Source organism: Roseofilum capinflatum BLCC-M114 (genome assembly GCF_030068505.1).
In the GTDB taxonomy this organism is placed as follows: Bacteria; Cyanobacteriota; Cyanobacteriia; order Cyanobacteriales; family Desertifilaceae; genus Roseofilum; species Roseofilum capinflatum.
Window position 1 is genome coordinate 57,672 of sequence record NZ_JAQOSO010000079.1, and the last position, 115,343, is coordinate 173,014.

A 115,343-nucleotide genomic window follows, 5' to 3' on the forward strand; every position below is an offset into this window, starting at 1 on the left:
TGACGCAAATGGGCGGCGACCTCGCGGTATACCGCCAGGGGTAACTTGTGCCAAGCCAGAGTTCGTCTCTTCTGGTTCCCAGTCGAAGCCAGGACAGATGCAGATTGGGGTTTCATAGGTAAAGATGACATTTATTCGTCTTCTGGTTCCGTAGAGTCGTTGGGTAGAGTGCAACAATTGACCTCATCTATGCATACTTTACCCCATTTCATTGCCCATCGAACCAACTCAACCCGATTATCGGTCTTCGTCTTTTTGAGAATATTGCTAATGTGATTGTCTACTGTGCGCTTACTGATTTCTAACCGTTCAGCAATATCCTGGTTAGCTAATCCCATGGCCACGAGTTCAACGACTTGAACTTCACGGTCTGAGAGAGACATGGACTTCATTGATTCGCTAACAGTCATAGTGATTATCGATCTCTACTAATGGAAAGCATATATACTCTAGTATATCTACTTAAGTTATAATTCAATGCAATCTCTGCAATTGTATTGTTGATTTCTAATTGAGCCAATCAATTTTTGAGCCGTGGCCTGGCACTAGAAAAATCTTCATAAGTCCGATCGCCAGTAGCAGCCCACGATCCCCGCTAGAGGACGGATCATAAGGGTGATAACGACCGGGAATAGTAGTACACTGAGGGTTCTAGGCTTACGGCAAAATTTTCTATGAATACAGCTCAGGTTCTGTGCTTAGGTGAACTTTTATTCGATTGTCTGGCGGACAAAGCTGGACTGCCCTACGATCAGGTTAAGTCCTGGACTCCCTACCCAGGAGGCGCTCCGGCTAATGTGGCCTGTCGATTAGTGAAGCTAGGCACTCCATCAGCGTTTATTGGCAGTGTAGGATCGGATGAGGCCGGCGATCGCCTGGTGAAGTTCCTGCAAGAACAACAAGTGGATATCCAAGGCATTCAACGGCATCCGAGTGCCCCCACCCGACAGATTTATGTGGTTCATTCCTATAAGGGCGATCGCTATTTTGCAGGCTTCGGAGGGGTGGAGACTACTGCCTTTGCGGATGCCTATCTTGATGCTGCTTTCTTGCCCATAGACCTATTTAAAGAGGCTGAATATTTAGTTCTGGGAACCCTAGAGTTAGCTTATCCCCAAACCCAGGAAGCCATTCACAAAGCGTTGGAGATTGCTAATCAATATCATCTGAAACTGGTCGTCGATGTCAATTGGCGGCCGGTTTTTTGGCCCGATCCGAATTTGGCCAAACCTTTAATCTATGATTTGTTAGCCCAAATAGATTTTGTCAAAGTCAGCGATGAAGAAGCCCAAGTCTTGTTTGAAACGACCGATCCTTTGGCGATCCGAGACCGGTTTCCGGATTTAGAAGGGGTAGTAGTCACAGCAGGCGATCGCCCTATCCATTATGCGATCGGGGAAGGAGAAGGAACTGTAGGGGCTTTTTCAGTGCCCGTTAAAGATACAACCGGTGCAGGGGATGGATTTGTGGCAGGTTTTATTCATCAACTCAATCGCTACCGGATTTCTAGTCTACAAGATCCCCAGAAGGTGAAGGAAATTGTCACGTATGCGGCAGCCGTGGGCGCACTCACAACCCTAGAAGCAGGGGCGATCTCCCCCGGGCCAACGGCCGAACAGGTGGACAGCTTTCTGCAAGAACGGGGCATCAGTTTGTCCTATTTGTCTTGAGATTGATCGATGCGAATTTTTATTCCGGCTTTGAGATAATCGGCGATCGCCTCTGCGAGTTTTTCTTCGGGGGTTTTCTTCTCTTTCGGTTTCTCCACTAAGGTCTCTTGAGTCCAGAGAATGACGATAATGGCAAAAATGGCGATCGGCAAAAACATGGGAGTACCTCCTAAATCAGTAGAAAAAATCCCATCCTTACTTGGATGGGATTTCAGAGCATTTAATAAGGGTCTCTATAGGGATCTCAGAAAAAAGACGGCGATTTTATGCGAAATCCGGGAAATTGTTACAAAACTTAATAATAGGGAGATTAACCATTCCCTGTTCCCTATTCCCCATTCCCTATTATTCTTATATGAGAAGAGCAAGATTGGGAGTTCTAGTTATGAATCGCTTTCTGTGGAGTGCCATCAGTATTTCTTTACTTGGGACAGTGGGCTGTAGTGCGCCCTATACCTCCCAAGCAGAGGTTGAGATCGAGCCAGAAGTTGCCGTTACCCCTTCTCCCTCACCGCAGGTTGCGCCCAAAGAGAATCGCCCAATTCTAGCCCAAATTCCCCAATTAACGCCTTCAACCTCGGCTGAGGAACGGTTAGCGCAGCTCAAAGAAGGTCAACGCGACCCTTTCAGCCCCTTAGAAGCAAATCCCATTGTTACTCCAAGACAGATTAAGAAAACTCCCACTCCATCGACTCCTCCCCCAGAAGTGACGGTTAAACCCAATCCCGCCCCCTCCCCAGTTAAACCCTTACCTGCTCCCCCTCCACCCCCTCCCCAGGACGTGCCTCAATTGCCCACTCTACCCGTCAATCCTAGCCTCCAACAACTCCCTCAAACCATTGAAGTGTCTCAAAGCCAGCCCGTACCCACTCCTAGCCCGGTCAAACCATCGGGAGCAGAAGCGGTCAAAGTCACGGGAGTGGCGGAACTACCGGATGGAATGCGGGCTATTCTTAAGGCTCCGGATGAACCGACTTCTCGTTATGTGGTGGCTGGGGAATCCCTGTCCAACGGTAGAATACGGGTGAAACGGATTGAAATCGCTTCTAGCGGTAATCCGATTGTGGTGTTAGAAGAAAATGGTAAGGAGTTTGTTAAAACGGTGAGCGATCGCCCTTAAAAATCCTATCAAGTTCGGGTAATCAATCAAAATATAGCAGTAAGGTGGGCAGGGTTGGTATAATCGAACTTTTCCTTTTTCTGTCACTCTCCGAGAATGAAGATAGAATAAAATAGAGTATCAATAGCTAAAAGCGAGATAGAGCAATGGATGTAGAGTTACAGATCTTAAAACATTTGCCCAGATCTCCAGAAACTACAGTTTCGGTTGTCGATCAATATTGTGACTCTTATCAAGAGATGTTTGGTGATGTGAGAAGTTATGAATATTTTAAATACTTGCATTTAGGTTGGTTTGAATAGTATCTTGAATAATTTTCGTTTACTGATTCAGCCGACCCTTCTGTTCTGGTCAATTGTTCCGTGGTTAGATGTGGTTCCGAGTTCTTATTTATTACGAGGATTCTTGGTTCACGGAGATTACTTGCTTAGACAGAATTACTTCTGAGAAAGTAGAGGTATTCTCTCCCCAAGCGTTTATTGGGTCTAGCCCAAAAGTTCCCGTATGCCCTACGGTACTTAGTCCTTTTTTCAAAATATTGATGGCTGCATTTTCGTCTCGATCCAATACACAACCACAAGTACATACATGGGTTCTTGTTGATAGAGATTTTTTCACCATTTCACCGCATTTAGAACAGTTTTGAGAAGTGTAGTTGGGTGAGACAGCAATTGTTATCTTGCCGTATTTAATCCCAAAATACTCTATCCATTCTCTAAATTGATGCCATGCCGCATCATTTATACTTTTAGCTAGACAGTGATTCTTAACTAAGTTTTTAACTCTTAAATCTTCATAAGCTATCACATCGTTAGAGTGAACTACGCACCTGGCTGACTTTACAGCAAAGTCTTTACGTTGCCTACTGATTTTAAGATGAGCTTTAGCTAATCTTTGTCTAGCTTTTTGTCTATTTTTACTCCCCTTTGTCTTTTTGGATAAACGTCTTTGAAGCGTTTTTAGTCGTTTCTCAGACTTTCTCAAGAATTGAGGATTCTCTACCTTGTTCCCCTCACTATCCGTATAAAAAGAAGACAAACCCACATCTAAGCCAATTCACTTACCTGATGGTTTAACCTCTTCTTTGACTTCACAAGAAAGCACAAATTGACAATAATAACCGTCCGCTCGTCTAATCAGTCTGACTCGTTTAATATCAGACTTTTGAAAATAAGCTAAATCCCACGTTCCTACTAACTTAAGAACGCCTATATTATTCTTGTCGGTGAACTTAACAGTTTTAGGGTCAAGAAGTTTCTACCCAGATTGCTTATACTCAACAGAGCGACTAAACTTCTTAAACTGAGGATAGCCTTTTTTCCCTGGTATTTTGCGTTTACAGTTATTGTAAAACCGACTAATCGAACTCCAAGCACGTTCAGCACTTGCTTGTCTAGCACTTGAGTTTAATTGGTCAGCAAAATTAAAGTCATGGGCTAAAACTTTAGAGTATCGATATAAATCCTTTTTACCCGTTCCTGGTGTATCCATCCATAACCTTAAGCACTTGTTACGGATAAATTGAGCGGTACGGATAGCCTCGTCTATCCCTTTATACTGTTGAGTTTTAGCTTTTACCTTGAACTCTAAAACAAACATTTTACGCAAAACTTGCTTGGATAAAATCAGCATAGCGCACCAAAAGTTGACTTGACAACCTTGAAATTTCAAAAGCCGTCCTAAAAGGACGGGGCTTTAAACCCAAATTTTCGGTAAGGGAAATGGGAAATAGGAAAACACTACAAATGCGAAGAGAACCCATTACCCATTATCCATGACTTAGGATTTGGTGGAATTATTTAACCGACGAGCTAAAAGTCTTGATTTTAAGGCAATCTCAATTCTTTCCAAAACCTTGGTCATCCCTGTGGTATTAATCATCTCTGGAGTAAGATCCGAAGTTTGAGCCGCTTGCATGGCTTTTTCTGTGAGAGCATGGCTGGCATAACCGGTAATAATTAAAACTAAATCGGCCGTGGCAATATGACTTTCCATTTGTTGAGCCATTTGTAGCCCATCTTGAGCGGTACACCAATTTAAATCCACTTTAGAAGCTCGCAAGCGATTTTTGACCGCCGTGGCTAATTTATCATGGCCTCCAAATACGACAACTTTGCCTTCCAAAAGCATGTAGGGGTTGGGTTGTTTTTCCGATACCCGATGGCGAGTTTTGGGTTGAACATTACGAGGTAATTCTACCCTGGCTCGGTTTTCCATGGCTTTGTCGTAGATAAAATTTAGGGTTTGTTCATGGCTGCCCCGCAAGCGAGCCACGGGCCCTTCTTTACTATATAAATTAATTTGATTAATCAGGGCTTCAATCACGTCTTCTAGCCCTTGAATGGCTTTCAGGTCTTGAATATAGGGACGAATGGCAACGGCTGCATCGGTGGCACTATAAAAGTCTTCTTGTTCAGCAATCATATCGAGTAAATCGGCTTTCAATTCTTGCCGCCAGCGATAGGTTTGCTCGGCTAACTGTTCATCGAGTAAGCGTTCTTCATTGAGAATCAGTTGGCGATCGGCTACTTGAGCTGCTAAAACCGGAGCTTCTTCAAGTTGTTTCCGTAAATCTGCCGCTTTGTCTTCTAATTTTTGTCGGGTAACACTATCTCCTAAACTTAAATTATCGAAGTCAGCAAGGGTCTTTTCCACGTCAGCTAATAAAGGTTTTAGTCGTTTTTCAATTTCGGCAACGGCGGCTTGAACCTGTTCATCCCGTTGTTGCTCTAAACGACTGGCTTCGAGTTCAAGTTTAGCGGCTGACAATAAGTCTTGAACGGAATTTTCTAAATGATCTAATTCTGAGATATCCATGTTCATGATTAACTGAAGATAGGTAAACGTCACTAGGGTCTGCCCTGGATATGCCCAACCTCCGCCGTAACCATCCAAAACAGACATTACGTTGATCTTATCGTTGATTGCCGTCAGACTTGTAAGTTGGCTCTAATTCTTTATGTCTTCTGGGGATCAGTGGTAGGATGACGGGGGTGGGTAAAATTTGGCGAAAAAGTGTGAACTAGGGTTCACCATTAGGGCGATCGCCCTATTTTCCCAGACCCCCTGAATCCGATCAACCCCATCAATCATGCAGTATCGACGATTTGGCAGAACCAATCTACCAATGCCTGTCTTCTCCTGTGGAGGGATGCGCTATCAATACAAGTGGCAAGATAAGCCCCTATCCGAAATTCCAGAAGAGAATCAGCACAATCTAGAGGCGACGATTCGCCGTGCTTTGGAGGTGGGAATTACCCATATCGAAACGGCGAGGGGCTATGGGACATCCGAGCTACAATTGGGTCAAGTTTTACCCAAACTACCCCGCGATCGCCTGATTGTGCAAACCAAGGTGGTTCCCAAACCCGATCCCGAAGAGTTTCGCCAAAACCTAGAAACCTCGCTCCAGAACCTACAACTCGATACCATTGATCTGTTAGGGATTCATGGGATCAATACTCAAGAGATTATCGAGCAAACTGTCCGTCCTGGGGGCTGCTTGGATGTGGCCCGGGAATACCAGAAACAGGGCAGAATTCGCTTTATTGGCTTCTCGACTCACGGCCCCACGGATATCATTACCCAAGCCATTGAAACCGGTCAATTTGACTATGTAAACCTCCATTGGTACTACATTAATCAGACCAACTGGCCGGCGATTCAAGCGGCTCAAAAGCACGATGTAGGGGTGTTTATCATCAGTCCCTCGGATAAAGGGGGGCAACTCTACAAACCACCACAAAAATTGGTGGATCTTTGCGCTCCCCTGAGTCCGATGGTCTTTAATGACCTGTTTTGCCTCAGTCATCCCCAAGTCCATACCCTGAGCTTAGGAGCAGCCCGTCCGAGTGATTTTGAGGAGCATCTGAAGGTTTTGCCCCTGTTAGATCGGGCTGATGAAGTCCTACCGCCCATTCTCCATCGGTTAGAGGAGGCGGCGATCGCCACTTTCGGAGAAAATTGGTACAAAACTTGGCATGTCGGCCTCCCCACTCCCGAAGAAACTCCCAATAACATCAACATTCCCATTATTCTCTGGCTGAGGAATCTTGCCCTCGCCTACGATTTAGTCGAGTATGCCAAAATGCGCTATAACCTCCTCGGCAATGGCAGCCACTGGTTTCCCGGCAATAAAGCCCATAACCTGAAGGTTGACCTGAAACCCTGTTTAGCCAACAGTCCCCATAGAAACATCATTCCCGACCTCCTCCGAGAAGCCGACCAATTGCTTGGTGGGCAAGAGGTTAAGCGCCTATCCCAGTCCTGAGCAATTAACACTTCGGCTCCGCTCAGTGACCCATTAAAAATTAAAAATTAAAAACAACCTCTAAGGTGGGAGTGAGATTGTCTACAATAGGAATCAATGATGAAGTTTACGTCAACATACTATCCCTATGGCTGCAAAAACAAGCGAAAATTCCGATAAACAGAAAGCCCTGAAAGCCGTTCTCACCCAAATAGAGCGAAGTTTTGGGAAAGGTGCAATCATGCGCCTGGGCGATGTGGGACGCATGAAAGTGGAAACCATTCCCAGTGGAGCGCTCACCCTGGACTTAGCCCTGGGGGGAGGCCTACCCAAGGGGCGGGTGATTGAAATCTATGGGCCGGAAAGTTCCGGGAAAACTACCCTGGCGCTTCATGCCATTTCTGAAGTGCAGAAAGGGGGAGGGGTGGCGGCCTTTGTGGATGCGGAACATGCCCTAGACCCGACCTATGCCTCCGTTTTGGGGGTAGATATTGAAAACTTGCTCGTGTCGCAACCGGATACGGGAGAAATGGCCCTAGAGGTGGTCGATCAGTTGGTGCGATCGGCTGCTGTTGATATTGTAGTGGTAGACTCCGTAGCTGCCTTGGTTCCGCGATCGGAAATTGAAGGCGATATGGGGGATGCCCCCATGGGGGCCCAAGCTCGGCTGATGAGCCAAGCCATGCGGAAAATCACCGGAAATATCGGCAAATCTGGCTGTACCGTCATTTTCCTCAACCAACTGCGGCAAAAAATTGGGGTCGTCTATGGCAACCCGGAAACCACCACGGGCGGTAATGCCCTGAAATTTTATGCCTCTGTGCGCCTCGATATCCGCCGCATCCAAACCTTGAAAAAAGGCTCAGAAGAATACGGCATTCGCGCCAAGGTGAAAGTGGCTAAAAACAAGGTCGCTCCCCCCTTCCGAATTGCCGAATTTGACATTATCTTCGGTAAAGGCATCTCCTCCATGGGCTGCCTTTTGGATATTGCCGAAGAAACCGGAGTGATTACTAAAAAAGGCGCTTGGTACAGTAAAGACGGTAATAATATTGGCCAAGGACGGGATAATACCATTCAGTACATGCAGGAGAATCCCCAGTTTACTCAAGACGTAGAAAATCAGGTACGCCAGCAACTCGATATGGGAGCAGTGGTTTCTGCTAACTCCGTGGCTCCAGTCAATGAGGAGGATGAGGAGGGACTGACGGATGGGGATAATCTACCCGATCTCGACGTGAAGATTGAAGAAGAAGAGTTAGAACTTTAGGGATTCCAGACTCAAGGGATTGAATTTGTAGGGGAAAACCCTCCCCTACAAGCTGCTAACTCTTCAAATGTCGCTCGATTATGGCAAAAATATTATACCGTCGATGGTTTTCAATCCCTGTCGTGTTGGCGATCGCCTTTGGACTCATTTCCTGTGACTCTAACCGGCGATCGGCTCAACAACATACCCAGACTTTAACTGTGCGTTCTGCCCATGGGACTTGGGTAGAAGAAAGCTTTCAAACCGCAGTTGTCAATATAGGCTTACAAGAACTCGGTTACACCATTGAAACTCCCAAAGAATTAGATTATGCTAGTATTTATCTCTCCATAGCCAATCAGGATATTGACTATAGTGTAGTCTATTACGATAGGGGTTATGAATCCTTATTTAATGCCGCCAATCAGAATAATCAATTAGACCAAATTGGCCAGATTATTCCCCCAGGGAGTCAAGGGTATCAAATTGATAAGAAAACTGCTGACGAGTATGGAATTACCAGTTTTCAACAGTTGCAAGATCCCCAAATCGCCACCCTTTTTGATAGTAATGGAGATGGCAAAGCCGATTTAACTGGGTGTAATCCCGGTTGGGCCTGTGGAGCAGTGATAGAGCATCACATCGAAGTCTATGGACTCAAAAACACGGTAGAACAAAATCAGGGCAACTATACAGCCCTTTTGGAAAATACCATCACCCATTATCAACAGGGACAACCCATTTTATATTATGCCTATAATCCTCATTGGATCTTTGCGGTTTTGAAACCCAATCAAGATGTCGTGTTTTTAGAGGTTCCGTTTACCTCTCTACCCCAAGATGAAAAAATGGGAGATATAACAGAAGACGATACCATATTTGAAGGCAAAAATTTGGGTTGGCCAAGTGTAGGACAAAAATTTGTGGTTAACCGGGAGTTCGTAGACAATCATCCCATGGCTAAACGCTGGTTTGAATTGGTGACGATTCCTGTAGCTGATATGAATCAGGTCAGTTTAGCCATTAAAGACGGGAAAAATACCCCAGAAGCTATTCGCAGTTTAGCCCAAGAATGGGTCAGTGAAAATCAAGTCCAATTTGATGAGTGGTTAGTTCAGGCTAAAGAAGCCAAGTAGCACAGAATAGTTTAAATTATTACTCATTACTCATTACCCATGACTCATTACTTAACCGCGCGAAGGGCTGTATTGCCCGGAAGAGAACCTTTTCCCTAGGTAAGATCGTCTCATCAGCCGTCTTAGCGCATCACCATTGAATTATGACTCGTCAACTGACCCGTCTGGCTTTAGCTCTTACCTTAGCTTGTACTTCAAGTGCAATTGCTGCTAGTGTTATTCCTCCAGCTTGGAGTAATTCCCAATGGTCTGTTTCATCTTGGCAATATCGAACAGCCCAATCTTCACCCTCTAGCGTAAACTGGGTAACCCTGACCCCTTCCGTTCATCCTACTTCTGGTCGCGCCCTGTCTTTGTGGTCTACCTATTATCATATTTATCAAGCTCAAGAAACCACTTATGGCTATCCATTACTCGATCGCTCTGGTCGAGCCTTAGCTTATCTTTCCCATCGAGATTGGTGTTATGCTGCCTTACAAGGTACGGTGCAAGTCCAAGACCGCTCTGGGAACTTAACAACCTATAATTTTGCTGGTCGAGGGTCGAGATTACAGCTCGATTGTTCGGCCTATTTTAAGAGTCTTTCCCCTGCAACTCTACAAAAAACGGGGCGAGTCCGCTTTGGTTTGGCTCGTGGCCCCCATGGAGATGGGGCCGGTGGATATCGTTTAGTCCCTTATCGGACGATAGCAGTCGATCGCCAACGGATTCCTTTAGGGTCTGTTGTTTATATTCCTGCGGCTAGAGGACAACACATCTCACTCCCCAATGGAGAGACCATTATTCATGATGGGTATTTCTTTGCCGCAGATGTGGGTAGTGCTATTAAAGGGAATCAGATTGATGTGTTTGTCGGCTCAGATAAACGTAGCCCTTTTCCGTTTATTACCAGTAATCCGAGGGGAACTTTTCCTGCATTTGTGGTACAAGATCCTCAGATTAACCAGGTTTTAAGCCGTCTGCATCGGTAGAGGACGGAGTAAACATAAAGATTAGAGGCAAAACCCGCCAGGCGATCGCCTAATACAGCATTTTTCGCTGTTCTGAGGTACATTTTGATCCCCCTAAATCCCCCTTAAAAAGGGGGAATTTCACTAACCAGTTAGTTAATTTAGTTTAGCAAAATTAATTATAGAGTGTTGTGTTCTGGTTATATAGCTAGTCTATATGAGTTGTGCAACAGGAAATGCCCTCTCCCTATATCCCTCTCCCACGGGAGAGGGACTTTTCCCCTTCTCCCTTCGACTTCGCTCAGGGCAGCGCCTGCGGGAGAAGGGGGGTAGGGGGATGAGGGGCAGTTATTACATAACTCATTTAGGTTTGCTATATACAAAAATCAGTATAATGATCGTATCCACAGTATGAGTTCCAAAATCAAGTAACATGACTCAAGCCATACGCCAAGATATTATCGCCTTAGTGAACCAATTGCCTGATGAGTGTTTATCAGAAGTCTTAGAGGTTTTGCGCTCTCTGAGTCCAGAAATTGAAGACACTAAACCCGATGAAGCCACACCCTCTAGTGAGGCAGACTTTGATGTAGCGATGTCTGCTTATCAAGTCATTAGTCAGAAATATAGAAAAGCATTACGGGAGTTAGCTTAGTGGCTGAACCGCTATGGATTTCAGAGGAAGTTGTACGAGCGATCCATGAGGCTCAAATTGAGCAGCATGGAGGAAGTTTAGGGATTCGAGATGAAAATTTACTGGCGGCAAGTTTAGCTAGACCTAGACATTGGTTTACTTATACTGAAGCGAGTTTATTTGAACTGGCAGCAGCTTATGGCTATGGATTAGCTAAGAATCATCCATTTATTGATGGAAATAAACGAACAGCGTTTGCGGTTATGGGGACGTTTTTGCTCGTTAATGGGTATTTGCTGGAAGTTCAAGATCGCGAAGTGGTACAAATGATGGAACGGTTAGCAACAGATGAAGAAAATCAAGACTCTTTAGCTCAATGGTTAGAGAAAAATTCAATATCTACAGTATTATAGATTCTGTATGGGTAAGCTAGTCTGGACAAGATTATGGGTTATCGGATGGATCGCCATTTATTCAGAATCATAAAAATCATCTAAAATAGACTGAATTTGATTTACTGTGATGTCTTCTTGTTCTGACTTGCTATAGATCGTTAACAATAAAATACTCCTTTCTGACTCCAGCAAATAGATAATGCGATATCCGGCGCTTTTGCCTTTTTGAATATCGCTATTTTTTACCCTCACCTTGTAAACATAAAAATTAGAGCCAAAACCCGCCAGGCGATCGCCTAACACACTGCCATTTTGTAGTTCAGCGATCGCCGACTGAGTATCCGAACGAATATTGCGGTATTTTTTAGCTAAAATTTTGAGATTCTTCCGGTATTCAGGCGTTAAATCGATATTCACCGGGTCAGAATTATTGGGCATCAATCCCCTCCCACATTTGTTCTAAGGGGATTCTTTTGCCTTCTTTGGCTTCTTGTAAGGCTCGTCTCAAACTCGCCTTAATTTCTTCTACAGGAGTATCATCTGGATCGACTTCTTCATCATCAGATACTAGCAGAATAACTTTAACTCGACGGTCAGATCGAATAGCTAAAGGCTCATCTAATAACAGTTGACCGTTTTGATCGACTTTTGCCATCATTTCAAACGCTTGCATTGTTTTACCTCAACGGTTTTTTTGGGTCGTGTAGTTACTAGGACATATCTACAGTATTATAGACTCTGTATGGGTAAGCTAGTCTGGAAAGGATTATGGGTTATCGGATCGATCGCCTCGCATATGCACAAACCTATGGGCCCACAGTAGGCGATCGCCTGCGCTTGGCGGATACAGAATTAATTATCGAAGTCGAACAGGATTACACTACTTACGGCGATGAGGTAAAATTTGGTGGTGGTAAAGTGATCCGGGACGGTATGGGTCAATCTCCCATTACCAATGCCGATGGCGCGGTGGATATGGTGATCACCAATGCCCTGATTTTAGACTGGTGGGGAATTGTTAAAGCCGATATTGGTATCAAAGACGGCAAAATATACAAAATTGGTAAAGCCGGAAATCCCTACATTCAAGACAAGGTGGACATCATTATCGGCCCCGGTACGGAAGCTGTAGCGGGAGAAGGGATGATTCTCACGGCTGGAGGCATTGATTCCCACATTCATTTTATCTGTCCTCAGCAGATTGAAACGGCGATCGCCTCCGGCATTACCACCATGCTCGGCGGCGGAACCGGCCCCGCAACCGGAACCAACGCCACCACCTGCACCCCCGGCCCCTGGAATATGTACCGCATGTTGCAAGCGGCCGAAGCATTCCCCATGAATTTGGGCTTTCTGGGTAAAGGCAATAGTTCGCAACCGGAAGCACTCCGGGAACAAATTCTAGCCGGAGCCATGGGTTTAAAGCTCCATGAAGATTGGGGTACTACCCCCGCAACCATTGATACCTGCTTATCTGTAGCTGATGAATATGATGTGCAAGTCGCCATTCATACCGATACCCTGAACGAAGCCGGATTCGTAGAAACCACCATCGAAGCGTTTAAAAATCGCGCTATTCATACTTATCACACGGAAGGCGCGGGGGGAGGCCATGCACCCGATATCATCAAAGTTTGCTCTCTAGCCAATGTTCTCCCCTCCTCCACCAACCCCACCCGACCCTATACCCTGAATACCCTAGAAGAGCATCTCGACATGCTCATGGTTTGCCACCATCTTGACCGCTCCATACCGGAAGATGTGGCCTTTGCCGAGTCCCGTATCCGGCGCGAAACCATCGCCGCCGAGGATATTTTGCACGATCTGGGCGCATTTAGTATGATTGCCTCCGACTCCCAAGCCATGGGTCGAGTCGGCGAGGTGATTATCCGCACCTGGCAGACGGGTCATAAGATCAAAGTACAGCGCGGCCCCTTACCGGAAGATAGCAGCCGCAATGATAATACCCGCGCCAAACGCTACGTGGCTAAATACACAATTAATCCCGCCATTACCCATGGAATTGCTGACCAGGTAGGGTCAGTAGAAGAAGGCAAATTAGCCGATCTCTGTCTGTGGAAACCCGCGTTTTTTGGTGTAAAACCGGAACTTGTGATTAAGGGGGGTGCGATCGCCTATGCTCAGATGGGAGACCCTAACGCCAGCATTCCCACCCCCCAACCCGTCCACATGCGTCCCATGTTTGCCAGCTTTGGCTCTGCACTCTCGGCAACCTCCTTAACCTTCGTCTCCCAAGCAGCTTTAGAGCGAGATATTGCCAGCCAACTCGGTCTACAAAAACCCACCATAGCCGTAGCCAATACCCGGCAACTGACCAAGGGGGATCTTAAGCTCAATGATGCTCTCCCCCACATTGAAGTTGACCCGCAAACCTACGAAGTCCGTGCAGATGGTGAATTACTCACCTGCGAACCCGCCACCGTTTTACCCATGGCTCAACGGTATTTTCTGTTTTAACCTAGATAGGACTGACTCATTCACTCGATCTGTAGTTTAAAGGGATAGAAGGGAGGATAGAAGAATGTCTTTACAGGGTTTATTAGTGGAAAAACGGGAACAAATTCTAGAAATTGCTGCCAAGCACGGCGCATTTAATGTGCGCGTGTTTGGCTCAGTAGTACGAGGAGAGGAGACAGAAGACAGTGATATTGATTTCTTGATTGATTATGACTCAACCAGGACTACAGCTTGGTTTCCGGGAGGATTGTTGATGGATTTACAGGATTTGTTAGGACGGCGGGTTGACGTGCTTACTGAAGATGGCATTAGTGCTTTGATTAAGGATCGCATTTTGGCAGAGGCACAACCTTTACAGCGCTTCGCGCTAGGGAATAGGGAATAGGGAATAGGGAATAGGGTTGTGGTACATGGCTTTGAGCCGTTACAGTCTTATTCAGATAAGTCATTGCGAATGGAACGCAGTGGAATGAAGCAATCGCACAATCCCCAAATCTTAGCGTTTCCGCTTCGCGGACATGAAAGCGAAGCTTGCGCGTTTTGGCTCTCGCGGACATGAAAAGCGAAGCTTGCGTGAAACGCGGAAAGCGAAGCGCGAATGCTTCCCTGCGGTCGCAATGACAACTCAAATCTATGAATCAACAATGTACCTCATAGCAGCGCTTCGCGCTTTAAAGGGACAAGTGGAACGGATATTAAAAGATTTTGAAGAAGAAAATTGACTGAGGAGGCGATTTTGCTATGAGAAGCGATTTGGAACGTTTGAAAGACATACAGGAAGGCATCGCTAAAATTGAACAGTACACGGTACGAGGTCAATCGGTATTTTTTGAGGATGAACTGGTACAAACTTGGGTATTATTTCATCTACAAACAATCGGTGAGGCGGCGAGTGCTATATCTGATAACCTAAAAAATAGATTTTCTGAAGTCCCTTGGCAGGATATTATTGATTTCGGGAATTTGGTCGTCTATGAATATTTTCGAGTGAATTTTAGAGTGGTTTGGCAGATTGTGGAGAACAATTTGCCGTCTTTGAAGGTACAGATTGAATCAATACTTGCGACCTATTAATTGATTTGATTTAATTAAACTTCCCCTTACCCACCCTACAATTAGCTAACCAGAGCCATTATGAAACGTAAGTATCGCCAACTATTCCCTATTCCCTATTCCCTATTCCCTAACTCAAAGCGGCGATCGCCCCTAATCCTCATTAGCCTGATTTTCCTCTGGTCGGTTACATTAGGATGGGGATTATCGACCCTTAATCAAGCCGCCTTTTCCCTTTCTTCAGTTAAATCAGTCGATCCCGTCCCCGAACAACATCAACTCGGAGAAGAACTCTACCGAGAAAACTGTGGCAGTTGTCACCTCGCCCTTCCTCCTGCCGTCATGCCTACGGAGACTTGGCGACAACTCATTCAAGATAAAGAACATTATGGCGTAGTTATTAAACCCTTACTCGACCCCAGTCGGTTATTGGTTTGGAATTATATTCAAGTCTTTTCCCGTCCCTTAATCAAGGATGAAACGACCCCCTATCGCCTGCGAAATTCTCGTTATTTTAAGGCGCTTCATCCCCAAGTTGAGTTTAAAGAGCGCATTCAGCTCAATCAATGTGTTTCTTGCCATCCCAGTGCCCAAGAGTTTAAGTTTCGAGACTTAACCCCCGAATACAACGATTGAAAAGTTACAGCTCTTTACGCGGTAATGGGTAATGAGTAATAGGTAATGGGTAATGGGTAAACATTGAAGCTATTCTCTATCTCCTGTTTTGTCTGCCCTCCATCAACAGTGTTATAGTGTTCTCAATCGTGGCTAACTTGTTTTCTAAAGATTGGGTGTTTGAAATTAGTGAAATTACTATTGTCTAAGTGGCGTAAAATTTCCAACAACATCCCTTTGCAAGCTATTCTGATTGTTCCTTTTGTCCTGCAACTGTTGGGTACAGTCGGTTTAGTCGGCTATTTGTCCTATCAGAGTGGTAAAAAAAGTGTTGATGATGTGGCAAAACACTTTATAGAGGAAAGGGCGGCTAGAGTCAAACTTTACTTGATTAGTGAATTCTCCAATCTATTACAAATTAACCAGATTAGTATCCAGGCAGTGGAGCAAGGGCAACTGAATCTGAATGACCCGGAGGACATAGATCGCCATCTGTTGGGACAACTCAAGCTCTTTAAGTCGGCAACCAGCGTGATGTTAGCGTTGCCAGACGGACAATTTCGGGCGATGCACCATAGTTCCGTTCAACTGGGGCGGATTGAACAGGCTTACGTTCTGGCTGGACGGGATGAAATCAACGTTAATTTTATCGATGAGAATGGAGAATTAGAAGAGCATCTTCAAGTCATTTCTCCTTTTGTTGTCAAGGAGCGACCTTGGTACAAGGCAGTAGAGCGCGATCGCGCCCCCGGTTGGTCAGAACCCTATCAAATTGGCAACAGTATCCTATTAGCCATTAATGCTTATGCTCCGTTCTATGACGAAAATCAACAACTCCAGGGCATCTTTGCCATCAACTTGGACTTAAATCGTATCCAAAGGTTTCTCCAATCCCTCACCCTCTGTGAAGGCTGTCGAGTTGTGATTCTTGACCGCCAAGGACAAATGGTGGCCAGCTCTACGGACGATCCGCCCTTCACCTTTGAGCAGAACGCCAAAGGAGGGGCGATTCGAGGAAGTTTTGAACAGATTGCTCCCAGTGCCAGTCAAGATCCCATTGTGGCTGCCACAGGACGTTACTTAGAAGAGCAACAACCCAACATTGAAGCCCACGCTCCCCTGTATTCCCTATTACCGATCCCAAAACCTGGGGGTAAGAGGGAAGACTATAGTTTATATGTTGAAGAACTCATGGTCTCCGAGCAAGATATCCAAATTCAAGGAAACCCTTCTGTTTCTGCTCTGCCAGAGGGTTGGAAACTGGCGATCCTAGTTCCCCAATCGGAGTTTATGGGCCAGATTCAAGCTAATGTGCGACGCACCGTTGCCCTTTGTGGTCTCACGTTAATCACTTCAATACTTGCTGGAGGTCTGATCGCTCAATGGATTTCCCAACCCCTAGTCTGCTTAAAGAACAGTGCCCAGGCGATCGCTTCTGGAGATCTCGATACTCCGGTAACCATCAGTGGTCTGGGTGTCGTTCATGACCTCAGTCGTGCCTTTAGCCAGATGCAGGAACAACTGCAAACCTCTTTCCAAACCATTGCCGAGAAAGAACATGAACTGGCGGTCATTATTGAATGTTTTCCCCTAGGGGTAATGGTATTTGATCCCCAAGGAAAACTGATATTAGTCAACTCCAAAGCCCAAGAACTCTTTAGAGGCCATACTCCCGATAGTACCCTAGAGCAAATCGGCGAAGTCTACCAAGTGTATCAAGCGGGAACCTCTACCCTCTATCCTTCAGAGCAACTGCCTCTCATACGCACCCTGCAAGGAGAAAATGTTTATGCCAATGACCTGGAAATTGAGGTTGACGGAATGCGTATCCCCATAGAAGTGTACGCCACTCCCATTCGCAACCTAGAGGGAGAGGTCACTTATGCCCTTAATGTGTTTCAAGATATCAGCGATCGCAAACAAGCCGAAGCTCTCCTCAAAAACTACAACCAAACCCTAGAACAACAAGTTATTGAACGCACCCAAGAACTCCATCAAACCAATGCCGAACTGGAAATAGCCAAAGAAGCCGCCGAAAACGCCAATCATGCTAAAAGCGAATTCATCGCTAATATGAGCCATGAACTGCGGACTCCCCTAAATGCCATTCTCGGTTATCCCACCCTACTAGAACAAAGTCCTAACCTCTCTGACGAAGACCGCAACCACCTCCGTCTGATTGAAAATAGCGGAACCTATTTACTCAGTTTAATTAATCAAATTCTCGATTTCTCTAAAATTGAAGCCGGTCGTTTAACCCTTAACCTCACTTGGGTCAATTTGTCTCATCTCATTGAAGAGCTGAAGAATTTATTTGACTTAAAATCTAAAGCTAAAGGCATAGAGTTCAAAATAGACTTAGGTTCTGATGTGCCGGTGTGGATTGAAACCGATGGCGTAAAACTCAAACAAATTCTAATTAATTTACTCAATAATGCGCTCAAATTCACGACTATGGGGCGAGTGAGCTTAGAAATCACAAAGATCTCCAGCCAACAACTTCAATTCACCGTTACTGATACCGGAGTCGGCATAGCAACAGAGGAATTGCAGCATCTATTTCAACCCTTTATGCAAACCCAAAGTGGTCGCCAGAGTCAAGAAGGAACCGGTTTAGGGTTAGCCATCAGTCAAAAGTTCACCCAGATGCTCGGTTCTACCTTGAGGGTTGAAAGTACCGTGGGGAAAGGGACTCAGTTTCAGTTTGAACTCAACCTTGAGGAATTCCAGCAGCAAGGGGTAGAGGTGGAAGGGGATGATTCTAGAGATAATGGAGGCGATCGACAGGCGATCGCCTTAGCCGACGATCAACCCACCTATCGGATTTTAGTCACTGATGACCATCAACCCAATCGACTCTTACTCGTTTCTTTGCTAGAAAATTGGGGATTTCAAGTCCAAGAAGCCAGGGACGGAGAAGAAGCCATTCAAGTGTGGGAAACCTGGCAACCCGACCTCATTTTGATGGATATTCGGATGCCAAATATGACCGGTGAAGAAGCCACTCGTGAAATTAAAAGAAGGGCAAAAGAACACCCACCGATCATTATTGCCGTTACTGCTAGTGCCTTTCATCATCAGAGAAATTCCCTGATTGCATCAGGCTGTGATGATGTGATTGCGAAGCCCTTTCGTCCGTTTGAAATCACCCAGCTCTTAGAACATTATCTGCACGTTCAATTTATCTATCAAATGACCCAAAATATCAGCGTATTGACACCTGAAGAATTAACCCAACAAGATATAGAATCCCTCTCCTCAAGCTGGCTGAAGGAGTTTGAACAAGTTGTGATTGTGGGAATGCAAGACGAGATGTATAACTCCCTTGCCCAATTAGGGACTCAACAGGAAAAAATAGCCCAATATTTGCAACCTTTTGTGGAAAACTTTCAGTTTCAAGAATTGCTCGATTGGATTCAAGAGTGCAAATCGAATAAGTTGATTGCCTAATCTCAATTCAACATTATTTTTACCATTACTTATTACCAGAGAAAAGGGCTTTATTCTCCATAAGATTCTGTGGTAATTTTCCCTCGAAAGACCACATAGTTGTAAAGCGTGTATGCTAATAAAATCGGAATCAGGAAGCCCACAAAGATGATCATGAACACTAACGAGCTAGTGTCAGAGGCGGCTTGGTAAATGGTGATACTGGGTGGAATGATATAGGGAAAAATCAAAAAGCCTAAGCCTAGGAAAGAGGAAAAGAAGAGCAACACTGTCCATAAAAATGGAGTAAATTCTGATTCTTCTTTGAGACTACGGTAAAGCAAGAACACCAGCAAAAGACAGCATACCGGAATTAGGGAAAAGAGGTAAACTTGAGGTGCTTCAAAGAGGCGAGAGCGTACCGCCTCAGAGAAGATGGGGGTGCTAATGGTGATGAATACCGCACCTAAAAATGTGGTTAATGTGGCAATCCTAGCCGTTCTAAAATGGGTTTTTTGTAGGTCTCCTGTGGTTTTCATGATCAGATAGGTGGAGCCAATTAAAACATAGGCTTGAATTAAAGTTAAGGCGACTAAGATCGATCGCCAGGTCAACCAGTCAAAAGGGCCACCAATAAAATGTCCCGCCGCATCTACTGCAATCCCTTCAAACACCGTCCCTAGGGCAAATCCTTGACCGAGGGCAGCGAGAAAACTACCGATGCCAAAGGCGTAATTCCAGAACCATTTGCTTTCTGAATTTTCTCGAAATTCAAAGGAAACGGCCCGGAACAACAAGCCCACTACCATGATCACGGCAGGCAGATAGAGGGCATTTAAGACGGTTCCATAGGCGAGGGGAAAGGCTCCAAACAGGGAGCCACCCATGAGAACCAGCCAGGTTTCGTTGGCATCCCACACATTGCCTAAACTGGTCATCAGGAGCGATCGCTTTTCTTCGGAAGATGAGGTAATCGAAAGAATACCGACACCGAGATCGAAGCCGTCTAACAGGACATACAGGAACAGAAACAGTCCCAGAATGAAAAACCACAGTTGAGGCAGAAAATATTCTAGAGATTCCATAGTGGGGAATAGGGAATAGGGAATAGGAAAAACAGGGTTAACTGGTAACGGTTAACTGCTCGTCCTTAACCTGAGCATTGCTGGGTAAAGGCATTTCTAAATTGGGCCCTTTGCGAATAATGCGACTGCCAAAATAGAGCGCAGATCCGAGGAAAAAGATGTAAATACTGGTAATGCCTACCAGAGAGGTCAAAATTTCTCCGGGAGGGAGGTTAGAGGCAGCGTCTACGGTGCGAATTTGCCCGTAAACTGTCCAGGGTTGTCGTCCGACACAGCGCACTATCCAGCCGGTTTCTACGGCTAGATAGCCCAAGGGAGCCGCAAAAATCCAGGCTCGCAAGAGCCATTTTTGGGCGGTAATTTTTGCTTCTGAAAGTTGTCCTCGAAGCCATTGCAAGACAGTCACTGCGGCTAAAGCGGCTAGGAATAACCCGATCGCAATCATAATCCGGAATGAGTAATACACCAATCCCACCATATGGGGACGGTCTTCATAGGGCCATTCTTTGAGGCCATACACGGGTTCAGAGAGCTTAGGTTTCATCTCTAGGAGATAACCGAGAGCATAGGGAACTTTGATTTCCCAATCATTCGCTTCCGTTTCTCCATTGGGAATAGCCACTAGACTCCATCCGGCCGTTTCTCCTGCGCCAACAGTTTCCCATTGACCTTCCATGGCAGCGAGTTTGGTGGGCTGATAGTGATACACTTGTTCGGCGCTCAGGTGACCGATAAAGATTTGTAAGGGAGCAACGGCGATCGCCACCGCTAAAATAATTTTCAGAGATTTGCTAAAAAAGGACACATTGCGGCCATTAATCAGATACCAAGCACTAATCCCACCAATCACAAACAAAGAGGTTTCCAAGGTGGCAAAAAACATATGTAGGAAACTATTGACCATAAACGGGTTAGCAATAGCCGCAAAAAAGTCATGTACCACAAATTTGCCATCAATAAATTCCCCACCTGCGGGAGTTTGTAACCAAGAATTGGCCGATAAAATCCAGAACGTGGACAAGTTCGCCCCAAAAGCCACCAAAATCGTAGAGATGTAGTGAATCACTGGGGGGACTCTATCCCAACCAAACAGCATGATACCCAGGAAACTGGCTTCGAGCATAAAAGCCATGGTTCCCTCAAAACCGAGTACCGTACCGAAAAAGTCGCCCACCGCTTCCGAAAAAGGGGCCCAGTTCATGCCAAACTGGAAGGCCATCGGCAGTCCAGAAGCCACTCCAATGCCAAAGTTGAGGACGTAAATCCTGGCCCAAAATCGGCAATGACGATAATAGTCCGGGTTTCCGGTTTTCAGCCATAGCCCTTCCAGAATAACCAGGAAGATACCCATACCTGTAGTTAGGACAGGCCAGAGCATATGAAAAATTGCTGTTAAGGCAAATTGAATGCGTGAGAGAATTACGGTGTCTGAGAGCCAATCCATGAACTGACCTGTATGTTCAGTAAGTTTTGTCTCTTTTGGTTTAACGGATCGTGCGGAATTTGAGCAAGTGTTCGGGATAACACTTTAAGAAAATTTACAGTTTTGGAGCGCGGTAATAGCGCTACAGCGCTTTGCGCGGTAATTAGGTAACAGGTAATGGAATGGGTAATAGGTTTTCTTAAAAGTCCCGATTTATAAGGCATACAGGGTTGAACGCTCAAAACCTATTGCCTATTGCCTATTGCCTATTGCCTATTGCCTATTGCCTTTTGCCTATTACCTATTGCCTATTGCCTTAAGAATCTCTCAATTTCAAGGTTTCTACTTGGTGTTTTAAGAGAGATGGATCGTCTGGCTTCAGGGTTAGGGCTTGATCGAAGGACTCGATCGCCTCTTGAATTTTCCCCAGTTCCCGCAGGGCTAACCCTCGATTATCCCACGCTTCTGGATAATCAGATTTGAGCTTAAGGGCTTCATCAAAAGTGGCGATCGCCTCTTCATATTTGCCTAAGTTGAGCAGCGCAACCCCTTTATTTCCCCAGGCTTCATAGAGTCCTGGTTGTAGCTCTAATGCTTTATCATAGGATGCGATCGCCGCTTGCGGTTGCCGTAACATCACCAAGGCATTCCCCCGATTTAACCAAGCTTTGTAGAGGGTCGGTTGTTGGCTCAGAGCGCGATCCCAAGTGGCGATCGCATCTGCATAGTTTCCGGCTTTGGCTTGTTGCATCCCTTGATTAAAGAGCAGCGTCGCTTCATCCACTGTGCCATTAGCTTGATGCTGTTGATAAATCTGATACAGTTGCTGATAAATCGCTTCGACAATTTCTTCCGGATTTTGACTATTGATGCCCACTTGCTGGGAAAATTGGGCGATCAAATGGGGCATTTCCGTCAGTTTTTCTACCAATTGATTCAGGCTAACTGTTTCTGTCCATTGTTGTCCATGGGCACTGTAGGCTAAGTTGATTACCGGTTGTTGTCGAATATACTCTTCTACGGAAGTCGCCAATTCCGGTGAGTTGGCGCTCACCGGTTCCGGTTCCGGTGTTTCTGCTGGCGTTTCGCTCACTGGTTCAGATACGGGGGGTTCCGGTTCTGGTTCCGGTATTTCTGCTGGCGTTTCGCTCACCGGTTCAGATACGGGGGGTTCCGGTTCCGGTTCCGGTGTTTCTGCTGGCGTTTCGCTCACCGGTTCAGATAGAGGGGGTTCCGGTTCCGGTTCCGCTATTTCTGCTGGCGTTTCGCTCACCGGTTCAGATACGGGGGGTTCTGGGGGAGAATCCCAAACATCTGGTAACGGTTCTGGAGAAAACAGAGGACTCATCTGAGCATCACTCGCTTCCACATGCACCGTATCCACTGGCTCAACCGTTTCGGGAGGAGTTTCAGTTTCAGCAGAGGAACTTGGCAACGAATCGGAGGCAGGAGATTGAGGAGGAGGTGGTGGTGATGGAGGTGTGGAGGAGACAGGACTAGGAACTGTTGAGGCAGCCTTGGCGGTTACACTCGGACTCATAGATTCCCATAGGGAACTGCCTTGGGAGCGCAAGCGCAGTTGCAACCCAATCTCATAGATGGCTTCTCCCACCGATCGCCATTTAGAAACCGATCGCACCATTTCCCCAACTTTCATCATCTGATTGGCGTGCTGAGTTTGGGGCGATTTCGTTCCCAATAATCGAGCGCGATAGACTCTTAACCACCCTAGCCACTCATCTGAGGTGCTGCGATCGCCTAATTTTTCAAAAAAGAGCGTCACCCTCTCGACTGGCCATCCCTGGGCAACTCCCTCCATGAGCTGGCGAAATAAAAACTCATAATCTGTTTCACTCAGTGGGGGGAGGGCTTCTTCTGATAACGTCTGATGCGGATCGGATTCTGGAGAACTCCCCTGTAAAACCTTCCCTCCTGGATTAAAGATTTGCCCCAGTAAATTCTTGAACCATTGCCAAAGCTGCCTCATGATTGCCCCATCCAGTTGCACATTTAGCTTCTATGATAGATTAGCAGTTTTTGGATTTGGCTAATGCCGATTGCTGCGATCGTTAAAATTAATGATTCTAGATGGGGGGGGCACAAAGAAAAGTGCCCCAGATGCAGTTATCCAAATCAAAAATCCAGATAGAAATTAACAGGAGACAGGGTTTAAGCGAACCCTGATGTTCTCTGGCGAGAACCGCCTGTCTGAAGATTCTTCTTCTGGTTTTTCTGGTGTTTTATTCGGATCTGCTGTCACCAACAGACGGTGGGTTGGACAAACCTCCATTTCTCCAGCTTGCAGGGCATGTCGCCATTGCCGTCCCAACCTCCAAGCTCGGAATTTAAAAACATTCCATCGGGGATTAGAAGGATAGAGAGAAAACCCTGCTCTCAATGCAGGAATATGTTCTGGAGAAACAGTTGTACGGACGTTAATCGATTCCGTCAGTGGTATCACAGCAGCAGTGCGGTGTTTGATGGTCTGAGTCACGCATTGTACCCCCTGCTTGTTACTACCAATACCTTTCTAGTTTACATGAGACCTAGAGATTTGACCACAGTGGGTACACCAGACTCCCAATCTGTCGAGCAACTCTGCGATCGTCCTATGGCAAGCAGGAGAAGAGACGCTTTATAGCCTTTCTCGAATCAGAACGTAAATTTAGTTGGATTTGAGCAGACAAGCAGGGTGCATCAATAACGCACCCTACTGCCGTGACACAGCTAAAATAGTGCATTAGCGTAGTGCCGTGACACAGCTAAAAATGTGCATTAGCGTAGGGTGGGTTAGGCGGCTAAAACCTAGACTGTGATAGCAATCTATCAATCCGCCGTAACCCACCATTTTAGGGTTGTCACGGCACTACTGGTTTTCAAAACCGATTAACCTGCGGTAGTTGCTGTGCCTAAAGCTTCCTTGAGTAATTCCACTTTATCGGTTTTTTCCCAAGGTAGATCTAAGTCATTGCGTCCGAAATGACCATAGGCAGCGACTTCCTGATAGAAGCGCCCGCCCCGTTCTTTCGGTAGTGTCCGCAAGCCAAAGGTTTCAATAATTCCAGCCGGACGAAACTCAAAGGTTTTCTTCGCCGCTTCTAGCAACTGGTCATCATCGACTTTACCTGTGCCAAAGGTTTCAATCATGATGCTCACGGGACGAGCAACGCCAATGGCATAACCCAATTGCACTTCACATTTTTCTGCCAGTCCTGCCGCCACAATATTTTTGGCAGCATATCGGCAAGCATAGGCCGCAGAACGGTCTACTTTAGTGGGGTCTTTACCGGAAAACGCACCGCCACCATGACGAGAATAGCCACCATAGGTATCAACAATAATTTTTCGTCCCGTTAAACCGGCATCCCCTTGAGGGCCACCCACGACAAACTTACCGGTAGGATTAACAAAATATTTGGTTGAACTGTCGGGTTTAATCTCTAAATCCCCAAATGCAGGAAGTACCACGGCATCCCAGAGATCCGCTTTAATTTTCTTCTGAATTTCTGCGTTATCAGTTAATTCGCCAATACTGGATGCATGTTGGGTAGAAATCAACACCGTATCAATCGCCACCGGTTTCCCATCTTCATAGGCAACGGTGACCTGGGTTTTACCATCAGGACGCAGATAGGAGAGTTGCCCGGTTTTGCGGACTGCGGCTAACCGACGAGAAATGCGGTGAGCTAAACTAATGGGCAGGGGCATCAATTCGGGGGTTTCGTTACAAGCAAACCCAAACATTAACCCTTGGTCTCCAGCACCGGTGGAGTCAAAGCGCTCTTCTGAAGACATTTCGCGCTGTTCTGCGGCTGCATCAACCCCTTGGGCGATGTCGGGAGATTGGGCATCAAGGGCAACCAGGACGGAGCAACTGTTGCTGGTGAAGCCGCCTTCACTATGCACGTAGCCAATTTCGGCAATTTTTTTCCGCGCCAAATCAATGTAATTGACTTGGGCTTGGGAGGTGATTTCACCGGTGATTAAGACTAATCCGGTATTAACAGCAACTTCGGCAGCGACGCGGCTGGCGGGGTCTTCGGCCAGAAGGGCATCGATAATGGTATCTGAGATTTGATCGCAGATTTTATCGGGATGTCCTTCTGTGACGGATTCTGAGGTAAATAAATAACGACGAACCAAGGAAAGGTCTCCTTTTATTTCATGATGGTGAACGAGAATCAAGTGATTCTTATCTCTTGCCCAGAGATACTACAGAACCCAGATCTGGGTTTCCATAAATGTTGATTCAATTGTGTAGAGGGGGAAAATCCCTAACTCTAGCTAACATTCCAATTTAACTGATTACTTGTATTTCGTCTAATTTGGCGATCGCCACATCTGCTTGTTTAAGATTCGGCGATCGGCTCCATCCCCAAGCTACACCAATGCTTCCAGCCGCTTTGGCCTGGCGAGCCATGGTAAAATCTCCCGGAGAATCTCCCACCATCAGCACCTCTTGTGGAGGGACTCCCAATTGTTGACAAGCTGACCAAAACACCTGTGGATTGGGCTTGGTGAGGTGGGGTTCTGCTCCTTGAATGACTTCGATATACTCTCTCAGGTGATAAAAATCGAGAAATTTTTCTATATTCTCACGGATATCGGAGGACACCACACCCAGTTTTAAGCCAGATTGTCGCAAACGGTCGAATACTGCCGCGACTCCAGGGAGTACCACGGTTTCCTCGGCCTTATTTTGCATCACCTGGTCGGCTTCCTGGAAGGCTTGGGAGACAATTTCTAAGGATTCGAGCCAACTGCGCCCGGTTTCGGCAACATAGGCCGCAGCCGCAATTTTATTTTCTTGGCGACTCCCTACGGCGGTTAATCCGGCTGGGTTAAATCCCTGTTCATCGACTCCAAAGGCCATCAATAGGGGGTCTCCTACGCCAGGGATTTGGGCATCAATTAAGCGCGATCGCCGTTGGGCTAGATGGCGTAAATAGGGTTCTGAATGGGCCAGCGTTCCATCCTTATCGAATAGGATAGCGCTTGTGTTTTCAAATTGGCGATCGCCACAGACCACCGTCACCCCACTTCCACTTTGCTCAGTAACCAAACCGGCAACTTCCCCCTGTCATAAATTTACCAATAAAAAGCTGGGTGGGACTGGCCCACCCACACCAGGGTTTCATATCTCCTCCCTTGGCTTTTATTCAGCAGCAGCCAACTCTTCCTCTGGGTTTTCGGATGAAGTCTCTTCCGGTTTTGCTTCCGGTTCTTCGGATGATTCAGAGTCCGCAACTTCGTCCTGGGGTTCTGGCTCTGCTGGCGCTTCTGCCACCTCTTCTACAGGAGCAACTGAGGCTTCTGGGGATTCTGCCGTTTCTTCAGCACTTTCCTCTACAGGAGTTTCAACCGTTTCCACCGTTGCACTCGCGCCTTCTTCCGGCAGTTCAATTCCTTCAGCCTGGGCGCGGAGTTTCTGACGATAGCGCTCTGCCATTTCTTCGGCCTTATCGTAGACCAAATCAGGATTCTTCACCATATCGCCCGGTTCGGGTTCAAGTTGCTTAGTAGACAAGGAGATCCGACCCCGTTCAGCATCCAAGTCAATAATCATCACTTTGATCTCATCATTGACATTGAACACACTGTGAGGCGTGTCGATATGGTCGTGGGAAATTTCGGAAATGTGCAGCAGTCCACTGACTCCACCGATATCGATGAAGGCCCCATAAGGCTTGAGACCGCGTACCATACCCAAGACCACTTCGCCCACTTCTAGGCGGTTCATCTTCCGTTCTACCAGCGCTCTTCTATGGCTGAGAACCAGACGATTACGATCTTCATCAACTTCCAAGAATTTTAAGGGCAACTCTTCGCCCATTAAATCTTCTTTGGGTTTGCGGGTGCTGATGTGGGAGCCGGGAATAAAGCCCCGTAGCCCTTCAATTCTGACTAAGGCTCCCCCACGGTTTGTAGCGAATACCTGGGCCCTGACTGTCGCATCTTCTGCTTGCAGTTGCCGCACTCGTTCCCAAGCTCTCATGTATTCTATGCGGCGAATGGAGAGCGTTAGTTGTCCATCTTCGTTTTCATCGGTGAGGATGAAGAACTCACGAGTTTCGTTGGACTGTAAGACTTCATCGGGGGTATCGATGCGATTAATGGACATTTCCTGAATGGGAATGTACGCTGCGGTTTTCGCGCCGATGTCAATCAGAGCGCCCCTTGGCTCCAGACTGAACACCGTACCTGCTACGGTGTCGCCGGGGCTAAAATGATAATCGTACTTATCGAGCAGTGCCGCAAAATCTTCGTGGGTAAAACCAATGTCTGTAGCCGTTAATTCCTGATTGACCATGCGAATGATTTCCTAGTAATTATCTCCGTATCTTTATGCTGGGGTTTACAGTGGGGACACGCATTTTCGCAGCCTCCAAACCTCTACAGGGTTGTTTTCCAAGTTGGCTTGGAAATCACCCCATCTGCTTATAACACAGACATTCTATAATACCCTATTTTTGCACTTCTATACCAGTCCCCTAGTCTAAAAATTCAGTTCAGGGGAAACGAGAAGGGGTATTAAGTAAAAAGCACTAGGAGGGTTGAGATCCTGGGATCTGACGCATGAGGGTGGCCATTTCCAGGGCATTCATGGCATAATTCCAACCCAGGTTACTTTTAATTCCCGCCCGTTCTAAGGCTTGTTGTAGGGTATCGGTGGTGAGGATACCAAAGATTACAGGGACTCCGGTTTGAAATCCAGCCGCCGCAATGCCTTTGGCGACTTCAGCCGATACATAGTCAAAGTGGGGGGTATCGCCTCGGATCACGGCTCCTAAACAAATGATGGCATCATATTGATGGGCGATCGCCATTTGTCGAGCCATTAGGGGGATCTCAAAACTCCCCGGAACCCAGATATAATCCACTTGAGTCCCATGGGGGTCGATGTCTACCCCATGTCTTTTTAAGCAATCTTGACACCCAGTGAGTAGTTTTCCCGTTACCAGGTCGTTAAACCGACCAATGATAATGGCAAACCGCAGTCCCTCGGTCTGGGTAAATGTTCCCTCAAAAACTGTCATAGTTATAGCGTTTTGGGTGGTAATTGGTAATGGGCATTGGTCACCAGTTAAGCCTCTAAACTAGGGGAGGCAAGAGGCAAAAGGCAAAAGGCAAGAGGGAAAACCGGGTTTTGCTCTTTCCTTAAATACTCCATAAATAGGGTCAACCGTTAGTGTCAAGGAGAACTAAGGATTGACCCAGACTCAAACCCTTAGACCACAAAAAAATTCAAGATGCCCACCACGATCACCAGGATCGCCCAGAAGCCAGAGCCAACATATAACAAGGGTTTAGATTGTTCCCAGTTTTGGGGCAGAGCATAGGCGACGGGAACAGCCACCACTAAAACGAAGGATAAAAGAACTAAGGCAAATAGGGATAATTGAAATAGAATTGACATGATGTGTTCTCCTAACACGAGCAAGAAAATGGGTTTAGCCAGGTATGGCCTTTGTTTTACTATAGTGCTTCGTGGCACGAAGCAAAAGAGTCTGGGAGGCTCAGGCGATCGCATCGGTGGGCAATCTGTGAAGAAACTCGTCATACTAGACTGGAGAGGGAATTAACCCCGCTTCTCCCTTTCCTGTGTGGTAACCTAAAATCTATGACTCGAACCAGCTCAAGACGCAAATCAACCGGTAATTTTGGCCCGAAATCTTCTCCCTTTAACTATACGTTGGTGGCTCTGATGGGAGGGATCTTTGTTCTGGGGATCGGGATTGGGATCGCCTTTAGCTCCACCACTACCCTATCGCCGGAAAATGTGGCTTCCCGTGATTTTATCGATCGCAGTGCCCCCGATCCAGAATTGTGTGTCAAATATGGAGCCAGCGCCATGGTGATGGACGCTCGTCTCTATGTCACCTTAAACCCCTTTAGTGTCTATATCTCTCAACCCGCGATGCAACCGGGATGTGTACTCAGGCGCAATAACTGGGTCATTTTAGAACAGCGCAATCTACTGCCCCGTGATAAGTTTAACGATTGTAAGAATCGTATGAATACGTTTGGTTACACGGGCAGCATTGACGGTAACCCCAAGGTGAACTGCGTGTATCAGAATGATAGTGCTGAAAACTTCTTCCTCAGTCAACCCGGATTAAATCCCGGAGGAACTGCTCCAGAGAGCGATCGCTTTTAATCGGTTTTTAATTACAGTCAGTAACGGAAACTTAAAGCAAACCTAAAAAAATCCCCTCCAGCCGAGGAAAACATGCTACCCCTGTCGGTAACTCAAGAGTATCCCACAGGGGGTTAAACATTGTGCCCTATGAAATTCGCTATAAACCCGCATTTGCGGCTATTTTTGTCACCCTAAATCCTGGAGAACAAATCATCGCTGAAGCAGGAGCGATGACGAGCATGGATGCAGAATTATCCATGAAAACCGAGTTTTCTGGAGGATTCTTTTCTGCTTTAGTGCGGAAGTTTTTGGGAGGCGAATCCCTATTTGTCAATCGCTTTCAAAATCACACCCAAAAACCCTTAACCGTAGTCTTCACCCAATCCTTAATTGGCGATATTGAATGCGTTGATTTAACGGGAAATTCACTCTGCTTACAACCAGGAGCTTATATTGCCAGCACTGCCAACATTCAATTAGGGGTACGTTGGGCAGGGTTAGCCAGTTGGTTTGCGGGTGAAGGATTATTTAAGCTCAAAGTCAGTGGTAAAGGAAAAGTCTTTTTTGGCGCTTATGGGGGCATCAGCCAACAGAGTGTATCCGGAGAATTTATTGTTGATAATAGCCATTTAGTTGCCTATAGTCCCAATATTAAAATGAGTATTGGTTTATCGGGAGGTCTAATTAGTTCAATTACTTCCGGTGAAGGATTTGTCAATCGTCTGAAAGGTAAAGGCGTGATTTACCTGCAATCAAGAAGTGTTAGTGGTTTGGTTAGTTTTTTACGTCCCAAGGTACGCAATTAAAGATTATGGATATTGAACTGCTCAAACAGCCCGATAGCGCGATCGCCAAAGTCACCCTCAACAGTGGCGAAGAAGTCGTTGCTCAAGCTGGCGCAATGGTAGCCATGAGTGGCTCTATCAACTCCAGCACCACCCTTCGCCAAGGGAAAGGGGGCGGTATTATGGGAGGACTCAAACGCATGTTAGGGGGAGAATCTCTCTTTTTAAGTGTGTTTCGTTCCCCCACCCCAAATGGGGAAATTTTTCTGGCTCCTCAACTGATGGGAGATGTCATGGTTTACGAGATGACAGGACAGGAATTAGTGGTACAAGCTGCCTCCTATTTAGCTTGTGCCTCGGATGTAATTCTTGACTTAGGATTTGAAGGGTTTAAATCCTTCTTTTCCGGTGAATCTATTTTTTGGTTGAAAATGTCAGGAGTCGGCCCCGTCATTCTCACTTCATTTGGTGGCATTTATGAGATTGAAGTGAATGGAGAATATATTGTTGATACGGGCCATATTGTCGCCTTTGAGCGCAGTTTGAATTTTGAAATTGGTAAAGCCAATTCTAGTTGGTTGGGTGCATTTTTTGGCGGTGAAGGCTTCATTTGTCGATTCAAAGGCAAGGGAAAAGTTTACTGCCAAACCCATAATCCAGGCAGCTTTGGATTTACCGTTGGCTCTCAGTTGCCTGAGCGTAGATAATTGCTGTTAAGGTTTGCCCATGAGTTACCCACCATTGCCCTCATCCCCCCAACCCCCCTTCTCCCAAGGGAGAAGGGGGGGCAAGTCCCTCTCCCTTGGGAGAGAGATTTTCCGCAAAGCGGACATGAAAGGGAGAGGGCAAGATGAAAAAAACGATATAGATGAGTGAATTTTATGTCACAATTTAGTTATACCATTGACCATTCCCCCGCTTATGCCTCTCTGGTGCTGAATTTACGGCCCCAACAAAAGGTATTAGTGGAAGCGTCCGCTATGGCTGCCATGGATACGAGCATTACTATGCAGTCAAAAATGAAGGGCGGGATGCTCAAGAGTGTGGGCAGAATGTTAGGCGGTGAGTCTCTCTTTATTAATGAGTTTACTGCCGAAAAACAAGGCGGCGCATTATATATTTCTCCGGGAGTGCCTGGGGATATTGAATATTATGCCCTGGATGGCTCTAAGGGCTTGATGGTGCAATCTTCTGGGTTTGTGGCGTGCAGTGACACCATTGAAATAGACACCAACTTCCAGGGATTCAAAGGCTTTTTTAGTGGGGAATCTTTGTTTCTATTGCGAGCCAGTGGAAGAGGTGATTTTTGGTTTAGTTCCTATGGGGCAATTATTGAAATTCCGGTCAAAGGCGATTATGTCGTGGATACGGGTTATGTGGTTGCTTTTGAAGACACTTTAAACTATAATGTGGAGATGATTGGCGGATTAAGTTTTAAGAGTTTGAAAACGGGAATTTTAGGGGGAGAAGGTCTGGTTTGTCGCTTTAGCGGCCAAGGACGCTTATGGATTCAAACCCGTGGAATTTATCCCTTACTCAACTTTTTATATCCGTTCCGTCCGGTTAAAAGTAATGATTAAGAATAGTGAACGATGAGCGATCGCAATCCTCCCACGAGCAACCGCCAGTTATTGATCCTTGTGGGTTTGTTCGTGCTGGCGATCGCCCTCACCATTTGGGGAGGATTAGCGATCGCCGATTTCGCCATTACCCGCATTCCCGTCAGTGTAGAACAAAAGCTCGGCGCTCTAATTGTGCCAGTGTATGAGCAGCAAGCAGAAGACTCCGTAGAGCAAGACACCCTCAACCAACTACTTGATCGCTTAGAAACTCATTTAGACGACGGCGATCGCGACTATCGAGTATTGTATGTCAATCAACCCACCGTGAATGCGATCGCCATTCCCGGAGATGTCGTCATCATCTTCCAAGGACTCCTAGAAAACGTCGAATCCGAAAACGAACTGATGATGATTCTCGGCCATGAATTAGGCCATTTTGCCCATCGCGATCACTTGAGACGGTTAGGACGCACCCTAGTCGTCCGTCTAGCCCTGACCACCCTATTTGGTAATCTCGACTGGCTCAACGATGCCAGCACCTTACTCGTCGCCATTAGCAATTCCCGCTATTCCCAATCCCAGGAAACTCAAGCCGATCGCTTTGGTCTCAGCTTACTCTATCAAACCTATGGTCATGTCGCGGGCGCGATCGACTTTTTCAACCGTTTAAGCCAAGATTCCAGTCGCAATTGGGATTTTCTCGCCAGCCATCCTGCACCCCAAAAACGAGTCAAAGCCTTACAACAAGAGATTCAACAACAGGGTTATCCTCTCAAGGAAAAGCAACCCTTACCCGTAGCATTGTAGATTGCAAGCCAACGATTAATTCACTATTAGGCAAAAACTTTAGCTACCATAAAGAATGTCAACATTTACCAGGCAAGGGAGATGGGTCATCCTCTGATTGGAGTGTATCACCTGAGTAAAACCTATCCCGTCGCGATTAAGGAACCGGGACTTCAGGGCACATTACAGCACTTCTGGAAACGGAAGTACCGCCAAGTCGAAGCAGTCAAAAATATTTCCTTTGAGATCGAATCCGGTGAAGTGGTGGGGTTTTTAGGCGCGAATGGAGCCGGAAAAACCACAACCTTAAAAATGTTGACCGGTTTAGTCCATCCTTCCGGCGGCCAAGTCAACGTGGGGGAGTATATTCCCTTTAAGCGACAAACCGAGTTTTTACGCAATATCACGCTGGTAATGGGGCAAAAACAACAGTTGTTGTGGGATTTGCCAGCCATGGATTCTTTGCGAATTAATGCAGCCGTCTATGAGTTGTCCACCTCCGAGTTTCGCCAGCGTGTAGGAGAACTCACAGAAATGCTCTCCTTACAGGAGAAATTAACGCAACCCGTGCGTAAACTGTCCCTAGGGGAGCGCATGAAGGCAGAACTCTTAGCCGCTTTGCTACACCGGCCCCAAGTGCTATTTTTAGATGAACCGACCCTAGGATTAGATGTAAACGCTCAGGAGAATGTGCGGGAGTTTCTGCGCGAATACAATCAGCGCTATGGGGCGACAATTTTGTTAACCAGTCATTATATGGCTGACATTACCGCATTATGCGATCGCGTCCTCTTAATCCACAAAGGAGAATTGGTTTATGATGGCTCCTTGCAAACCCTGCTCGATCGCTTTGCACCCTATCGAGAAGTCCAAGTAGACTTAGCCCAAGACTATTCAAGCACAGAATTAGAACCCTATGGCGAAATTGAGGCGATCGCCGGTCACCAAGTCCGCTTTCTCGTCCAACGGGAAGCCTTAACCACCACCATTGCTCGTATTCTCGCTGACTTAGAAATTGTCGATCTCAAAATTACCGACCCTCCCATCGAGGAAATTATTGGCCGAGTCTTTCGCACCGGAATCGCAACATGAAATTCATCCTCAAAAAAACCCAAACCTTTCTCGACACCTATTATGCCCACATGGTTGAATATCGGGCAGAACTCTTTTTATGGGCCATCTCCAACAGCTTACCCTTTATTCTCATGGGCGTTTGGATTGAAGCCGCCAATAATGCTGATTTTGGTTTAAGTTCTCTCGAATTTGGTCGCTATTTTTTCAGCGTCTTTCTCGTGCGTCAATTAGCATTAGTGTGGGTGATTTGGGAATTTGAAGAACAAGTTGTCAAAGGTCAACTTTCACCCCGATTATTGCAACCCATTGATCCCGTTGCCCATTACCTCGCTCGCCACATTGCCGAACGCCTAGCCCGCATCCCATTTACCATTGGCTTAGTCCTCTTATTTTTTCTCCTCTATCCCCAAGCCTTTTGGATACCCAGTTGGCAACAGATCCTTTCTTTTCTCATCTTTACCCAAATCGTCTTTTTGGTTCGCTTTGTAATTCAATATACCTTCGCCCTTTTTTCCTTTTGGACAGAACGAGCCAGCGCCCTAGAACAATTTTGGTCTTTATTATACGTCTTTTTATCCGGAATTATTGCCCCTTTACAAGTCTTTCCCCCCGTCATCCAAGAAATTCTCTGGTGGACTCCCTTTCCTTATCTGGTTAATTTTCCCGCCTCTGTTCTCGTAGGTCTACCGGTTAACTGGGGTCGCGCCCTCTGTACCCTCATCGGATGGGGACTGATTTTTTATGCCGCTAACCGTTGGTTATGGCGCAAAGGATTAAAGCATTATTCTGGAATGGGAGCTTAAGCACAATTCCAGTCTTGAGATCAAATCCTTAAGTGGTTCACATCTGATTGCGTAACTTCGGATTCACCCATTCATTCAACCCTTCACCCACCAAAGATAAGCCCACGATCATCAACGTCATCGCCATGCCAGGGAAAAGGGCAGTCCACCAAATGCCCGTGGGTAGAACTTCTAAGGCTAATCTCAGATCGTGTCCCCATTCCGGAACATCTTCCGGTAACCCTAAACCGAGAAAGCCTAAACCCCCTAACGTCATGATCGCATCGGCTCCATTGAGGGTAAATAATACCGGCACACTTTGAATCACATTCAGGAATAAATAGCGAGTCAAAATTCGCCAAGTGGAGGCTCCCATGGCTTGGGCTGCTTCCACATAGAGTTCCGTTTTAACGCTGACCGTGTGGTTGCGAACGACACGATAGTATTGGGGCACATAAACAATACTAATAGCGATCGCCGCATTGAAGATCCCTCGACCCACCACAAACGCCAACGTAATCGACAGCAGCAAGCCTGGCAGCGTATAAAGGGTATCCATGGCAAATAAGACCAGGCGATCGAATTTCCCCCCCTTGTAGCCACTCACCAACCCCAGAGGAACGCCCACCAGAATACTCAGAAACGTGGCCAAAATCACCACTTGCCCCGCCACTTGCGCCCCAAACAAAGTACGAGAAAACACATCATAGCCCAACCGGGTTGTCCCAAACCAATATTGGGCAGATGGGGGCGCTTGGGGGGGGTTCATCAGCGCTTCTCTGGGGTCTTGCAACCATCCCCAAGCCTGGAAAATGGGGGCAAAAAAAGCAACAATGACGAAAAACAGGGTAATGGCAATGCCGATCGCCATTAACCGCATCGACAGATTCGGCGATCGCCCCACCAACCGCGCCAACCATCCCGACTTAAGAGAAGCCATAATTTACGCTACCGTATGACCCGCACCGGCGATCGCCTGCTGGATCGCCTCCGCAGAAGACTCCGTTTCCACCGTCACCGCCTTAGTGTCCAGGACAATATTCACTTGGGCATTGCTATCGGCTTTGGCGATCGCCTTTTCCACCGAACTCGCACAAGCCTCACACACCATCGACGGAACCTTAAACTCCAATTTCATCACGCCACCCTAACAACATCGCTAAACATTATCCCCATATTCTGTCATCCCCCGCGCCAGCAAGCAATCTCCCGACGACAACCCACCCCAATCCCTGTAGGGGCGGGTTAGACCAAAATCTAGAAAACCCACCCATCAACTCCCTAAACCCGCCCCCACCCAACCAGAAACCCTCGCAGACACGGCAACCCACCTATCAATTGGCGATCGGGCAGGTTTACAACATTGATTTGTAGAAATCCTACACATCCCGTGAACCTGCCCCTACAACCAACTAAAATAAACAATAATCCCCCATCCCCCCACTCCCCCACTCCCCCATTGTTCATTGTTCATTATTAATTGTTCATTGATATGCGTCTCTTAAACCGGCTCTTCGGCAAAAAACGCCAACCCCCACAACCCGACCCGCAACAGCCTGCTCCTGAGCCGGATAATGCCGAATGCGAAGCCGTATTCATGGCACTGTTGGAGGGAGTTGACCAAGGGTGGACAAGGGGCAACGCTAAAGGCTTCTTGATCGGGAAAAATATCAAAGAAGCCAGGATGACCGCCTGGTTACGGGAGTTTGCCGAGCGCGTGCGGCAGAACCCAGAACAGCACCGGGAACTGGGGAGACCGTTGCAGAACCTGGGGAACTTGGCATGGGGGGAACTCTCGCCAGTCGCCGCACGTTTGGCGCAGGAGTTGGTCGTGGTGGAGGAACCGGGAGGGGAAGGGAGAGAAGCGGAGGTTGACGGGGATGGGTTGGGAACAGAGGAGGAAGAGGAGAAAGACGAGGCAGAGGCATGGTTTGAGCGGGGTAAGGCTGAGTACATGCAAGGTGATTTTTTAGGTGCGATCGCCTCCTATGACCAGGCACTGGAGATCAAACCGGACGACCATTACGCTTGGAATGGCCGGGGGGTGGCACTGGGTGACTTAGGCAGAACAGAAGAGGCGATCGCCTCCTACGACCGGGCACTGGACATCAAACCGGACTTCCATCAAGCTTGGTTCAACCGGGGGGTGGCGCTGTATGCGTTAGGCAGATATGAAGAAGCGATCGCCTCCTGGGACCGGGCACTGGACATTAAACCGGACTACCATGAAGCTTGGTACAACCGGGGGAATGCGCTGGGTGACTTAGGCAGAAATGAAGAAGCGATCGCCTCCTACGACCGGGCACTGGAGAGCAAACCGGACTTCCATGACGCTTGGCGCAACCGGGGGAATGCGCTGCGTGACTTAGGCAGAAATGAAGAGGCGATCGCCTCCTTCGACCGGGCACTGGAGAGCAAACCGGACTTCCATGAAGCTTGGTACAACCGGGGGAATGCGCTGCGTGACTTAGGCAGAAAAGAAGAAGCGATCGCCTCCTACGACCGGGCACTGGAGATCAAACCGGACTTCCATTACGCTTGGAATGGCCGGGGGAATGCGCTGTATGCGTTAGGCAGAAATGAAGAAGCGAGCGCCTCCTACGACCGGGCACTGGACATTAAACCGGACTTCCATTACGCTTGGTTCAACCGGGGGATTGCGCTGTATGCGTTAGGCAGAAATGAAGAAGCGATCGCCTCCTACGACCGGGCACTGGAGTTTAAACCGGACAAGCATGAAGCTTGGATAAACCGAGGAATTGCCGCAGGAAACTCCTCTTACTCTGCTCCTCTGCAACCCTCTACCCTCACCCTCCAATATCCCCAACTCGACCAACGGGGTTTTGAGGGCGAACTCGCCAGCTACCACCTAGGCTTAACCTTCTGTACCCAAGACCAAAACCCCCAAGGTTGGGGACTCTTGCACCGTTACATTGGTCGCGCCTACTATTACCGAGGACGCAAAAGCCTCTACCCCCCAGACGCAGGACGCTCCGACTTCCACAAAGCCCTCAACCACTACCACCAAGCCCTGCAAACCCTCAGCCCCCCACAAAAAGCTCCCTCTCCCCTGGAAGAGGACAAAAAAGCCCCCTCCCCCCTGGAAGAGAACCAAAAAGCCCCCTCTCCCCTGGAAGAGAACCAAAAAGCCCCCTCTCCCCTGGAAGAGAACCAAAAAGCCCCCTCTCCCGTGGGAGAGAACCAAAAAGCCCCCTCTCCCGTGGGAGAGGGGGTTGGGGGAGAGGGCTACAACCCCGAATACCACCTAGAACTCATCCGAGATCTAATCCGCGTCTACGATGCTCTCAACAACAAAGACGAACGAAAAGAATGGCGCAACCAAGGCTTAGACCTTTGGAGCCAACTCCTCAACCACCCCCATAAATCCTCCCAACAAAAACGCCAACTCGCCATTAAATTCATCTACTTCGCCCAGATGCGCGTCGATGTCCTCCTGGAAGACAACGAACTCCTAGCCGCCTTCCGCGCTGCCGAAGAACAAAAAAACCTCTATCTCACCTGGATCTTAGACCGTCAAAAGCAACATATCCTCAGTCCCACCTATCACGACATCCAACAAAACCTCCTCAACCCCACCACCGCCCTGATTCTCTGGCATCTCAGCGACCTAAACCTCACCACCTTCCTCCTCCTCCCCGATGCACCCGAACCCATCCCCTTCACCACCTCCCCCAAACCCCTAAAACGCTGGTTCCACAACTGGGAAACCACCTACCAACAACACCGCGAAAGCAAACAAAACACCCACAGCACCTGGCGCGAAACCCTCGACGAACAACTCCAACAACTCCAACAACTCCTCGATATTTCCACTCTCTGTTCCCATCTCCCCAACACCCTAGACCACCTCATCCTCATCCCCCACCTCGACTTACACCGCCTTCCTCTCCATACCCTCTTCCCCGACACCTTCACCCTCACCACCCTCCCCAGCGCCCAAGTCGGCATCCAAAAAACCCCCTCTCCCTCCTTAAAAGCCCCCTCTCCCGTGGGAGAGGGGGTTGGGGGAGAGGGCAACTCTCCCGTGGGAGAGGGGGTTGGGGGAGAGGGCAACTCTCCCGTGGGAGAGCCGGTTTCGGCTGTCGCCGACATGAAAGGGGGAGAGGGCCCAACCCTGCTCACCGACCCCCCCCGCAACTCCCTCGAAGACCTCCCCCTCGCCGAACTCGAAGCCCAAGTCATCGCCCACCTCTGCCACCCCTCCCACCGCATCCCCAGCCACAACGCCACCCCAGACACGCTCAAAGAACACCTCGCCCAACCCTATCACCGCTTCCACTTTACCGGCCATGCCAGCCACGACTTCAAAGCGCCCCAAGACTCCCGACTCCTGCTCACCGACGACGAAAGCCTCACCCTGCGCGACCTCATCGACCGCGACTTTCACCTCCCTCCCTTTGCTCTCGTCTCCCTCTCCGCCTGCGAAACCGCCGTCACCAGTCGCGAAGCCTTCGATGACGACTATGTAGGTTTAGTCAGCGCCTTCCTCTCCCGTGGAACCCGTCAAGTCCTCTCCACCCTCTGGACAGTCGAAGACCGCTCCAACGCCCTCTTCATGATCGAATTCTACCGACAACTCACCCAACACAACCAACCCCCCACCCGCGCCTTCCACCACACCCAACACTGGCTCAAACACCTCACCCCCTCCCAACTCGTCACCTGGTATCACCAGTTAGGACAAATCTTCCTCACCGAAGGAGAAACCATCGAGGAAGAAAACCGGCGACGGAGAGTCATGCGCCAAGGAAAAGACTTACAACAAAAAAGTAAAGTCTTACAAAAAGCAATCAATGAGGGTGAACTTTCTCCCCATGATTCCCTCTATTCTCACCCCTATTACTGGGCAGCCTTCACCCTCACCCATGGCAATGAACAATTAACAATTAACAATTAACAATTAAGTCCGTTGGATCAGTTATAGTATGTCATTACGAAGGTCACGCAAGCGGAATGAAGCAATCTCAACCATCTCGCTAATTGTAGCGTTAGCGAAGCTTGCGCGAAGCGCGAATGCTTCCCTGCGATCGCAATGATAACTATTTAACCGGACTTGATATTAATTGTTAATTGATATTCCTGTCATTCTGGCCAATCCGTTAATGCAGTTTCTGTCAATTCCTGAACTTCACGGCAGGTGTCATAAACTTCAGCATACAACTTTGCTGACTCTTCAGAATTGAGTTTAATTTGATTGACAGGCGTTGAAATCAGACGTTGATTATGCTCTTGTTGTTTAAGACGAAAATCCTTACAAATGGCCTGTAAATTGTAATTAAACGACTGTGCATGTTCTGCTCGGATGCGATAAATCTCTTCGAGAACTTCATCTTTCCACATCATTTATGCTCCTATCAATTCATAAGGTGTACAAATTGTGGGTAACTCATATCCCAGTTTTAGGCTAATTTGGCGAAGTTTTTTTTGGATATGAGCGTTCGCAATATGCTTACAGTTCCAGGTTAGCAAATAATCGACTGCATAAACTGTAGCTACAGAAATGTGTAGGGCATCATCAGAAGCATGAAGAGGCAAATTACTCTCCTTGAGAAACTGAGCCGCTAAGTCTTCAACCGAGTCGTTGATATCTAACAAATTAAAGTCCTTGACGATTTCCAGTCGTTCATGAGCTTTTTCAATATCTCCTCGTGCGACTTCATCAAGAACAATCTGGGAAATATACAGAGTAAAGTTCTGTCGATCATTATTCCACCATCTTCTCGTAATTTCTAGATTAGCCATTACAATCAAGTTATTGCTAGGTCGGATTGTCAAATAACCAATGATACTGGTATCCAGATAAATTGATTCACTCATATTTACCTTATTGCCCCGGTTTCTTATACCCTATTCATTCTCAATTGATTCATACAAGTCGGAAAACGATACCGTTAACCCCAAACTCTGTAACGGAAAGGTTTCCCCATCGGGGGTATAAGCCTGAAAATACCATCCCGATTGACCATTGCGCCGGAAAATATCTACACGCTGCTTGTTCGTATTCACCAGCACATATTCTTCCAGCGTCTCCAAAGTATCATAATCATTAAACTTATCCCCGCGATCAAAAGCCTCCGTACCGGGAGACAAAACTTCAATAATTAACTTAGGAAATCCCTTATGCACCGGAGTTTCTCGGTCTCTGGGATCGCAAGTCACCATTAAATCGGGATAATAAAACCGATTCCGTTTTTCTATACGCGCCTTAACATCATTGAAATACACCTGACAATCCGTTCCTCGCAAGTGATTACGGATCAACATATACAAATTACCACCAATTATATTATGGCGATCCGTTCCCCCTGTCATTGCATACAGCTCCCCATCAATATATTCATGTCTAATCTTATTGTTCTCTTCCATGTCCAGATACTCTTCCGGACTGATAAAATAGGATTCAGAAAGCGCAACCATAGCTTTTTACTCTTCCTAGCTTCGTCTGTCTCAGACCCACGTCCCTTATCAGTTTAACCCAGAACCCCAAAAATATAGCTAGTCTCAATGAGTTGTGCAACTGGAAATGCCCTCTCCCTATATCCCTCTCCCGTGGGAGAGGGACTTCTGCTCCCCTTCTCCTGCGGGAGAAGGGGCTGGGGGATGAGGGGCAGTCATTACATAACTCATTTAGGTTTGCTATATCTATAATAGAAACCATACCCCATTAATAGACTCCCACCATGAACAGCCAAGAGGCTAAGATTCTTAGAGCTTCCCTCTATGCTCTTGCCAAAGCCAAATCACCGATTCCCGCTCAACTGATTGATGAATTCCGTAGCCTGGCTCAAAAACTCCCGGATGAAGACGAAATTTTAAAGTTTGAAGAGCATTTAAGCTCCAATAGTCTCTTATCTGAAGACTATGAAGAAGGGATGCAAAAACAACAAAAAGAAGAAGTTATCCCTCGAACAGAAACGGAGAAAAATAAACATCGTCCACCTCCGAGTCAGTCTCAAGGTAGGTCGAGCGCAGGTGAGTCTTTGGAACTAGAAAATCTTTGTGCCCCCATTCAGCAAACGCCCAATCTCACGGACACATTTAAGCAAAAATTTGCAGAAAGTGACCCGGAAAAAAGCATTAAGCAAAAGCGTCCAGATTATTATTTATATCTGCTGTATCATTGAAGGCTTATGTCTGCACACTCTAACGGGTTCTCAATCTTGATTTATGGCTAAATTTTACTATCCCAACCTAGATTTATTCGTCTACTCCCTACGTGAAGGATTGGGATATAGTCAGACCAATATTGAGGAAAATCATCGCTTGTTTTGGCAACTGTTGCCGAAGTCTCTCCAGGATTTGCAAGCCAAGGCTTTTACCAACGAAGAAACTGCAAGGACTACCGCTTATCTAGAATTATTACTCCTGGGCGGTTATCAGAGCAATGCTTATACATTTTGCCCAGAAGAAACAACGGAGCTACGCTTTTTTCGAGGTTCCTATACTCCTGTTCGTCTGTCTGATGCTTACAGTTTATTAGTCAATTGTAGCTTATGCAAACAGGAACCGCAAGAAACGGATGAGTTTTTACCAGAGCGTGAAGCGTCTTCCGTGGTTTCTAGCTTACAAGAATTGAAACACTATCATGAAAAGTCTGTAAAGCTTGATTTTTTAAATCCATGTCCAGACGGAACTGAGGATCATTGTAAAACCCCTAGTCCATATTTAGGTAAAACTTGGCTTATTTCTGCTTGTATTGATTTCCAAGCGGATCGCGATTCCATTATCCAAGAGATTTATGAGGTGTTTGGCTTGGAAAATTGGGATGCCACAACTCAGGTTTGGGGTGAATTTCTCGGAGCGCAGAGTTGCGAAATTTATGAACCTCCACCGCAATGGAAATCTTTGGATCAAACGGTGCATATCTTGGTGTTATTGTTCCCCAATGTGAGGCAATTCTGTCAGTTTTACCAGAGTTATCCCACTTGGATTAAGCTGTTTCACTACCACAATAAAATCAATTGGGCATACTGGCAAACCCGCGAACTGAAACGGAGGATGATGGTTCGTTATGGGGAGAGCTTTGAGATTGCTAAAACTTTACGCGATCTAACTTTATTGGAACTGGAAAAGAAGTTACAAAAGACGACGGAAACGTTATCGGATTATGTGGATAATATCAGCTATTTTGGCATTCAACCCCACACGATCGCCACTAACCTAACCAATTATGAGGACTGTCTGCAAGAATTACAACAGAATTCAGAGACTGATTTAGAGTTCTTAGCACAATTTGCGTCAATTGTCAAGAAAAAATATCTACCGCAAATAGAGAGCGATCGCCAAACCCTCCATCAAGGCTTAAGAGTCTTAGAAAATCTGTTACAGAGTATCCGAGGCAAAATCCAAATCGAGCAAACCAAAAGCCAACAGGAACAGATCCAGAGCGATCGCCAACTCAACGAAACCATCCAAGTCTTCGGTACAGGTCTAGCAGCAGCCAGTATAGCGGCTGCGGTTCTCTCCACGCAAGTGCAACAGCCCCAAACGAACCAGGACAAATGGCACTGGGGAGGAGCCTTAAGTGTAAGCTTGCTGATTGGATTCCTCATTGGGGCGATCGCCTCCTTAATCGTAAAATCGAAACGGAAAAAATAGCGATCGCCCCATCCCCCTATCACCCCATCCCCTTTCCTGCTACTCTAGTGGCCGACTGGCCTTTAATCAATTCAACTAAACAAATCCTTATGACCATTATCGCCGACAACTTCGCTATTGATATCAATAGCTACAAACCCCTCGCCCTCGACCCCAGCCAATCCACCCTCACCGACGAACAACGGGAAGCCCTCAAATACAACATCCAACTCTGTCGCGACACCCTCATCTTCTTCACCGCTACCGGTGCAGCCAAAGGTGTCGGCGGACACACCGGTGGCCCCTACGACACCGTACCCGAAGTCATGATCCTCGATGCCTTCTTCCGGGGAGCGCCCGATAAATTTGTCCCCATCTTCTTCGACGAAGCCGGACACCGGGTCGGAACTCAATACCTCATGTCCGTCCTCAACGGCGACATGCCCGCCGAAAAGCTTCTCCACTATCGCGAAGCCCATCATCATCTCCCCGGACACCCCGAACTCGGCCTAACCCCCGGTGTTAAATTCAGTTCCGGGCGCTTAGGTCATATGTGGCCCTACGTCAACGGCGTTGCCCTCGCCAACCCTGGCAAAACTGTCTTCTGTCTCGGTTCCGACGGTTCCCAGCAAGAAGGAAACGACGCAGAAGCCGCCCGGTTAGCCGTCGCCCAATACATCAACGTCAAACTGATCATCGATGATAACGATGTCACCATTGCCGGAAATCCTTCCAAGTATTTACCCGGCTTTAGCGTCGCCCAAACCCTGGCCGGCCATGGCGTGAAAATTCTCGAAGGCAACGGAGAAGACATTGATGACCTCTATAGTCGTCTCTGCGAAGCGGTTAACACCCCCGGCCCCGTTGCAGTAATTAACAAGCGCCCCATGTGTCCCGGTATTGAAGGACTCGAAGGCTCAAATCACGGTCATGATGTCATTTCCTTGAAATTGGCCCTCGAATACTTAGAGAAACGGGGTCATACTGCGGCGGTAGAATATCTCAAATCCATTGAAAAACCCTCACAAAGCTATACCTTCCTCGGCTCCAGCGACAAACTTGGCTCGAACCGTAATGTCTTTGGTGAAGCTGTCGTTTCCATTCTCGGTCGCATGAGCGAAGACGAGCGCAAACAAAACGTTCTCTGCGTGGATAATGACTTAGAAGGCTCCTGTGGCTTAAACAAAATCCATGCCGCTCACCCTGAAATCTTCGTCAGTGGCGGCATCATGGAGCGCGGTAACCTCTCGGCTGCGGCTGGCTTTGGCATGGAGAAAGGCAAACAGGGAATTTTTGCCACCTTCAGCGCTTTTCTGGAGATGTGCATCTCAGAAATTACCATGGCTCGCCTCAACTATTCCAATTTGCTCTGTCATTTCTCCCATGCGGGAATTGATGACATGGCGGACAATACCTGTCACTTCGGCATCAATAATCTATTTGCTGATAATGGCTTAGATGATGGCTATGAAACCAGGGTTTATTTCCCCGCCGATGCCAATCAAATGAAGGCTTGCGTGGAAACCGTTTTCCCTCAACCGGGACTGCGGTTTATTTTCTCGACTCGCTCTAAGGTTCCCTTCTTACTCGGCAGCGACGGTAAAGAACTCTATGGCGAAGGCTATACCTTTACCCCTGGCAAAGATGAAGTAGTTCGCGAAGGCACAGCCGGTTATATTGTCAGCTTTGGGGATGGTCTCTATCGCGCTCTGGATGCAGTTGAGCGGTTGAAGCAAGAGGGGATTGATGTGGGTTTAATCAATAAATCGACCCTCAATGTGATTGATGAGGAGATGATGACCAAAGTAGGAAATTCTCCCTTTGTCTTGGTGGTTGAATCCTTTAACCGCAAAACGGGTTTAGGTAGTCGCTTCGGTTCCTGGTTACTGGAGCGGGGGTTAACACCGAAGTTTGCTCATTTGGGTGTGCATAAGGAAGGATGCGGTGGACTGTGGGAACAGTTCCCCTATCAAGGCATTGACCCGGTTGGCATTATGGATAAGGTGAAGGCGTTAGTGGGTTAATTGTTAGCGCCCATTGGCATAGAAACCCGGTTTGTTGAAAAAATCGGGTTTCTTTTCTCTAGGGTTCAACCTAAATGCAAGTATTTTTGATTGCAAAGGCGACACCCGGATTCGAACCGGGGAATAGAGGTTTTGCAGACCTCGGCCTTACCGCTTGGCTATGTCGCCGTGTTTGACCACTCTTCCTAGGATAACACAATTGAAGAAAGTTTGACTAGACCCTAACGGCATTTTTTTCTCGCCACGGTTCAAGGATAGTTCTCAACCTTGGGGATAACCAGGAATCAAATTGGGGATAGAGGGGTAAGCGCGATCGCAGATACCATCCGTAAGGTTTGAGAAACTGTTGCAGGTGTTCAGCAGAGGGATGGGGATAGTCAGGATTCACTTCATCTTTGGGGCCAAGTCCGCCGAGATCGCTGGCTCCTGCTTCTAAACAGGATAAGAGAATCTCTGGGTAACAGATGAGATTGGGAGGAATTTGTAGGGTGATGTCTGGGGGAAGAGTGCGACGCGCAAGGGTGACTAGGTGAGGCAGTTGAGTTAAGTCAAATCTGGGTAAGCTGTTGGTTTGTTGGCTTCCCGGACTGTAGGGTTGCAGAATGACTTCTTGTATATGATGGTAGGTCTGATGAATTTGGGCGATCGCCTCTAAACTCTGTATTCTGTCAGCTTCCGTTTCCCCAATTCCGACTAAAATCCCCGTCGTAAACGGAATTTTCAGCTCTCCAGCCCATCTTAACTGTTCTAATCTTAATCCCGGTTCCTTACTCGGTGCGTGAGCATGGACGGTTTCCAACAGTTTCCCAGAAACCTGCTCCACCATTAAGCCCATGGAAACATTAACTTCTTTTAAGCCTGCCATCTCCTCAAAGCTCAATGGCCCCACATTAGTATGGGGCAAAAAACCATAGGAGAGCGCCAACTCCCCTAATGCAGCAATCCGCTTAAACCAACTTCTACGGCGAGGACTAGCTGGATGGACTTCCCCGCTAAGGATTAAAATCTCACTAATCCCCCATCCAGATAAAGAGGCCAAAATACCTTGAGCTTCTGCTCGGTCTAACCCTGAGTCTTGACCCGGAGCCACTCGGAAGTTGCAGTAGGTACACTCATTAAAGCACTCATAGGTCGGAACCAGAGTGTAAGCCGGACTATAAGTTACAGTTCTTAACATTTCTTTGACTCCCACGCATACCCCCAGTGTAGGCAGATCGGGGACGCGAGTCCAAGTTAGGGAAGTGCTTCAGAGACTCGCTGAAAAAATTTTTTTCTGAAAACCCTTTACAAAACTCAAAGAATGGGTTAAGTTAGAAATGTGGACGGCACAAACCGCCACAGAACCTAGAAAAATACATAGCCATCATATAAACATGACCACAACTCTTCAACAAAGCTCCAACGCGAGCGCTTGGGAGCGGTTCTGTCAGTGGGTTACCTCAACCGAAAACCGCCTTTATGTAGGTTGGTTCGGCGTACTGATGATCCCCACCCTCTTAACCGCTACTATCTGCTACATCATCGCTTTCGTAGCAGCTCCTCCCGTAGACATCGACGGCATCCGCGAACCCGTAGCTGGTTCCTTGCTGTATGGAAACAACATCATCTCTGGTGCTGTTGTACCTTCTTCCAACGCGATCGGTCTGCACTTCTACCCCATCTGGGAAGCAGCTTCCTTAGATGAGTGGTTGTACAACGGAGGCCCCTACCAGCTCGTCGTATTCCACTTCCTGATCGGTGTATTCGCTTACATGGGTCGTGAATGGGAATTGAGCTACCGCTTAGGAATGCGTCCTTGGATTTGCGTAGCTTACAGCGCCCCTGTAGCTGCTGCAACTGCTGTATTCTTAATCTACCCCATCGGACAAGGAAGCTTCTCTGATGGAATGCCTTTAGGAATTAGCGGAACCTTCAACTTCATGATTGTATTCCAAGCAGAACACAACATCCTCATGCACCCCTTCCACATGCTGGGAGTAGCCGGTGTATTCGGAGGTTCACTGTTCTCCGCTATGCATGGTAGTTTGGTAACCTCTTCCTTAGTTCGTGAAACCACCGAAGTTGAATCTCAAAACTACGGTTACAAATTCGGACAAGAAGAAGAAACCTACAACATCGTAGCCGCTCACGGATACTTCGGACGTTTAATCTTCCAATACGCATCCTTCAACAACAGCCGTAGCCTTCACTTCTTCTTAGGAGCTTGGCCGGTAGTTGGAATCTGGTTTACAGCTTTAGGTGTAAGCACCATGGCGTTTAACCTAAATGGATTCAACTTCAACCAATCCATCATGGATTCTCAAGGTCACGTAATCAACACCTGGGCAGATGTAATCAACCGCGCCAACCTGGGTATGGAAGTAATGCACGAGCGCAACGCTCACAACTTCCCCTTAGATTTGGCTGCTGGTGAAGCTGCTCCTGTAGCTTTAACTGCTCCTTCTATCAACGGTTAATTCAAGGCTTGAACTCTTGATTTAATCTAAAAAAACGCTCTCCGCAAGGGGGGCGTTTTTTTTTGGGTCTTTTGGGGAAGATCGGCATAAAGATAGAGGTCAGCCAGGGCTGACCTCTATCAAGATATTGTTTAGATTAGGGATTAGGCGCGATTACATTAAGCCAAGTTGAGAGAGAATACCTTGGCCAGTCATGAATTCTGTTGCTAAACCGATAATAATCCCTAACATCGCGAGGCGACCGTTCCAAGTTTCGGCAAAGGCGGTGAAACCGAATTTATTGCTTTGATTTTCCATGTTTCAGAACTCCGGTTAGATTTCAAGTATCTGTAACTAAAGTTAACACAAAAAACTGAAGTTCGCAATATTTGTTAACGTTACTTGGCCCAAAGAAGCTCGATCTCCTCCCCAGATGGGGATAGGACAATGGATTAACCGATTTCCTTGATGCGCTTTTTGGCTTGTTGCCAAAGTTGCTCCAGTTCTTCGAGGGTATATTCGGATAGGGGGCGATCGCTCATAGAAGCCACCAATTTTAAGCGCTTGAGGAACTTACGATGGGTATCGTGTAAGGCTTCCGAGGGGTCTAAGTCGAGCCAACGAGCCAGATTAATCAGGGTAAATAAGACATCTCCCAGTTCTCCTTGTTGAGCCGCTCGATCTTCATGCTCGACAGCCTGTTTAAATTCAGTGACTTCTTCCTCAAATTTGTCCCAGATGCCTTCAATATCATCCCATTCAAAGCCAGCCGTGGCAGCTTTTTGAGAAATTTTCATCCCTCCTGTGAGGGGGGGCAAGGTAGCTGCATATCGTTCGAGTTGACTCAAGAGGTTGGGCGCTTCTCCTTTTTCAGCCGCTTTGATCTCTTCCCAGTTTTGTTTAACGTCCTCGACACTTTCCACATTCACATCAGCAAATACATGGGGATGGCGACGAATGAGTTTGTCACTAATACCATCGGCGACTTCTTTGAGGCTAAAGTCTCCATTTTCTTGAGCAATTTGGGCTTGTAAAACAACTTGCATGAGTAAATCACCCAATTCTTCAGCGATCGCCGTTTGATCCCCTCCCCGGATAGCATCCACCGTTTCATAGGCTTCTTCAATTACATGGGGAATCAGGGATTGGGGCGTTTGCGCCAAGTCCCAAGGACAACCTCCCGTGGGCGATCGCAACTGGGCAATCACTTCAATTAACCGTTGCATGGCTTCCAAGCTAGAGGCGATCGATTGTTGAGAATAGCTCATGTTTAGGGAATGGGTAATCGGTAATTGGGAAGGGTGAGGGCAGGTTGACAAAAGGAACGGATCGGTTACCTCAATCTAGGAGAACCCACCCCTACTACCATAAACTATTTCCGCTTTCTCCTAGTCGGTTTGCGAGCAGTAGAGCGACGACGGGGGGAACGTTTACGGGTGGGGCGTTTTTGCCATAACCCTGACCATCCATATTTTCGACAGCGTTTGTAAGTCGAACCAATGCGATCGCTTAAAATATGACTGATCGATCCTAATTCTAAACCCACAAATAGGGCTAATCCAGACCAGCGATGCTCTTTAACGATCGTCCAGAGCCATTGTCCCAAATCCGTCCAACCCCACGCCACCGCCGAAAATTGAACTGCGATCGCCGCCAACAGAAAGCCTAAAGCCCCAATCCAAAGGAGCAAATAAATCACCCGCACCACCGTTCCAATAATCAACCCATGGGAGAGAAACGAGCGATGATGCAAGCTCTTTTGATAAGGTATCCACAGCCAACGAAACCATCCCCAACGCTGAAACGGACGCGATCGCAAATCTAGATCTGGACTGAGCATCAATCCACCAAACAGAAACCCCCCAGCTATCCATAGAGTTAACTCACTGCTGCGGGTGAGCGCTAACGTCACTCCAGTCACCAAGGGGAGCGTCCAAAGCGTAATGCGATCGTGGGTAGCGCCAGAAGGCATAAAATTGAGTTCAAAAAAAAGCTTGCGTTATCTAATCTAGTTTGCTACACTAATATCTTGTGAGTCAAATGGGGGCGGTTAGCTCAGTTGGTAGAGCGCCTGCCTTACAAGCAGGATGTCACTGGTTCGAGCCCGGTACCGCCCATTCATCACACCATCCTAATCTATTCAATTCAAGCCAGCAATCTGTTGGTCAAGTTTCTGTGTGGTTTAAAATATCGATCGCAAGCCTCTCTCGCTAGATACTCGATATCCCATGGGTGAACCCTTAATTGAACTGCGCGGCATTTGCCAAACCTTTGGTCAAAGCAAGATTTTAGATAACCTTGACCTGACGATATATACCGGAGAAGCATTAGGGATTATTGGGCCCTCCGGTACAGGAAAATCCACCATCCTCAGAATTATTGCCGGTTTACATCAGCCCGATGAAGGCGAAATTTATGTAGCCGGACAAAAGCGGGAAGGGTTAGTCGGAGACATCGAAGACCCGATCGCCATTGGTATGGTCTTTCAGCAGGCCGCCTTATTTGACTCCTTAACTGTCGCGGAAAATATTGGCTTTCGACTCTATCAAGAAGGAAAAATTCCCCCGGCACAAATTCGGGAAATGGTAGAAAAAAAACTGGAATTAGTCGGATTATCAGGAATTAGCGATCGCTTCCCCGCCCAACTTTCCGGAGGAATGCGAAAACGAGTCAGTTTTGCGCGGGCAATTATGGAAAATCCCCAAGATCCCCAAGACCATCCCGAAGTTCTCCTCTACGATGAACCCACTGCTGGACTCGATCCCATCGCCTCCACCGTCGTCGAAGACCTGATTCGCTCTATCAAAGACAAACAAGGAGGCTGTAGTACCTACGTGATGGTCACCCACCAAGATAGCACCATTCGCCGCACCACCGATCGCATCGTCTTTATGCACCAAGGCAAAGTTCAATGGGATGGCAAAATTGCAGAAATCGATCGCACAGATAATCCCTACATGCGACAATTTACAGCCGGGAGCTTAGAGGGCCCCATACCCGTCATCAGTTAAGATAAAGCTGATACAGTGCTGTAGGGGAGTAAACATCATCATGCGTCAACGGACAATTCGAGAAGGGACAGTCGGCTTACTCATATTAGTCGGGGTCGGCCTCTTTGGCACTTTGATCCTCTGGTTGCGGGGAGCAACCTTGGGAAAACAAACCTATTCCGTAATTGTTGAATTTGAAACCATTGAAGGGATGCAAATTGGGGCTGAAGTTCGATATCGAGGCGTGGAAGTCGGTTCTGTTGCCGCTATTAACCCAAGCTCCAATGGGGTTGAAGTCACTCTCAACATTCATCAACCCAATTTAGTCATGCCCAAAAATGCGATCGTCGAAGCCAATCAATCCGGTTTAGTCGGTTCCACCTCCATTGATATTATCCCCTTATCGCCCGTACCTGCCGATACCACCTCAGCGATCAGTCCATCCTGCGATCGCACTGTCGCTATCTGTGACGGAAACCGACTACCCGGCCAAATTGGCGTTAGCTATCTTGAACTCCTACGCAAGAGTTTAGAAATGGCAGAACTCTTTGGTTCTGAAGAATTTTATAACAATCTCATCTCCACCCTAGAAGAAGCCACCAGCGCTGCCGAACAATTCACCATTCTCAGTAGCGAACTCTCCGAACTCACAACCCTAGCCAAGGGAGAAATCAGTAATATTTCTAATGCTACCCAATCTGTAGGTGCAGCCGCCGATCAAATCCGCCAATCTACCCTGCAAGCCACCAGCCAATTTACCGAAAGTAGTGCCCAACTCACCCAACAAGTGGAAAATACCAGCGCCGAACTGAGAATCGCACTACAAAATATGAATGATTTAATTGCCCAAAATCGTACCAATATTACCAGCACCTTGGCGAACTTAGAACGGACTTCTGAGGAGATGAAAACCGCCGTATCCACCTTAACCCCCATGATTAGCCAAGTGGAGCAAGGAGAGTTAATCAGTAACTTAGAAAACCTATCGGCTAATGCGGCCCAAGCTTCAGCGAACTTAAAAGATTTATCCGATGAAATTAATAATCCCACCACCTTATTAATGCTCCAACAAACCTTAGATTCGGCTCGCTCCACGTTTCAAAATGCCCAGAAACTCACCTCAGATATGGACGATCTGATCGGCGATCCCCAATTTCGTCAAAATATCCGGAATTTGGTCAATGGTCTAGGTCAATTGGTATCCTCTACAGAACGCCTAGAGGAACAAGCCCAAATTGCCCAAGTTTTAGAGCCGATCAAAACCCAAATCGAATCACCAGAGCGTCTAGAACAGTTGCCCCCATTGGAGAGAGTAGAGGCTCCTGAGTTAAGCGACTGGAGAGTATCTCAGGATATGGATTCTAATATAAAAATTGACTTTAAGATAGAGTCTAAACCCCTCTTTGAAGTCAATCCTAATTTCCCCTCTGCTGATTTTCCCTCTTCCACACCAACGATTGATTTTAATCCCTAGGGTAATGGGTAACGGGAAACGCACCTATACCCAAGGGAAGCAATCGCCAATAGTACCGGTATAGGCGAGATTGCTTCATTCCCTCTTCCCTAGACTTTAAACTTCAACCGGTTCCGGTTCTGACTCAGATTCTTCGGGTACTTCTTGTTTAATCGTCAGATAGCGAATCACTTCATCGGATAGGCGCATCGCTCTTTCTAGCTGGGCGATGACCCGACCCTCGACAGTATAGTTCATCTGGATATAGACTCCTTCCCGTTGTCTAGCAATCTCGTAAGCTAAACGGCGTTTGCCTCGGTGTTGGGTTTCCACAATTGTCCCCCCTTCATCTCGAATGAGGCTCTGATACTTTTCAATGATCTGGCTTACCTGTTCGTCCGTTAAATCAGGACGCAGGATATACATGGTTTCGTAAACAAAATTTCGGATGGTCATCGAGATCTCCTTATGGACAATAGGGCTGATTGGGCCTTGAGGGATTAGCCAACTTGCTCAATCAGCAAGGACTTACTATTGTAGGATGTCAAGTTAAAATATTTGAGTCTTTGGCGCTGAGGTTATGCCGAGCGACCAAAGCCTACAACAGCTTAGATAGATGGGTTCTTAAAAATTGAAGACAAAATTTAAGACCGATCTCTGATTATACACAAAAAGTAGCAGGTAAGGTAATGGCCCAACGCTATGTCCGAGTCCAAACCACTGAAGGCAAGATTTATTATGGATTACTCAAGCTCAACCGCGAGGTGCAAGTGCTTGATGCTCCGCCTTGGTTACAGGGACAACCCACTGAGTTAATCCTAGAGGTCGATGCTTATCATTTGCTGGCCCCCTGCGCTCCCTCGAAAATTTTGGCAGTGGGGAAAAATTATGCTAATCATGCGGCGGAAATGGGAACGCCTGTGCCGGAAGAACCTCTGCTGTTTATGAAGCCCTCAACGGCGATTATTCCTATCGATACTCCGATTTTGTATCCTCCCCAATCGGAACGGGTCGATTATGAGGGAGAATTGGCGGTGGTGATCGGGAATCGCTGTGTGGACTGTAGCCCAGAAGAGGCGGCTAGTAAAATTTGGGGCTATACGATCGCCAATGATGTCACAGCACGGGATCTACAACGTCGGGATGGCCAATGGACAAGAGCGAAAGGGTTTGATACCTTTTGCCCGTTGGGGCCTTGGATTGTGCGGGAAATTAATCCAGGGGCGAGATTACAGACGTTTCTCAATGACGATCAGCAGCCCCGCCAATCGGCTTTAATTAGTGATATGGTCTTTTCTCCAGAGGTGTTGGTCTCTCATATTTCCCAGATTATGACCTTAATGCCTGGAGATTTGATTTTAACGGGGACTCCAGAAGGTATTGGCCCCATGCAAGTGGGCGATCGCGTTCGTGTTGAGTTAGAGGGAATTGGTTCCCTAGATAATCCAGTGATCGCCCGCTTTGGAGCTACGTCCTAACGGACTTGAGTATAGGCCGCTTCCGAAATCGTAGGGATTTCGGCATACCGTCCCATAATAGATTGGGCGATCGCATAACCGACGGCGGCTAATACCCCCAAAAAGATGGTATTGTTGAGGGTCTCAATGACTAATCCTTGCCGAAACACGGGTTGAAGGATATAGTTCATGACCAAAGAACACAGAAACAAGACAATATTCATCAGGATCGCTTGCATGGTATTGAAGCGAATAAAATGGTTCACTTTTGGATTACGAACCACTGCCAGCAACAAGACAAAGAAGATAATTAGGCCAGCAAAGGGTATGCTGCTATAAATTTGCATCAAGGGGGTCAGGCGGATGAACAGTATCCCCAAAATGGGGAACTGTGCAATTAAAGAGAGTCCGAACTCTAGCCCATAAAACATAGGCAGTAAATAGGGCAAACAGGCAAAAATGCGATCGGGTACAGTGGTGGTTCCACGCCAGGTCATGGTTGAGTTCTCCTTGTGCATGAGGCAATATCGTTCAATCCACCATAGCGCAAGTTCAGCCTCAACGTGAGAGTTCAGAATCAAGCCGGTAAAAGACTAACTAATTTGGGCGATGTGGAATCCCATTTGACATTCATACTGATTCGGCAGATGGCGATCGCCTTTTGCCAAAGGATGACCACAGGTCAAATTGCCCTGTCTCCAACGGGGTTGACCACTGCGATCGGCCCAGCAACAGCTTTGACAAACCGTTTTTGGTGAAATAATCTGATCGTCCATCATAATAACTAACATGACTCAATCTCCCAAAAATTATGATTTGGCGAACGCCTTTACCCTATATTGTAAGTGATCCTCAAACTAAACCGTGCCCAACGATACAGAGCTTAATACAGCGCTTCGCGCTGTTATGAGGGACAGTGTTGAATCCTCAAAGCTATGTACCAAAAGCCTATTCCCTATTCCCTAGCGCAAAGCGCTATATAGTCACCGCCAAGACTCTCAGACCCAACTCATGAATTAAGAGTAGACCTATCCCTCGATCCGATGAATCTTGATAAAATTAGTCCCCCGAATTTTCTGTACTGGAGAGCCACCCAAAATCAAAATTTTATCCCCTGGAGTTGCCAAATCGTTAGCCAAGAGTTGATCGTTAATCTGCACAATCAACTGCTCCAAAGAAGGTTCAGGAGTCTCCAACAACATCGGCTTAACCCCCCAGACTAAATTTAAGCGATGATAAACGCGATCGCGGGGAGTAAACGCCACCACAGGCGCTTTAGGACGCTCGGCAGCCGCCAAAGTCGCCGTATAACCCGTCGTCGTAAAACAAGCAATACAGCGCAAATTCAAAATCTTATCAATGGTATTCAGAGCCTCACTTAAGGCATGGGTTTCATCAACTTCTGCCGGAGGATAATTCACAAATTGGGCATCTTCTTCCGTATCACAAGCAATTTTCACCAACATTTCCACTGCCTTCACCGGATATGCGCCTACCGCCGATTCTCCAGATAACATCACCGCATCTGTGCCATCCATAATCGCATTAGCCACATCAGAAGCTTCCGCACGAGTCGGCCGGGGATTATGAATCATGCTATCTAACATTTGGGTCGCCGTGATGACGGGAATTCCCTTTTTATTGCACAACTGAATAATATGCTTTTGCAACTTAGGCACGCGCTCCGGACTCATTTCCACCCCTAAATCTCCCCGCGCCACCATCAAACCATCACAGACTTCAATAATGTCTTCTAAATGTTCAATAGCTTGGGGTTTTTCAATTTTCGCCATCACCTGAAGATGGTCGGCTTGATGTTCCTTGAGAAACTCTCGGAGGCTGATAATATCATTCGCACTGCGGACAAAGCTCAGGGAAACCCAGTCAATACCTTGCTCTAACCCAAAAATTAAATCCTGTTTATCTTTCTCTGTCATTGACGGCAAACGCAGGGTCAAAGATGGCAAATTCACTCCTTTACGATTTTTAAGAATTCCCCCTTCCATTACCTGACATTTGACTTGTTTTCCCTCGATGGCAATAATGTTCAATTCCAATAAACCATCATCGAGTAAAACTTGTGCCCCAAGTTCGGCTTCTTCTGCTAAAAAAGGATAATCAATGGGAATGGTTTGCTCTTGGCCATTATATTCAGCCATAGGAACTAAGGTAACAGAAGCTCCCGGAATCAGCTCTAGTTCACCTTCTGGGAATCGTCCCACCCGAATTTTGGGCCCCTGCAAATCTTGCAATAAGGTGACTGGAATTTCTAATTCTTCGGAAACTTGTCGTAAGCGAGAGACGACTGTGGCATGATCGTCATAACTGCCATGGGAGAAGTTGAGACGAGCGACTCTCATCCCTGCTTGGACTAATTCTCGCAGCACGTCTAGTTTATTGCTGGCAGGGCCGATGGTTGCCACAACTTTGGTTCGAGAGAGACTTGAGTTCATAGGGGAATTAGGTAATGGGTAATGGGTCATGGGTCATGGTAACTTTGCCTAGAGTAGCAGGTTAAGATTAATCTCTCTTCAAGAAAGGTTAAGAGGAGGCAAGAGGCAAGAGGCAATAGGCAATAGGCAATAGGCGATAGGGAATAGGCAATAGGCAATAGGCAATAGGCAATAGGCAATAGGCGATAGGCAATCTCCCCCATCCTCCTCATCTCCCTATTCCCCCATCCCCCCATTGTCTCCGGGAGCCAGAATACAGCCTTGGCGAGCAGGGAGTTCCAGCCGCAGATCGCCATTGTCTGACCATTCGATTTCTGCTTGTCCGTAAACCAAGGTGTTGGGAGTCTGATGTAAGTCTCTGGGGAAACAGCGCACGGTAATGGCTTCTTCTCCGACGTTAAGGGCGATAATGAGGGTTTGATCGGGTTCTTGACGGGTGAAGATATAAACGAGTCCTTCGGCAAAGATGACTTTATAGGTTCCGACTCGTAGGGCGCGATATTGGTGTCTGAGGGCGATGAGTTGACGATGGTAGGCGAGAATGGTGCGATCGCCGTTTTCAAGACCTGGAAAACTGCGCCGACAGTCGGGATCTCGTGCCCCAGCTAATCCAATTTCATCGCCATAATAGATGCTGGGCGCTCCTGGAAAGGTCATGAGTAGGAGGGTGGCGAGTTCGACGCTGGGGCGATCGCCTTGGGCAATGGTGACTAAGCGAGCCGTATCATGGGAATCAAGGAGATTGAGTTGCGTCTGTTGAATTTCCCAGTCATAGAGATGGAGTAGGGATTGGATTTTACTGGCGTAACCGGCTGCATCTAGGGCTGGATAGGGTTCATAGGCTGAGTCTCGAACCTGATCGAGATCCACGCGATCGCCGGCAGTAAAGGCGATCGTCGGCGCGGTAAATAAATAGTTCATCACCCCATCAAACTGGGTTCCATCGAGCCATTGCAGGGCATCCGTCCAAATTTCACCGACAATATAGGCTTCTGGGTTAATGGCTTTGACTCGTTGCCTAAATTCTTGCCAAAAGCCTTCTACGTTAATACAAAAGGGCACATCTAATCGCCAACCATCGACTCCTAAGCGAATCCAATATTCGGCAATCTGCATGATATATTCTCGCACATCGGGATTCTGATGATTGAATTCCGGTAAGGCGCGATTATTAGCCCAACCCACATAGTTAGCGGGTTTACTGCCATCATAGGCCGATAGGGGCCAATCCTCGATTTTGAACCAATCTACCCAAGGGGAATGGGGGCCATTTTCCAGGATGTCATGGAAGTAGAAAAAGCCGCGACTGGCATGGTTAAAGACTCCATCTAAGACAATTTTGATATTGCGTTTATGGGCAGCTTCGAGAAGGGCAAAAAAGGCTTCATTGCCCCCCAACATGGGATCGACTTGGGTGTAGTCATGGGTATGGTAGCGATGATTGCAAGCTGATTGAAAGATGGGGGTAAAGTAAATGGCGGTAATGCCTAAATTTTGTAAGTAATCTAGGGTTTCGATCGTCCCCCAGAGGTTTCCCCCCTTGTAGCCTTGTACGGTTGGGGGACTATCCCAGGGTTCGAGGGGGAGATGGGGGCGAGTTGTGCCTGGGGGTGGGTTGCCTTTGGCCAGGCGATCGGGAAATATTTGATAGAAAACGGCGTGTTTTACCCACTCTGGTGTCTGAATGTTCATCTGTGCCACAATCTCCCTGATTTTAATGGTTCATTATTTATTGTTCATTATTCATTGCCCTAGTGGGGTAAAGAGATGGATTCAGAGTCAGCGTGTAATCCTTGGGTTAAGGTCTGACTATCGAGATTAGTACCTAGATGTTGCCGAGCTTCTAGCTGCCAGAGGTCGAGTTCTGGCGATCGCCACGGAGCATTAAGTGATCGCGTTTGATGGGTGTCACAGTCTAAACATTTTTCCCAGTAGGGGCTGGCTTCTGTAGGTTTTCCTTGAGCTTGGAGGACTTGAGCGAGGAGACAATGGGGTGCGGCGCGATCGCCATTTAATTCTATAGCTTTGCGTAGCCAGGTTTCGGCTTGGTCAAGATCTTTTTGCAAGAAGTAAGCCCATCCTAAGTTTTTATAGAGGGTGGAGAGAACGGCTGTATTCTTCACTTGGTTGAGAATGGGAGTAATGCGTTCAATCGCCCGATCCGGATTATGGATCAAAATGTCTAGGCGGGAAAGGTTACTGATGGCAGCGTGGGCAGCTTGACCTTGAGCTTGAGCTGCTCGATCATAGTGATGGTAGGCATTGGGGAAGTCACTCAGTTTTTCGTAGGCTGAGGCGAGGTTGTAGTGGACTGCGGGGGTGTCGATCTCGAATTTGAGCGCCCATTGCAGATAAAACACGGTTCCTCGAAAGTCGCCTTGCATATAGGTATCGTATCCAGTCTTTTTCAGGCGATCGCCGATTTGTTTCTTTTGACTGCTGTCACTGGTAGTTTGCAAGAGTTGCAGTTTAGGTTCTAGAGCTTGGTGAATGGATTCAATCGGCTGAATCTCTTGCAGTAGGTCTAGGAGGCTCTCTTCCTCCTTATTTTGGATCGGCAGTGGCATTTTCAGCAATTCCGGCTTAAATCGAGCCACCAGGGAAACCAGATCGGAGCGCTTGGATCGGCGCTGTCCGTTCTGTGACTCAGAATTAGATAAACCGAAATGATCGACGATGCGCTCGACATGCTTGCGGATAGCCGCTTCACTAATGCCGAGGGCCTGGGCGATCTGTGCGTCTGGCTCACCGGAGAGGATGCCGTTCAGGACTTGTTGACGGCGATCGGTTAGTTCACTATAGACTTGTTCAAACTCTTCTGGATTCATTAAGTTCGGGTTAATCAGCGAGGTCACATTCAGTGACGATCCTGGCTAGTCAGGGAAACAACGGAATCTAGCTTGATGTTCTCTTTTCCAAAAATCTTGGGTCTAAAGCCCCGTCTTAGAAGGACGGCTTTTTATGTTATCCTATTTTGCGTCGGGTTATCCCACGCAAATGGTTGTACTAGAGTTTAAAGCCAAAGGAAATATAGCTCAATAGGGAACGGGAAGAACACGCTAAGAGACGAGTGCGTTGCGTAATTCAATCTTCTGTGATTGAAGAATCCCGTCCCCTTTAGGCAGGGGAGTGTCACAAGAGTTGAACTGAGGACAGGCTACTGCGATCGGATTCCAGGGTCTGTGTCAGGATAAGTGGGTGCTAAAATTGACGTTAAAATTTAAGGGGCAACGCCAGCTACAGTAATCCGATAGGCAAGTATGGGAAAAATTGAACCGGGAATGAAAACTAGCCTCCCTTTGTGGCAAAGATGCCGTTCACTGGTGTGCGAGCAGATTTGGCCCAAACTCTGCCAATGGTGGAAGAATCCCCAGGATTCATGGATGGATTGGGTGAGTGTGGGAAATTTGGTGGTGATTGTGACGTTGACGACAGTGTTAGTGGTGGCGTTGAGGGAATTGGGTTGGACTGAATCACTGGAATTGTTAATCTATGATCAATTAACTCAATGGAGGGCGATCGCCGAAACGGACGATCGAATTTTGATTGTTGGGGTTACAGAAGAGGATATTCAGGCCCAGCAGAGGTATCCCTTATCGGATGAAACCATTTATCAGCTTTTGCAGAAACTTGAGGCCCATGAGCCGAGAATCATTGGTTTAGATATTTATCGAGATATTCCCCAAAATCCCGGCCGCGAGGAATTGATGGCCTATTTACAAGGGGAAGATAATCGTACCGTAACGGTCTGTCAACTCAGTAAAGGAGAGGATGATATTGGGGTTCCTCCTCCTCCTGGAGTTCCCAATGCGTATCTGGGGTTTGCGGATGTGGTGATTGATGAGGATGGGGTAATTCGGCGCAGTTTGTTATGGGGTAGACCGTTCCCGTCTTCTAAATGTCAGGTGACACAAGCCTTTTCCCTGCAACTGACACGCCATTATCTCAAGTATGAAAATATTGAAGCGAAACCCTCTCAAGGGACTTTGATGTTAGGGTCAGTGCCTTTAGAACGCCTGGAACCGAATACGGGAGGCTATCAGGGGGTTGATGCTGAAGGTTATCAAATTTTATTGAAATACCATTCTCCCGATCGCGTGGCTCGTAAAGTGACGCTGACGGATGTTTTGCAAGATCGGGTCGATCCCAGTTGGATACGCGATCGCATGATTCTGATTGGGGTGACAGCTCCCAGTTTGAATGATTTTTTTTATACTCCCTATAGTCGAGGACAAGAAAGCAATCATCAAATGGCAGGGGTAGAAATTCATGCTCAAATGATTAGCCAACTCCTGAGTGCTGCTTTAGAGGGCCAACCCCTGATGAGTACCTGGTCAGATCGGGGGGAAATCCTCTGGATTCTAGGGTGGGCCGCAGTGGGGGCAGTGTTAAGTTGGAAAGTTGCTCATCCTTTGGGTTTATCGGGAACTTTGGCGATCGCGGTTTTGGGTTTAGCCGGAAGTAGCTGGGGGTTCTTTCAAGCTGCCGTTTGGGTTCCCCTATTTTCTCCTGTGTTGGGATTGTTCATCAGTAGTAGTGGGGTGTTGGCTTATCGGTCTTATCAAACTGAAAAAGTTCAACAAGAAATGGCTGAACGGGTGAAACAACAAGAGCAAGATTTGAAGCTTTTACAAACGTTTTTAGAGGAACAGACTCAAGCACAAGATGCGACTCAATTGGAAGCTTCAGAAAATACTCAGACCTGGACAGAGACGGAGATCGATGAGGAAGAGTGTACCCAAATAGCTCCTGAAGATCCAGAAGAATGGACTCAGCCCATGAGTCTTTTAGGAGGGCGTTATCATATTACCAAGGTATTAGGTGCGGGAGGATTTGGCCAAACCTATTTAGCCCAAGATATTCAGCGCCCCCGACATCCGATTTGTGTCATTAAGCATTTACGACCGATTCAGACGGATGGGAATTTTTTTCAGGTTGCTCAACGGTTGTTTAAGACGGAGGCGGAAATTTTAGAGATTTTAGGAGAACACGATCGAATTCCCCAATTGTTTGCCTATTTTGAAGAGTATCAAGAGTTTTATTTAGTGGAAGAGTACATTGAGGGCAGTTCTTTAAGTGAAGAAGTTGGAGAGGATCGGCGCTTAGAAGTGGATCGAGTGCTTGAGTTAATGTTGGATATTTTGCAGGTGTTGACCTTTGTTCATCAATATCAGGTGATTCATCGAGATATTAAACCTAGTAATATTATTCGTCGTCAGAGCGATCGCCGCCTTTGCTTGATTGATTTTGGCGCAGTGAAGCAGTTTTCTCCCCAGTTAGATGAAGAGACGGAACGGTTTACGGTGGCGATCGGGACGAAAGGTTATGCTGCTCCAGAACAATTGATGGGGCAACCAAGACTCTGTAGTGATATTTACTCTGTGGGCATGATTGCGATCCATGCTTTAACGGGGATTACCCCCCAGAAGTTGCGCCAAGATTGGAGCAGTGGGAGCGCTGTTTGGCATCATTTGGTTGAGGATACGGTGAGTGTGGAGCTGATGGATATTTTAGATAAGATGGTGGCCTATCATTTCCGCGATCGCTATCCCTCTGCTGTTGAGGCGATCGAGGCTTTGAAAAGAATTCATCAATGAAAATAATCATAAATGTTTTGGGCGAGATGGGGGCCGATTCCGGGGACTTGTTGCAGTTGTTTGGGGGTGGCTTGGGCGATCGCATCTAAAGACGGAAAATGCTTGTATAATTGCTTTTGTCGCTCATAGCCTAATCCCGGAATTCCATCGAGACGGGAGGTGAGGAGGCGATCGCCCCGTTGCTGACGATGGAAGCTGACGGCAAACCGGTGGGACTCATCCCGAACCCGGCGCAGTAACTGCACTCCCGGTTGATCGGGATCGGTGGAAAGGGGTTCAGAATCGCCCGGTTGAAAGATTTCTTCCTCCTGTTTGGCTAAACTAATCACCCGCAAGTCTGGTAACAGTTCTAACTCCGAGAGAACTGCAACCACCGCCGATAACTGACCTTTTCCCCCATCAATCAGTAGTAAATCAGGAAAATCTGGGTTTCCTCGACGGGGGAGTTGGGGATTTTCCAGAAAACGGCGAAATCGACGGCCGATCACTTCTGCAAGGGAGGCAAAATCGTCGGAATGACCGGGTTGGACGGTGGGATTTTTGATTTTATAATGGCGATAATATTGCTTTGCGGGCATCCCATTTATAAACACCACCTGAGACCCCACCGCGTTCGATCCTTGCAGATGGGAGATGTCGTAACCCTCGATCCGTCGGGGAATTTCGGGTAAGCTGAGAATCTGGGCTAAATCCTTGAGGCTTTGTTGGGTGCGATCGCCCAATTTCTGCATCCGATTCAGCTCCGCTTGGGCATTGCGATAAACTAAATCAATTAGTTCTGCCTTACTTTGCCGTTGCGGAACCTGAAGCGATACTTTTTTCTGCTTAGAATTCCTGATATATTCTAGCAGAAATTCCCCATCTTGTAAAGGATATTGCACCAAAATTTCCGCCGGAATTTCTAGAGGATCGGCGCTTTGGTAATGTTCCTCTAAAACCCGTTGCAAAATCGCCCCTGGTTCCCCCACTTCGGCAAAGAACCCCAAACGACCCACCAATTTACCGCTACGAATCTGGAACAACTGAATACAGCAGCGTTCTGCGTCTTCTGCAAGGGCGATCGCATCCCGTGAGATGCGATCGTCAGACAAATCCACCTTCTGACTCGCATTCAGCGCTTGCAACCCTTGAATTTGATCCCGAAATTGAGCCGCTAATTCAAAATTCAGAGCTGCCGACGCTTCCTGCATTTTCTCCCTCAATTCCTCCACCAACTCCGCCGTTCTCCCTTGAAAAATCATGGCAATTTTCTGCATCATTTGCCGATACTCATCCACCTCCACCAACTGTTGACAAACTCCCGGACAGCGCCCAATATCATAATTGAGACAAGTTCGGTCTTTATAGAGAGGTTTCGGTCGTTGACGTTGAGGAAAAATTCGCTTAATTAAATCCAAAGTTTGCCGCAATTGGCCCCCATCCACATAGGGGCCATAATATTTATCTTTCCGGTTTCTCCGTTGCCGCTTTCGGGTAATAAAAATATGAGGATAGTCATCTGACCAAGTAATACAAATATAAGGATACTTCTTATCATCCTTAAGCAGCACATTAAACCGGGGTTGATGGCGTTTAATTAGAGTAGATTCTAAAGCCAGCGCTTCCGCCTCAGTATCCGTAATAATCCATTCAATATCGTTCACCTTTCGCACCATCAAGGCAATACGCGCATTATGGCTGGTGAAATCCCGAAAATAGGAGCGCACACGAGTTCTGAGTTGTTTGGATTTACCAATATATAAAATAGAGTTACCCCGATCTTTCATCAAGTAAACCCCCGGTGATTTGGGAATTTCTTGGAGATACTGCTGTAGGCGCTCTGGATTTTCACAGAGAAATTCTGAGTTGTTCTTGTTGGTCATAATAAACTTAGAAAAAACTGCGATCCAGAAACCCGGTTTCTTGAAGAAACCGGGTTTCTTATCCCTCACAACCGCTCAAACAGAACCCGATAAACTGGTTCACCTTTGGCATAAGTCGCAATTTCTCGCTCCGTTTGCACCGGTAAAGGATTCTCTTCTAACCAATCATGGGAACGGGTAAAACCAGGGTGCTGATCGAATAACTCTCGCATCTGTAGCGCCACCTCTTCCACATCCGATTGCAGAAAAATTTGCCCCCCAGATATAATAAACTGAGCTAAAATATCCACCAACTCATCCTGAACCACTCGCCGTTTTTGATGTCTGTTTTTGAACCAAGGATCGGGGAACTGGATACTAACGTAGTGTAGAATATTTTCCGGTAGAGAACCGAGGATATTTTTCAGGGAAATATTCACATTACAAAAGAGATAATGGAGATTCGTTAAATTCTGGCGATCGCGCCATTCATTTGCCTCTATTACCAGAGGCTCCCGAATTTCCAACCCTAGGAAATTCCAGTCTAGTTGCTGTTGAGCAATTGTCCATAAAAACCTACCCCGTCCACAACCAATATCTAAATGAAGAGGCTGCTGTAACTGGGGATAAATGTCTGACCAATTGGGGAGAGTGACCGCCCCTTGAAATTTCCGGCTTAATGGATTAACATGCTGACGCACACGCACTCGTCCCAAAGGATAACCCCCTTTTTTCTTTCCTAACTCCTATGCATAAGACCCGATTTTGGCCCACTTTAGGAACCTATAGCTTATTAATCATCATAGCATTTATGATGCTCTTACCGCTACTCTGGTTGGCCAGCACTTCCCTAAAATCACCCGGTGAAAATATCTTTCAATTTCCGCCGCAATTAATTCCAGAACAGCCAACCCTGAGTAACTTTATTGAGGTTTGGCAAACCAACCCCTTTGACCGCTACTTATTCAATAGCTTCTGGATTTCTGCCCTCACTGTCGGACTCAATTTACTCTTTTGTTCCCTGGCGGCTTATCCGTTGGCGCGGCTTGATTTTCAGGGACGACAGATTATTTTCAACCTAATTGTAGCCACCATTTTGATCCCGTTTCAAATTGTGATGATTCCCCTCTATATTTTAATGGTGCAATTGGGACTTAGAAATACTTATTTAGGGGTAATGTTGCCCTCCCTGGCTTCTGCTTTTGGGATTTTCCTGTTACGGCAAGCCTTTCAAGGTGTGCCGAAAGAATTGGAAGAAGCAGCGCGTATGGATGGCTGTTCAGAATGGGAAATTTGGTGGTGTGTGATGTTGCCATCTGTCCGTCCGGCTTTGGTGACTCTGGCGATTTTTGTGTTTATTGGATCGTGGAGCGACTTTTTATGGCCGTTGATTATTTTAGACCAACCGGAAATGTTTACGCTTCCTTTAGGGGTGCAACGGTTGGCAGGGACATTTTCTTTAGATTGGCGTTTAATTGCGGCAGGATCGATGATTTCAATTTTGCCCATTTTAGTGCTGTTTATGTTTGTGCAACGCTATATTATGTCTACGGATGCAGGCAGTGGTTTGAAAGGTTAGAATTATAGCACTTCGCCCTGGTAATGAGTGATGAGTAAGAATTGAAACTTTTCTATCTTTACGATCGCCTTACCCCTGAAGTAAGCTGGCCTCTTGGATATAGTAGAACAGAAGTCTCGCGCGATCTGGAGTTAATGCTTGATGGATTCGTCTTCTGCGTCCTTACCTCCCCTAGAATTGAGTCAATCCCAACCGTGGCAATCCTCTCCTTCTCCCCAAGATCTAGGGATCTCCTTATTAATCGAAATGGCCCAACGGGGAGAAATCGATCCGTGGGATGTGCAAGTGATTGATGTGATCGATCGCGTCTTAGAACAACTCAACTCCCGTGCTGCAACCGATCCTCAAGATCAGAGTGTTAATCGGGCGGACTTATCGGAATCGGGTCAAGTCTTTCTCTACGCCTCCATGCTCGTCCTCTTAAAAGCTGAAAGTCTAGAAGAAGATAGCAATGAGCTTTCCCCGGAAGAGTTCGCAGACGAATTGGACGATTATGAAGACCAGCCCGATGGATCTCGTCCTCGCATCCCTTTTCGCTTAGAAAACCAACTGCGTCGCCGGGCCATTGCGCGACCGGTCAAACAGCGACGAGTCACGCTGCAAGAGCTGATCGATCAACTGCAAACCATGAGCCAAACCCTGGCAGACCGCTCCGGGAAGTCGCCTCGTCGTCGCCCCCTGTCCCGGGCCCAAACGGCCAAAGCCATCCGCCAATTGGCCCATGAAGAAAATTTATCGGAAGTGGCAGAAAAATTAGAGAAGTTTCTCGGTCAATATGGGGCCACTGAGGAGGAGCAACCGGAATGGCTCGAACTCGAACAACTGTTGGTTTCCCATCCCCAATGCGATCGCGTGGGCACATTCTGGGGCCTGCTCTTGCTCTCAGCCCAATCGAAAGTCGAACTCAAACAAGAAGAATTCTATCAAGACCTAAAAATCCGCGTCCTGGGCGAACTGAGTCCGGCTTAAGGATTTTTTGCCCAAAAATCGACAGAAAGAAAGGTTAAGGAGTAAAATCACTGATAACCTATAGATATATGGATCAGGTTGTTATAGCGTTCTAAGACCTAATTAGTTCAGTCTGATTCGGCCATTAGAACACCCGTAGTAATCAAAAACCTGTGGTTGAGGAATAGATAATTATGAAAGCCATGATTCTGGCGGCTGGTAAGGGAACTCGTGTCCGGCCCATCACCTACACCATTCCCAAACCGATGATTCCCATCCTACAAAAACCGGTAATGGAGTTTCTCCTAGAACTGTTGCGCCAGCATGGGTTTGACCAGGTGATGGTCAATGTGAGCCACCTGGCCAATGAAATCGAAAGCTATTTTCGGGACGGACAACGGTTTGGGGTACAAATTGGTTATTCTTTTGAAGGAAGAATTGAACCGGATGGAACCCTAGTGGGAGATGCATTAGGATCGGCGGGGGGAATGCGCCGCATTCAAGATTATAATCCGTTTTTTGATGATACCTTTGTGGTCTTGTGTGGGGATGCCCTGATTGATTTGGATTTAACCCAGGCGATTAAGTGGCATAAGGAAAAAGGGGCGATCGCCACAGTAATTATGAAATCTGTCCCCAAAGAAGAAGTGTCGAGTTATGGGGTGATCGTTACTGATGAGGACGGACGGGTGAAGTCCTTCCAAGAAAAGCCCTCCGTTGAAGAAGCCATTAGTACCGATATTAATACCGGGATTTATATCTTTGAGCCAGAGGTGCTGAAGTATATTCCCTCTGGCCAAGAATATGATATTGGGGGCGATCTGTTTCCCAAATTAGTGGAAATGGGAGCGCCTTTTTATGGCATTTCCATGGATTTCCAATGGGTAGATATTGGTAAAGTGCCGGACTATTGGCGAGCTGTGCGCGGAGTGCTGCTCGGAGAGATTAAGAATGTGTCTATTCCCGGACAGGAAGTAGCTCCTGGCATTTATACGGGATTGAATGTAGCGATTGATTGGGATAAAGTTGATATTACTGGCCCCGTTTATATTGGCGGTATGACCAAAATCGAAGATGGGGCGAAAATTGTCGGCCCGGCCATGATTGGCCCTAGTTGTCATATTTGTAGCGGGGCAACGGTGAAAAATAGTGTGATTTTCGAGTATTCGCGCCTCGGCCCCGATGTGCGTTTGGTGGATAAACTGGTCTTTGGACGCTATTGTGTGGATAAAACGGGCGCATCCATTGACGTGCGATCGGCTGCATTGGATTGGTTGATTACCGATACCCGCGCCGTGCCTGTTCCCTTCCCTCCAGAGGAGCAACAGGCGATCGCCGAATTGTTAGAATCCGACTCTTAACCCATACCTGATTACTCATTACTCATTACTCAATGTACGGGCAAGGTGGGCAGGATCTGTTGGTCGAATTTGAATGATTGTCGCTCCCTCCTCCTGCCCACCCTACTGCCGTGACACAGCTAAAATAGTGCATTAGCGTAGTAAGAGTGTAGGTTGGGTTGAGGAACGAAACCCAACACCCGTCTGACGAAAGTTGGGTTTCACTTCGTTCAACCCAACCTACAGTTTTAAGCTTGCCAAGCCACTACTGCTAAAATAGTGCATTAGCGTAGGGTGGGTTAGGCGGCTAAAACCTAGACTCTGACAGCAATCTCTTAATCCGCCGTAACCCACCATTTTAGGGTTGTCACGGCACTACGATGATTGCTGTGGGGGAATGGGAGATGGGAAAATACCCATTACCCATTACCCATTACCTCTATAAGGAAACTGGAATAAAGCGACCATTTAAGGCGGCTGGAGTTGTACGTTCTACAACACCCAGATATAAGCCATTAAACAGAATGGCGGTATCCGAGCCGGTTTGCAGGAGTTGCAGATTGCCTTGTGTTACCCCGTCCGTTAAGCCAATTAGGTCAAATCCGTTACCGAAGTCGCGAATCCGATCCGCTTGGAATACGGTGCTAACTGCGCCACTGGTGGGTAAAACAAACACATCATTACCAAGTCCACCACTCAGGTTATCTGTGCCTGTACCTCCCTCCAGGTAATCGTTTCCGAAGTCGCCGTTCAGGTTATCGTTACCGCTACTGCCGCGTAGGGTGTCATTATCTTGACCGCCGTAGAGGAAGTCATTACCCGCCGCACCAAAGAGGGAATCGTTACCCTGGTTACCATTGATGAAATCATTAGCCGGGCTACCCACAACCGTATCATTGCCTTGCAGGGCAGAAATACTGCGGAGATTGAACGCGCCCATATCGATAAAATCGTTACCGGGGGTTGCCCGTCCCGTGCCCAGGGAGGGGCTAGGACTCGGACTCGGAGCCGGTGCGGGGGCAGGAGGAGGGGCGGGAGCCGGAGACGGAGGTCTGAACCCTGGGAAGGTGGGGAAACTGGGGAAGGCTGGGAAGCTGGGGAAACCGGGAGACGGTGAAGGAGCCGGGGTTGGGGAGGGGGTGAGGCCGGGGCGACTGGTATCGTTATCGAGGACGGTGACAGTTACCGGGTCGAGGGTTAAATTGCCATAGTCGGTATCCCCGGATTCGACAGAGAAGTTAATCGTACTGCTGTGGGTTCCTTCTACAATGCGGTCATCAAAGCCGGTAATCGTAACGGTTTGCACCTCATTGTAATTCGTGGAGTTAAACGTCAGCACGGTGGGAGTCACCAAGCTTTGTACATCCGGTTGCACCGTAATCACCACATCGGAGCTGGGGCTACTTTGCAGAGAAACCGAATATTCAATCGATGCCCCATCTTCACTCACGGTGGTTTCGCCGGTGGTGGGGACAAAGTTCAGGCCGATGCTGTCGATATCTTCATTAATCACCGCCACATTCTGCACGGGCACATTATTAAACCGTTCATCGGTGCTAGTGGTGGGGGTACTGAGAATGGTATAGGGTTGGTTGCCATCGACTACCCCATCGGGAACCCCTTGAATGGTGATGGTTTGGCGAACATTAAAGTTTTGGGCATTGAAGACCAACGAAGCATCCGCCGCAAAGTTTTGGCCATCGGTGGAAATTAAGCCTTCTTCTGGGTTGGAGGTACTAAAGTCAATCTGGACATCGGCTAGGGGGGCTTCACTACTCGACAGCACCACGTCAAATGTTTGGGTTGTGCCATCTTCGGAGGTTCGCAGACCGGTAACCGGGGTGACATTTACCCCAAAGGTGTCAATATCCAGGTTGAGGACATTAAATTCATTTTCTTCTAATTCGAGGCCGCTATAGTTGGGGTCGGCGCTTTGGGCTGGGGCAACGGTGACCACATAGGGCTGGTTGCCGTCGATGATGTCATCGGGAACCCCAAGGATGTCTACTACTTGCAGTTGGGTTGCGTTTTCGGGGGTGAACGTGAGACTAGCGGGGACGGCGTTTCCTTCGGTGGGGTCGCTGATGGTAATGGGGATGACCACATCACTGGTGGGAATACTCCCCAACCGGGCGGAGATTTGGAAGCCAGTGCGGTCTTCACTGGTGATTAACTCGCCACTGGGAACATTAACAAAGATATCCGGTTGGTCGTTATCGAGGATAGTGGCCGTGAGGCTACTGCGCTGATTTTCCTGTTGGGTGAGGGGGGTATCGTTGACCAGGATGGCGTTGGTGTTGTTAAACTGTCCATCTTGGCTAGTGACCGCCAGTTGCAGTTGTCCCGTGTGGTTGCCTTCTTGTACCAAGTCATCCACCGCGCCTACGGTGACAGTTTGGGGCGTATTCCAGAGGGTACGGGGGTCAGTGGGACTGAAGGTGAGGGTGAAGGGCGCGTTCTCTAAGGCGTTGCCATTTGCACCGGCAGTCAGTTGGGAATCTGGGGAAGACACCACTTGTACTGTGGTGTTAGGAGCCGGTTGTTGGGCCAGGCGGATGGTGTAGGTGTTGGTGTCGCCATTTTCGGAGACTACTAATCCTCTTGTGCCGTCGGGTTGTTCGTTTTCGTCTACGAATACCCTGGTGTCGTTGTCGGTGACGTTGGCCGTCACTGGAGGAACAAAAATCTGGTTATAGCTGGGGTCAGCGCTAAAGGTTTGGAAATTGATGGTACTCTGGTGCGCTCCTTCTACATCCCCATCGTTAACGGCAATCACTTGTACTCTTTGGGGACGATTCCAGTTTTGTTGGGTGAACGTGACGGTATTAGGCGCAATGGTGGATTCGTTATCGGGACTGAGAACGATGGTAACGGGGGCCGTGGGTTCTGTGGTCAGTTCTAAAGCGATAAAGTCGGTTACTCCCCCTTCGGTGATGTCTAACGTGCCGCCAAAGGGGGTGACAATTACGCCTTCAAAGGAGAACTTAGCAACAAAAGCATCAGGTTCATTTCTTTCGACTACTGCTGCCCCAATTGGTGTTAACGAACCTGGAATGGTATTGGAGAAAAAAGGAACAGTTCTAGCAGGACTAGGATCTTCTACACCATAACCAAATGTAGGGGGTTCAAAGGTTCCAGGTGGCGGTAATTCAGGGTCACGATTATCATTTAAGTTACTAGAAATCGTTTGACCCGTTGTGTAGGCAGCGCCAAACTGATCGACTGCTACGCCATAGCCATAATCATCGCCATCCCCACCATAAAAAGAGGAGTAAATCAGGTTTGTACCATCGCGATTGAGTTTGGTTAAGAACGCATCTGTTCGACCACCAGCAAAATTAGGTTGTTCTGCATTCCTAGTAGGGAAAGTTGTGCTGGAGGCTGAATTGGTTGTACCTACCACATAAGCCTGTCCTGCTTGGTCTAAACCAATGGTGGAGGCTGTTAGGGGTAAGAAGGCCACCCCTTCATTACCCGCACCGCCTAAAAATGTAGAATAGGCTAAGGATTGACCATTGGGAGCAAACTTAGTGACAAAGGCATCAAAGGCTCCCCCTTGATACTCGGATTGGAACGTAGGTTCGGCAAAATTGCGAATTTGTCCCGATGCTAAATTCCGACCCGTGGGGAAGTCAGCCGAGGGCGTAATCCCGGTCACATAAGCTGCTCCGGTAGAGTCTACCGCAATACCCCCAGCTACATCACCACCACCCCCACCGAGGTAGGAGAAATACAGTTGTTGGCTGGCATCGGTGTTAATTTTGGAGACAAACACATCACTAGAGCCAACCAAGTTCCGTTGATAGGTTCCAGAAGTGGCTAAACCAGAGGATTGGGTGGTTCCGGAAATATAGGCATTGCCTGTACTATCAACGTCAATACCAATTCCTTCTTCAAATCCAGGGCCACCTATATAGGTAAAGTACAGTAACTGGTTTCCAGTGGCGTTCACCTTGGCAACAAAGGCATCACTGCCATTGGTGGGGTCGGTATTTTGTTGGAATACTCCAGCCGTTCCTAAGCCGGTTGATGTGGTTTGTCCGGTAATATAGGCTGAACCATTACTATCTATCTCGATACCTGAACCCCGATCATAACCCGTACCACCCAGGTAAGAGGCATAGTCAATCTGGGTTCCGGTAGGATTGAGTTTAAGAACAAAAGCATCCTGGGAACCCCCTGCAAAAGGTTGGAAGGGTGTAGTCGTGCGCCCTTCTTGTACCGGGAAGTCTGGAGATTCAGTTTCCCCAACAATATAGGCATTTCCTGCCCGGTCTACAGCAATATCATTGGCACGGTCTTTATCAACACCCCCGATATAGGTTGAGTAGACTAAGCTACCATCATTATTGATTTTAGAAATAAAAGCTTCTCGAACATCATTACCCGCAGTTGGATCAGGTAAGGGACGAGTAAAAGGTTCTACTGTATCTTCTGGAGGTTTTTTCGGGAAGTTAACGGAGAAGGTTTCTCCGGTAACATAGGCAGCTCCAAACTGGTCTACAGTAATGGCATAACCCGCATCTTCTGCGGGTACAGGTGCAGTTACATTTGTTGCACCTGCTCTATAGGTTCCCTGCTCAAACGTAATCGTCGAGATTTCTGTGTTAGTAATCGTAATGGGCGGACTTGGAGGTTGCCCTGGTACAGTCTGCCCTGGAATAACTTGGGTTGTCGTTAGAGTTTGTAGAGTAAATGTGACGAAGGGTTGAATATCTTCTACAATTACCGAACTTCCCCCCAAGTAGTTGGAGTATTCCAGAACGGGGTCGAGGACTAATTCATGATTGGGGTCATAGCTGCCGACTTCAAACCCAATTTGATTCCCCTCTAAAATCTTGTAGGCAACATCTACATCAACTTGCTGACCGTTAATAATCTGATAAGCGATGGGGGTTTTCTCGGTTAGCTCTCCTGTGTCGGTAATCAGAGCTAAGGAACCATCTTCGCGAATTTCAATATCGTTGATGTTCTCGTAGGCAATCTTAATCGTGTCAACGCTTGCACCGGGAGCCACGTAGATATCCCGTTTAACTTGGCCGCTTTGCCCGGAGTATTTAACGTCAATGCCATCATAGACTTCTTCGTACCATACGCCCTCGAACGTGGCGATATTGGTGCGCCATTTAGAGGGGTCATTACCAATGAAGAAGTTGGCAATACCGGGGAGTTGCTCCCATCCTCTGACTTCGGCACTGGGGTTAGAACCAACAAAGTTCGCCCGAATGACATCATCACCATTGGCAACAACGATTTCTTCTTGAGTAAAGAAAACTTCCCCCACATCTCCATCTCGGACGTGGAAGGATACGGAGTCATCGACCTGTCCATTATTTTGAATGAAGCTCAGGGGCCGTTGGCCGGTGAACTGTGGCCTAGCTTCGGGAGAAACGGCTGTGTTGAGCGCTTCTGATGCTAGGAGTACGTCGTCTTGTGCTGTTTGTGCGGTGTTTGATGGCAGTTGACTGTTAATTCCCATGTTGTCCTCACCCCATACCTTTTGTACAGAACCAACTATAGCAAAGCTTACCCATTGTTTTGACCTCTGTTGTCAATCCCGTGAGTGTGTTTCCATCATAGCCTGTGGGGTGGGGGGAATGGGGAGATGGGGGGATGGGGGGATGGGGAATGGGGAATGGGGATAAGTTATTATTGCTCATTTTGGATTTTAAGTTTTAAGTTTTAAGTTGTTCAAATGGACAGGAAACGGTAGATAATAAAATATTGATGGGTTAAAGGAATCGGGTGTTATTGAGTTTGATTAAGTAAGTTTGAGTTGTTTTTTGCCCCGATCTTGATTTTAGTTTTTCTTAAGGTTTGGGGTTACCAATAGCCTGGAGTGACTTAAGAGTGTTCAGTCTGGGAATTATGGGTTACCGTCCTTTCCGTAAGGGAATTCAGGTAAAAAAATTTTGTTTTCGACCTTTGAGGGTGCTGTAGTGTAGGTTACAGAATATCAAAATAGTGAATTCGGCGATGATTTTTGTTAGGTTTTTATGACCTAAAAGGGAGTTTTCTTAGTATTAATTCAAGAAACTATAGAAAGGGCAAAATTGCGACATTATTTTTATCAAAGACTGATGTAGCATTCTTGTGAATTAACGGTAAAGTGTAAGTCAAATCTTCTAAATCGAAGGAATCAAGGAAAGATTCACAAAGATTTACAAAGAACTAACGTTACATGAATCTAAGGAGATTAGATTATGGTTCAAACCCCTACTAAACCGATCGCCAATCCGTCAGTCAATACCGAAGCGCCCCACCTATGCCCTCCCTACTACGGACTAGAGGAACTCGGTTTTCTAAATCTGCAAAAGGTCTATCGTAACCTAGCGGTTCCCAAACTATTGGAACATGCCCTAGCCCGAAAAGAAGGGGTTTTGGCCTCAAATGGTGCATTCTGTGTAGAAACCGGGAAGTATACGGGGCGATCGCCCAACGACCGCTTCATTGTCGATGAACCCTTTATCCATGATGAAGTTCACTGGAACAAAGTCAACGTCGGTTTATCCCCCGAAAAATTCGACATGCTCCATAGACGGGTTCTTGCTTACATCCAAGGCAAAGACCTCTATATCTTTGATGGCTATATTGGTGCAGATCCCAACTATCGGATGAGCGTGCGGATCATCAACGAACTCGCCTATCAAAATATGTTCGTGCATCAGATGTTCATTCGCCCCACGGCTGAAGAACTTGCCAGCCATCACGCAGACTTCACGATCATTGCCGTTCCCGGTTTGAAAGGCGATCCGGGTATTGACGGCATCAACAGCGAAGCCTTCATCGTTGTTAGCTTCTCTAAAAAACTGATCCTCGTGGGCGGTTCCTTCTACGCAGGCGAAATGAAAAAATCAGCCTTCTCCTTCATGAACTACTGCATGACCAAGCGCGATGTGCTACCCATGCACTGTAGTGCCAACATGGACGACCAAGGCAATACCGCCCTCTTCTTTGGTCTCTCCGGAACCGGAAAAACCACCCTTTCTGCCGACACCAGCCGTCGCCTAATCGGAGATGATGAACATGGATGGTCTTCTGATGGCATCTTCAACTTTGAAGGTGGATGCTATGCCAAAACCATTCGCCTGTCGCGAGAAAAAGAACCGGAAATTTGGGACGCTATCCGCTATGGCTCACTCCTAGAAAACGTCATCCTAGACGAAGAAACCCGCACTCCCGACTATGACGATGGCAGCTTAACCCAAAATACCCGTGGTGCTTACCCCATCAACTATATTCCCAACTGTGTGATTCCGGGTATTGGCGGCCATCCTACGGCCGTCATCTTTTTGACTGCGGATGCCTTTGGAGTCCTGCCCCCCATTTCCAAACTGACGACTGAGCAAGCTATTTATCATTTTCTGTCTGGCTATACTAGCAAACTGGCAGGAACAGAACGGGGTGTGACGGAACCTGAAGCCACGTTCTCCGCTTGTTTCGGTAAGCCATTCCTACCTCTGTCAGCTACGGTTTATGGGGAAATGCTGGCCAAACGCCTTGAAGAACATAAGGACACCACCTCAGTTTATTTAATCAATACCGGATGGACAGGCGGCCCCTATGGTGTCGGTCAACGCTTTGATATTCAAGATACCCGCTATATGGTTTGGGCGGCTTTGAGGGGCGATCTCGATAAGGTTAATTTCAATCCGCACCCCATCTTTAAGGTATTGGTTCCGGAAAGCGTTCCCAATGTCGATCCGAAGATTCTGAACCCGAAAAATACCTGGAGCGATCCAGAAGCTTACGATCGCCAAGCGAAAATCTTAGCCGAGAAGTTCATCGAGAACTTCAAACGCTTCAAAACTGCTACACCCGAAATTATCAACGCTGGGCCAAAGCTTGATTAGGAATAGGGAATAGGGGATAGGGAATAGGGAATAGGGAATAGGGTTTCCCCATCTCCCCATCCCCCTATCTCGCCATCTCGCCCACTCCCTATTCCCCAAATGCTTAAAATATTCTTGCCATAGCAAGGGTTCACCAGAGGAAGTGCCAAAGTAGATCGGGGAAAGTAATTTCCCTATTGCGATTACAGGAGTCATGTCAATATGACAGTAAAAGTTGGTATTAATGGATTTGGTCGTATTGGGCGGCTAGTGTTTCGGGTAGCCGTTGCCCATCCAGAGATTGAAGTTTGCGGCATTAATGACCTCGTTCCTCCAGAAAGTATTGCCTACTTACTCAAATATGATTCTACCCACGGCCCGTTTAAGGGAACAGTAGAAGCCAAAGAAGGGGCGATCGTGGTTAATGGTAAAGATATCCCCTGTTACTCGGTGAGAAACCCAGCCGAACTGCCCTGGGGTAAGACTGGGGTGCAGTTCGTGGTTGAATCCACCGGTTTATTTACCGATTATGAAAAAGCCTCTGCCCACCTGCAAGCAGGCGCTAAACGGGTGGTGATTTCTGCACCGACGAAGGAAAAAGACCCGGATAAAGTGCCTACCCTGTTAATGGGAGTCAATCATAACAGCTACGACCCCGCCAAACATACGGTCGTGTCTAATGCCAGTTGCACGACCAACTGTTTGGCCCCGGTTGCTAAAGTGATTAATGATAACTTTGGTTTGGTAGAGGGTCTCATGACCACCGTTCACGCCATGACCGCCACCCAACCCACGGTTGACGGCCCCAGCCGTAAAGATTTACGCGGCGGGCGCAGTGCCACCCAAAATATTATCCCCGCATCCACCGGAGCCGCAAAAGCCGTAACTCTGGTGTTACCGGAACTCAAAGGCAAGCTCACCGGGATGGCGTTCCGCGTGCCAACTCCCGATGTATCGGTGGTCGATTTAACCTTCAAGACCGAAAAAGCTACTAGCTACGCCGAAATCTGCGAAGCGATGAAGAAAGCGGCAGAAGGAGAAATGAAGGGCGTGTTGAGATACACAGACGATCCAGTGGTTTCCACGGACTTCACTTCCGATCCCCATTCGAGTATTTTTGATGCCGGTGCAGGCATCGAATTAAACTCTAACTTCTTCAAGATTGTCTCTTGGTATGACAATGAATGGGGGTATTCTAACCGGATGGTAGATTTGATCTTAGCCATGGCAGCTAAGGAATAATCAACCTTCTCCTTCTCTTTTCCTATTAATGCTGTATGGTATAGGGTGAGCGTGTCTCACCCTATTTTTTAGGGCTATGGGCTGGTAATGATTCAAACAGCTATTTTCTCAGGATTTATTGGATAGTGGTAAAGTACCATCAATCGATTAATGGCAGGCTTAAAGAGAAATGGTATAAGGCAACCCCATCTCAAATTTTCATTTCTCTCCTAAATCTACAGCGTTAGGATACAAAAAAGTCTCAACTTCAGAAAAATGTGCGGGATCTTTTTCTGGAAAATTAATGACGATATCTACAGAACCCCCCAGAGCGGAAATAATGGCTAGAAGCTTATTGAATGTAATGTTTTCTTGTCCCTCCACTGGTGAAAGGTCAAGTGGCTCTATATTGAACCTTTCTGCGAGTTCATCTGGTGATATTCCCGCCATTTCTCCCACAGTTTCAAGTATTCTTAGCTCCTCCTTTATTTTCTGAGCGCCCGCAGCAATTCTTTGCTGAGACTCAGGAGAAAAGGTGCTTCTTATTTCTTTATAAGTTTTATATTTTCTCATACTAATTCGCCTTCTTCTGTCTCTTCTAGATATTCTCGAAATCGTCGATCGGCTATGGGAATATTTATCTGATACCATCGTTTTTTTCCTGCTTTGTTACCCCCAAGGAGAAGAACGGCTTGGCGCTTGGGATCGAAAGCAAAAATGATTCGATAAGGTTCTCCAGCATGTTGAACTCTTAGTTCTTTCATATTCGGAAATTCAGAGCCTTTAAGTGTATCAACATAGGGTCTTCCCAATTGTGCCCCTTTTTCCTCAAGAACATCGATCGCTGTAGCAATTGAATCTTGTACAGCTTGTTCCTGTTCAAAGAACCATTTTTCAAACTCTGCATGAAGTATGATTTCCCATAACATAGTATGAAATAGGCTTGCTATATACGATCGTGTCAATATTGTATCCGATCGCGAAACAACAGTATTGAGAAAGAGAAAATCCCTAAATTTTTTAATTTTTAATTGATATAATAAACTCTTTGCTGTTGACATGAAGAGGAAGCTAGGGTTATGAGCCAGAAACGGATAGGACTATTGTTTGGGGGATGTTCGGGGGAGCATGAAGTTTCCATTGTTTCGGCAAAGGCGATCGCCGCAGCGCTGCAAACCGGAGAAAACGGCGATCGCTACCAAGTCCTTCCTTTCTATATCCGTAAAGATGGTTACTGGTATGAACCCGAAACCGCCGCCCAAGTCCTGGACTCTGGTACACCCTTATCCACAGATAGCCCATCGGGGCGCAGTTTGTGGCAGTTTCCCGATCGAGTGAGTGAGATTGATGTCTGGTTTCCGATTCTACACGGCCCTAACGGTGAAGATGGCTCGATTCAAGGCTTGCTGCAACTGATGCAAGTGCCCTATGTGGGTTCGGGAATTGTCGGATCGGCGGTGGGTATGGATAAAATTGCCATGAAAATGGCCTTTGCCCAAGCGGGTTTAGCCCAAGTTAAGTATAAGGCGGTGACTCGCGCTCAAGTGTGGTCTAATCCTTGTATTTTTCCCAAACTCTGCGATGAGATAGAAGCAGAAATGGGTTATCCCTGTTTTGTCAAACCCGCGAATTTAGGATCGTCGGTGGGTATTGCTAAAGTGCGATCGCGTCAAGAATTGGAAGCTGCCCTAGATAACGCCGCTAGTTATGACCGTAGAATTATCATTGAAGCGGGAGTCACTGCCAGAGAGGTTGAATGTGCCGTACTCGGCAACGACTATCCCAAAGCCTCTGTTGTCGGCGAAATCACGTTTGAGAGCGATTTCTACGACTACGAAACCAAATATACAGCCGGAAAAGCAGATCTATTCATTCCGGCTAATTTACCCGCACAGGTGAGCGATCGCATCCGAGACATGGCCATTCAAGCCTTCCAAGCTGTCGATGCCTCCGGATTATCTAGAGTAGACTTTTTCTATATAGAGTCTACTGGAGAGGTGCTAATCAACGAAATCAACACCCTACCCGGCTTTACCTCTACCAGCATGTACCCCCAACTTTGGGCGAACACGGGAGTTCCTTTCCCAGAACTGGTGCATCAGTTGATTGAATTGGCTCTAGAAAGACATTGAGTTAATTAACGGCTCCTGTGGGTTGAGCCGGTTTCTGGTAATAACTAGAGATAATAGCCACGGCAAACCACCAAAGGGTATTAACCTGGGGGCGATACCAAACCGTATCTACTGCGCCATGGGCCATCATACCGATCGCGATCGCCAAGGCTCCCATTAACCACCAGCCTTCAGGTGAAGCCATGTCCCGCAGACGTTGCAGTTGTTTCCATCCCTGGTAAAAGGTGACGGCTAAAAACCACAGGAACACACTTAAACCAATTAAACCGGTTTCTACAGCCGTTTCTAGTAACACAGAATAGGCACTGAGGGCTGAATATTTGGGAGTCATAAACAGGGGATAGATTTTATTAAACGCGCTATTCCCTGGGCCTATCCCAATGATGGGATAGGCTTCAATCATCCGCAGAGCGCCCATCCAAACGTTAATACGGAAATTATTGCTGCTATCAGAGCGGCCGGCAAAAATACTAGAGACGCGATCGCGGACGGGAGGCACAAACAACACGGCGATCGCAAACAACGCCACTAAAATCCCGAAGGTCAAAGGAAGGGCAAACCGTTGCCAAAAGGGAGATAACTTCGCACTCCACCAATACACCGCCAATAGACCAAAGGCCGTTAAAGCAACCACAAACCCGATCCATCCCCCCCGGCTATAGGTCAACACTAAGCAGGCAGAATTAATCGTGAACGTCAAGATCGCCAACATTTTGGGAAAAAAGCCCTTCCAGCTCCAAACCGCCGCCAAGCCCCAAATGACCGCCGCTAAGAGATAGCCAGCCAATAGATTGGGATTGCCCAGATAGCTATAGACGCGGGTCACTTCAGCCGAGGCCGACTCTGGATCGACCCAAGTGGCCAGCGATCGCGCCCCAAAAAAGTATTGACGAATGCCATAAACCGCTACAGGCAAACTGATCAATAGATAGAGCGTAATTAAACTAGAGCGAATCCGTTGATTGCGGGTTAAGCGAGCGGTAAAGGCAAAAAACAGTAAATATAGACCCAGTTTAATCAATCCACTCAGGGCTGCCATTTTCACGGGCGAAAGGGCCGTAGCCACGAGGGACACTACCGCAAACAGGAACACCATCCCATGAATGGGAGTGGCTAGGGGTTGGCGCTCCTCCTGGGGATCGTCGGAGAGGGTGAGTAAAATCCAGAACCCTCCACAGGCCGCTAACAGGACACCAATTAACGTCGTGGACACAAAGGGACTAAACCCTAGAACCAAGGCCACCAGAGTTGCGCCGATCCAGTCGGCCGACTGCATGATGGCACTACCAGAGCGCCAGCTTCTCAGCGATCCGACGATCCGATGGAGTAGCGATCCTTGCAGCCAAGGATCGAGGGCAAAATTGGATAAAAGCAGAGTTTCCCACACAGTGATAATTAGAGAATAGGTAATAGATAATAGGTAATAACAAGAGCCAGTAGGGTGAGCAAGAGAAGGTTTGATATCAGTGAACTTCTACAAGGTTTGTGTGCCCACCCTACGACGATCGGCAATTATAACAGTTAATCGGACTTGAGATGAGAGAGCGATCGCCCAGCTATGTTGAGCCATAAGACTCCAACCTTGCCAGTTGGTGGCCCCCAATAGAGGGGTTCTGAATTCACTTCCTAAAGAAAAAACAAAGAATACTGGCAAAAAATTATGGTATGTTTATATATGGGAAAAAAAATTGTCGATCAACATAAGAAATCATGACCAGCAAAACTGGAGATAAAAAAGTCATTAATAAGCTTGAGCAAGATGCAATAGAATTCTTTCTTGGTAAAGTTAGTGGCAATTTATGGCCTTATTTATACGGCGATCCTCAAGATGCTAACGATCCAGTTCGAGGTGGGATCTTGTACAATGAAGTGTTAGCTAGTGAAAAAGATTATTACCTTTATAAGTATGAGGCTCAACTCTTCCAAAGCAAAGGTCATCTTCTAACTAAAAAAATTGGTGCTAACGCAACTTTTATTGAATTAGTCCCTGGAAGTGAGCAAAGTATACGTCTAAAAACCTTGCCCTTGCTTCGCTCTTGTCATAAATTAAAAGGATATTTAGGAATTGATATTTCTCCCGAATTTGTGGATAAAGTTGTTGAAGTGATTCGTGCTGAACTGCCAAATATTTCGGTTGAGGGAATGGAGCAAGACTTCACTCAACTAGAGAATATACCAGAATATGAAAAACCGGTTGTTTTGTTCAAAGGCAGTACCATTGCAAATCTGAGAAGAGATGAAGTTCCCGTTTTTATTGCTCAGATTAAGAAATTAATTGGGAAACCCCACTATTTGCTGCTAGTTCATGACGCTAACCAAGATGAAGAATCTTTGATGAAGGCCTATGATACTCCAAAAGTAGCAACTTTCATCGAGAATCTTATGTTTCGTATTAACCGGGATGCCGGTACGGTGGGGATGAAACCCGGAGCATTTCGTTATCAACCAGAATGGGAACGGGAGACCCACGATCTCAAGCATGTTTTAATAGCAACTGAATCTCAAAACATTGAAGTTCCAGGACAAATGATAGGGATTGAGAAAGGGCAGAAATTTCATACTTTTAGTTCTTTTAAATATCCTCCTGAAGTGTTTAAATCGATGATCGATTCTGTCGGCTATGAGTCGATTGATTTTATTTTAGGGGATCGCAGTCGAATGGCTGCCCACCTTTTTCAAGGTTAGAGTTTGTGTGAAAATGTTTTATAGCTATCTCTATATTATGTCTGTTTCAGCCGTTGAAAACGGCTGAAACATTGGGGATGTTTTCCCTTGAAAAGCCTGAAAAATGGTTTTCCAATTACCCATGACCCATTACCCTTCTGCCGCGCGTTTCGGACTTCGTCCGACATGAGCATGTCCGTGACAGCCCAAAGCCCTGTAATGGTCTTTTGGCTCAAAACTGAAGATAGGGCAATTGGGCGGCTGTGGCGCGAATCGAGTCTACTCCTTGTAGGAGTTGGCCGCAACTGTCCCATGTGCCTGTGGTAAACATTTGTTGGGCCCCAGCGCTCAGGTGAATGGGGCTGGTGTTGCCGTCCCAGGTTAAAGTCAGGGTATTGAGATCTAGGGTAAGGGTCATAGAGGGAGTTTTGGCGATCGCCCTTTGCAGGGTTTCGATGGTCTCGCTCGCAGCCGTCACACAGGGCAGTCCAATCGCCACCCCATTACCAAAGAAAATTTCGGCAAAACTTAGCCCAATGATAGCTTTTATCCCCCAACGGGCGATCGCTTGGGGAGCATGTTCGCGACTGGAACCACAGCCAAAGTTTCCATTCACCACTAAGATTTGCCCGTCTTGATACTGGGGGCGATCGAAGGGATGTTCTCCCTGCATTTGGGCCCGGTCATCCTCAAAGACCACCTCTCCTAACCCATCGAAGGTGACACAGCGAAGAAAACGGGCTGGAATAATGCGATCGGTGTCGATATCATCGCCAATTAACGGAATTCCAGGCCCAGAAATTTGTTGAATTTGACTCATAGTGAGGCTCTAACGGGTACTGTGTTGACAGCGCTTTTCTCTGGACTAACCCCTATCACGAGTGGGGGCAATTTTTAAATTACCCCCTGGGGGTTAATGACCGTCAAAAACGCTATTTTTCTCTGTTCAGTTATTGTACGTCATCACCGCCAAGCGAGCTGATTTAACTATGGAATGGGAGGAGAAAAGACTTCCGCACCCACTTGCATTTGAGCCGCAGACATAGAGATAAAGTTGCCACTGCTTAAGCCGCCCGTGTAATCCACCAAAACCCCTAAACTTTGTCCAGTGGCTGCAATGCGAATTAAGGTATCGTTAGCAGAACTTCCGGCTAAATTGAGACTGATGTCAAACTCCAAACTAGAGAAGGTTAAACCATCGGTCAGACCAATTAAATCGTCTGTACCATTCCAATCAAGAATTTGATCGATTAAACCGGGATTATCCGTGGCTTCATCGGTGCGGAAAACAAAGGTATCTGCATCTGCGCCACCGGTGAGTAAATCAGTACCTAGATCGCCAATGAGCAGGTCTTGTCCTGCTCCACCATTGAGCAGATCGTTGCCTTGTCCACCGCGCAGGACATCATTACCTACGCCTCCGGAGAGTTGGTCGTTACCGAGGTCTCCGCGCAGGAGGTCATCGCCCTCTTCACCCGCGATAAAATCATCATTTTGTCCTCCTAACAGGCGATCGCCACCGCCCCCTCCCCGTAAGTTATCATTCCCTTCATTCCCTAAAATCACCTCACTTAAGGAAGACCCAGAAACCTGGTCATTCCCATTTAACGCCCACACTCCGCCTGCATAATTGACTAAGGAGTTTGTCCCTTCTGTAGCACTCAGCACAATTACATCATCAATATCCGTAGCAATCAGACGGGGAATAGGAAATCCTGAGTCAGGAGTGAGAGTCGGATCGCTAGGCGTTGGAGTCGGCGTGGGCGTTGGACTCGGAGGGGCTACAGGGTCACTTGGAGGCGCAACTGGATCGCTTGGAGGTTGTCCTGGAGCTGGATTCGTCGGATTGGGATCTGTGGGGTCTGTAGGGTCTGTGGGATCTGTGGGATCTGTGGGATCTGTGGGGTCTGTGGGGTCTGTGGGATCATTGGATGCTGTCCCCACTTCTATAGCAGCAGAACCCAAAGAAAAGGTTGAACTCGCCCGACCCGTTAGGTCTCCAAAATATATGAAATTGGAGGTGTCATAAGGATTAAACGGTAAGGGAGTAGTGGCTTGATTAAAGTTATAGTTGCGAAGAGATCCCGTTAAAATTTCGGTTCCGTCGGCTGAAAGGGTATAGTTATTCCCCTCGACTGCCAGGATATAGTTCGTCGCATTAGTCGTATCAAAATCAACAGATTCAGTGGCCGAATTAAAATCTGTAGCAGGAGCGGAAATCTTGTTCGTTTCAAAATCGAGTTCAATCTCGCTTTGACCCCCATTACTGACAGCTAGGACACTAAACCCGAACCGAGTGGGATCGGGGCTATTTTCTGAATTAATGCCCAGATTAAACGACAAAGTATAGCCATCGGTTGGATCGAGGTTGGGAAAATTGGTATTAACGGGAGCGAGTTGAAACGGTTGTAGGCTGGTTGCCTGGTAATTCGTGTAACCCACAAAGCCAGTCTCTCCATTTCCGGTAAAATCTGTATTGAGAGTAACTCGATTATTGCCTAGGGTTTCAGTGGCCGCAGTAGCTAGGGGCGGTGGCTGAACTTGTTGTAAGCTCAGTTGTCCTTGGTCAGCCGGCCGAGTCCCTAGAGTTCCGTCAAAAAGCGTGGTTACCAAAGTTCTATCCTCACTAAAATATCGATGGCTATGATTTACGTTATTCCAGACTACAAGAGCGGGTGTTGAATTTCCTGCTGGTCTTAAATTTAGGGGATCAGAGGAAAAAAGACATTAGAACCGACTTGTAAGTCGTTAGTTGTAATGGTCGTAAAGTTAGCCGGCCCCAAGCCTAGGGTATAGTCTACAACAATGCCTAAGCTCTGGCCTGTCGAGCCAATCACAATTAATGTATCGTTTGCTCCTCCTCCGGCCAGGTTGCGACTGGTGTCAAAGGCTAGGTTAGAATAGCTTAAGCCATGGGTGAGGCCAATATAGTCTTGGGTAGGATTCCAGTCCAGGATCAGATCGACCAAATTGGGATTAAAGTTGGCTTCATCGGTACGGAAAACGAGGGTATCAAAGCCGGCCCCTCCAGCCAGGTTATCTATGCCTAAATCTCCAATGAGGAAATCTTGTCCAATTCCTCCATCGAGGATATCGTTCCCTTGGCCTCCTCTGAGGCTGTCGTTGCCTGCTTCTCCAAACATCTGGTCGTCACCCAGGTCTCCTCGCAGGAGATCATCTCCGTTTTCACCAAAGAGCAGGTCTTCGTTTTGTCCTCCTAAGAGGCGATCGCCTCCTGGGCCTCCCCGCAGTTGATCGTTGTTGAGGTTACCTAAAATCACTTCACTAAGGGCCGAGCCATAGATGGTGTCGTTTCCCGCTAAGGCCCAAAGTCCTCCCGCATAGTTAATGAGGGAATTTTGACCTGGCGTAGAATTTAAGCCAATAAAATCATTGAAATCCGTTGCTAATAGACGGGGCGGAAAAAAGGAAAAATCAGGCGTGGTTACCATAGTTATTCAGTAAGAATTCAGGTGTCAGCATTAGGGAGTCAGGAGCGATCGCCGACTCTGCTTAAACAGACAAGCGGCAGGTTATCCCCAGTTTAGAGGATAAGGAGGTCATTGTTTTAGCTTTTCATGCCTTGAGTCTCAATCCAATTGCGGATTAACTCATTCACCTGGGTGGGGACTTCATCATGGGGACAATGGCCAGCTTGGAGGAAATGTTCGGTCAAATGGGGATAGTATTGATGGAACTTGGGGCTTCTTTCCCTGGCATTCATCCAAGGGTCAGCTTCTCCCCAAAGCACTAACAGGGGACAAGTGAGTTGTTGCAAAAGATGATCGACTTTTGCGCCGGGAGGAGTTTTGAAAACGGCAGCAAAAACATCAGGGGCCCCAACATCGCAGGAGGGGCGATAAATTTCTTCTACGAGTTGGTCAGTGACGGCGGTTTTATCGAGATAGACTTTGAGTAGGGTTTTGCGGATGGTTGAGCGCCGACGAGCATATTGGAAGAGCCAAAAGTTAATCCCAGGTTGGAGAAATAACCAACGGGTTACTTTACCCACTGTGGCTTTGATGGGGTTGGGTGGGGTTTGGGGTTCACTCTCAGAAAAGGGCCCAGCGCTGTTGATTAAGACTAAACCTAGGGCTGACTGGGGATATTGAGCGGCGACACAGAGGGAGGCATAACCGCCTAGGGAATTTCCGGCTAGGATGACAGGTTGACCGATGACTTCGGTAATAAAGTCATGGAGTTGCTCTCGCCAGAGGTCTCCACTATAGGTTAATTTGGGTTTACTGGAGCGCCCAAACCCTAGTAAGTCAATGGCCCACACCTGAAAGTTTTCCTGAAGTTCGGCGATGTTTTTCCGCCAGTGGTCGGTTGATGCTCCAAATCCATGGACGAGGAGTAGGGGAGGGTGTGAGGGATTGGGTTTTCCGGCTTGGGTGTAGTAGATGGAGTGGGTGCGCCACTGCCAGTATTGACCGGTTGGGTGGGATGGGGGGTGAGATGAAACGGTGATTTGCATGGATTGGGTCTAGATATGAAGAAGTATTAATTCATGTTAATTATTGTAACGCAAGGTTAGGGTCTTCGTTGGGCAAACCAGGATTGTAACTGGTGGCGACAGGGAGATTCGAGAATTCCCGATAAGACCTGAAGACGGTGGTTAGAGGCGGGGCTGTCGGGTAAATTTAAGACGGTGCGAATGGCTCCGGTTTTGGGGTCATCGACGGCATAGACAAGCTGGTGTAACCGGGAGTGGATGATGGCTCCGGCACACATGGGGCAAGGTTCGAGGGTGACGTAGAGGGTACAGCCTTGTAAGTTCCAGGAGTTGAGGCGATCGCAGGCTGCACGGATGGCGACGATCTCAGCATGGGCAGTGGGATCGCGATCGCCTTCTTTCTGGTTTGCGCCTTCTGCCAGCAACTGTCCCTCACTATCGAGAATGACCGCGCCTACGGGCACTTCCCCAGCTTCTCCTGCGGTTTGTGCTAACTCAAGGGCGCGAGTCATCCAATGGCGATGATGCTGATACAGGGGATGGGATAGGGGGGACAAGGGAATCGGGAACGGTTATTGGGTAAGTAGGGGATTGAGTTGTCCTTGTCGGTCTAGAGCATACAACTCATCACAGCCTCCGATGTGGCGATCGTTAATAAAAATTTGCGGAACCGATCGCCGTCCTTGAGCGCGTTCTGCCATTTGGCTTCGAGCGGCTTCATCCCCATCAATTTTATATTCAGTATAAGAAACTCCTTTCCACCCCAATAAGAGTTTGGCGCGGATACAGAACGGGCAGGTCTGCCAAGTGTAAATTTCTACGTTTGCCTTAATCTTTTCTGACGGACGACCTAACCAAGAATTGAGGAAATCGAGCATAGGGTAAAATTATTCGATTACGATACTGACTTTCATTTTAATCAAGCCTTGCTCCTTTTATGGCAAACTGAATAAAACCCTGCTCAATCAACCGATCCATCCCCTAGGCAGATATCACCAGGAGATTTCGTAGACTAATGAGCCAAAAACCGATCCTTCTTTGGTATCGTACCGATCTGCGATCGCACGATCATCAACCCCTAACCCAAGCCCTAAAAACCGGCGCTGTGGTGATTCCGGTCTATTGTTTTGATGCTCGTTGGTTGAAAAACACCCATTTTGGCTTTCCCAAGATGGGTGTTTTTCGCGCTAAATTTCTTCTGGAAAGTGTGGAAAATCTGCGTCAAACCTTAAGGGATCTCGGTAGCGACTTAATTATCCGTCAAGGGTTACCGGAAAACGTCATTACTGAGTTAGCCATAACCTTAAACGCAAGTGCTGTTTACTATCATCAGGAAGTAACAGCCGAAGAAAAGTTAGTCGAAACGAAACTCCACAAAGCCTTAAGCCAGCATCAGATTAGCACCCAAGGGTTTTGGGGGGCTACCCTCTATCATATTGAGGATTTGCCTTGGGCGATCGCCGAAATTCCCGAAGTTTTCACCCCCTATCGCAAAGAAGTCGAAAAACGCTCTAGGGTGCGCCCTACTTTCTCCACTCCCGATACCCTTCCCCCCTTACCCCATCTCGATCCCGGCCATCTTCCCACCTTAGAAGAATGGGGACTCGAACACCCCCGATCTGACCCACGAGCCGTTTTATTTTTCCGGGGCGGAGAAAAAGCAGGATTACAACGGATACAAGATTATATTTGGCAGGGCAATCATCTAAAACATTACAAACAAACTCGCAATCAAATGTTAGGGGCCGATGGTTCTTCTAAGTTTTCTCCCTGGTTAACTTTGGGTTGTCTATCTCCCCGTTTAATTTACCAAGAAGTCCAAAATTATGAATTGGAACGAGTTAAAAATGAATCTACTTATTGGCTCATTTTTGAACTCATGTGGCGAGATTATTTTCGCTTCATTTGTACCAAACATGGGAATAAAATTTTTTATGCTTCTGGACTGCAAGGATTATCTTTTCCTTGGAAACAAGATTGGCAGCAATTTGAACGCTGGCAACAGGGGCAAACTGGATTTCCTTTAATTGATGCCAACATGAGAGAATTAGCCGCGACTGGGTTTATGTCAAATCGCGGTCGGCAAAACGTCGCCAGTTTTCTGACCAAAAATTTGGGCATGGATTGGCGTATGGGTGCAGAATGGTTTGAATCCTGCTTAATTGACTACGACCCCTGTAGTAATTGGGGGAACTGGAATTATGTGGCGGGAGTAGGGAACGATCGCCGAGGCTTTCGCTATTTTAATATTGCTAAACAATCCCAAGAGTATGACCCCAAAGGACAATATGTCAAGCATTGGTTACCGGAACTAGCAAGTGTTCCACCGACTAAAATTCATCAACCTTGGAAGTTGTTAGCGGTGGAACAAAAACAGTTTGGCGTGCAGATGGGGGTAGATTATCCTTTACCGATGGTAGATTTAAGTGAATCGGTACAAATGAATCGTCATATTTATGAAATCACAAAATCCTAGGGAATAGAATAATGATTAAAGTTCCTCAAATCGGTACAAAACGACCCCGGTCTGTGGATGATTATCTACGGTAGCATACCCTTTTTTGAGCATCTCGATTAACAGGCTTTCCACCTCATGAAAATCTAAACCCGTATCTACCACGGCTTGGGTAACTGAAATCTGTCCTCCTCGTGCAGCCGCAGCTTTAACCACTTTTACCTTAGCTGGTTCTGGCACTTGTTTTTCGGTTACGTCCACGACTTGACAGGGAATGGTCTGACGATCCAGTGGTACACCTGCGGGGGATAAGCCATGTTTGGCCCGATATTTGAGGTTATATTCATCAACCATGTTTGGAATAAAGATTAAGTCAATAAATTGACCGATCCCAAACAGGCCAAAGGTGCAACACCAAAGGAGTCCTGTAGCGATCTTGCCATTATAGAGGCGATGGATACCGTTGGCTCCAAACATGCCAAGGAACCAGAGGATGTAGCTTGTACTAACCTTATTCATGGGTTGAGTATAGCGAGTATAGAGGACGCAGAACCTGCTGTTTATCCTATGCTAACACGGAAAATTGTGGGAGGTTGAGGGCAATTTTGGCGATCGCCCCTTACGCCTTACCGTAAGTGCTTTACGATACGCTATAATCCTCAGTCTTGGGATCAACCCTTTTGCTAAATTCTTAGATCATGAGGACTCAAACATTGGCTTGGAAATATCATGCTCGCCTGGTGACCATACTCTTGACAACCAGCTTAGGAGTTCTAGGCTGTACCTCTGTCTCATCTGAGGTTACTGAAAACTCTAGTGGAGTGACTTCTTCAGCTCCTGAAATCATTCCCTCGAATCAGGAAGCAGCCAACCCTACAGATCTAGCGACCTCTAAAGACTCTGCTGCTCAGGTAGTAGGGCCGGCCAGCATCCCTGCATTAAATCAGCAATGGAGGACTGAAACTGGCCTGCGTTATGGAGAAGTACGGAGGCGATTGATCGCACAGGGATGGATTCCTCACACCATAGAAACCACTGGCCCCGTGCGCCACTACAATCCTGGGGGGCTGTTAAAAAAAATGTATGACTTAGGATATGAGGAAGTTGTTGATTGTGCGGGTACGGGTTTGGCCCCTTGTCGGTTTGAGTTTGTCTATCAGGATCGAACTTTGGAAAATGGCCCAGTGCTGGCTGTGATTGCCACAGTAGCGAGTGGCCCTAATCCCGATCCCTATTTCGCTGGTATGAATCCCGATGCTTACGGTGTTAATACAGAGTATCAAAATCGTGCTTTGGATGCTTCTTTATTTACAGAAATTCAACAGGATGAAGGATTTTGTGGGGCCATCGGCACTTGCTCAGTTTCTTCACCTTATGTGTTGTATCAAACTCAGTCACAATATGCATTTCAAGATGTGGTGATTGTGGCTCGTGCTTATAGGGAGGGGGTGAATCGAGCCGTTATTTTTCCCCGGAGACCCGTTTCCCGCGCACAAGCTCTAGAGTATGCTAGGATTCTGGATACTGAAAACACGATTGATTTGAGCGATCGCAACCGGGAACTCTACAACTATGACCAGCCAATTGAAAGCTATGCTGCCCCAGGAGAAGGGCCTCGTAATTTAATTCACCTTGTCTTAACACCAGATGGACAAGTGTCTGAAATCAATTTTGTTAACCCTGGAGCGCTTTAACTTTCACCAGAGCTAATCATCCGTAGTGGACCGGCAAGCTTAAAATTGGGGGTAAGAGTGTAGGTTGGGTTGAGGAACGAAACCCAACACCCGTCTGACGAAAGTTGGGTTTCACTTCGTTCAACCCAACCTACAGTTTTAAGCTTGCCAAGCCACTACGCTAATGCCCTATTTTAGCTGTGTCACGGCAGTAGGGTGGGCAGGAAAATCCGCGAAATCATTCAATATCTACAAGCATCCCCTGCCCACCGACCCGATACTTAAGATACGCTATAATACTCAGTCTTAGGATAAACGCTGAGAATCAGATCTCCCACTTCAAAAAACATGCCCTCTTTTTCCGACTTGGAAAACTTCAAATCTCCCGATTTAGCAGCCAATTCATCCGCAGTATAGGCAACAGCATCTAACTCATCAGGAATCAGTCCCGTTGCGCCAATATGAAACACTAACGGAGAAATATTGTCACGATAAAGGGTTTCTAACGCTTGATTCACCTTAGCCAATCCTCCACTTAAGGCTTCCACAAACTGCTCTGTCTCAACGGCCTGATCTTGCCATTTTTTCTCCAGCAAGCCGACTAAATCGGATGCACCCAACTGATTCAAAATATCGGTCATGCTGCCGTTTTTCTCCAATCCCAAGAATTCATCAAAAATGGGTTTCATCAAGTCATCAACCTTGGTCACTTTTGTCCGCTTCGATCGGGTTTTATGACCAAATATCACCGCCCGGTCTAGAGTTTGATCGAACGTCGGTTTATCCAGCTTTTCCCCAGTTTCCCGATCGTAAACCTCATAAAACCGGTCTAAAAACTTATTCGCTGAATGCAATTGACCTAAATTGAGGATTTCACAATTGCCCAACTCAATTTTATAACTCACCCGCGAATCGACTTTACCCGTGTTCAAGGCTTCTTCTAAATCAGAATATTCGGTAGTCGTGGGAAAGTTTAGATACAAACTCTTAGATAAATAATGCTCCTTCAGAGCCGCGACCTGATCCGGGCTATAGGTATCTGAAACCTCTTTCAGATGGGCAGAAAAGAGACTCGATAATACTCGCAGAACCGCCAAGCGAGAAAAAATCCCCTGCACTTGAGTATAATCGGATGCTATGGGCACAATGGGCAATGGGGTTAACTCAATTTCATATTCTGTATTCCCATCAAATGAGTCGGCATTGGAGAGTAAATTCTGTTCTTTGAAGACCTTAAAGACTTTGGGGTTACTAAATTTCACCTTTAAGCTCTCAACATTTAACTGGCCATCTCCCACCAAAGTATAGTTGTTGTAAGATTTCAACTCATTGAGCAGAATTCCAGCAACTTCAGTAATGGGGGTTTTGTCCTCCACTTTGACTAATTTCACCGGACGGGTAATGAGTAAATTGATGGTGGCAGTATTGCGGTTAATGTCAAATGACCCCATTTGCACATATTCGCCCCCATCCACATATTCAGTGGTCAGCCAAGGTTTAACCAGGTTGCCATCAGCATCTCGCTGGCCAGGAACGCGCTTGACTCCCCGCCGTTGATAATGATCTTGGAGGTGTTTAAGATTAAGAATAATTTGGTCTTTGTGGGTCTCGAAGAGCTGAATGAGTTCTAAAATGGGTAGGTTTTTATTGACTGGAACTGCTGAGAGGATCTGATGTTCGGCTAAACTCTGGGGTTGATAGATGGCTTTGTCTAAATCTTGGGACAGTTCGACCAGTTGACTATTGGTGATCGCTTTGCCGTGACGCTGGGATAAGGTGGCATCAAAGGTGCTGACGAGGGCATATTTGGCCTGATTTAAGTTGCCGTCAATGAGTTGCGCTTTGGCGAAGGCAAAAAGGGATTCATCGGTTTGAGCCAGGGGAATGTCGGTGAGTTGCTCAAATTCAGCTTGGGTGAGTTTTTGATATTTATAGAAAATGCCATCATCGTCTGGTTTGAGTCCCAAAATTTTCAGTTTTCCAGCGTTGCCATTGAGCTTGTGAGCTGTGCGGGAGAGGAAGATTTGATAGTCGTATTCTTTGAAGAGGGGTTCTTCGATCGCTTCAGTGACAGCCTCTCCCAAAAGCTTGGAAGTGTTATACAGTGCATCATAGACCTGTTTCACACTCCCCGCTTGCACGCAGGTTCCAGATACCAGGTTGGCTAAACGGGAGAGCAGCTTAAAGTCAGAACTGCGAGAATAGGCGATCGTGTTCAGAAAAACATTACTCTGGTTGAGGTTCTGACAAATTTGCTCTAGGGTTGCGACTTCCGATCGCACGTTAGGATGGTTGGCATACCCATCACTATGCAGAGTAATAGCCGTCAACTCATCGGGTTGAATTAACTCGGTTGCCAGTTGCAGCGCTTGAGAAATGCAGGTTGCACCGGAAACCCTAATGTTTTGAATCTCCTGAAGATAGGAAGAATTGAGCTTCATCACCTCTTGAATGGGGACGCGCTGGAAGTGAGAGATTAAATTTCCTTGGGAAGAATAAGAAATGAGGGTAATCAGCAGTTGGCTGTGGGTGTATTCTTCTAGGGTAAGCAGCTTAATCAGGGTTTCTTTCAGGGGGTTGATGTCATGGTACATGGAGCCGGAGCGATCGATCGCAATGATACTATGGGCGATCGCCGCTTCCCCTGTCGAGTTCTCTTGCTTCTGGCTTAACGGTTGGCGATCGACCCGATAATAAGCTTTTGCCTCACCAGCTAGGTTGTAGAGGACAAATTTAGTAGCCTTCTTAACCATACGTTATCTAACCCTCTTGCATCATTACCCCCCTATTCTAATCAATGTTGATTATTTTGTCAACCAAGTTTTCTGGCAAAGATCGTAGGGTGGGGAACCAGAAACCCGGTTTCTCCAAGAAACCGGGTTTCTAGACATAGATGGGGACAGGTTTGATTTTAACCGAGATTCTTTGTACGAAATAGGGATTTTATGATTTAATCTATTACAGTTAAACCCAATTGCTGATTTCTATAGAGAAATGCTATAACCCATATTTGTCGGTTTTTGTCAAGTATATTGGCTACCCAATTAGATGAGCTTACGCTGAATTAACCATGAATCAATCTACTCTTGACTTCACAGAAAAAAACTCTACTTCTAATCAAAATAATGCTTGTTTAGAAGTCCTGATTATTGGTGCGGGGATTTCTGGGTTATGTATAGGAATCAAGCTCAAAAAAGCCGGAATTAATGGCTTCAAAATATTTGAGAAAGCCTCTAATCTGGGGGGGACTTGGCATCATAATACCTATCCGGGGTGTGGCTGTGATGTGCCCTCGGTTTTATATTCCTTTTCCTTTGAACCTAAATATGACTGGACGCTCAACTATCCCAAGCAAAAAGAAATTTTAAGCTATTTAGAAGACTGTGCAGACAAATATAAAATTACTGAGCATATCTGCTTGAATACTCAAATTTCAGGAGCGGTTTTTGATCCAGAAACCAATATCTGGACAGTTTCAACCCAGACTGGAGAAGAATTTCAAACTCGCGTCCTGGTTAGTGCTTGTGGACAGCTCAACGAACCGAAAATCCCCAAAATAGAAGGGTTAGAAACGTTTCAGGGAAATCAATTTCATTCCGCTCGCTGGAATCATGATTATGATTTGAACGATAAAACCGTTGCGGTAATTGGAACTGGTTCTAGTGCCGTCCAGTTTCTGCCGATTATTGCCGAACAAGTGAAAAAGCTAATTGTTTTTCACCGCAGTGCCAATTGGGTGATTCCCAAATTCGATCGCCAGTTCAATCAGTTCGATCATTGGCTGTTCAAAACTTTTCCTATTACTAGCCGGATCTATCGATGGTTTATTTATCTTTATTTTGAGTTTTTCTTGATTACCGTCAATCTTCAGAAAGATGGCTTAGTCGGTAAGATAGCGGCAATTTGGCTCAATACCTATCGCAAAATGAAGGTTAAAAAAGAGAGCTTAAAGACGGTGCTTAAACCTAAAGATCCGGTTCTCTGTAAACGATTCTTGCTGTCTAACAACTATTATGAAACCCTACAACGTTCTAATGTAGAAGTCGTATCGAGTCCTATTCAAGGGATTAGGGAACATTCAATTGTCACTCAAGACGGTTCCCTCTATGATATTGATGCCCTGATTTGGGCAACCGGATTTGAGTCTACCCAGTTTCTAGCTTCCCTGAACATTGTCGGTAAAGAGGGCAAAAGTTTACACCAGCAATGGAAAAATGGCGCTCAAGCCTACAAAGGAGTGATGGTTCCTGATTTTCCCAACTTCTTTATGCTGTATGGCCCGAATACTAACTTGGGTTCCAATTCGATCATTTTTATGATTGAATGCCAGAGCCGGTATATTCTTTCTTGTATCCAAATGATGCATCAAAATAAGATATCGGGTTTAGAGGTTAAACCCGATATTTATGCTAAATTCAATCAGAAACTGCAAGAAAATGCGGCTAAAACTGTGTGGATGAATAGTTGTTCTAGTTGGTATAAAACGGCTGATGGCAAACTGACCAATAACTGGCCGTACTCCTCGGTGCGCTATTGGCTCACCACCCTGAAGGCTAATTTACAAGAGTTTAATACATTGTAATCTAATCTTTGTAATCTAATCTTTGTAATCTAATCTTTATTGAGACAAAACAGACACTCAATTATGGCGATTAAAGAGAAAATCACAATTCCTGGGCCTTCTTCCTTACCTCTGACCGGAGGACTGCCGAATATATGGCGTTTTGCCCAAGACCCCATCGGCTATAGTACCAAAGTGTTTGCCGAATATGGCCGGATTGCTTCATTGGTGAAAAACCAAAGCCAGAATCTCTATTCCTCCGATCCCAATTGTCCGGGAACTGTTTTAGCTTACGGGCCAGATATTGTCCAAAAAGTCACCTCACAACATGATATTTACCACAAACATCCCATGTCGGGAAAGGTGTATGGTAAACGCAATGAATCCAAACGAACTCAACCGTTAAAAACCTTTGGGGTGGGGCTGTTTGGTGTTAATGGACAACAGCATCTGGATCAAAGAAAATTGATGATGCCTTCGTTCCATCGCCAGAAAATTCAGTCCTATAATGAGGATATGATTTCTTTAACGAATTTGCGGATTAAAAACTTGGTTTTAGACCAACCCTGCCGCGTTGACCGGTTGATTGAAGGATTAACTATGAGCATTGCCACTCAAACGATGTTTGGGGAGGATATTGAGCAAAAAGACCAAACGGTGGGCGAGATTTTTCAGGAAATTATTGATTACCAAGCGTCTCAATTGAGTAATTTAATTCCTTATGATATTCCTGGGTTTCCGTTTTACAAGTACCTGAATGTTCTCTTGCGGTATGAAGAGAAAATGAAGGCAATTATTGAGGATAAAAGAGGTAAGTTAGCGGAAGCGAATGATGTGCTGTCTATGCTGATTGAAGCTAGGGATGAGGAGAGTGGTTTAAGGCTGACGGAGGAAGAGTTAATTGGCCATATCAGTACGTTGTTTTTGGTGGGTCATGAAACGACTTCGAGTTCTCTGACTTGGATCATGTTGTTGTTATCTCAACATCCTCAAGTTATGGCTGATGTTTTGGATGAGTTGAAAGGGGTATTAGATGGCAATCCGCCGACGATGGAACAACTGGATCAACTGCCTTTGTTGGAGCGGGTGATTAAAGAAAGTTTGCGGGTATTGACTTCTATACCTTGAAATGGAAGGATTACGTCGGAGGCGACGGAATTAGCGGGGTATGAAATTCCGCAAGGGACGGAGGTTTTGGTGAGTATTTACCATACCCATCACATGCCGGATCTGTATCCCAATCCTGAAGATTTTAAGCCGGAACGGTGGGAAACAATTAATCCGTCGATTTATGAGTATAATCCTTTCAGTGCTGGCCCTAGGCTGTGTATTGGTGCTGGGTTTGCGATGATGCAGATGAAGATTATTCTGGCTATGTTGCTGCAACATTGCCGTTGGGAATATGTGCCTGGACAAATGATCGATCGCAGTGGCATTATTTCGGTTAAGACTAAATCTGGACTTTCCCTGATTGGGCGATCGCACGATGGACACTTTAGCGAGGGGGTTGGCAAAGTGCAGGGAAATGTTAGAGAAATGGTGAACTTACCGTCATAGGGCAACTCCAGCTTGAGAAGTCATTGAGGTATTTGAGGAGCAAGGGATTTATGAACTACGATCGCCCATTATTTTCTGATGAGCGTGGACTCGCTCTGATGAATCAGTATTCCGGAGGATTTGCCATTGCTGGAATTTTTGGATTGAAGGGGAACGTCAACCCAGAGAGCTTGCGGCGATCGCTCGATTTTCTTCAATCCTCCTATCCTCGCATTAACTGTCGGATTGTTGGAGATTTAAAAAACCCTGAATTTAAGCAAGAAGGGACGCAACCCATCCCCCTAGAACTGATTGAAGAATCCGACAGCTTATCCTGGCGAGATGTCGTATTCAAAGAAGTGAACACCCCTTTTCCACGGGACAAATATTTACTCAAATGCTTCTTGGTTTCCGCTCAAGATTCCACCGAGACCCATTATTTAATTACCATCATTAATCATAGTATTTCCGATGGTCTCTCATTCATGCGGATGAATGATTTGATCCTCAAATACTATGCAGAAGCCGAAAAGGGGTTACCCTTAGAACAACCCGACCTTAAATTTCCCGAAGGCAATCAAGCTATTCCTTGGCAAACTCGCGGTTACAAAGCAGTGTTTTCCAGTCTTATGGCTTGGATCAGGCAGCAAATGATGGTCAGATCCCATGGCATTCAAAAAATGACCCCGGATCAAAACATTCCCGTTAAAGACAGACAAGGAAACTTTGTCCATCGTTGTATTGACCTAGACTTAAGCAAAAAACTCTATAGCCGGTGTAAACAAGAAAAAGCCAAGCTCAATGGAGCAGCATCAGCCGCCATGTTACTCGCGGTTGCCCAGGAAATTCCTAAAAAAGGGGGAAAAGATTGGAGTTTATCCTGTCAATCCTATGTCGATTTAAGGTCGAAGACCAGTCCCCGGATCAAAGATGAATATATGGCAGTGATGACTTCTTCTGTCTTTTCGTTTCATCGGGTGAATGAACAGACTTCGTTGTGGCAATTAGCCCAGGATATCGATCAACAAATTCAAAGTCAAGTGGAAACCGGAGACTTCAAAAAATATCCCATGATTTTAGGGAAACTGATTGAATTATCCTTACCCGCTCCAGAAAGTTCCACTCAAACCCTATCGATTACGAATGGGGGTAGAGTGCGAGTGAAGAAAAATTATGGGGATTTAGCCGTCGAAACCGTTTCTATGTTTCCTCATATCACGGTTTATGGGAATTTAATTGTGATGTCCATGTATAAATTCCGAGACCAACTCAACTTAACCTTCTCTTTTTCTTATCCTTCTCTGAGTCTAGAACGGGTTAATCGAATTGCCGATCGCGTCGTAGGCATTCTCCAGGATGCCGTCACCTAGTTGGGATCACTCCTCCATCGGTGATAAAACTAACTGATAGCGGTATAATCCCACCGGAGTAGAGAGGGCGCGGAAATAGTTGGGATCTTGGGGGGAGAGATAGATGGCAGTAATTTGCTCGGCTTCTACTTCCTCGGTCTCGGTTAACCGATGGTAAGCGGTGGTGGTTTCTACTTCGTTGAGATAAATTTGTCCTTGGCTGCGAAAGATCTGTTGAGCCACTTCTGTACTGATAAACTGATCGTCGCTGGGGGTTTCCGTAGCTCTTCCAGTGACGATGGAGATTAGTTGTTGATCGGAACTCAAGCGGATAATTTGCCGATTGGGATTGTCTGGATCGACTTTAACCGATCGCAGCACCCCTTCCCCTAAATAGGCACTGGCGATATGGGAGCCATTAAACTCCCGATCCGCCACAATGGGGTTAAAAATCTGATCCAAAGCGTTTCCCCATGACCAACCCTCACCCTGGAACGGCAATACCCACTCACTCGCGGGTTGAAAGCGTACCTCAAAGTCTATGGGTTGATGTAAATATTGTCGATTCCCTTCAAAACCAGGGGTGACCAAATCCGGCGCTAAGGGGGCTACCATCTCCTCTAGGGTACTGGTGACTCGCCAAGTGCCTTCCATCCAGTCCGGATAGACTAAATCGCCTGTGGCTGCCACCACGGGGGGTTTACTGTGCCACTGGGGAAACTGCTGGAGGCGATCGCCCAAAGGGCCTGCCCAAACTGGAGTGGCGATCGCCATCCAGAGCAAAACCGTCACCCAAAACCCCCTAAAGAGCCGTTTCATAGCGCTCATAAGCCGTTACAATCCCTTGATTAAGAGTCACAATATTGATCGACAACTGAAACCGTAGTGTCCGGCGATCTGGGCAAATGTTTTAAGATATGTAACTCTATATCCATTGCTCTATCTCGCTTTTAGCTATTGATACTCTATTTTATTCTATCTTCATTATCGGAGAGTGACAGAAGAGGATCACTCATGACCTATTTTTTATCTTCAGGATCGACGCGAGCGATCACAAATAGGGTTTTGGGATCGCCTCCGGGTTTAATCTGGGTTTTGGTGCTGAGAGGTTTAGCACTGGCCGTATCTGCTCCGTCTGGTGTACCCGCAGCTTTAACTTTGGCGGTTTTGGCTTTTTGGGATTCTAGAGTAGAGGGAGTTGGCTTATCTTGATTTTCGGTGTCTGGAGTTTTGCCCGATTCATCCTCAGATGGAGTAGGCTTAGATTTGTCTTTAGTGGTTTCTGGCTCTGGCGGTTTGGGGGGTAGCTCTGTTGTGCCATCCTGTTGAGGTGCAGAGGGTTGGCCCTGAGCGCTACCCATTTTAGCCATTTTCTTCAACATGGCTTCGATTTTCTTCTGGGCGACGGCTTTGGGGTTGCCTTGGGCTAAAACTTTGTACTCAAAGCTACTGCCACCAATCTCTGTGTAACCGGCAATTTTTACCAAGTCTAGGTCGAACTTGAGGGCGACTTCGGGTAGTTTTTTCTCCACCACTTCTCGCCTAGGGTCTTGGCGGAGAATGGTTTCAATATGTTTGGCGATCAAGGTGCGGGTAAATTCGGGAATGCCTTCACTATCATCGGCTATATCTGCCATTTGTTGTGAGGGACTTTTGAATTTGGGTTTCTGCACCCGTACAAAGACTTCCATTGTGCCTTTTTTCTTGCTGATATCTTTATAGACATCTACATCAGTTTTCAGACTAGAAGAACTTTCCATCACTTTAGCGGCAGTTCCTACGGCAACGGCTCCAGCAACAACAGCCGTTTGGCTCAGATCCATGCCGCTATCTTCATCGCGCTGAATGACCAGATCGCTGCTGAGGTGGCTGAAGAGGGGTTTGGAGGGTGGCCCGTCTCCTTGACGCTGTACGAGGTTTTGGGGGAAGAAGGGACTGCGCTGGACTTGGGGTTTATGTCCCGATTGTTGCACGACGTGGGTGAGTTCGTGGGCAATGAGATGGCTACCAGAGGAGGTATCGGGACGATAGGTATTGCTGCGGAAGTAGATGTCTTGTCCGGTGGTGAAGGCTTTGGCATTCAGAGAGCGACTGAGGGTATCGCCTTCTGTTTTGCGGTGAATTCTGACTCCGCTAAAGTCTACGCCAAAGGCTTGTTCCATGGGTTCGCGGACGGTATGGCTGAGGCTCTCGCCTTTTCCTTGCGATCGCCCAATTCGGTGTTCAATCGCGTGACTCACCGGAGCCGCGAGTCTGCCAGAAGCCTCTTTACGACTGGCTTTCTTGTCCTCTTGGGGGGGCACTTTGGCAGTGATCTCGTACTCGATTTCGCGATCGAATTTATCCATCAACCCCGTCTTGTCATCGATACCAATACTGGTCAGGTCATACTGTTTCTTGTACTTGGCTAACAGGGGTTTGAAATAAGCAACAGGTTTCTTATCCTTAATTTTCCGCGCTTTTTTCTCGATATCTTTGGCTAAGTTGTAGAGTACATCACCTTCATCAATCAGTTTGGCTTTCAAGACAAATTTGCTCGACGTGGACTTGTCGTCAACAATCAACTTTTTCTTCTTATCCTTCCATTTGTCTTTCTTCCGTTGCAGCTTCTTCAAGGGCGCTGTACGAAGCTGAACCAAAGGCTGCGCTTCAGTTTGCAGTGCTTCTTGGGGGATTCTGGAATTGCCAGACATCGGCTGGCGACTAGCCGTTTTCTTAGAGCTGTTTTTGGGAATCTTCAGCTTTTTAATGGTTCCGGTCAACGTATATTTATTACTATACTTTCCTCCAAATCCACTCTTCACTTTAATGTCTTTAACTTCCGCAAATTCTTTGCCTTTTTCTACTGAAGTCTTAATATTTTTTGCTCCCTGTTTAACTTCTTTAGGATCGCGCTTGTTCGTAATCACTTTTTCCCCTTCGCGCTCTCCCTCAGAAATCATATCCTTGACTTCAGTCTTTTGCTGCTTGACCTTACGCTTGTATTCATCTTTCTGTTTTTGCTTCTCAGTCTTTTTCTCTTCTTTTTTCTTCTTGGGAGCAAACTTCTCTTTAGCTTTATTTTTAGCAGCTTTAGCTTTTTCCTTAGCTGAGTTATATTTCTTCGCACCCCAGGCCTTTGCTTTGCCAAATGCTTTCTTAAATGGCGCTGCGACTTTTTCAAACATTTTTTTCAAGCCTTTACGGAAAGGCCCTGTGATTTTATCCAGGATTTTGCGAATCTTATTGGCTATACCACCTAAACCAATTAAAGTGGCGAGAAATCCTAGGGCAACGGGAATTAATCCCGCTAATACCAGTTCTATTGATTTGGAAAAACCAGCCGTATCTCCTTTTGCAATCATTGACAAACCGGCAAAAATGGTTTTAATTAATTCGACAATTTGTTCGTAGTTTTGAGCAAACCAAATAATAACATCGACGATCGCTTTAATAATTTTCACAATTCCTGCTGCTGGATTGAGTATTCCAATCAACCAGATAATGGCAGATTTAACCACTTCAATGCTGACCATAATGGTCAGTTCTTTGATAAACAGGGTTTTCATCTCGTCAATGACATCGCCGAGGAAATTCCAAGCTGCTGCGACTCCCTTAGTAATTAAAGTATAAAATAACTCAACAATGACGGCAGCTTTCTTTTCCATACCGTCGATAATTTCATCAATATTTGCCCCTTCAATTGCGGATTCAATAACACCGACAATATCGGAACCAAAGACCTCAGATGCAATTGCAAAGATAGCATCTTTGGTAAATCCCATGACTTGCATGAAGATATCGAAAAATCCGGCGAGGTCAAATTTTGCGGGTAATTTAATCGGGCCGATATTGCCAAATAGCCATTCAACCAAACCGTTGAGAAAATGTTTGGGGAAGTTTTGGGCAAAATTGAGAAATCCATCTTTGAGTCCGGTAAAGAAGTTTTCCATGAATCCACCTGGATCGTCAATAATGGCATCTAAAACTGCACTATCTACGCCAAATTTAGATAAAATCCATTGGATGGGAATCAAAAGGGCTTTAAGAATGGCTTTGATGACATCTCCAATAAAGGCTAAAGCTTTCTGTACTAACCCTTGGTTAGCCGCTTTCAGGGCTTCAATGCGGTCATCAATTTCTTTTAAGCCTTGCTTATAACTTTCGGTAATGTCGTTAACTAGGTTGTCTTGATAGGATTTAACATTATTTTCTAGATTATCGAACTGCCCTTGAATGTTAGAAATTGCGCCTTCTGCAAGTTGCTTTTCTTCTGGCCCCAATTTGTCTACGGCTGCTTGAAACTTGGCTTTCCCTTCGTCAATGGCAGCCTTGGCTTCGAGCATTTTCTGCTCCACGTAGGGGGCGATCGCGTTCTGACCCAGTTGCTCGTATAGCCCAGTCACTTGTCCGAGAACATCTTTGACTTCGCTCGTCTCGACTTTTGGCTTAAAACCGGCATCTCCAGCAATGGACTGTCTCAAGAAATTAACATAGACTTCCCTGGCATCGCTATAAATGTTATTGACTTCATCGGGCAAACCGGTAAAGAGCTTCTCTTTTGCCCAGAGGAAAACATTGAAAATCTTAAAACTGGTAAACCATAAATCAATTTTAATCCCATGGCGATGGTAGTAATAATTTTTCTGCCATTTTTTGAAGGCGGCTTTTTGCACGATTTCAAAGGCAAGGCGAGCAACCTTTTTCCCCAGGGCCATTCTGCGTTGGACTTCCGCATCCATCTCTCCTAGGATGCCATCCACTTTGGCTTGGGATTCGGTATAAATGGCATTCAATTCTTCCGTAATTTTTAGCCGTGCTGCTTCATTGGCTCCCTTGGTTTCCTCCTTCTTCGTCGTCATGTCCGTCATGGTTTGGACACGCTGATCTTTCATCGCTTGTGTCGTTTGTTGCGATTTTTCTTGGTTGCGGGTTTTGGTATCGGCGATCGCCCCTTCTTCCTCTTTGCGGAAATCTTCCGGCCCTTGTTCGCTAAATTTCTCCGTCTCCTGTAACCCTTGCAGCGCCTTATCTCCTCCAAATGCCGGATCGCTGAAGGTTTCCATATCTTTAGTCGTCAGGGTTTTCCCCGTCCCCGTCCCCAGATCCACCGGTTCAGCTTGTTCCGGTTCCACCTCTTTTTCCCGTTGTACGATCCACTGGGGAGAACGATGGATCGTTTCGGCGATCGTTTTGGCTCGCAGGATCTGCCGTTTTACGAGGGGAGAGGGTTCCGTAGGGGCGGGTTTATCCAATTTTTCGTCTTCCAACCGCGATATGGGTGAACCCGCCCCTACACCGGATGTTTGCACCGACTGCGGATCGGGCATCTCCATCACCGTATCCGCCATGCGATCGGCTTCCACCTCATACCGATCCTGGGGCCCGCCCACCATCAACTTCGCCTGGCCAAAATCCCCAAACGTTTCCTTTAAACCCTCCTGCTGCTCTGTTAACTTATCTTCCACATTCTCCGTAGAAGTCGCAGGAGGTGCAGCCTGATCCACTTCTGGAACCACCTCCTGCATATCATCAATCTTGCCTTCAACCCCCTCCATCTCCTTAACGGGTTTAGTATCCTCGTCTTTCATCTCTGGAGGAGCTTGGGCCGCCTCTGGCATTCCCCCGCCCGCCTCAGTTGTCGCCGAACCCACTTCCTTGTCAATGGTAGCTTCCGCTTCCTGGCCAACGCCGTCACCACTTTCGACTTCCTTCATGCTCTTCGGCTCTTCAATACCCAACGCCGCAAACAGGTTTTGCACAAACGCTTCTCGGTCAAACGTTGCTGGGTCTTGACTGGCGGCTGTGTCACCTTTCCTTTCCTTGGCTTTGCGGTCTGCTTGGTTGTCATCCACCACCGCATCCTGAACTTCCACCGCTTCCTGCTTGGGGTCATCATGCTTGGAAAACTCTTTCCCCTGTTGTTCAATTTGCTGCGTGACCGCCAGGAATGCTGGGTTCTGGTTCGGGTCGTCGGACTCTACCTGACCGGGAGCCACGTCAGGGACAGGAACAGGAGCGGCGGTATCGTCTGGAGGCGGTGGGGGCGCTTGTTTTTTCAGGTCTTCCGTAACGTCCACCTCACCAGAGTCATCCCCCTCTTGAGGGGTGACATCACCTTCTTGTCCATCTCCATCTTCTGTTTCTTTTGCGTCTTCTTTACCCTTGTCTTTCCCTTTTTTCTTATCTTTTTCTATTTCTTTTTCTTTTTTTTCAGTATCTTTCTCTAATTTTTCGATGTCGTCTTCATCATAGTCATCGTCACTAATTTCTGTTGTATTCTCATCGACTTCACTGATACTTTTTTTGTCTTCATTTTCATCTTTGGTTTCATCTTTTTGATCTTCATCTTTGGTTTCATCTTTATCGCTTTCTTTATCCCCTTTATCATCATCCCCTTCTTTCTGAATATCGGGCTGAGTTTTCACACTCGGCCCCGTTTGTTGAATAGTGTGGGTGAGTTCATGGGCGAGTAAATGTTTGCCACCGGTGGAACTGGGGTTATATTGTCCGGAATTAAAATAGATATCTTTTTTGTGAGTAAATGCCTTAGCTCCCAAGTCTTTGTTCATTTGCACCGCGTCGCTGTCGGTATGCACCCGAACCCCGCTAAAGTCGTTGTTAAAGCGAGATTCCATGAAGCCTTGGGTCTCTTTGGGTAAGGATGAACCGCCCCCTTCTTTACTCTTAATTTTGCCTTCTACGGCACTACTGGCCTGAAATGAGCCATCGCTATCGGCTTGCAGGCTTGCGGGGGCATCATGGAGGGGTTCGGGTTTGAGGGTGATGTTAACGTTCTGTTCGTCGGTATTGATGTCCGGTTGTAGAGGTAATTGTAGGGGCGAACGGCCGTTCGCCCCTACATCGTCTTGACGTTTGAGGGTGATATTGACGTTCTGTTCATCAGTTTTGATATCAGGTAACTGGGGTAGTGCGGGGGCATCTTCTGCATCGTCTTCCCGCTTCAGGGTGATGTTAACGTTCTGTTCATCTTCGCTTTCTTCCTGACCGCCTAGAATGGCTGCATAGGGAATGGCTTTGGGACGACGACGACTTTGGGGCCGCCGACCATTGCCGCGCTGTATGGTGTGGTCTAGGGGTTTGAGGTTAAGGTCGGCGCTGGGTTCTGTTTCAGGTAACGGTTCTGTTTCGGGTTCTTGCTCTCGCTGTAAGGTGGTAGAGTGATCCATAACCTGATCGGCCATGCGGTCTGCTTCTTGTTCGTAGCGATCGCCAACTGCCCCTACAATTAATTCTGTCTGGATCTTCCCCCCATCACTGTTGGTGCGCTGAATTTGAGCCGCAAGGGGTTTCAAGTTCACATCAATACCACTTGATTCTTCTTTGGGTTGCACATTCCCCGCAAGCGGTTTCAAGTTCACATCAATGCCACTTGATTCTTCTTTGGGTTGCAGACTTCCCCCCAAAGGCTTCAAATTGACATCAATACCACTTTTTTCTTCTTTACGCTGCACGTTTTTAACTACAGGTTTGGGCTTAACCTCTGGTGTCTTTGGGTTAGATTTTTCCAGTTTGGCCGAAATTTTATGGGGTTTCGTGAGTTCAGTTTCGACTTTTTTGGGCTTGAGTTTCGCCCCTTTTTGCTGGATGGTGTGGGTCAATTCATGGGCTAAAAGTCGTTTACCACCGGTTGAACTGGGGTTATATTGTCCGGAATTAAAGTAAATATCATGACCATGGGTAAAGGCTTTAGCTTTTAGGTCTTGGCTCAGTTGTACGGCGGTGCTATCGGTATGAACTCTAACTTGACTAAAATCATTCCCAAACCGGTCTTCCATAAACGATCGCGTGCGATCGGGTAAGGGTTGCCCTTTTCCCCGCTTTAACTGTATCCGTTTTTCTACAGATTGACTCGTCTCGAATGTGCCATCTTTTCTAAAATTGGGCCGGTCTTCATCCTCAGTTTGGGACTGTAACAGAGCCGGATTTGCACGAGTCGGAGCCACCGATATTTGACTAAATTGATACCCTAGGGGAGAAAATTGGGCGCGATCGCCGCTCCCTGTTCCCTGCTCATCCGGAGGAGTCGCACTCATGGCACTCATCTGCACCGTTGCGCTCTCCGTATCCGTTTCCACAGCAGGCAAAGACTCCGTAAACGGTTTCGGTGTAGGGAGAGCATTTTTAGCCGGAGTTGCAGGAGTCGGAGTGACCGGAACTTGGGTTTTAGTTTTCGTTGCCATAGCTGATTATCTCGCTTGTGGCCCCAGGAGGATATAGCTGAATTCCATCTTAACATGGCGATCGTCTTTTGTTAGCTAAAATAGTATTCAGTCATTTCAATGGGAGAATCGGGTATGACATTTGAAGAGATGCAAAATATAATCCAAAGCATGTTAGCCGTTCAAAGAGAACTACAAGAAAGCCAAGTTGAACTTAAAGAAGGCCAACAAGAAGTCCGGGCCAGTTTAGAAACCATGAGAGCCAGTTTAGAAGCCATGAGAGCCAGTTTAGAAACCATGAGAGCCACTCAACAAGAATTCAGAGGGAGTCTAGAAGTCTTTAGAGCGACTCAACAAGAATTTAGAATGAGTTTAGAAGCACTAAAAGGCAGCCAAGAAGCGCAAAGTGATGTGCTTCGCGAACTCATTGGTAAATATGGTGATTTAGCCAGCTCTTCTGTGCGCCAGAATCAAATTCTGGATCGGCTGATTGGGTACAGCTTAAATAATGAATCAGACCATCTGAATTTAGAGGAAAAGTTACAGGCTTTAGAAGCTAGAGTCAAGCGGATTGAGTCGTCTGACTAATCTGTAGCAACGAAGGTAAAAGTCCCTCTTCTCTGGCTAATTAGGAGTAATGGTCATCAGCTCACAGAAACTGGTATACTAAATAAACTGATTTTAAGTTCTTGTATGACCCAGATGCAAGCTGCATCCCCTATTCAAATCGAATTATTTAATCCCTTGAATCCCTATTCTGGGGTGAGTCTGAATCCCACATTTACGTTTATTGATTTGTTTGCAGGCATTGGTGGATTTAGGCTCGCACTCGAACAATTAGGGGGGAAATGTTTGGGCTATGCAGAAATCGATCGCGAAGCAATTTCGGTATATCAAACTAACTTTATCCGTTACATTAATGCAGAAGAACCCAATTTAGGAGATATTTCTCAACTGGGGTATTTACCCCACTCAGTTGATTTGATTGTGGGTGGAGTTCCCTGTCAACCTTGGTCAATTGCCGGACAAATTAAGGGATTTGCAGATAAAAGGGGTCAACTGTGGTTTGATGTGATTCGTTTGGTACAGTTAAACCAACCCAAATTATTTATCTTTGAAAATGTCAAAGGATTAACAGAACCCAGACATCTACAGAGCTTACAAGCCATTCTAAGCCAACTCAGACAAGCTGGATATTGGGTAAACTATCAGGTTTTAAATTCCTATGATTTTGGTTTAGCGCAAGACCGCGATCGCGTCTTTATTGTCGGTATTCATGAACAGCTCGAAAATCCGCATCAGTTTCAATTTCCTAAACCCTTAAATCAACGTCCTAAACTCTATGATTTTATCGCAGGGGTCTCGAAGCGTCCCGTACAAAAGCAAAAAATATCACCTTCTATATTATTTGGCGATCGCCCTCCTGCGTCCAGAAATCGATTTCAGAAAAACGATGAACTCAATGATTTCTTTGTGTTTGCTGATATTCGTGATGGTCATACCACAATTCATTCTTGGGATTTAATTGAGACCAGCGATCGCGAAAAGTCTATTTGCACCACCATTCTTAAAAATCGACGCAAGAAAATATATGGCCCTAAAGATGGAAATCCCTTAAAATTTCATCATTTGAATGAATTAATCTCCGATCTGCATCCAGAAGAACTAGAAAACTTGATCGCCAAAAAGATTCTCAGGTTTGATGCTTCCGGCTATGAATTTGTTAATTCTAAAATTTCCGCCGGTATTCATGGAGTTGCTAAAATAATTCTAGCCCATGCAGATGCCATTGGAACCTTAACAGCTACTGGAATGAGAGATTATATCACTACGATTTGTTTTGACTGTCAAGATCCCAAACGCTATAAACAAGAATTTATTGAGCGCGTTTATCACCGTAAAAAATACAAGCCTATTACAGCTCAAGACTATGCCCGTTTACAAGGTTTCCCTGAATGGTTTCAGCTTGCCAAGCGAGAAAGTACAGCCAAGAAACAGCTAGGTAATGCAGTTTCTGTGCCGGTGGTTTATCATTTAGCAAAATCTTTAGTTAAAGTTCTATTTTAAGAGTTCGCATACATCAGTTCCTTAACCGTCGGATCTGTTGACGAAATTCTCGTAGAGCCGGACTTCGACCGATCGCATAACTTCTTGCTAACACTTCTTTCACCCAATCTACTATGGGAAACTCTGGGAAAACTTTGCTCTGTTCAATCTGTTGATATTCCCCATCTTCCAACCCATATATCTTCAGTTCAGTCTCGTCATAAATCCACAATTCCGGAACCCCCAAGCGGATATAAGCATCGGTCTGAGTTTTAGACGTAACATCAACTTCAATCGCCAAATCAGGAGGCGGATCGATGGCTAGATTCATTCTTCGCTTTCCTCGCATTTGAGCATGATTTTGAATATAAAAGCATTGATCGGGTTCAATCCCAAATCCCATTTCTTGGCGCTTGAATGTCGTCGATCCGAAACATTCACAGTCAATTTCTAGTTCTTCTAACAAAATTTTTACCATATCCCCAATTAAAGATTTAGCGCGTTCGTGTTTTGGTAGTGGCATTCTGATTTCTAAAGTATGGTGACTGTAAGCAATCCGACTGGCACGTTTTTCTCCCAGTTCAATTAAAAATTGCTCAAATTCTTCCCAGTTCAGGTCATGAATCAGTAATCTTTGACCAGGGGGAATATCCAGTTGTTGGAATTGGAGAGTTAGGGGCATAGGAATCAGTAATGAACGATTTCACTAATTTTATCTTAACATGGTGATATGGCGCTTCGCGCTAGGCAATAGGCAATAGGCAATAGGCAATAGCTTGTAGTGCTTAGGGTCTAAGGCTTCAAACTGTACTTCATAGAAGAGAGAAACGCTATAGAAGAGCGAAGGTAGACATCAATCATGAAGGGATTAAAACGATTTGCGTTGATATTATTTATGGCTCTTATCGGTGTGAGCTTCACCGTCTCTAGTAGCCCCAAACCTTTCCCGGAAATTGCCCAAACCGCCAAAAATCTCACCCCACCTCGATTGCTTAATGCTGCCGAACTGGGTTGGGTAGAACGTAATTTATTTTTGCCCGATCGCCAAATTATTATTGACCAGAGTTTTTGGCTCGGTCTTCGAGACGTAGGAGAGGTGGCTTTTGTGGCCACAGAATTTCAGAATAGTCTGGAATTTCACGTGATGCAGACCAATGGCGAAGTCATGCACACTTTACCGGCAAACACCCATGCAGAGTCTTGGATTTTCTCCGAATTAAAAGCGGTGTCTTTCCAGGAAATTGACTTTGATGGCTCGGAACCGGATGTTATTGTTATTGCTGAGTACATCATAGGTGCTGGCCCTAGGGGAGATGAAACTTTTCCAGTGACGACGGTCTACTTTAACCAAGGTCGTCGCTTCACCACTGACCCCGAACTGAATCAATTGTTAACTGAACGGGGAGTCCGCACGATTGCTGAAGCGGAAGATATCCTGCGAGGGGAATTGATGTTTTTACCTTAGTGGTAAGGAGTAGTGCTAAAGTTTAGCATGACAAAATTCCAACAACAATCATGGCTCGTTTTCTGCAACATCGCTGGCCGTTAGTGGTACTGTTTGTACTGGCGATCGCCACTCGCTTACCCTTCCAAAGTCAGATCCTTTACGAACACGATAGCGTGAACTTTGCTTGGGCGATGGAAGAGTTCGATCTCGAACGCCATCAACCCCATGCTCCCGGTACGTTTATTGTCCTGATTTTATCAGCTCGTTTACTAAACCTTTGGTTGCACGATGCCAATCAAAGTTTAGTGATGGTGAATATTATCGCCATGGCGATCGCCACGTGCGCCATTTATGTTTTAGGAAATCTCTGGTTTAATCGCACTGTGGCATGGATCGCCGCATTTCTGATGCTATCGAGTCCCCTAATTTGGTTTTATAGCGAAGTGGGATTATCCTACACCCTAGAGCTGGCTTGGGTCACTCTGATTGTTATCGCCTGTCATCATAGCCGTCATGGGAATAAACGCGCTCTGCTGCTTTCGGCTCTCCTGTTAGGATTATCTGGCGGTATCCGTCCCAATACTCCTATTTTCCTGTTTCCCCTCTGGTGTGTGGCTGCGGGGTTAGGATGGCGAGAACAACGGTATCGAGCCACCGATATCATCTTAGCCTTGGGTGCAGGGGCGATCGGGGTTTCACTCTGGGGTATTCCCCTACTCATGCTCTCTGGTGGCTTTGATGCCTATGTTGCAGCCATCCAAATTTGGTTAGACGGCCATCTCAAAGATAGCGATAGCATTCAAGAAATTATCTCCAATATCCGATTATGGCTCTATACCCTGGTCATGACCCTAGGGTTTGTCACCCTACCCCTACTCAGACTTGCCTATGCTCATCGCTCTGCCATTCCTCCCCTTCCCATCCGCGACTGGCGAACTCAAGCCATTCTCCTCTGGTGCTTTCCCAGTCTTTTCTATCTCACCTTTGTCCATTTCCAACGCCAAGGTCATAGTTATACCGTTATGCCCGTAGTGATTCTACTGGCAGCCCTCGCCCTGGAGCGGTATTTACAACAAAACCGTTCTCGCTCTCCCCAAGCCCTAAAAATCTGGATTATTAGCTTTATTCTCTGCAATAGTTTACTCTTTATCTGGGGCCCAACCCAATGGCGCACCTCAACCAGCCTTCAGGACTACGATCGCTTTATGATTGAGCGACAGCAGGTGATTGAAAATAACTTTCCCCCAACAAGCACCACCGTTCTTTCTAGTGGTCACTATGGGCGGCTCGTGTCCTATTATTTTCGCGACTATTTCTCTTCGGATTTAGGCATGATGCTCACTGACGATTTAGCCAACCTCGATCCAAGGGTGAATACCTTAGTGCTATTTGATTCTAAGATTTTGGCCAATCTACCGCCCAATATTCAGGTTCAAGAAGTGCCCCTATCTCAAGGCGATCGCCTGCGGTATATTCAATGGCAACCGTTCCAGGAGGTTCAGGTGAGCAACCAGAGCCTAATTATAAAATGAGTCGTGGAACTTCTCCCATCTCTCTGAACACTGAGGATGGAAACAAGGGATGGGATAAAATCATCTGATCCCATAGCCCTAGAGTCGTAGATGATAAGACTAGGGCAGTGTCCCGATTCTTTTCTCCTAAGAGGATGAACCCATGAAGAAAGTCTCTATATTTTTGGTCTCAGCCATTGCAGGGGCGATCGCCTCCCTGACTCCTCTGAGTAGTGATGCCCAAACGACTCAAACCACTATCAGTCCTGGGTTTCAACCCCTAGAGATCGCTGGCCTATCTGGGGGCCCCACCCCAAGCAATTGCGGCAATTTAGCTGAAGCTCCTAATGTCACCCTTACGGTTACGGCCGATACGTCCATTCATTTCCGTTTGCAAAGTTCTGGTAACCCCACTCTGAAAATTGATGGCCCCCAGGATTTTGACCTTTGTGTTCCTTCCCATGATGGTTCAACGGTCGAGATTCCCGGTCAATGGCCTCCAGGGCAATATGATGTATTTATCGGCGATCTTCAGGGCGGTTCTCATGGATATACGCTCAAAATTTCCGATCAATGAAGACTGTGAAGATGTAGGCCTTGTGTGCATTCCGGCAACGTCAAACAGGCAACAAAAAACCACTCAGCAATGTGCTAAGTGGCTCGATCAATAACCTAGTATGAGAGAGGAGAGAAAACTTTAGCTGACAGCAATTCCAGTGAGCATCAATGCGGTGACGAGGAGGGCAGCGATCGCCCCTTGGAACATATAACGTTGCTGTTGTTCTTGACTGGGAAATTGTGCATAGTACATCTGAGGCTCGTTGGCGTAGTTATTGAGCTGTCCTTCAGGATTAACGGTTGTATACATAAGTTTGACCTCTTTGTTTGCCCTTGTTGTAAACAAATATAACAGATTGTAAAGAAATATTTCTGTGACTTGACAGCCGAAAAGTCGTGATGTTAATCACAAGAACTTGCAAGGTAAAATCAGTCCAATGAACTGGGGCGACACAATGACCATGGGATTTGAAGGGGTGATGGGCCAACCGCAAGCGGTGAAGTTGCTCAGTCAGGCGATCGCCAAAAACCGGATTGCACCAGCCTATCTATTTGTGGGGCCCGAAGGCATTGGCAAGCGTCTTACGGCCGGTTATTTTGCCGAGTATCTAGCCAGTACAGAAGCCCCTGCCGAACAACGAGGGCGGCTCAGAAAACGGATGGAACAGGGGAACCATCCGGATCTATTGTGGGTAGAACCCACTTATCAACATCAGGGACAATTATTATCGGTGAGTCAGGCGAAAGCTGAAGGGGTGAAACGGAAAGCACCGCCCCGGATTCGGATTGAACAAGTACGGGAGATTAGTCAATTTCTCAGCCGTCCCCCTTTGGAGTCACCCCGGTCTGTGGTGGTCATTGACCAAGCCGATTTGATGGCAGAAGGGGCAGCCAATGGATTATTGAAGACTTTGGAAGAACCGGGTCAAGCGACCCTGATTGTCATTGCTAGTTCGGAGGCCGCCTTATTGTCCACCATTGTTTCTCGCTGTCGGCGGATTCCCTTTTATCGTCTCAGTCCAGAAGACCTAGCCCAGGTGCTAAAATGGCGAGGCTATGGAGAAATTGTCGATCGCCCCACAGTCATGGCCTTAGCTCAGGGCAGTCCTGGGGAGGCGATCGCCGCTTTTGAACAATTACAAGCTTGCCCAGCAGAAATGTTACAGTCCTTACAGAATCTTCCTCCTACTCCCAGAGAATTATTAACCCTAGCCAAAACCATTCCTCAAACCTTAGATACTCCCACCCAACTCTGGCTCATTGGCTATCTACAACAGTTCTATTGGCAAAATTACCAATCTTCCCAAAAACTGCAACCCTTGGAAAAGGCCCGTCGCGCCCTTCTCAGTTATGTCCAACCGAGATTGGTTTGGGAGGTCACGTTATTGGCCATAGGCAGTCAGAAATAGAGAATCGGGAAATCCTGTAATTTCTCGGAAAACAGATTAAAATCACCCAATAAGAGGATGTTTTATGGCGATCCCTTATGGGAAACTCAATCCTGTTGTTGTTGAATTTGGGGTTTAGATGCGCGGGTTGCCCTGGTTAGAAGTCTTGAGAAAATTGATTCAAAATCGAGGATGGTTTATTCTCTGCTGGTTGCAAATTTTGGTCACGCTGGGATTAATTGGAGGATTATTTACACCCACATCTCAAGCCGATCGCGCCCAACAACGGAAGTTCCCCAGATTTAGGGTATCCGCCCAATTCATCACCCTCTCGACAGAAGACCTGTTTGCCACACCCAACTCCCTAGGGGCGATCGCCATTGGCGTGGCTGAAGGAACCCGCACCCCAAGCGGAGGCTATACCGATCTCTATTTTGGCCATACCGATCCCGGAAACTCCAGACATAACCTGGGAACCTTCGCCTATCAACATGGGGCATATACCCCAGAAGAAGCCGACCGCCGACAACTGAAACGGCTGAAGCCCTGGATTACCGAATTGCAAGAAGAAGCGCAAACCGTCGGCGTTCACCTGGGAACCTTTGAACTGGTCGCTGGAGTGGATTTAATGAACCAATCTCCCCTAGCAGGAAAAGCCTACATTGAACATCTGAAAACCTGTCAGCAACTTCAACACAATTCCAAAGAAGCCGTACTCTGTGCCCGCGTGCGCTCTTTTGTCAACCCCACCACCGGAGAACTCGAAGCCCATGGACTCGGCTCCTATCGCAGTACCGTCAGAAAGGATCAAAAGCGGCGCTTAGATGCAATTGAAAGTGTCCTCAAAGGGTAGGGTGGACTCAGCTCCTTCAGTCATCAGTAATACCAGTGAAATTTCCCTGAGATCGATCGCAGCCAGAGGTGATTCTGAGCTTCATTATTTACAATAGAGAGAATACCCGGCCAACAATCGGTCGGCAGGGGATACTAGGGTCAGGGTTTATCCAGTTTAGGTCTGGATTACGGTCGAAAAAGCAATTGATAGCGTATGACGTTCCATTCACACTTGAGTGACTACTTGGATTGGACTCAGAAGAGGGGTAACTTAGAGTTGCCTAGGTTGCGTTGGTTCTTGCTGAATGCTGAAATTACCATGGGTGAAGGGGTTAAAAGACAATGAGCCAACTCAAACTGCGGATACAAGTTGAGGGGAATACGGAAGGAACCGTATTGGTCGAAGATAATCCCTTTGTTTTAGGGCGATCGCCCGACTGTAACCTCTGCCTCCCTTTTTTTGGCGTTTCCCGTCACCATGGTCAAATCGTCACCCGTGGCAACGGATGGCTCATCGAAGATCTGGGGAGTCTCAATGGCACATTATTAAACGGATTACCGGCCACCTCTGCACAATGGATTCATCATGGAGATGTGGTGCAAATTGGTGTGGTTTCCTTAGTGGTTCTCATTCTGCAACCCTCTGGGGATGACCCCTCCAAAGTCCCAGAATTGAGTACCGACGGTACAACCATTCTCCGGAATGTTAAAGACCTGCAAAGATTATGGCTGCAACCCCAGAATGACCAAGATACCGCCAGCAGTAACCGTAAGGCGATCGCTAGGCTCAAAGATCTCGTAGACATTAGCAAAGGCCTCAACTCCGCCGGTTCCCTCGAAGCCATCTTTCTCCAAGTCCAAGAAGCCGTTTTTCGAGACCTCAAACGCATCGATCGCATTGCCCTCCTCATTGACCTAGAAAGCACCGGACGACTTAAAATCGTTCGCCTCGCTACCCGTCATCAAAGTGATGATCCCCTAGCCGCCGATGGCAGTTGGATCTCCCACAGTATCTGTCAAAAAGTCTTTATCGAAAGAGTCGCCATTCAAACCGCAGACGCACAAGCCGATGAACGCTTTGAAGGGGAAATGAGTATCCTTAGTAAAGGCATTCGTTCCGTGATGGCCGTTCCCCTCTGGGAAGAAGAACAAGTCTTTGGCGTTCTCTATGCCGATGCCCATGTCTCTACCCAGTACACCACCCTAGAAGCAGAAGAAGACCTCAGTTTTTTCTCCGCTCTTGGGAACTTAGTCGCCTCCTCTGTCCAACGGTGGCTCCTCGAACAAAAACTCAGAGATCAAGAAAACATCCGTCAGCGCCTGGAACGCTATCATACCCCCTCTGTTGTCCAGCAAATGATGGCAGCCGGAGCGCTTACCGATGGACGCTTACCCCTAGCCGAATATGAAATTAGTATTTTATTTGCCGATATTGTTGGCTTTACCGCCCTTTCCGAGCGCCTTTCTCCTTCAGAAATTGCCGAGCTTTTAAATAATTTCTTTGAAGAAATGCTCCACGAAGTGTTTGTCGCCAAAGGAACCTTAGATAAATTTATTGGCGATTGCATCATGGCATTTTTTGGCGCTCCAGAAGTGCAACCCGATCACGCAGACCGGGCAGTGGCAGCCGCCAGAGGAATGCTCACTCGCTTGGAACACTTAAATAAAAACAATCGCTGGAATGAACCCTTAGAACTCAGAATTGCCATTAATAGTGGTAAGGCAGTTGTGGGAGATATTGGCAGCTCCCAAAGAGTCGATTATACCGTATTAGGATCGACGATTAATTTAGCTTCTCGTATGGAAGGAATTTGTCCTCCTGGAGAATGTGTGGTCAGTGAAACGACTTATAAACTGTTGCGCGTTCGTCGGGGATTTATGCCCCTGGGAAGTTATCGCTTTCGAGGCATAGAACGACCAATTAAAGTCTATCAAACAACACGCACTATTCCTGAAGGGACAGAAACTCAAACAACCCACATACAGGAAGAGTAGAATTCTAGTAGGGCGCTGATTGATGTGATTTATATTCTGGTTTGAGTTTTGATTACAGCGCTTTGCGCGGTAATGAGGTACAGCAGGGAAAGATCCCCCCTAACCCCCCTTAAAAAGGGGGGAACCAGAAAGTCCCCCTTTTTAAGGGGGATTTAGGGGGATCAAAATGTACCTCATAGCAGCGAAAACTGCT

At 46.9% G+C, this 115,343-nt stretch carries 97 protein-coding genes, 2 tRNA genes and 4 pseudogenes (1 of these 103 only partly in view); 52 read left to right on the top strand and 51 right to left on the bottom strand.

The genetic code is table 11. From position 1 onward, the window contains the following. Positions 1 to 131: the start of a hypothetical protein gene (locus PMG25_RS13765; RefSeq protein ID WP_283767475.1), read on the bottom strand. The gene continues 190 nt to the left of window position 1, outside the view; the window shows 131 of its 321 coding nt (coding positions 1-131); it begins with the start codon at positions 129 to 131; its stop codon lies beyond the left edge, outside the window. Continuing rightward, entirely contained in the window at positions 132 to 410 is a 279-nt protein-coding gene (gene pedR / locus PMG25_RS13770; RefSeq protein WP_283767476.1) for a photosynthetic electron transport-dependent transcriptional regulator PedR, read from the bottom strand. Positions 411 to 674: 264 nt separating this feature from the next. Here pedR and PMG25_RS13775 point away from each other — a divergent pair, with 264 nt between their 5' ends. Further along, a complete protein-coding gene (locus PMG25_RS13775; RefSeq protein WP_283767477.1) occupies positions 675 to 1,670 on the top strand; it encodes a carbohydrate kinase family protein in 996 nt (331 codons plus the stop codon). Here PMG25_RS13775 and PMG25_RS13780 read toward each other — a convergent pair. Beyond that, positions 1,658 to 1,828 (bottom strand): hypothetical protein, encoded by a 171-nt coding sequence (locus tag PMG25_RS13780; protein WP_283767478.1) that lies wholly within the window; start codon positions 1,826 to 1,828, stop codon positions 1,658 to 1,660. The genes PMG25_RS13775 and PMG25_RS13780 overlap by 13 nt on opposite strands. A 227-nt stretch (positions 1,829 to 2,055) precedes the next feature. On the opposite strand from PMG25_RS13780, the gene PMG25_RS13785 reads away from it, so the two are divergent. Together PMG25_RS13785 and PMG25_RS13790 are read left to right on the top strand one after the other, a co-directional pair. Then, positions 2,056 to 2,790: a hypothetical protein gene (locus tag PMG25_RS13785; RefSeq protein WP_283767479.1), complete on the top strand. Its 735-nt coding sequence runs from the start codon at positions 2,056 to 2,058 to the stop codon at positions 2,788 to 2,790. Positions 2,791 to 2,936: 146 nt separating this feature from the next. Further along, positions 2,937 to 3,080: pseudogene (locus PMG25_RS13790) on the top strand (IS701 family transposase); the annotation flags it as partial. Between the two features lie 103 nt (positions 3,081 to 3,183). Here PMG25_RS13790 and PMG25_RS24485 read toward each other — a convergent pair. After that, positions 3,184 to 4,389: pseudogene (locus PMG25_RS24485) on the bottom strand (RNA-guided endonuclease InsQ/TnpB family protein). Positions 4,390 to 4,569: 180 nt separating this feature from the next. Then, a complete protein-coding gene (locus tag PMG25_RS13805; protein ID WP_283767482.1) occupies positions 4,570 to 5,694 on the bottom strand; it encodes a DUF2325 domain-containing protein in 1,125 nt (374 codons plus the stop codon). A 187-nt stretch (positions 5,695 to 5,881) separates the two neighbouring features. Between PMG25_RS13805 and PMG25_RS13810 the strand changes: the two genes are divergently transcribed. The 6 genes from PMG25_RS13810 (at position 5,882) to PMG25_RS13835 (ending at position 11,421) form a co-directional block, all read left to right on the top strand. Next, complete coding sequence (locus PMG25_RS13810) at positions 5,882 to 7,060, top strand: aldo/keto reductase (protein ID WP_347178831.1); 1,179 nt, start codon at positions 5,882 to 5,884, stop codon at positions 7,058 to 7,060. Between the two features lie 127 nt (positions 7,061 to 7,187). Further along, positions 7,188 to 8,309 (top strand): recombinase RecA, encoded by a 1,122-nt coding sequence (gene recA / locus PMG25_RS13815; protein ID WP_283767484.1) that lies wholly within the window; start codon positions 7,188 to 7,190, stop codon positions 8,307 to 8,309. An 80-nt stretch (positions 8,310 to 8,389) separates the two neighbouring features. After that, complete coding sequence (gene proX, locus PMG25_RS13820) at positions 8,390 to 9,424, top strand: glycine betaine/L-proline ABC transporter substrate-binding protein ProX (RefSeq protein ID WP_283767485.1); 1,035 nt, start codon at positions 8,390 to 8,392, stop codon at positions 9,422 to 9,424. Between the two features lie 143 nt (positions 9,425 to 9,567). Further along, positions 9,568 to 10,395 carry a 3D domain-containing protein gene (locus tag PMG25_RS13825; RefSeq protein ID WP_283767486.1) on the top strand — a complete coding sequence of 276 codons (828 nt, stop codon included), beginning with the start codon at positions 9,568 to 9,570 and terminating at the stop codon, positions 10,393 to 10,395. A gap of 412 nt (positions 10,396 to 10,807) precedes the next feature. Beyond that, positions 10,808 to 11,029: a hypothetical protein gene (locus tag PMG25_RS13830; protein ID WP_283767487.1), complete on the top strand. Its 222-nt coding sequence runs from the start codon at positions 10,808 to 10,810 to the stop codon at positions 11,027 to 11,029. After that, positions 11,029 to 11,421 (top strand): type II toxin-antitoxin system death-on-curing family toxin, encoded by a 393-nt coding sequence (locus PMG25_RS13835; RefSeq protein ID WP_283767488.1) that lies wholly within the window; start codon positions 11,029 to 11,031, stop codon positions 11,419 to 11,421. The genes PMG25_RS13830 and PMG25_RS13835 overlap by 1 nt, the downstream gene beginning before the upstream one ends. A 57-nt stretch (positions 11,422 to 11,478) precedes the next feature. Here PMG25_RS13835 and PMG25_RS13840 read toward each other — a convergent pair whose 3' ends face one another. Further along, a complete protein-coding gene (locus PMG25_RS13840; protein ID WP_283767489.1) occupies positions 11,479 to 11,841 on the bottom strand; it encodes a type II toxin-antitoxin system RelE family toxin in 363 nt (120 codons plus the stop codon). Next, positions 11,831 to 12,076, bottom strand: coding sequence for a type II toxin-antitoxin system RelN family antitoxin (locus tag PMG25_RS13845; protein ID WP_283767490.1), 246 nt, complete (start codon positions 12,074 to 12,076; stop codon positions 11,831 to 11,833). Before PMG25_RS13845 ends, PMG25_RS13840 begins: the two co-directional genes overlap by 11 nt. Before the next feature lie 95 nt (positions 12,077 to 12,171). Between PMG25_RS13845 and ureC the strand changes: the two genes are divergently transcribed. From ureC to PMG25_RS13875, 6 genes are all read left to right on the top strand, one after another. After that, entirely contained in the window at positions 12,172 to 13,881 is a 1,710-nt protein-coding gene (gene ureC / locus PMG25_RS13850; RefSeq protein ID WP_283767491.1) for an urease subunit alpha, read from the top strand. 64 nt (positions 13,882 to 13,945) lie between these two features. Beyond that, entirely contained in the window at positions 13,946 to 14,266 is a 321-nt protein-coding gene (locus tag PMG25_RS13855) for a nucleotidyltransferase family protein (protein WP_283767492.1), read from the top strand. A gap of 133 nt (positions 14,267 to 14,399) precedes the next feature. Continuing rightward, complete coding sequence (locus PMG25_RS13860) at positions 14,400 to 14,603, top strand: hypothetical protein (protein WP_283767493.1); 204 nt, start codon at positions 14,400 to 14,402, stop codon at positions 14,601 to 14,603. Between the two features lie 19 nt (positions 14,604 to 14,622). After that, a complete protein-coding gene (locus PMG25_RS13865) occupies positions 14,623 to 14,955 on the top strand; it encodes a HepT-like ribonuclease domain-containing protein (protein ID WP_283767494.1) in 333 nt (110 codons plus the stop codon). 60 nt (positions 14,956 to 15,015) lie between these two features. Further along, a complete protein-coding gene (locus PMG25_RS13870; protein ID WP_283767495.1) occupies positions 15,016 to 15,570 on the top strand; it encodes a hypothetical protein in 555 nt (184 codons plus the stop codon). 168 nt (positions 15,571 to 15,738) lie between these two features. Further along, positions 15,739 to 18,999 (top strand): ATP-binding protein, encoded by a 3,261-nt coding sequence (locus PMG25_RS13875; protein WP_283767496.1) that lies wholly within the window; start codon positions 15,739 to 15,741, stop codon positions 18,997 to 18,999. A gap of 50 nt (positions 19,000 to 19,049) precedes the next feature. Here the strand turns inward: PMG25_RS13875 and cydB are convergent, their stop codons facing one another. From cydB to psbZ, 9 genes and pseudogenes are all read right to left on the bottom strand, one after another. Continuing rightward, the gene (cydB, locus tag PMG25_RS13880; RefSeq protein WP_283767497.1) at positions 19,050 to 20,063 is read right to left on the bottom strand and encodes a cytochrome d ubiquinol oxidase subunit II; all 1,014 of its coding nucleotides are present in this window, start codon (positions 20,061 to 20,063) and stop codon (positions 19,050 to 19,052) included. A 37-nt stretch (positions 20,064 to 20,100) separates the two neighbouring features. Beyond that, positions 20,101 to 21,507 (bottom strand): cytochrome ubiquinol oxidase subunit I, encoded by a 1,407-nt coding sequence (locus PMG25_RS13885; RefSeq protein WP_283767498.1) that lies wholly within the window; start codon positions 21,505 to 21,507, stop codon positions 20,101 to 20,103. A gap of 295 nt (positions 21,508 to 21,802) precedes the next feature. Further along, positions 21,803 to 23,473, bottom strand: coding sequence for a tetratricopeptide repeat protein (locus tag PMG25_RS13890; RefSeq protein WP_283767499.1), 1,671 nt, complete (start codon positions 23,471 to 23,473; stop codon positions 21,803 to 21,805). Positions 23,474 to 23,638: 165 nt separating this feature from the next. After that, on the bottom strand, positions 23,639 to 23,980 hold the full coding sequence (locus PMG25_RS13895) for a hypothetical protein (protein WP_283767500.1): 342 nt from the start codon (positions 23,978 to 23,980) through the stop codon (positions 23,639 to 23,641). Positions 23,981 to 24,372: 392 nt separating this feature from the next. Then, positions 24,373 to 25,629 carry a methionine adenosyltransferase gene (gene metK / locus PMG25_RS13900; protein ID WP_283767501.1) on the bottom strand — a complete coding sequence of 419 codons (1,257 nt, stop codon included), beginning with the start codon at positions 25,627 to 25,629 and terminating at the stop codon, positions 24,373 to 24,375. A gap of 154 nt (positions 25,630 to 25,783) precedes the next feature. Beyond that, positions 25,784 to 26,548, bottom strand: coding sequence for an HAD family hydrolase (locus PMG25_RS13905; RefSeq protein WP_283767502.1), 765 nt, complete (start codon positions 26,546 to 26,548; stop codon positions 25,784 to 25,786). A 93-nt stretch (positions 26,549 to 26,641) separates the two neighbouring features. Then, entirely contained in the window at positions 26,642 to 27,796 is a 1,155-nt protein-coding gene (locus PMG25_RS13910) for a 30S ribosomal protein S1 (RefSeq protein WP_283767503.1), read from the bottom strand. Positions 27,797 to 28,052: 256 nt separating this feature from the next. After that, positions 28,053 to 28,523, bottom strand: a pseudogene (gene ribH / locus PMG25_RS13915) (6,7-dimethyl-8-ribityllumazine synthase); the annotation flags it as partial. A 191-nt stretch (positions 28,524 to 28,714) separates the two neighbouring features. Further along, positions 28,715 to 28,903: a photosystem II reaction center protein PsbZ gene (psbZ, locus tag PMG25_RS13920; RefSeq protein WP_283760624.1), complete on the bottom strand. Its 189-nt coding sequence runs from the start codon at positions 28,901 to 28,903 to the stop codon at positions 28,715 to 28,717. A gap of 204 nt (positions 28,904 to 29,107) precedes the next feature. On the opposite strand from psbZ, the gene PMG25_RS13925 reads away from it, so the two are divergent. The 7 genes from PMG25_RS13925 to PMG25_RS13955 all read left to right on the top strand — a co-directional run bounded on the left by PMG25_RS13925 (position 29,108) and on the right by PMG25_RS13955 (position 34,636). Then, on the top strand, positions 29,108 to 29,644 hold the full coding sequence (locus PMG25_RS13925; protein WP_283767505.1) for a DUF3172 domain-containing protein: 537 nt from the start codon (positions 29,108 to 29,110) through the stop codon (positions 29,642 to 29,644). 122 nt (positions 29,645 to 29,766) lie between these two features. Further along, on the top strand, positions 29,767 to 30,432 hold the full coding sequence (locus PMG25_RS13930) for a TIGR00266 family protein (RefSeq protein WP_283767506.1): 666 nt from the start codon (positions 29,767 to 29,769) through the stop codon (positions 30,430 to 30,432). Positions 30,433 to 30,437: 5 nt separating this feature from the next. Further along, positions 30,438 to 31,118 (top strand): TIGR00266 family protein, encoded by a 681-nt coding sequence (locus tag PMG25_RS13935; RefSeq protein ID WP_283767507.1) that lies wholly within the window; start codon positions 30,438 to 30,440, stop codon positions 31,116 to 31,118. A gap of 174 nt (positions 31,119 to 31,292) precedes the next feature. After that, complete coding sequence (locus PMG25_RS13940; RefSeq protein WP_283767508.1) at positions 31,293 to 31,991, top strand: TIGR00266 family protein; 699 nt, start codon at positions 31,293 to 31,295, stop codon at positions 31,989 to 31,991. A gap of 12 nt (positions 31,992 to 32,003) precedes the next feature. Beyond that, positions 32,004 to 32,780: a M48 family metallopeptidase gene (locus PMG25_RS13945; protein ID WP_283767509.1), complete on the top strand. Its 777-nt coding sequence runs from the start codon at positions 32,004 to 32,006 to the stop codon at positions 32,778 to 32,780. Positions 32,781 to 32,861: 81 nt separating this feature from the next. Then, positions 32,862 to 33,851 (top strand): ABC transporter ATP-binding protein, encoded by a 990-nt coding sequence (locus tag PMG25_RS13950; protein WP_283767510.1) that lies wholly within the window; start codon positions 32,862 to 32,864, stop codon positions 33,849 to 33,851. Further along, positions 33,848 to 34,636 carry an ABC transporter permease gene (locus PMG25_RS13955; RefSeq protein ID WP_283767511.1) on the top strand — a complete coding sequence of 263 codons (789 nt, stop codon included), beginning with the start codon at positions 33,848 to 33,850 and terminating at the stop codon, positions 34,634 to 34,636. Before PMG25_RS13950 ends, PMG25_RS13955 begins: the two co-directional genes overlap by 4 nt. A 37-nt stretch (positions 34,637 to 34,673) precedes the next feature. Here the strand turns inward: PMG25_RS13955 and PMG25_RS13960 are convergent, their stop codons facing one another. Together PMG25_RS13960 and PMG25_RS13965 are read right to left on the bottom strand one after the other, a co-directional pair. Then, positions 34,674 to 35,555, bottom strand: coding sequence for an ABC transporter permease (locus PMG25_RS13960; protein ID WP_283767512.1), 882 nt, complete (start codon positions 35,553 to 35,555; stop codon positions 34,674 to 34,676). Positions 35,556 to 35,558: 3 nt separating this feature from the next. After that, positions 35,559 to 35,753: a heavy-metal-associated domain-containing protein gene (locus tag PMG25_RS13965; protein WP_283767578.1), complete on the bottom strand. Its 195-nt coding sequence runs from the start codon at positions 35,751 to 35,753 to the stop codon at positions 35,559 to 35,561. Between the two features lie 354 nt (positions 35,754 to 36,107). On the opposite strand from PMG25_RS13965, the gene PMG25_RS13970 reads away from it, so the two are divergent. Continuing rightward, positions 36,108 to 39,533: a CHAT domain-containing protein gene (locus PMG25_RS13970; RefSeq protein ID WP_283767513.1), complete on the top strand. Its 3,426-nt coding sequence runs from the start codon at positions 36,108 to 36,110 to the stop codon at positions 39,531 to 39,533. Positions 39,534 to 39,718: 185 nt separating this feature from the next. Here PMG25_RS13970 and PMG25_RS13975 read toward each other — a convergent pair whose 3' ends face one another. Genes PMG25_RS13975 through PMG25_RS13985 form a run of 3 tightly spaced genes read right to left on the bottom strand, consistent with a single transcriptional unit; the run spans position 39,719 to position 41,053 of the window. Further along, a complete protein-coding gene (locus PMG25_RS13975; RefSeq protein WP_283767514.1) occupies positions 39,719 to 39,979 on the bottom strand; it encodes a hypothetical protein in 261 nt (86 codons plus the stop codon). After that, the gene (locus tag PMG25_RS13980; protein WP_283767515.1) at positions 39,980 to 40,453 is read right to left on the bottom strand and encodes a type II toxin-antitoxin system VapC family toxin; all 474 of its coding nucleotides are present in this window, start codon (positions 40,451 to 40,453) and stop codon (positions 39,980 to 39,982) included. It lies immediately after the preceding gene. A 30-nt stretch (positions 40,454 to 40,483) separates the two neighbouring features. After that, positions 40,484 to 41,053: a Uma2 family endonuclease gene (locus PMG25_RS13985; RefSeq protein ID WP_283767516.1), complete on the bottom strand. Its 570-nt coding sequence runs from the start codon at positions 41,051 to 41,053 to the stop codon at positions 40,484 to 40,486. Positions 41,054 to 41,316: 263 nt separating this feature from the next. On the opposite strand from PMG25_RS13985, the gene PMG25_RS13990 reads away from it, so the two are divergent. The 3 genes from PMG25_RS13990 to PMG25_RS14000 all read left to right on the top strand — a co-directional run bounded on the left by PMG25_RS13990 (position 41,317) and on the right by PMG25_RS14000 (position 45,237). Then, positions 41,317 to 41,760 (top strand): hypothetical protein, encoded by a 444-nt coding sequence (locus PMG25_RS13990; protein ID WP_283767517.1) that lies wholly within the window; start codon positions 41,317 to 41,319, stop codon positions 41,758 to 41,760. 43 nt (positions 41,761 to 41,803) lie between these two features. Further along, the gene (locus PMG25_RS13995) at positions 41,804 to 43,234 is read left to right on the top strand and encodes a hypothetical protein (RefSeq protein WP_283767518.1); all 1,431 of its coding nucleotides are present in this window, start codon (positions 41,804 to 41,806) and stop codon (positions 43,232 to 43,234) included. Between the two features lie 89 nt (positions 43,235 to 43,323). After that, complete coding sequence (locus PMG25_RS14000) at positions 43,324 to 45,237, top strand: transketolase C-terminal domain-containing protein (protein ID WP_347178836.1); 1,914 nt, start codon at positions 43,324 to 43,326, stop codon at positions 45,235 to 45,237. A 96-nt stretch (positions 45,238 to 45,333) separates the two neighbouring features. Here the strand turns inward: PMG25_RS14000 and PMG25_RS14005 are convergent. Both PMG25_RS14005 and cofG read right to left on the bottom strand, forming a co-directional pair. Further along, a tRNA-Cys gene (locus PMG25_RS14005) sits at positions 45,334 to 45,405 on the bottom strand. 46 nt (positions 45,406 to 45,451) lie between these two features. Continuing rightward, positions 45,452 to 46,414: a 7,8-didemethyl-8-hydroxy-5-deazariboflavin synthase subunit CofG gene (cofG, locus tag PMG25_RS14010; protein WP_283767520.1), complete on the bottom strand. Its 963-nt coding sequence runs from the start codon at positions 46,412 to 46,414 to the stop codon at positions 45,452 to 45,454. A gap of 196 nt (positions 46,415 to 46,610) precedes the next feature. Here cofG and psbA point away from each other — a divergent pair, with 196 nt between their 5' ends. Continuing rightward, entirely contained in the window at positions 46,611 to 47,693 is a 1,083-nt protein-coding gene (gene psbA, locus PMG25_RS14015) for a photosystem II q(b) protein (protein ID WP_283766348.1), read from the top strand. Positions 47,694 to 47,846: 153 nt separating this feature from the next. On the opposite strand, the gene PMG25_RS14020 is transcribed toward psbA, so the two are convergent. From PMG25_RS14020 to PMG25_RS14030, 3 genes are all read right to left on the bottom strand, one after another. Continuing rightward, entirely contained in the window at positions 47,847 to 47,990 is a 144-nt protein-coding gene (locus PMG25_RS14020; protein ID WP_283767521.1) for a high light inducible protein, read from the bottom strand. A 134-nt stretch (positions 47,991 to 48,124) separates the two neighbouring features. Further along, positions 48,125 to 48,940, bottom strand: coding sequence for a nucleoside triphosphate pyrophosphohydrolase (gene mazG / locus PMG25_RS14025; protein ID WP_283767522.1), 816 nt, complete (start codon positions 48,938 to 48,940; stop codon positions 48,125 to 48,127). 104 nt (positions 48,941 to 49,044) lie between these two features. After that, positions 49,045 to 49,644, bottom strand: coding sequence for a metal-binding protein (locus PMG25_RS14030; protein ID WP_283767523.1), 600 nt, complete (start codon positions 49,642 to 49,644; stop codon positions 49,045 to 49,047). Between the two features lie 72 nt (positions 49,645 to 49,716). On the opposite strand from PMG25_RS14030, the gene PMG25_RS14035 reads away from it, so the two are divergent. The 3 genes from PMG25_RS14035 to PMG25_RS14045 all read left to right on the top strand — a co-directional run bounded on the left by PMG25_RS14035 (position 49,717) and on the right by PMG25_RS14045 (position 52,136). Next, positions 49,717 to 49,789 (top strand) — tRNA-Val (locus PMG25_RS14035). A gap of 111 nt (positions 49,790 to 49,900) precedes the next feature. Next, a complete protein-coding gene (locus PMG25_RS14040; RefSeq protein ID WP_283767524.1) occupies positions 49,901 to 50,683 on the top strand; it encodes an ABC transporter ATP-binding protein in 783 nt (260 codons plus the stop codon). Between the two features lie 40 nt (positions 50,684 to 50,723). Then, on the top strand, positions 50,724 to 52,136 hold the full coding sequence (locus PMG25_RS14045) for an MlaD family protein (RefSeq protein ID WP_283767525.1): 1,413 nt from the start codon (positions 50,724 to 50,726) through the stop codon (positions 52,134 to 52,136). Between the two features lie 96 nt (positions 52,137 to 52,232). Here the strand turns inward: PMG25_RS14045 and rpsF are convergent, their stop codons facing one another. Further along, positions 52,233 to 52,571: a 30S ribosomal protein S6 gene (gene rpsF, locus PMG25_RS14050; protein WP_283767526.1), complete on the bottom strand. Its 339-nt coding sequence runs from the start codon at positions 52,569 to 52,571 to the stop codon at positions 52,233 to 52,235. Positions 52,572 to 52,804: 233 nt separating this feature from the next. Here rpsF and PMG25_RS14055 point away from each other — a divergent pair, with 233 nt between their 5' ends. Further along, positions 52,805 to 53,593 (top strand): fumarylacetoacetate hydrolase family protein, encoded by a 789-nt coding sequence (locus PMG25_RS14055; protein WP_283767527.1) that lies wholly within the window; start codon positions 52,805 to 52,807, stop codon positions 53,591 to 53,593. Here PMG25_RS14055 and PMG25_RS14060 read toward each other — a convergent pair. The 6 genes from PMG25_RS14060 to PMG25_RS14085 form a co-directional block, all read right to left on the bottom strand. Next, a complete protein-coding gene (locus PMG25_RS14060) occupies positions 53,590 to 54,069 on the bottom strand; it encodes a Tic20 family protein (RefSeq protein ID WP_283767528.1) in 480 nt (159 codons plus the stop codon). The genes PMG25_RS14055 and PMG25_RS14060 overlap by 4 nt on opposite strands. A 96-nt stretch (positions 54,070 to 54,165) precedes the next feature. Then, complete coding sequence (locus PMG25_RS14065; protein WP_283767529.1) at positions 54,166 to 54,363, bottom strand: hypothetical protein; 198 nt, start codon at positions 54,361 to 54,363, stop codon at positions 54,166 to 54,168. 237 nt (positions 54,364 to 54,600) lie between these two features. Then, positions 54,601 to 56,025, bottom strand: a complete 1,425-nt coding sequence (gene pyk, locus PMG25_RS14070; RefSeq protein ID WP_283767530.1) for a pyruvate kinase — start codon at positions 56,023 to 56,025, stop codon at positions 54,601 to 54,603. Positions 56,026 to 56,051: 26 nt separating this feature from the next. Continuing rightward, the gene (locus tag PMG25_RS14075; protein WP_283767531.1) at positions 56,052 to 56,228 is read right to left on the bottom strand and encodes a hypothetical protein; all 177 of its coding nucleotides are present in this window, start codon (positions 56,226 to 56,228) and stop codon (positions 56,052 to 56,054) included. A 13-nt stretch (positions 56,229 to 56,241) separates the two neighbouring features. After that, positions 56,242 to 57,717, bottom strand: coding sequence for a glycoside hydrolase family 13 protein (locus PMG25_RS14080; RefSeq protein ID WP_283767532.1), 1,476 nt, complete (start codon positions 57,715 to 57,717; stop codon positions 56,242 to 56,244). Between the two features lie 59 nt (positions 57,718 to 57,776). Then, a complete protein-coding gene (locus PMG25_RS14085; RefSeq protein ID WP_283767533.1) occupies positions 57,777 to 58,880 on the bottom strand; it encodes a tetratricopeptide repeat protein in 1,104 nt (367 codons plus the stop codon). A gap of 426 nt (positions 58,881 to 59,306) precedes the next feature. Between PMG25_RS14085 and PMG25_RS14090 the strand changes: the two genes are divergently transcribed. After that, the gene (locus PMG25_RS14090) at positions 59,307 to 61,622 is read left to right on the top strand and encodes a CHASE2 domain-containing serine/threonine-protein kinase (RefSeq protein ID WP_283767534.1); all 2,316 of its coding nucleotides are present in this window, start codon (positions 59,307 to 59,309) and stop codon (positions 61,620 to 61,622) included. Here the strand turns inward: PMG25_RS14090 and uvrC are convergent. Together uvrC and trmB are read right to left on the bottom strand one after the other, a co-directional pair. Beyond that, the gene (gene uvrC, locus PMG25_RS14095) at positions 61,616 to 63,484 is read right to left on the bottom strand and encodes an excinuclease ABC subunit UvrC (RefSeq protein WP_283767535.1); all 1,869 of its coding nucleotides are present in this window, start codon (positions 63,482 to 63,484) and stop codon (positions 61,616 to 61,618) included. The genes PMG25_RS14090 and uvrC overlap by 7 nt on opposite strands. 65 nt (positions 63,485 to 63,549) lie before the next feature. Beyond that, entirely contained in the window at positions 63,550 to 64,179 is a 630-nt protein-coding gene (gene trmB / locus PMG25_RS14100) for a tRNA (guanosine(46)-N7)-methyltransferase TrmB (RefSeq protein ID WP_347178832.1), read from the bottom strand. A gap of 32 nt (positions 64,180 to 64,211) precedes the next feature. Between trmB and PMG25_RS14105 the strand changes: the two genes are divergently transcribed. From PMG25_RS14105 to PMG25_RS14115, 3 genes are all read left to right on the top strand, one after another. Next, positions 64,212 to 65,042 (top strand): carbohydrate ABC transporter permease, encoded by an 831-nt coding sequence (locus PMG25_RS14105; protein ID WP_283767536.1) that lies wholly within the window; start codon positions 64,212 to 64,214, stop codon positions 65,040 to 65,042. 141 nt (positions 65,043 to 65,183) lie between these two features. Then, complete coding sequence (locus PMG25_RS14110; protein ID WP_283767537.1) at positions 65,184 to 66,011, top strand: segregation/condensation protein A; 828 nt, start codon at positions 65,184 to 65,186, stop codon at positions 66,009 to 66,011. A gap of 173 nt (positions 66,012 to 66,184) precedes the next feature. Continuing rightward, a complete protein-coding gene (locus PMG25_RS14115; protein ID WP_283767538.1) occupies positions 66,185 to 67,351 on the top strand; it encodes a nucleotidyltransferase family protein in 1,167 nt (388 codons plus the stop codon). Between the two features lie 418 nt (positions 67,352 to 67,769). On the opposite strand, the gene PMG25_RS14120 is transcribed toward PMG25_RS14115, so the two are convergent. Next, entirely contained in the window at positions 67,770 to 72,809 is a 5,040-nt protein-coding gene (locus tag PMG25_RS14120; RefSeq protein ID WP_283767539.1) for a DUF7948 domain-containing protein, read from the bottom strand. Positions 72,810 to 73,533: 724 nt separating this feature from the next. Here PMG25_RS14120 and pckA point away from each other — a divergent pair. Beyond that, positions 73,534 to 75,183 (top strand): phosphoenolpyruvate carboxykinase (ATP), encoded by a 1,650-nt coding sequence (gene pckA, locus PMG25_RS14125; RefSeq protein ID WP_283767540.1) that lies wholly within the window; start codon positions 73,534 to 73,536, stop codon positions 75,181 to 75,183. 201 nt (positions 75,184 to 75,384) lie between these two features. Further along, positions 75,385 to 76,404: a type I glyceraldehyde-3-phosphate dehydrogenase gene (gap, locus tag PMG25_RS14130; RefSeq protein WP_283752946.1), complete on the top strand. Its 1,020-nt coding sequence runs from the start codon at positions 75,385 to 75,387 to the stop codon at positions 76,402 to 76,404. A gap of 198 nt (positions 76,405 to 76,602) precedes the next feature. Here gap and PMG25_RS14135 read toward each other — a convergent pair whose 3' ends face one another. Together PMG25_RS14135 and PMG25_RS14140 are read right to left on the bottom strand one after the other, a co-directional pair. Continuing rightward, positions 76,603 to 76,956, bottom strand: coding sequence for a helix-turn-helix domain-containing protein (locus tag PMG25_RS14135; protein ID WP_283752945.1), 354 nt, complete (start codon positions 76,954 to 76,956; stop codon positions 76,603 to 76,605). Next, positions 76,953 to 77,312 carry a type II toxin-antitoxin system RelE/ParE family toxin gene (locus tag PMG25_RS14140; RefSeq protein ID WP_283767541.1) on the bottom strand — a complete coding sequence of 120 codons (360 nt, stop codon included), beginning with the start codon at positions 77,310 to 77,312 and terminating at the stop codon, positions 76,953 to 76,955. The genes PMG25_RS14135 and PMG25_RS14140 overlap by 4 nt, the downstream gene beginning before the upstream one ends. Before the next feature lie 150 nt (positions 77,313 to 77,462). On the opposite strand from PMG25_RS14140, the gene PMG25_RS14145 reads away from it, so the two are divergent. Next, on the top strand, positions 77,463 to 78,515 hold the full coding sequence (locus PMG25_RS14145; protein ID WP_283767542.1) for a D-alanine--D-alanine ligase family protein: 1,053 nt from the start codon (positions 77,463 to 77,465) through the stop codon (positions 78,513 to 78,515). Between the two features lies 1 nt (position 78,516). On the opposite strand, the gene PMG25_RS14150 is transcribed toward PMG25_RS14145, so the two are convergent. After that, on the bottom strand, positions 78,517 to 79,911 hold the full coding sequence (locus PMG25_RS14150; RefSeq protein WP_430540966.1) for an IctB family putative bicarbonate transporter: 1,395 nt from the start codon (positions 79,909 to 79,911) through the stop codon (positions 78,517 to 78,519). 314 nt (positions 79,912 to 80,225) lie between these two features. On the opposite strand from PMG25_RS14150, the gene PMG25_RS14155 reads away from it, so the two are divergent. Further along, positions 80,226 to 81,200 (top strand): L-histidine N(alpha)-methyltransferase, encoded by a 975-nt coding sequence (locus tag PMG25_RS14155; protein ID WP_283767544.1) that lies wholly within the window; start codon positions 80,226 to 80,228, stop codon positions 81,198 to 81,200. A 211-nt stretch (positions 81,201 to 81,411) separates the two neighbouring features. Here PMG25_RS14155 and PMG25_RS14160 read toward each other — a convergent pair whose 3' ends face one another. From PMG25_RS14160 to grxC, 6 genes are all read right to left on the bottom strand, one after another. Then, a complete protein-coding gene (locus PMG25_RS14160) occupies positions 81,412 to 81,999 on the bottom strand; it encodes a 3-isopropylmalate dehydratase small subunit (RefSeq protein ID WP_283767545.1) in 588 nt (195 codons plus the stop codon). 167 nt (positions 82,000 to 82,166) lie between these two features. Next, positions 82,167 to 83,792: a calcium-binding protein gene (locus PMG25_RS14165; RefSeq protein WP_283767546.1), complete on the bottom strand. Its 1,626-nt coding sequence runs from the start codon at positions 83,790 to 83,792 to the stop codon at positions 82,167 to 82,169. 89 nt (positions 83,793 to 83,881) lie between these two features. Continuing rightward, on the bottom strand, positions 83,882 to 84,631 hold the full coding sequence (locus tag PMG25_RS14170; protein WP_283767547.1) for a calcium-binding protein: 750 nt from the start codon (positions 84,629 to 84,631) through the stop codon (positions 83,882 to 83,884). Between the two features lie 116 nt (positions 84,632 to 84,747). After that, complete coding sequence (locus PMG25_RS14175) at positions 84,748 to 85,656, bottom strand: alpha/beta fold hydrolase (RefSeq protein WP_283767548.1); 909 nt, start codon at positions 85,654 to 85,656, stop codon at positions 84,748 to 84,750. A gap of 56 nt (positions 85,657 to 85,712) precedes the next feature. After that, positions 85,713 to 86,147, bottom strand: a complete 435-nt coding sequence (gene tadA, locus PMG25_RS14180) for a tRNA adenosine(34) deaminase TadA (protein WP_430540967.1) — start codon at positions 86,145 to 86,147, stop codon at positions 85,713 to 85,715. Between the two features lie 60 nt (positions 86,148 to 86,207). Next, positions 86,208 to 86,513, bottom strand: a complete 306-nt coding sequence (grxC, locus tag PMG25_RS14185) for a glutaredoxin 3 (protein WP_283767550.1) — start codon at positions 86,511 to 86,513, stop codon at positions 86,208 to 86,210. Positions 86,514 to 86,650: 137 nt separating this feature from the next. Here grxC and PMG25_RS14190 point away from each other — a divergent pair, with 137 nt between their 5' ends. Then, positions 86,651 to 88,111: a DASH family cryptochrome gene (locus PMG25_RS14190; protein WP_283767551.1), complete on the top strand. Its 1,461-nt coding sequence runs from the start codon at positions 86,651 to 86,653 to the stop codon at positions 88,109 to 88,111. Positions 88,112 to 88,126: 15 nt separating this feature from the next. Here PMG25_RS14190 and PMG25_RS14195 read toward each other — a convergent pair whose 3' ends face one another. Next, positions 88,127 to 88,609, bottom strand: a complete 483-nt coding sequence (locus tag PMG25_RS14195; RefSeq protein ID WP_283767552.1) for a TM2 domain-containing protein — start codon at positions 88,607 to 88,609, stop codon at positions 88,127 to 88,129. A gap of 179 nt (positions 88,610 to 88,788) precedes the next feature. Here PMG25_RS14195 and PMG25_RS14200 point away from each other — a divergent pair, with 179 nt between their 5' ends. Next, complete coding sequence (locus tag PMG25_RS14200; protein WP_283767553.1) at positions 88,789 to 89,784, top strand: hypothetical protein; 996 nt, start codon at positions 88,789 to 88,791, stop codon at positions 89,782 to 89,784. A 260-nt stretch (positions 89,785 to 90,044) separates the two neighbouring features. Here PMG25_RS14200 and PMG25_RS14205 read toward each other — a convergent pair whose 3' ends face one another. After that, a complete protein-coding gene (locus PMG25_RS14205) occupies positions 90,045 to 92,516 on the bottom strand; it encodes a vWA domain-containing protein (RefSeq protein WP_283767554.1) in 2,472 nt (823 codons plus the stop codon). Positions 92,517 to 92,833: 317 nt separating this feature from the next. Here PMG25_RS14205 and PMG25_RS14210 point away from each other — a divergent pair, with 317 nt between their 5' ends. From PMG25_RS14210 to PMG25_RS14220, 3 genes and pseudogenes are all read left to right on the top strand, one after another. Next, a complete protein-coding gene (locus PMG25_RS14210; RefSeq protein WP_283767555.1) occupies positions 92,834 to 94,345 on the top strand; it encodes a flavin-containing monooxygenase in 1,512 nt (503 codons plus the stop codon). A 63-nt stretch (positions 94,346 to 94,408) separates the two neighbouring features. Next, a pseudogene (locus PMG25_RS14215) lies at positions 94,409 to 95,881 on the top strand (cytochrome P450). Positions 95,882 to 95,931: 50 nt separating this feature from the next. Then, positions 95,932 to 97,230: a phthiocerol/phthiodiolone dimycocerosyl transferase family protein gene (locus PMG25_RS14220; protein ID WP_283767556.1), complete on the top strand. Its 1,299-nt coding sequence runs from the start codon at positions 95,932 to 95,934 to the stop codon at positions 97,228 to 97,230. Positions 97,231 to 97,236: 6 nt separating this feature from the next. On the opposite strand, the gene PMG25_RS14225 is transcribed toward PMG25_RS14220, so the two are convergent. Both PMG25_RS14225 and PMG25_RS14230 read right to left on the bottom strand, forming a co-directional pair. Further along, positions 97,237 to 98,028 carry a DUF6816 family protein gene (locus PMG25_RS14225; RefSeq protein ID WP_430540968.1) on the bottom strand — a complete coding sequence of 264 codons (792 nt, stop codon included), beginning with the start codon at positions 98,026 to 98,028 and terminating at the stop codon, positions 97,237 to 97,239. A 200-nt stretch (positions 98,029 to 98,228) separates the two neighbouring features. After that, a complete protein-coding gene (locus PMG25_RS14230; protein WP_283767558.1) occupies positions 98,229 to 105,392 on the bottom strand; it encodes an eCIS core domain-containing protein in 7,164 nt (2,387 codons plus the stop codon). Between the two features lie 114 nt (positions 105,393 to 105,506). Between PMG25_RS14230 and PMG25_RS14235 the strand changes: the two genes are divergently transcribed. Both PMG25_RS14235 and PMG25_RS14240 read left to right on the top strand, forming a co-directional pair. Further along, the gene (locus tag PMG25_RS14235) at positions 105,507 to 105,959 is read left to right on the top strand and encodes a hypothetical protein (protein ID WP_283767559.1); all 453 of its coding nucleotides are present in this window, start codon (positions 105,507 to 105,509) and stop codon (positions 105,957 to 105,959) included. A gap of 114 nt (positions 105,960 to 106,073) precedes the next feature. Next, positions 106,074 to 107,438: a DNA cytosine methyltransferase gene (locus PMG25_RS14240; RefSeq protein ID WP_347178837.1), complete on the top strand. Its 1,365-nt coding sequence runs from the start codon at positions 106,074 to 106,076 to the stop codon at positions 107,436 to 107,438. Positions 107,439 to 107,451: 13 nt separating this feature from the next. On the opposite strand, the gene PMG25_RS14245 is transcribed toward PMG25_RS14240, so the two are convergent. After that, positions 107,452 to 108,099: a Uma2 family endonuclease gene (locus tag PMG25_RS14245; RefSeq protein WP_283767561.1), complete on the bottom strand. Its 648-nt coding sequence runs from the start codon at positions 108,097 to 108,099 to the stop codon at positions 107,452 to 107,454. A gap of 213 nt (positions 108,100 to 108,312) precedes the next feature. Here PMG25_RS14245 and PMG25_RS14250 point away from each other — a divergent pair, with 213 nt between their 5' ends. From PMG25_RS14250 to PMG25_RS14260, 3 genes are all read left to right on the top strand, one after another. Further along, positions 108,313 to 108,882, top strand: coding sequence for a hypothetical protein (locus tag PMG25_RS14250; RefSeq protein ID WP_283767562.1), 570 nt, complete (start codon positions 108,313 to 108,315; stop codon positions 108,880 to 108,882). 50 nt (positions 108,883 to 108,932) lie between these two features. Next, entirely contained in the window at positions 108,933 to 110,396 is a 1,464-nt protein-coding gene (locus tag PMG25_RS14255; protein ID WP_283767563.1) for a hypothetical protein, read from the top strand. Positions 110,397 to 110,538: 142 nt separating this feature from the next. Next, positions 110,539 to 110,952, top strand: coding sequence for a hypothetical protein (locus PMG25_RS14260; RefSeq protein WP_283767564.1), 414 nt, complete (start codon positions 110,539 to 110,541; stop codon positions 110,950 to 110,952). Positions 110,953 to 111,072: 120 nt separating this feature from the next. Here the strand turns inward: PMG25_RS14260 and psb34 are convergent, their stop codons facing one another. Beyond that, on the bottom strand, positions 111,073 to 111,243 hold the full coding sequence (gene psb34, locus PMG25_RS14265) for a photosystem II assembly protein Psb34 (protein WP_283767565.1): 171 nt from the start codon (positions 111,241 to 111,243) through the stop codon (positions 111,073 to 111,075). Positions 111,244 to 111,370: 127 nt separating this feature from the next. On the opposite strand from psb34, the gene holB reads away from it, so the two are divergent. The 3 genes from holB to PMG25_RS14280 all read left to right on the top strand — a co-directional run bounded on the left by holB (position 111,371) and on the right by PMG25_RS14280 (position 115,150). After that, positions 111,371 to 112,342, top strand: a complete 972-nt coding sequence (gene holB, locus PMG25_RS14270; RefSeq protein ID WP_283767566.1) for a DNA polymerase III subunit delta' — start codon at positions 111,371 to 111,373, stop codon at positions 112,340 to 112,342. Positions 112,343 to 112,460: 118 nt separating this feature from the next. After that, positions 112,461 to 113,174: a hypothetical protein gene (locus PMG25_RS14275; RefSeq protein ID WP_283767567.1), complete on the top strand. Its 714-nt coding sequence runs from the start codon at positions 112,461 to 112,463 to the stop codon at positions 113,172 to 113,174. A 323-nt stretch (positions 113,175 to 113,497) separates the two neighbouring features. Further along, entirely contained in the window at positions 113,498 to 115,150 is a 1,653-nt protein-coding gene (locus PMG25_RS14280) for an adenylate/guanylate cyclase domain-containing protein (protein WP_283767568.1), read from the top strand. The last annotated feature ends 193 nt before the right edge of the window (positions 115,151 to 115,343 follow it).

Coding starts and splice junctions, on each gene's coding strand:
- pedR (WP_283767476.1), bottom strand. CDS start 410: ATGACTGTTAGCGAATCAATGAAGTCCATGTCTCTCTCAGACCGTGAA.
- PMG25_RS13775 (WP_283767477.1), top strand. CDS start 675: ATGAATACAGCTCAGGTTCTGTGCTTAGGTGAACTTTTATTCGATTGT.
- PMG25_RS13780 (WP_283767478.1), bottom strand. CDS start 1,828: ATGTTTTTGCCGATCGCCATTTTTGCCATTATCGTCATTCTCTGGACT.
- PMG25_RS13785 (WP_283767479.1), top strand. CDS start 2,056: ATGAATCGCTTTCTGTGGAGTGCCATCAGTATTTCTTTACTTGGGACA.
- PMG25_RS13805 (WP_283767482.1), bottom strand. CDS start 5,694: ATGTCTGTTTTGGATGGTTACGGCGGAGGTTGGGCATATCCAGGGCAG.
- PMG25_RS13810 (WP_347178831.1), top strand. CDS start 5,882: ATGCAGTATCGACGATTTGGCAGAACCAATCTACCAATGCCTGTCTTC.
- recA (WP_283767484.1), top strand. CDS start 7,188: ATGGCTGCAAAAACAAGCGAAAATTCCGATAAACAGAAAGCCCTGAAA.
- proX (WP_283767485.1), top strand. CDS start 8,390: ATGGCAAAAATATTATACCGTCGATGGTTTTCAATCCCTGTCGTGTTG.
- PMG25_RS13825 (WP_283767486.1), top strand. CDS start 9,568: ATGACTCGTCAACTGACCCGTCTGGCTTTAGCTCTTACCTTAGCTTGT.
- PMG25_RS13830 (WP_283767487.1), top strand. CDS start 10,808: ATGACTCAAGCCATACGCCAAGATATTATCGCCTTAGTGAACCAATTG.
- PMG25_RS13840 (WP_283767489.1), bottom strand. CDS start 11,841: ATGCCCAATAATTCTGACCCGGTGAATATCGATTTAACGCCTGAATAC.
- PMG25_RS13845 (WP_283767490.1), bottom strand. CDS start 12,076: ATGCAAGCGTTTGAAATGATGGCAAAAGTCGATCAAAACGGTCAACTG.
- ureC (WP_283767491.1), top strand. CDS start 12,172: ATGGGTTATCGGATCGATCGCCTCGCATATGCACAAACCTATGGGCCC.
- PMG25_RS13855 (WP_283767492.1), top strand. CDS start 13,946: ATGTCTTTACAGGGTTTATTAGTGGAAAAACGGGAACAAATTCTAGAA.
- PMG25_RS13860 (WP_283767493.1), top strand. CDS start 14,400: ATGAAAGCGAAGCTTGCGCGTTTTGGCTCTCGCGGACATGAAAAGCGA.
- PMG25_RS13865 (WP_283767494.1), top strand. CDS start 14,623: ATGAGAAGCGATTTGGAACGTTTGAAAGACATACAGGAAGGCATCGCT.
- PMG25_RS13870 (WP_283767495.1), top strand. CDS start 15,016: ATGAAACGTAAGTATCGCCAACTATTCCCTATTCCCTATTCCCTATTC.
- cydB (WP_283767497.1), bottom strand. CDS start 20,063: ATGGAATCTCTAGAATATTTTCTGCCTCAACTGTGGTTTTTCATTCTG.
- PMG25_RS13885 (WP_283767498.1), bottom strand. CDS start 21,507: ATGGATTGGCTCTCAGACACCGTAATTCTCTCACGCATTCAATTTGCC.
- PMG25_RS13890 (WP_283767499.1), bottom strand. CDS start 23,473: ATGAGGCAGCTTTGGCAATGGTTCAAGAATTTACTGGGGCAAATCTTT.
- PMG25_RS13910 (WP_283767503.1), bottom strand. CDS start 27,796: ATGGTCAATCAGGAATTAACGGCTACAGACATTGGTTTTACCCACGAA.
- psbZ (WP_283760624.1), bottom strand. CDS start 28,903: ATGTCAATTCTATTTCAATTATCCCTATTTGCCTTAGTTCTTTTATCC.
- PMG25_RS13925 (WP_283767505.1), top strand. CDS start 29,108: ATGACTCGAACCAGCTCAAGACGCAAATCAACCGGTAATTTTGGCCCG.
- PMG25_RS13935 (WP_283767507.1), top strand. CDS start 30,438: ATGGATATTGAACTGCTCAAACAGCCCGATAGCGCGATCGCCAAAGTC.
- PMG25_RS13940 (WP_283767508.1), top strand. CDS start 31,293: ATGTCACAATTTAGTTATACCATTGACCATTCCCCCGCTTATGCCTCT.
- PMG25_RS13945 (WP_283767509.1), top strand. CDS start 32,004: ATGAGCGATCGCAATCCTCCCACGAGCAACCGCCAGTTATTGATCCTT.
- PMG25_RS13950 (WP_283767510.1), top strand. CDS start 32,862: ATGGGTCATCCTCTGATTGGAGTGTATCACCTGAGTAAAACCTATCCC.
- PMG25_RS13955 (WP_283767511.1), top strand. CDS start 33,848: ATGAAATTCATCCTCAAAAAAACCCAAACCTTTCTCGACACCTATTAT.
- PMG25_RS13960 (WP_283767512.1), bottom strand. CDS start 35,555: ATGGCTTCTCTTAAGTCGGGATGGTTGGCGCGGTTGGTGGGGCGATCG.
- PMG25_RS13965 (WP_283767578.1), bottom strand. CDS start 35,753: ATGAAATTGGAGTTTAAGGTTCCGTCGATGGTGTGTGAGGCTTGTGCG.
- PMG25_RS13970 (WP_283767513.1), top strand. CDS start 36,108: ATGCGTCTCTTAAACCGGCTCTTCGGCAAAAAACGCCAACCCCCACAA.
- PMG25_RS13975 (WP_283767514.1), bottom strand. CDS start 39,979: ATGATGTGGAAAGATGAAGTTCTCGAAGAGATTTATCGCATCCGAGCA.
- PMG25_RS13980 (WP_283767515.1), bottom strand. CDS start 40,453: ATGAGTGAATCAATTTATCTGGATACCAGTATCATTGGTTATTTGACA.
- PMG25_RS13985 (WP_283767516.1), bottom strand. CDS start 41,053: ATGGTTGCGCTTTCTGAATCCTATTTTATCAGTCCGGAAGAGTATCTG.
- PMG25_RS13990 (WP_283767517.1), top strand. CDS start 41,317: ATGAACAGCCAAGAGGCTAAGATTCTTAGAGCTTCCCTCTATGCTCTT.
- PMG25_RS13995 (WP_283767518.1), top strand. CDS start 41,804: ATGGCTAAATTTTACTATCCCAACCTAGATTTATTCGTCTACTCCCTA.
- PMG25_RS14000 (WP_347178836.1), top strand. CDS start 43,324: ATGACCATTATCGCCGACAACTTCGCTATTGATATCAATAGCTACAAA.
- cofG (WP_283767520.1), bottom strand. CDS start 46,414: ATGTTAAGAACTGTAACTTATAGTCCGGCTTACACTCTGGTTCCGACC.
- psbA (WP_283766348.1), top strand. CDS start 46,611: ATGACCACAACTCTTCAACAAAGCTCCAACGCGAGCGCTTGGGAGCGG.
- PMG25_RS14020 (WP_283767521.1), bottom strand. CDS start 47,990: ATGGAAAATCAAAGCAATAAATTCGGTTTCACCGCCTTTGCCGAAACT.
- mazG (WP_283767522.1), bottom strand. CDS start 48,940: ATGAGCTATTCTCAACAATCGATCGCCTCTAGCTTGGAAGCCATGCAA.
- PMG25_RS14030 (WP_283767523.1), bottom strand. CDS start 49,644: ATGCCTTCTGGCGCTACCCACGATCGCATTACGCTTTGGACGCTCCCC.
- PMG25_RS14040 (WP_283767524.1), top strand. CDS start 49,901: ATGGGTGAACCCTTAATTGAACTGCGCGGCATTTGCCAAACCTTTGGT.
- PMG25_RS14045 (WP_283767525.1), top strand. CDS start 50,724: ATGCGTCAACGGACAATTCGAGAAGGGACAGTCGGCTTACTCATATTA.
- rpsF (WP_283767526.1), bottom strand. CDS start 52,571: ATGACCATCCGAAATTTTGTTTACGAAACCATGTATATCCTGCGTCCT.
- PMG25_RS14055 (WP_283767527.1), top strand. CDS start 52,805: ATGGCCCAACGCTATGTCCGAGTCCAAACCACTGAAGGCAAGATTTAT.
- PMG25_RS14060 (WP_283767528.1), bottom strand. CDS start 54,069: ATGACCTGGCGTGGAACCACCACTGTACCCGATCGCATTTTTGCCTGT.
- PMG25_RS14065 (WP_283767529.1), bottom strand. CDS start 54,363: ATGTTAGTTATTATGATGGACGATCAGATTATTTCACCAAAAACGGTT.
- pyk (WP_283767530.1), bottom strand. CDS start 56,025: ATGAACTCAAGTCTCTCTCGAACCAAAGTTGTGGCAACCATCGGCCCT.
- PMG25_RS14075 (WP_283767531.1), bottom strand. CDS start 56,228: ATGGGGGAGATTGCCTATCGCCTATTGCCTATTGCCTATTGCCTATTG.
- PMG25_RS14080 (WP_283767532.1), bottom strand. CDS start 57,717: ATGAACATTCAGACACCAGAGTGGGTAAAACACGCCGTTTTCTATCAA.
- PMG25_RS14090 (WP_283767534.1), top strand. CDS start 59,307: ATGAAAACTAGCCTCCCTTTGTGGCAAAGATGCCGTTCACTGGTGTGC.
- uvrC (WP_283767535.1), bottom strand. CDS start 63,484: ATGACCAACAAGAACAACTCAGAATTTCTCTGTGAAAATCCAGAGCGC.
- PMG25_RS14105 (WP_283767536.1), top strand. CDS start 64,212: ATGCATAAGACCCGATTTTGGCCCACTTTAGGAACCTATAGCTTATTA.
- PMG25_RS14110 (WP_283767537.1), top strand. CDS start 65,184: ATGGATTCGTCTTCTGCGTCCTTACCTCCCCTAGAATTGAGTCAATCC.
- PMG25_RS14115 (WP_283767538.1), top strand. CDS start 66,185: ATGAAAGCCATGATTCTGGCGGCTGGTAAGGGAACTCGTGTCCGGCCC.
- PMG25_RS14120 (WP_283767539.1), bottom strand. CDS start 72,809: ATGGGAATTAACAGTCAACTGCCATCAAACACCGCACAAACAGCACAA.
- pckA (WP_283767540.1), top strand. CDS start 73,534: ATGGTTCAAACCCCTACTAAACCGATCGCCAATCCGTCAGTCAATACC.
- gap (WP_283752946.1), top strand. CDS start 75,385: ATGACAGTAAAAGTTGGTATTAATGGATTTGGTCGTATTGGGCGGCTA.
- PMG25_RS14135 (WP_283752945.1), bottom strand. CDS start 76,956: ATGAGAAAATATAAAACTTATAAAGAAATAAGAAGCACCTTTTCTCCT.
- PMG25_RS14140 (WP_283767541.1), bottom strand. CDS start 77,312: ATGTTATGGGAAATCATACTTCATGCAGAGTTTGAAAAATGGTTCTTT.
- PMG25_RS14145 (WP_283767542.1), top strand. CDS start 77,463: ATGAGCCAGAAACGGATAGGACTATTGTTTGGGGGATGTTCGGGGGAG.
- PMG25_RS14155 (WP_283767544.1), top strand. CDS start 80,226: ATGACCAGCAAAACTGGAGATAAAAAAGTCATTAATAAGCTTGAGCAA.
- PMG25_RS14160 (WP_283767545.1), bottom strand. CDS start 81,999: ATGAGTCAAATTCAACAAATTTCTGGGCCTGGAATTCCGTTAATTGGC.
- PMG25_RS14170 (WP_283767547.1), bottom strand. CDS start 84,631: ATGGTAACCACGCCTGATTTTTCCTTTTTTCCGCCCCGTCTATTAGCA.
- PMG25_RS14175 (WP_283767548.1), bottom strand. CDS start 85,656: ATGCAAATCACCGTTTCATCTCACCCCCCATCCCACCCAACCGGTCAA.
- tadA (WP_430540967.1), bottom strand. CDS start 86,147: ATGACTCGCGCCCTTGAGTTAGCACAAACCGCAGGAGAAGCTGGGGAA.
- grxC (WP_283767550.1), bottom strand. CDS start 86,513: ATGCTCGATTTCCTCAATTCTTGGTTAGGTCGTCCGTCAGAAAAGATT.
- PMG25_RS14190 (WP_283767551.1), top strand. CDS start 86,651: ATGAGCCAAAAACCGATCCTTCTTTGGTATCGTACCGATCTGCGATCG.
- PMG25_RS14195 (WP_283767552.1), bottom strand. CDS start 88,609: ATGAATAAGGTTAGTACAAGCTACATCCTCTGGTTCCTTGGCATGTTT.
- PMG25_RS14200 (WP_283767553.1), top strand. CDS start 88,789: ATGAGGACTCAAACATTGGCTTGGAAATATCATGCTCGCCTGGTGACC.
- PMG25_RS14205 (WP_283767554.1), bottom strand. CDS start 92,516: ATGGTTAAGAAGGCTACTAAATTTGTCCTCTACAACCTAGCTGGTGAG.
- PMG25_RS14210 (WP_283767555.1), top strand. CDS start 92,834: ATGAATCAATCTACTCTTGACTTCACAGAAAAAAACTCTACTTCTAAT.
- PMG25_RS14220 (WP_283767556.1), top strand. CDS start 95,932: ATGAACTACGATCGCCCATTATTTTCTGATGAGCGTGGACTCGCTCTG.
- PMG25_RS14225 (WP_430540968.1), bottom strand. CDS start 98,028: ATGAAACGGCTCTTTAGGGGGTTTTGGGTGACGGTTTTGCTCTGGATG.
- PMG25_RS14230 (WP_283767558.1), bottom strand. CDS start 105,392: ATGGCAACGAAAACTAAAACCCAAGTTCCGGTCACTCCGACTCCTGCA.
- PMG25_RS14235 (WP_283767559.1), top strand. CDS start 105,507: ATGACATTTGAAGAGATGCAAAATATAATCCAAAGCATGTTAGCCGTT.
- PMG25_RS14240 (WP_347178837.1), top strand. CDS start 106,074: ATGCAAGCTGCATCCCCTATTCAAATCGAATTATTTAATCCCTTGAAT.
- PMG25_RS14245 (WP_283767561.1), bottom strand. CDS start 108,099: ATGCCCCTAACTCTCCAATTCCAACAACTGGATATTCCCCCTGGTCAA.
- PMG25_RS14250 (WP_283767562.1), top strand. CDS start 108,313: ATGGCTCTTATCGGTGTGAGCTTCACCGTCTCTAGTAGCCCCAAACCT.
- PMG25_RS14255 (WP_283767563.1), top strand. CDS start 108,933: ATGGCTCGTTTTCTGCAACATCGCTGGCCGTTAGTGGTACTGTTTGTA.
- PMG25_RS14260 (WP_283767564.1), top strand. CDS start 110,539: ATGAAGAAAGTCTCTATATTTTTGGTCTCAGCCATTGCAGGGGCGATC.
- psb34 (WP_283767565.1), bottom strand. CDS start 111,243: ATGTATACAACCGTTAATCCTGAAGGACAGCTCAATAACTACGCCAAC.
- holB (WP_283767566.1), top strand. CDS start 111,371: ATGAACTGGGGCGACACAATGACCATGGGATTTGAAGGGGTGATGGGC.
- PMG25_RS14275 (WP_283767567.1), top strand. CDS start 112,461: ATGCGCGGGTTGCCCTGGTTAGAAGTCTTGAGAAAATTGATTCAAAAT.
- PMG25_RS14280 (WP_283767568.1), top strand. CDS start 113,498: ATGAGCCAACTCAAACTGCGGATACAAGTTGAGGGGAATACGGAAGGA.